The 115343-nt window shown below is 42.2% G+C and carries 79 protein-coding genes and 2 tRNA genes (1 of these 81 running past the window's edge); 49 read left to right on the top strand and 32 right to left on the bottom strand.

Annotation, left to right across the window (positions count from 1 at the left end; genetic code table 11):
• On the bottom strand, positions 1-2638 hold the 5' portion of the coding sequence (locus FNH22_RS04090; RefSeq protein ID WP_143397065.1) for a translocation protein TolB. The gene continues 779 nt to the left of window position 1, outside the view; the window shows 2638 of its 3417 coding nt (coding positions 1-2638); the start codon lies at positions 2636-2638; the stop codon falls past the left edge of the window.
• 3 nt (positions 2639-2641) lie between these two features.
• Entirely contained in the window at positions 2642-3709 is a 1068-nt protein-coding gene (locus FNH22_RS04085; protein ID WP_143397064.1) for an FAD-binding oxidoreductase, read from the bottom strand.
• Positions 3710-3781: 72 nt separating this feature from the next.
• Here FNH22_RS04085 and FNH22_RS04080 point away from each other — a divergent pair, with 72 nt between their 5' ends.
• The 5 genes from FNH22_RS04080 (at position 3782) to FNH22_RS04060 (ending at position 11065) form a co-directional block, all read left to right on the top strand.
• A complete protein-coding gene (locus tag FNH22_RS04080) occupies positions 3782-4426 on the top strand; it encodes an MBL fold metallo-hydrolase (RefSeq protein WP_143397063.1) in 645 nt (214 codons plus the stop codon).
• A 79-nt stretch (positions 4427-4505) separates the two neighbouring features.
• Positions 4506-5141 carry a CDP-diacylglycerol--serine O-phosphatidyltransferase gene (gene pssA, locus FNH22_RS04075; protein ID WP_370513164.1) on the top strand — a complete coding sequence of 212 codons (636 nt, stop codon included), beginning with the start codon at positions 4506-4508 and terminating at the stop codon, positions 5139-5141.
• A gap of 66 nt (positions 5142-5207) precedes the next feature.
• Positions 5208-8630, top strand: coding sequence for a type IX secretion system sortase PorU (gene porU, locus FNH22_RS04070; protein WP_143397061.1), 3423 nt, complete (start codon positions 5208-5210; stop codon positions 8628-8630).
• A gap of 27 nt (positions 8631-8657) precedes the next feature.
• Positions 8658-9815 carry a type IX secretion system outer membrane channel protein PorV gene (gene porV, locus FNH22_RS04065; RefSeq protein ID WP_143397060.1) on the top strand — a complete coding sequence of 386 codons (1158 nt, stop codon included), beginning with the start codon at positions 8658-8660 and terminating at the stop codon, positions 9813-9815.
• Positions 9815-11065 (top strand): pitrilysin family protein, encoded by a 1251-nt coding sequence (locus FNH22_RS04060; protein WP_143397059.1) that lies wholly within the window; start codon positions 9815-9817, stop codon positions 11063-11065. Before porV ends, FNH22_RS04060 begins: the two co-directional genes overlap by 1 nt.
• Positions 11066-11093: 28 nt before the next feature.
• On the opposite strand, the gene FNH22_RS04055 is transcribed toward FNH22_RS04060, so the two are convergent.
• On the bottom strand, positions 11094-12686 hold the full coding sequence (locus FNH22_RS04055) for a Na/Pi symporter (protein WP_255517982.1): 1593 nt from the start codon (positions 12684-12686) through the stop codon (positions 11094-11096).
• Between the two features lie 235 nt (positions 12687-12921).
• Between FNH22_RS04055 and FNH22_RS04050 the strand changes: the two genes are divergently transcribed.
• On the top strand, positions 12922-14637 hold the full coding sequence (locus FNH22_RS04050; RefSeq protein WP_143397058.1) for a Na/Pi cotransporter family protein: 1716 nt from the start codon (positions 12922-12924) through the stop codon (positions 14635-14637).
• Positions 14638-14651: 14 nt separating this feature from the next.
• Here the strand turns inward: FNH22_RS04050 and FNH22_RS04045 are convergent, their stop codons facing one another.
• From FNH22_RS04045 to FNH22_RS04015, 7 genes are all read right to left on the bottom strand, one after another.
• A complete protein-coding gene (locus FNH22_RS04045) occupies positions 14652-15839 on the bottom strand; it encodes a M20 family metallopeptidase (protein ID WP_370513166.1) in 1188 nt (395 codons plus the stop codon).
• A gap of 2 nt (positions 15840-15841) precedes the next feature.
• Positions 15842-16351 carry a hypothetical protein gene (locus FNH22_RS04040; protein ID WP_143397056.1) on the bottom strand — a complete coding sequence of 170 codons (510 nt, stop codon included), beginning with the start codon at positions 16349-16351 and terminating at the stop codon, positions 15842-15844.
• A 4-nt stretch (positions 16352-16355) separates the two neighbouring features.
• The gene (secA, locus tag FNH22_RS04035; protein WP_143397055.1) at positions 16356-19697 is read right to left on the bottom strand and encodes a preprotein translocase subunit SecA; all 3342 of its coding nucleotides are present in this window, start codon (positions 19695-19697) and stop codon (positions 16356-16358) included.
• Between the two features lie 71 nt (positions 19698-19768).
• Positions 19769-20554, bottom strand: a complete 786-nt coding sequence (gene dapF / locus FNH22_RS04030) for a diaminopimelate epimerase (RefSeq protein WP_143397054.1) — start codon at positions 20552-20554, stop codon at positions 19769-19771.
• A 61-nt stretch (positions 20555-20615) separates the two neighbouring features.
• Entirely contained in the window at positions 20616-20855 is a 240-nt protein-coding gene (locus FNH22_RS04025; RefSeq protein WP_143397053.1) for a DUF4834 domain-containing protein, read from the bottom strand.
• Positions 20856-20867: 12 nt separating this feature from the next.
• Positions 20868-23681 (bottom strand): carbamoyl-phosphate synthase large subunit, encoded by a 2814-nt coding sequence (gene carB, locus FNH22_RS04020; RefSeq protein ID WP_143397052.1) that lies wholly within the window; start codon positions 23679-23681, stop codon positions 20868-20870.
• Between the two features lie 377 nt (positions 23682-24058).
• The gene (locus FNH22_RS04015) at positions 24059-24304 is read right to left on the bottom strand and encodes a hypothetical protein (protein ID WP_143397051.1); all 246 of its coding nucleotides are present in this window, start codon (positions 24302-24304) and stop codon (positions 24059-24061) included.
• A gap of 241 nt (positions 24305-24545) precedes the next feature.
• Here FNH22_RS04015 and FNH22_RS04010 point away from each other — a divergent pair, with 241 nt between their 5' ends.
• Positions 24546-25247 (top strand): hypothetical protein, encoded by a 702-nt coding sequence (locus FNH22_RS04010; protein WP_143397050.1) that lies wholly within the window; start codon positions 24546-24548, stop codon positions 25245-25247.
• 18 nt (positions 25248-25265) lie between these two features.
• Here FNH22_RS04010 and FNH22_RS04005 read toward each other — a convergent pair whose 3' ends face one another.
• From FNH22_RS04005 to FNH22_RS03975, 7 genes are all read right to left on the bottom strand, one after another.
• The gene (locus tag FNH22_RS04005; RefSeq protein ID WP_370513163.1) at positions 25266-26600 is read right to left on the bottom strand and encodes a DUF58 domain-containing protein; all 1335 of its coding nucleotides are present in this window, start codon (positions 26598-26600) and stop codon (positions 25266-25268) included.
• On the bottom strand, positions 26597-27577 hold the full coding sequence (locus FNH22_RS04000) for a MoxR family ATPase (RefSeq protein ID WP_143397049.1): 981 nt from the start codon (positions 27575-27577) through the stop codon (positions 26597-26599). Before FNH22_RS04000 ends, FNH22_RS04005 begins: the two co-directional genes overlap by 4 nt.
• A 2-nt stretch (positions 27578-27579) precedes the next feature.
• Positions 27580-28761 carry a DUF4350 domain-containing protein gene (locus FNH22_RS03995; protein ID WP_143397048.1) on the bottom strand — a complete coding sequence of 394 codons (1182 nt, stop codon included), beginning with the start codon at positions 28759-28761 and terminating at the stop codon, positions 27580-27582.
• The gene (locus tag FNH22_RS03990) at positions 28758-29471 is read right to left on the bottom strand and encodes a DUF4129 domain-containing protein (protein WP_143397047.1); all 714 of its coding nucleotides are present in this window, start codon (positions 29469-29471) and stop codon (positions 28758-28760) included. The genes FNH22_RS03995 and FNH22_RS03990 overlap by 4 nt, the downstream gene beginning before the upstream one ends.
• Positions 29449-30423, bottom strand: coding sequence for a hypothetical protein (locus FNH22_RS03985; protein ID WP_143397046.1), 975 nt, complete (start codon positions 30421-30423; stop codon positions 29449-29451). The genes FNH22_RS03990 and FNH22_RS03985 overlap by 23 nt, the downstream gene beginning before the upstream one ends.
• Complete coding sequence (locus FNH22_RS03980; RefSeq protein WP_143397045.1) at positions 30407-31369, bottom strand: stage II sporulation protein M; 963 nt, start codon at positions 31367-31369, stop codon at positions 30407-30409. The genes FNH22_RS03985 and FNH22_RS03980 overlap by 17 nt, the downstream gene beginning before the upstream one ends.
• Before the next feature lie 80 nt (positions 31370-31449).
• Positions 31450-32709: a dipeptidase gene (locus FNH22_RS03975; RefSeq protein WP_143397044.1), complete on the bottom strand. Its 1260-nt coding sequence runs from the start codon at positions 32707-32709 to the stop codon at positions 31450-31452.
• 57 nt (positions 32710-32766) lie between these two features.
• Between FNH22_RS03975 and FNH22_RS03970 the strand changes: the two genes are divergently transcribed.
• The 5 genes from FNH22_RS03970 to FNH22_RS03950 all read left to right on the top strand — a co-directional run bounded on the left by FNH22_RS03970 (position 32767) and on the right by FNH22_RS03950 (position 36084).
• Entirely contained in the window at positions 32767-33477 is a 711-nt protein-coding gene (locus FNH22_RS03970; RefSeq protein ID WP_185154073.1) for an RDD family protein, read from the top strand.
• Between the two features lie 13 nt (positions 33478-33490).
• The gene (locus FNH22_RS03965) at positions 33491-33721 is read left to right on the top strand and encodes a cytochrome b5 domain-containing protein (protein ID WP_143397042.1); all 231 of its coding nucleotides are present in this window, start codon (positions 33491-33493) and stop codon (positions 33719-33721) included.
• 120 nt (positions 33722-33841) lie between these two features.
• The gene (locus FNH22_RS03960) at positions 33842-34681 is read left to right on the top strand and encodes an N-acetylglucosamine kinase (RefSeq protein ID WP_143397041.1); all 840 of its coding nucleotides are present in this window, start codon (positions 33842-33844) and stop codon (positions 34679-34681) included.
• A 10-nt stretch (positions 34682-34691) separates the two neighbouring features.
• Positions 34692-35507 (top strand): N-acetylmuramic acid 6-phosphate etherase, encoded by an 816-nt coding sequence (gene murQ / locus FNH22_RS03955; protein ID WP_143397040.1) that lies wholly within the window; start codon positions 34692-34694, stop codon positions 35505-35507.
• Positions 35494-36084, top strand: coding sequence for a hypothetical protein (locus FNH22_RS03950; protein ID WP_143397039.1), 591 nt, complete (start codon positions 35494-35496; stop codon positions 36082-36084). Before murQ ends, FNH22_RS03950 begins: the two co-directional genes overlap by 14 nt.
• Here the strand turns inward: FNH22_RS03950 and FNH22_RS03945 are convergent.
• The 4 genes from FNH22_RS03945 to era form a co-directional block, all read right to left on the bottom strand.
• Positions 36059-36682 (bottom strand): SprT-like domain-containing protein, encoded by a 624-nt coding sequence (locus tag FNH22_RS03945; protein ID WP_143397038.1) that lies wholly within the window; start codon positions 36680-36682, stop codon positions 36059-36061. The genes FNH22_RS03950 and FNH22_RS03945 overlap by 26 nt on opposite strands.
• A gap of 86 nt (positions 36683-36768) precedes the next feature.
• A complete protein-coding gene (locus FNH22_RS03940; protein ID WP_143397037.1) occupies positions 36769-36996 on the bottom strand; it encodes a hypothetical protein in 228 nt (75 codons plus the stop codon).
• Between the two features lie 64 nt (positions 36997-37060).
• Positions 37061-38365, bottom strand: a complete 1305-nt coding sequence (der, locus tag FNH22_RS03935; RefSeq protein WP_143397036.1) for a ribosome biogenesis GTPase Der — start codon at positions 38363-38365, stop codon at positions 37061-37063.
• Positions 38366-38422: 57 nt separating this feature from the next.
• Positions 38423-39307 carry a GTPase Era gene (era, locus tag FNH22_RS03930; RefSeq protein ID WP_185154080.1) on the bottom strand — a complete coding sequence of 295 codons (885 nt, stop codon included), beginning with the start codon at positions 39305-39307 and terminating at the stop codon, positions 38423-38425.
• Positions 39308-39397: 90 nt separating this feature from the next.
• On the opposite strand from era, the gene FNH22_RS03925 reads away from it, so the two are divergent.
• The 3 genes from FNH22_RS03925 (at position 39398) to greB (ending at position 40955) form a co-directional block, all read left to right on the top strand.
• A complete protein-coding gene (locus FNH22_RS03925) occupies positions 39398-40192 on the top strand; it encodes a hypothetical protein (RefSeq protein WP_143397035.1) in 795 nt (264 codons plus the stop codon).
• Between the two features lie 65 nt (positions 40193-40257).
• Positions 40258-40330, top strand: a tRNA-Met gene (locus tag FNH22_RS03920).
• 148 nt (positions 40331-40478) lie between these two features.
• A complete protein-coding gene (gene greB / locus FNH22_RS03915; RefSeq protein WP_143397034.1) occupies positions 40479-40955 on the top strand; it encodes a transcription elongation factor GreB in 477 nt (158 codons plus the stop codon).
• A 164-nt stretch (positions 40956-41119) separates the two neighbouring features.
• Here greB and FNH22_RS03910 read toward each other — a convergent pair whose 3' ends face one another.
• Positions 41120-45358 (bottom strand): response regulator, encoded by a 4239-nt coding sequence (locus FNH22_RS03910; RefSeq protein ID WP_143397033.1) that lies wholly within the window; start codon positions 45356-45358, stop codon positions 41120-41122.
• A gap of 193 nt (positions 45359-45551) precedes the next feature.
• Here FNH22_RS03910 and FNH22_RS03905 point away from each other — a divergent pair, with 193 nt between their 5' ends.
• From FNH22_RS03905 to FNH22_RS03840, 14 genes are all read left to right on the top strand, one after another.
• Positions 45552-48419, top strand: coding sequence for a TonB-dependent receptor (locus FNH22_RS03905; protein ID WP_143397032.1), 2868 nt, complete (start codon positions 45552-45554; stop codon positions 48417-48419).
• A 22-nt stretch (positions 48420-48441) separates the two neighbouring features.
• Entirely contained in the window at positions 48442-50211 is a 1770-nt protein-coding gene (locus tag FNH22_RS03900; protein ID WP_143397031.1) for a T9SS type A sorting domain-containing protein, read from the top strand.
• Positions 50212-50230: 19 nt separating this feature from the next.
• Positions 50231-50671, top strand: coding sequence for a hypothetical protein (locus tag FNH22_RS03895; protein WP_143397030.1), 441 nt, complete (start codon positions 50231-50233; stop codon positions 50669-50671).
• Positions 50672-50736: 65 nt separating this feature from the next.
• Entirely contained in the window at positions 50737-53526 is a 2790-nt protein-coding gene (locus FNH22_RS03890; protein ID WP_143397029.1) for an alginate lyase family protein, read from the top strand.
• Positions 53527-55362: a glycoside hydrolase family 2 protein gene (locus FNH22_RS03885; RefSeq protein ID WP_143397028.1), complete on the top strand. Its 1836-nt coding sequence runs from the start codon at positions 53527-53529 to the stop codon at positions 55360-55362.
• Positions 55363-55365: 3 nt separating this feature from the next.
• The gene (locus tag FNH22_RS03880) at positions 55366-56550 is read left to right on the top strand and encodes a glycoside hydrolase family 88 protein (protein ID WP_143397027.1); all 1185 of its coding nucleotides are present in this window, start codon (positions 55366-55368) and stop codon (positions 56548-56550) included.
• 642 nt (positions 56551-57192) lie between these two features.
• Positions 57193-58674 carry a xylulokinase gene (locus tag FNH22_RS03875; protein ID WP_143397026.1) on the top strand — a complete coding sequence of 494 codons (1482 nt, stop codon included), beginning with the start codon at positions 57193-57195 and terminating at the stop codon, positions 58672-58674.
• A gap of 8 nt (positions 58675-58682) precedes the next feature.
• Positions 58683-60011, top strand: coding sequence for a xylose isomerase (gene xylA, locus FNH22_RS03870; RefSeq protein ID WP_143397025.1), 1329 nt, complete (start codon positions 58683-58685; stop codon positions 60009-60011).
• Between the two features lie 61 nt (positions 60012-60072).
• Positions 60073-61494, top strand: a complete 1422-nt coding sequence (locus tag FNH22_RS03865) for a sugar porter family MFS transporter (protein WP_221420213.1) — start codon at positions 60073-60075, stop codon at positions 61492-61494.
• Positions 61495-62669: 1175 nt separating this feature from the next.
• Positions 62670-64391 (top strand): hypothetical protein, encoded by a 1722-nt coding sequence (locus tag FNH22_RS03860; RefSeq protein WP_143397023.1) that lies wholly within the window; start codon positions 62670-62672, stop codon positions 64389-64391.
• A gap of 4 nt (positions 64392-64395) precedes the next feature.
• Positions 64396-65826, top strand: coding sequence for a fibronectin type III domain-containing protein (locus FNH22_RS03855; RefSeq protein WP_143397022.1), 1431 nt, complete (start codon positions 64396-64398; stop codon positions 65824-65826).
• Positions 65827-65837: 11 nt separating this feature from the next.
• Entirely contained in the window at positions 65838-70466 is a 4629-nt protein-coding gene (locus tag FNH22_RS03850) for a hypothetical protein (RefSeq protein WP_143397021.1), read from the top strand.
• Positions 70467-70486: 20 nt separating this feature from the next.
• Positions 70487-72589: a fibronectin type III domain-containing protein gene (locus tag FNH22_RS03845; protein ID WP_143397020.1), complete on the top strand. Its 2103-nt coding sequence runs from the start codon at positions 70487-70489 to the stop codon at positions 72587-72589.
• Between the two features lie 11 nt (positions 72590-72600).
• The gene (locus tag FNH22_RS03840) at positions 72601-75837 is read left to right on the top strand and encodes a hypothetical protein (protein WP_143397019.1); all 3237 of its coding nucleotides are present in this window, start codon (positions 72601-72603) and stop codon (positions 75835-75837) included.
• A gap of 572 nt (positions 75838-76409) precedes the next feature.
• On the opposite strand, the gene FNH22_RS03835 is transcribed toward FNH22_RS03840, so the two are convergent.
• On the bottom strand, positions 76410-76937 hold the full coding sequence (locus FNH22_RS03835; protein WP_143397018.1) for an AraC family transcriptional regulator: 528 nt from the start codon (positions 76935-76937) through the stop codon (positions 76410-76412).
• Positions 76938-76944: 7 nt separating this feature from the next.
• Between FNH22_RS03835 and FNH22_RS03830 the strand changes: the two genes are divergently transcribed.
• The 5 genes from FNH22_RS03830 to FNH22_RS03810 all read left to right on the top strand — a co-directional run bounded on the left by FNH22_RS03830 (position 76945) and on the right by FNH22_RS03810 (position 81994).
• The gene (locus FNH22_RS03830) at positions 76945-77142 is read left to right on the top strand and encodes a hypothetical protein (RefSeq protein ID WP_143397017.1); all 198 of its coding nucleotides are present in this window, start codon (positions 76945-76947) and stop codon (positions 77140-77142) included.
• Positions 77143-77868: 726 nt separating this feature from the next.
• On the top strand, positions 77869-78096 hold the full coding sequence (locus FNH22_RS03825) for an HTH domain-containing protein (RefSeq protein ID WP_143397016.1): 228 nt from the start codon (positions 77869-77871) through the stop codon (positions 78094-78096).
• 940 nt (positions 78097-79036) lie between these two features.
• Positions 79037-79681 (top strand): RNA polymerase sigma factor, encoded by a 645-nt coding sequence (locus FNH22_RS03820; protein ID WP_143397015.1) that lies wholly within the window; start codon positions 79037-79039, stop codon positions 79679-79681.
• A gap of 344 nt (positions 79682-80025) precedes the next feature.
• Positions 80026-80424 (top strand): hypothetical protein, encoded by a 399-nt coding sequence (locus FNH22_RS03815; protein ID WP_143397014.1) that lies wholly within the window; start codon positions 80026-80028, stop codon positions 80422-80424.
• A 601-nt stretch (positions 80425-81025) separates the two neighbouring features.
• On the top strand, positions 81026-81994 hold the full coding sequence (locus tag FNH22_RS03810; protein WP_143397013.1) for a sugar-binding domain-containing protein: 969 nt from the start codon (positions 81026-81028) through the stop codon (positions 81992-81994).
• A 419-nt stretch (positions 81995-82413) separates the two neighbouring features.
• Here FNH22_RS03810 and FNH22_RS03805 read toward each other — a convergent pair whose 3' ends face one another.
• Positions 82414-82713, bottom strand: a complete 300-nt coding sequence (locus FNH22_RS03805) for a GIY-YIG nuclease family protein (protein WP_143397012.1) — start codon at positions 82711-82713, stop codon at positions 82414-82416.
• 544 nt (positions 82714-83257) lie between these two features.
• Between FNH22_RS03805 and FNH22_RS03800 the strand changes: the two genes are divergently transcribed.
• The 7 genes from FNH22_RS03800 to FNH22_RS03770 all read left to right on the top strand — a co-directional run bounded on the left by FNH22_RS03800 (position 83258) and on the right by FNH22_RS03770 (position 93941).
• The gene (locus FNH22_RS03800; RefSeq protein ID WP_143397011.1) at positions 83258-83701 is read left to right on the top strand and encodes a hypothetical protein; all 444 of its coding nucleotides are present in this window, start codon (positions 83258-83260) and stop codon (positions 83699-83701) included.
• 98 nt (positions 83702-83799) lie between these two features.
• On the top strand, positions 83800-84852 hold the full coding sequence (locus FNH22_RS03795) for a FecR family protein (protein ID WP_143397010.1): 1053 nt from the start codon (positions 83800-83802) through the stop codon (positions 84850-84852).
• Between the two features lie 319 nt (positions 84853-85171).
• Positions 85172-88492, top strand: coding sequence for a TonB-dependent receptor (locus tag FNH22_RS03790; RefSeq protein ID WP_143397009.1), 3321 nt, complete (start codon positions 85172-85174; stop codon positions 88490-88492).
• A gap of 11 nt (positions 88493-88503) precedes the next feature.
• The gene (locus tag FNH22_RS03785) at positions 88504-89952 is read left to right on the top strand and encodes a RagB/SusD family nutrient uptake outer membrane protein (RefSeq protein ID WP_143397008.1); all 1449 of its coding nucleotides are present in this window, start codon (positions 88504-88506) and stop codon (positions 89950-89952) included.
• A 147-nt stretch (positions 89953-90099) separates the two neighbouring features.
• Positions 90100-91605, top strand: coding sequence for a TlpA disulfide reductase family protein (locus FNH22_RS03780; RefSeq protein WP_143397007.1), 1506 nt, complete (start codon positions 90100-90102; stop codon positions 91603-91605).
• A gap of 17 nt (positions 91606-91622) precedes the next feature.
• Entirely contained in the window at positions 91623-93179 is a 1557-nt protein-coding gene (locus tag FNH22_RS03775; protein WP_185154072.1) for a S8 family serine peptidase, read from the top strand.
• Positions 93180-93245: 66 nt separating this feature from the next.
• On the top strand, positions 93246-93941 hold the full coding sequence (locus tag FNH22_RS03770; RefSeq protein WP_185154071.1) for a DUF4397 domain-containing protein: 696 nt from the start codon (positions 93246-93248) through the stop codon (positions 93939-93941).
• Positions 93942-94384: 443 nt separating this feature from the next.
• On the opposite strand, the gene FNH22_RS03765 is transcribed toward FNH22_RS03770, so the two are convergent.
• The 4 genes from FNH22_RS03765 to FNH22_RS03750 all read right to left on the bottom strand — a co-directional run bounded on the left by FNH22_RS03765 (position 94385) and on the right by FNH22_RS03750 (position 96796).
• Positions 94385-94654, bottom strand: a complete 270-nt coding sequence (locus tag FNH22_RS03765; RefSeq protein WP_143397004.1) for a hypothetical protein — start codon at positions 94652-94654, stop codon at positions 94385-94387.
• A 42-nt stretch (positions 94655-94696) separates the two neighbouring features.
• Positions 94697-95797 carry a hypothetical protein gene (locus tag FNH22_RS03760; protein ID WP_143397003.1) on the bottom strand — a complete coding sequence of 367 codons (1101 nt, stop codon included), beginning with the start codon at positions 95795-95797 and terminating at the stop codon, positions 94697-94699.
• Between the two features lie 68 nt (positions 95798-95865).
• On the bottom strand, positions 95866-96117 hold the full coding sequence (locus FNH22_RS03755) for a DUF6520 family protein (protein ID WP_143397002.1): 252 nt from the start codon (positions 96115-96117) through the stop codon (positions 95866-95868).
• 232 nt (positions 96118-96349) lie between these two features.
• On the bottom strand, positions 96350-96796 hold the full coding sequence (locus tag FNH22_RS03750) for a MauE/DoxX family redox-associated membrane protein (RefSeq protein ID WP_143397001.1): 447 nt from the start codon (positions 96794-96796) through the stop codon (positions 96350-96352).
• A 903-nt stretch (positions 96797-97699) separates the two neighbouring features.
• Here FNH22_RS03750 and FNH22_RS03745 point away from each other — a divergent pair.
• Positions 97700-98839, top strand: coding sequence for a Gfo/Idh/MocA family protein (locus tag FNH22_RS03745; RefSeq protein WP_143397000.1), 1140 nt, complete (start codon positions 97700-97702; stop codon positions 98837-98839).
• A gap of 10 nt (positions 98840-98849) precedes the next feature.
• The gene (locus FNH22_RS03740; protein ID WP_143396999.1) at positions 98850-99917 is read left to right on the top strand and encodes a sugar phosphate isomerase/epimerase; all 1068 of its coding nucleotides are present in this window, start codon (positions 98850-98852) and stop codon (positions 99915-99917) included.
• Positions 99918-100634: 717 nt separating this feature from the next.
• On the opposite strand, the gene FNH22_RS03735 is transcribed toward FNH22_RS03740, so the two are convergent.
• The 3 genes from FNH22_RS03735 to FNH22_RS03725 are packed head-to-tail and all read right to left on the bottom strand — an operon-like array spanning position 100635 to position 105783.
• Positions 100635-101792 (bottom strand): type IX secretion system membrane protein PorP/SprF, encoded by a 1158-nt coding sequence (locus tag FNH22_RS03735; protein WP_143396998.1) that lies wholly within the window; start codon positions 101790-101792, stop codon positions 100635-100637.
• 5 nt (positions 101793-101797) lie between these two features.
• The gene (locus FNH22_RS03730) at positions 101798-102862 is read right to left on the bottom strand and encodes a gliding motility-associated C-terminal domain-containing protein (protein WP_143396997.1); all 1065 of its coding nucleotides are present in this window, start codon (positions 102860-102862) and stop codon (positions 101798-101800) included.
• Positions 102859-105783: a tail fiber domain-containing protein gene (locus tag FNH22_RS03725; RefSeq protein WP_143396996.1), complete on the bottom strand. Its 2925-nt coding sequence runs from the start codon at positions 105781-105783 to the stop codon at positions 102859-102861. Before FNH22_RS03725 ends, FNH22_RS03730 begins: the two co-directional genes overlap by 4 nt.
• 496 nt (positions 105784-106279) lie before the next feature.
• On the opposite strand from FNH22_RS03725, the gene FNH22_RS03720 reads away from it, so the two are divergent.
• Entirely contained in the window at positions 106280-108100 is a 1821-nt protein-coding gene (locus FNH22_RS03720) for an ATP-binding protein (protein WP_143396995.1), read from the top strand.
• Here FNH22_RS03720 and FNH22_RS03715 read toward each other — a convergent pair whose 3' ends face one another.
• Complete coding sequence (locus tag FNH22_RS03715) at positions 108101-109399, bottom strand: DEAD/DEAH box helicase (protein ID WP_143396994.1); 1299 nt, start codon at positions 109397-109399, stop codon at positions 108101-108103.
• A gap of 65 nt (positions 109400-109464) precedes the next feature.
• Here FNH22_RS03715 and FNH22_RS03710 point away from each other — a divergent pair, with 65 nt between their 5' ends.
• The 5 genes from FNH22_RS03710 to FNH22_RS03690 all read left to right on the top strand — a co-directional run bounded on the left by FNH22_RS03710 (position 109465) and on the right by FNH22_RS03690 (position 115260).
• Positions 109465-110802: a dihydroorotase gene (locus tag FNH22_RS03710; protein ID WP_143396993.1), complete on the top strand. Its 1338-nt coding sequence runs from the start codon at positions 109465-109467 to the stop codon at positions 110800-110802.
• A gap of 67 nt (positions 110803-110869) precedes the next feature.
• Positions 110870-110946: transfer RNA gene (locus FNH22_RS03705), tRNA-His, on the top strand.
• 754 nt (positions 110947-111700) lie between these two features.
• Positions 111701-112915, top strand: coding sequence for a hypothetical protein (locus FNH22_RS03700; RefSeq protein ID WP_143396992.1), 1215 nt, complete (start codon positions 111701-111703; stop codon positions 112913-112915).
• Positions 112916-112918: 3 nt separating this feature from the next.
• Positions 112919-114862 carry a hypothetical protein gene (locus FNH22_RS03695; RefSeq protein ID WP_143396991.1) on the top strand — a complete coding sequence of 648 codons (1944 nt, stop codon included), beginning with the start codon at positions 112919-112921 and terminating at the stop codon, positions 114860-114862.
• On the top strand, positions 114859-115260 hold the full coding sequence (locus FNH22_RS03690; RefSeq protein ID WP_143396990.1) for a hypothetical protein: 402 nt from the start codon (positions 114859-114861) through the stop codon (positions 115258-115260). Before FNH22_RS03695 ends, FNH22_RS03690 begins: the two co-directional genes overlap by 4 nt.
• Positions 115261-115343: the final 83 nt, after the last annotated feature.

Here is a 115343-nt window from a genome sequence, read left to right as displayed (position 1 = left end):
ATTGTGGATTAGCGCCGCTAACGATAGGCTGGCTTTCAAATGTAGTGTAAGTGTAAAATGGATTGATGCTCAAACGTGTTTTAGTATTTACAGGTAGTGCGGCACCTAATGTGATGGTATTTTTACTGTATTGCTGCACTTCTGCATTGGTATTCTCCCACTCCAATACACTTCTATCCAGTCTTATGGTGTAATCTAATCTGGTTTTAAGATATTGATATTGAGCAAATACATCCCCACTTCTTAAATCAGTAATAGCCATAACTCCACCGGAAAATTTGTGATTTTCCAGCATATCTGTCATTTGTGCTTCCAGGTTTATACCGAAACCTCTTAAAGGATCTATCACAAATGATGTAACGATATTATCTGCACTGAACCTGCTTTCATAGGGAAACGGCCCGGTGATCTTGTTTTTCTGACTCAACTGTCGATATTGTGTGAGAAAAGACTCCTTCTTATCCTTGGTAGCGTCATTATCAAAGGTGTAATCTTCCGTATTGATCACATCTTCTTTCTCTTCATTGGCCGTTACGGGAGGTGGTGAAGTCTCTACGTCAAATTGATAGTTATCTGTATCAATAATATCAGGATCAGTTTGTAAAGGCTCTACCGTTGTTGTCTGCAAGGAATCAACCGTATTTACCGTATCTTGTTCCTGGATGATGTCCGCAATGGTTCTTAATGGTGCAGAAGGATTCTCGACAACCATTGCTGTAGAGTCTTTAGGAGTAGTACTTACGGTGGTATCGGCTACCACTTCTGCATCCTTTTTTCTTTTTTCGGCCAGGCGTTGTTCTACTATTTCCTGGATCGTGAGACCTGAAGGCGCTTTTTTCCGCCTTTCACGGTAAGCTTTTACCTGGAGTATTTGTTGTCTGGGTGTAGCAGGGGTGAAAATTTGCTGTCCGCCATTAAAGCTAGGGTCATAATATACCTTATCTCGCCCTCTCTTGCTGGAAATATAGGCTATAGCTCCACTGGTAAAATCCATATCAAAGCTTCTGATACTTTGAGAGTAATTAGTCACCTGGGTATAAATGCCACTGGAAATAGTGTACTTGAAAATATTTTGAACCCCTTTTTGATCACTCAGGTAGAATATATTGTCAACATTTTGTGCCACCGGACGAATATCCGCGCTAATAGTATTTGTGACACGTTTAAGTACTTTACGTGTTGTGTCCAGGTTAAAAAAGAACAGGTTCATGTTCTTTCCTATATCCGGGAATTTGTTGGTCTTGATATCCAGGCTGTCAGAGATACGGTTAGAACTAAATACAAAGGTATTCGTGCCGGGAACGAAGGTAGGATGCAGGTCATCGTAAAGATCGTTGGTCAGTCGTTTGGTCCTGTTCCTTCTTGAGCTTAACAAATAGAGGTCATTTCTGCCATTTACTACGCCACTCACTATAATCAGACGACCATTATCAGAGAAATCCATTGACTTGATCTGGCTAAAACGTTCAAGTTTTCTGGGTAATTTACTGTTAGTGGAAACATCATAAAGCGTCAGGGTAAGTATACCGCTTTTTGCATGGATAATTCCCAGCGTATATTCATCCGACCAATCGATCAAAGGCATATTATAGTCTACCTCTTGATTGATGACCTTATAGCCACCTTTCATGACAACACTCTCTTTTCCCGTATTCAGATCTAAAACGTTAACGGAATACCGACCATTATCATTAGTTGTGTAAGCCAGTTTCGATCCATCCTTATTGATTTTAATATTACGATAAACTACTCTTTTCTTATTCTTACCGGGAATCAGAGACAGTTCTTCATCGGAAGTCGTATAGTTTTCTTTGACTTGCCGGTCAATATCCGTGTAGTAATTTTGCCACTCATAAATGAACTGTTCAAAAGAGGTACCAATGGTAATGGTCACACTTTTTTCTTCATTCCGGATGATACGCGTGTAGTTTAGGATATTGCCTATGTTACTTTTACCGTACTTCTGGGCAATGAAATTCCATACGGATTGACCTGCAAGCGCCGCTTCCCGCCCTGTCAACTTATTGAGTTTTTTTGGTTTTTTAGTATTGATGTAGTCCCTGATATAGTCGTCCATTTCCATGCTCCAGCCTTTGGCTACATATAATGAGGCTCCATTAATGAACCAGGCCGGTAAGTTGAGTAATATGGCGCTTTGAAACATGTCTTTTAAGTTTCCTCCAAAAAGCATTTCATTTACCATGAGTGAGGCTACTTTATAGATCAATTCTTCCTTCAAACCATCTATACTACCAGGGTTAGCTATTTCTATGTACGGCTTGACAAACTGTGTTTCGCCACTGGGTACATTTGTGCCATCATTGATACCTACATTACTTTGTTGCAGATCTGATACAGAATTATATAAGAATACTTTGGTTTTGGAATAAGGAGGGTAGTCAATGATATCGGTGATCCTGTCAAATTCACTTTCCAGGTATTGGATCACTTCATTGGCTATTTTGTCGCCACCACGATAAAAGTAAACATCGAAATTGTCGGAACTAAGGTACCTCCATTGAAACTCTTTGTACTGTATTCGGTTACGGCCAAATTTTTCCAGCGTCATTTGTTGTCCAAAACCGGCAGTTTGGACCAAAAAAGCTAAAGCAATGAATAAGCGTATTATTTTACCCATCTATTATTGTTCAGAATTGAAATATAACGAAAAATGACGATTTATGTTTACCTCATCATCCAGTTCTATTTCACTTTCAAGGTGCTGTGCGAAATGATCCCCAAAAAAAGGTGCCAGTGACACGCCCTTAGTGCCTAACCCATTAAATAAGCCAATAGTTTCCTTTTCTGGATGTAATCCCAAATAAGGTCGTCGATCTTTGGTGGATGGCCTTATACCTGCTTTTTGACCTGCAGGGTCAAATGACATCTTAATAAGTGCATTCAGGCGGCCTTCTATGTCCAAACGTGCTTCTGTGGTGGGTTCCCACGATGTATCTTTATGATCGTATGTAGAACCTACCCTGTAAGTAGTATCATTTATCGGAACGCAAAATACGCCTCTGTTTACAATGCGATCCAATCGTGTTTGAGAGGTTATATCTAAAACCTCACCCTTTACAGGACGCATGGGTAGCCAGTGAAAATAAGGATTGTTTACCATGCCGGTGCCCTCACAAAAAATGATCTTTTTGGCCTTAGTACCTTTATATTCGATGTAATCTGTTGCCGTTGTGATCAATTGGTCAAATTCAAACATTTCATTGAGTAATGCCTTTTTGTCAAGCAAAAACTTCTCCATAGCTTCTAAAAATGAAGCTACATTGAGATATCCTGATTGTGCCAGTTCTATTCCCCCATAAGGATCACGAATAGCATCATGCTGACTTTGAAAGTGTACTTTATGAATAAAGGGCAGAAACTCTTTCATAGCACTCTTACTCATCCATTCATTTTGTTCCTCTAACGAAATAAAAGGGCGGTAGATCCTGGTTTCATCGAAAAAATACTGGCCTGTGGATTCTTCAAGACGTTTGTAAAACCGGGTCAGGTAAGGAAAAAGCTGATCGGCCCTCCAGGTTTTAACCATTTTCCTGCCGGTGATAGGGTTATAAAGGCCTGCGGCCACTTTTGAAGAAGTTTTTTCAACTTTAGGATCAATCACCAAAATTTTCTTTGACCGATCCATTAATGCCACGGCAAGAGAAGTACCTGCTAAACCTTGCCCTACTATAATATAGTCTACCTCCATAGAAGTCAGGAAATCGCTTTAAAAGTGTAATTTTGATTTCTTACAAAATTGACCAAACCGTATTAAAATAGTATGATGAAAGTGAAGTCTTTTGTGTTTAATCCTTTTATGGAGAATACATACGTGCTCTACGATGATACAAAGGAAGCCATTATAATAGACCCCGGTTGTTATGAGGGGTATGAAAAGGAACAGCTCAATGATTTTATTAAGACAGAAGGGCTTTCTGTAGTGAAGTTACTTAATACACATTGCCACATTGATCATGTATTAGGAAACGACTTTGTAAAAAAGACCTATGGAGTAAAGCTGGGTATCCATGCGACTGAAGAAGCTACGTTAAAGTCAGTCCGGGTATACGCTCCCAGCTACGGTTTTCAACACTATGAAGAAGCGGAGGCGGATGAATTTATTAAAGAAGGAGAAGATATCACTTTCGGTAACACAAGGTTAGGAGTGCTTTTTGTGCCAGGTCACGCGCCAGGTCATGTGGCCTTTTACAACGGTGATGACAAAATAATGATCGGGGGTGATGTACTTTTTGATGGTAGTATAGGTCGGACAGACTTACCCGGTGGTGATTTTAATACACTGATCAAAAGCATCCATGAAAAGATATTCCCACTGCCTGAGGAAGTTATTATTTATTGTGGACATGGTGATTCCACAACAATAGGTAAAGAAAAAAAGACAAATCCTTTTTGTGCTCTGGTGTAAAGGAGACATTTTCTATGGCATTGATATTTTGAAAATGCATATCAAACAACATATACCCAATTTCTTAACCTGTTGCAATTTGCTATGTGGATGTGTCGGACTGGTATGGCTCTATGAAGGAGACGTTGAAGTTGCAGTTTATTTAATATGGCTGGCATTGGTTTTTGATTTTTTAGATGGGTTTGTGGCCAGACTGCTCAGGGTCCATTCGCCTATGGGCAAAGAGTTAGACTCTTTAGCCGACCTGATTACTTTTGGAGTATTACCTTCGTTTATCTTATACAAAATGTTGCAGCAACAGGAGGTAGACGCTTGGGTGCCGTACCTTGCTTTCCTTGTAGCAGTTTTCTCCGCTATACGGTTAGCCAAATTCAATATTGATGAAAACCAGCAAACGGTTTTTATAGGGCTGCCTACTCCTGCGAATGCCATCTTTATTTCGTCACTTATTTTCGTAGATGGCTCGTACCCCTCCTTGTTGAGTTACCCCGTGCTGTTAATCATCACTATTTTGTTTTCATACCTTTTGGTATCACCTATGGAATTATTTGCCTTGAAGTTTAAAGACTTCGGATGGAAGGGGAACGAAGTGCGGTTCTCCTTTATCCTTTTTAGTGCTTTATCTTTGCTGTTTTTCTTACATCTGGCGCTACCAATGATTGTGATGATGTATATATTGCTGTCTTTTTTTGTGAAAATTATTTCAACAACATAAATTATAACAGGAAATTTTTAAACGATTCTGGCGTTTCGCTTGTTCAACGTTACATTCGATCACAATATGAGGAACCTTTCTCTAACGATATTAGGTCTTTTGGGTTGCATTACATTACCGTTTGCCCAGAATTCCGTACTCAGCAGTGGGCAATGGTTTAAAGTGGCCATAGAGAAGCACGGAGCTTACCGTATTAGCTATGATATGCTTAAAAATGCAGGGATGGCTGTGGATAATATCGATCCGAGAAATTTGAAAATATTCGGTAATTCTGGAGGTATGCTCCCTCAATCATCTGCCATAGAGCGGCCAACAGGATTGGTGCAAAACACTATCCGGGTAGTCGGCGAAGAAGATGGTAGTTTTGATCCCGGTGATTACATTCTTTTTTACGGTTTTGGGCCCCATGAACACGGATATAACGAGGACGGAAGCTTAAATTTTGAATATAACATATATGCGAATGAAAATTATTACTTCATTTCGGGCGATGGACCTGCCGGTCTTAGAATACAGGAAAGACAAAATATGGCCGGTGGTCTACCTGTAATTACCACGTTTAATGATTTTATTCATCATGAGATAGAAGAAACTAATTTATTAATATCCGGCAGGGAATGGTATGGTGAAAAATTTGATCTTACTACTTCCAGAGAATTTCCCTTTTCTTTTGAGGGGGTAAGCGCTGGTTCAGAGGTTAAAGTGACTTCTGACGTCATGGCTCAGTCTTTTGGAGAATCAACTTTTGAGATTGCAGTTAATGGTGTGTCCGTAGGTACTCAACGTGTAGCGGCCGTACCGGATTTTCTGAACCCTATCAGTAACAATCCATTCCGTTATAGCATTAAGGGCAGAACAAGTAGAGATGTTTTTTCCATAAATGAAGATCAACTTTCAGGTGTAGATAACCTGAATGTAAGCCTATCTTATAATAAAAGTAGCTCAGGCCGGTCCGTCGGTTATCTTAATTACTTGAATGTCGAGGTAGAACGAAGGCTTCAGCGCTATGGAGCACAGACCAGCTTTCGTTCTCTGGAAAGTAAAACCAGTGTGTCTCCCGGTTATGAAGTAGGAAATGTTTCTACGGGGAATGTAATTTGGGATATCAGCGATCGGGAGACTGTGATCAACCAACAGTACATACAATCCGGTACATCTGCCTCGTTTGGTGTGGTGGCTGACGGGTTGCAGGAATTTGTGGTTTTTGATCCTTTGCAAATTGCAGAGCCTACACAGATCATGCCTCAACCTAACCAGGACTTATTGGGTATATCTACACCCGAGTTGCTTATTGTCACCCATCCCGTTTTTCTAAGCGAAGCTCAGCGACTGGCCGATTTCAGGAGTAATCATGACAACATGGTGGTGGCAGTAGTAACTACCGGGCAAGTATATAATGAGTTTTCCAGTGGGAAGCAGGACGTCTCTGCCATAAGAGACTTTACAAAGTACTTATATGAAAAAAGTGATGGATTGAAATATCTTTTGCTATTTGGAAAAGGATCCTATGACTATAAAGATATCCTGGAAGAAAATAAAAATTTTGTACCTATCTATGAATCATATAATTCATTACATCCTCTTGACACCTATGCTTCTGATGACTACTATGGGTTTTTGGAAGATGATGAAGGAGCATGGAATGAAGTGCGTGGCGGTAATCATTCACTGGAGATCGGATTGGGCAGACTGCCGGTAAGCACACTTGCAGAAGCCAAAGTAGTCGTGGATAAGATCATAAGGTATTCCAGTGACATGAGTTCACTGGGGAGCTGGCGCAATGAGGTGATTTTTGTGGCAGATGATGGCGATATTAACCTTCATCAGCGACAAGCAGACCAGCTCAGTGTATTCGTTGATACTACATATACCGCTTTCAATACAAAAAAGCTTTTCTTAGATGCATTCCCTCAAATATCAAAACCCAGTGGACAAACATCACCGGATGCCCGGCGAGCCCTTAGCAATTTAGTAGAAGATGGTGCTCTGATCGTTAATTTTACCGGCCATGGGGGTGAATCAGGATGGATGCAGGAGCAAGTGCTGGATTTATTCCTTATCGAGGAATGGAGTAATCGTAATAAGTTACCCCTTTTTATGACAGCGACATGTGAGTTTGGCAGGCATGATGACCCTAAAAGAGTGAGTGGGGGTGAGTTGGTAGTAACAAAGGAAAGAGGTGGCGGAATAGCCATTGTCAGTACTTGCAGGCCAGTAAGCAGCAGCTCAAATTTTCAATTGAATAAAGCTTTTTACAATACCATTTTTTCTATAGAGGATGGCCAGTTTTTAAGATTGGGTGATATATTCAGGCTTACTAAAAATGCTAGTGTAGATCTGGCTTCTGATTTCAAAAAAGTTGGTAACCGGAACTTTGCGCTACTTGGAGATCCATCCATGCGGCTGGCTTATCCTGAAAATAATATCGTAATTACAAAAATTACAGAGAGCGGAAATGAAAGCGACACGCTAAAGGCGCTGGCCAAGGTAGAAGTGACAGGCGAGGTACATGGAGGCGCGGGACTTAAGATAGAAACTTTTAACGGAGTAGTGGATGTCACTGTGTTTGATCGTGAAATTGCACGGACTACACTAGGTGCAGATAACCCGCCCTATACCCATAAAGAGAAAATAAATAAGGTATTTAAAGGCAGTGCAACCGTACAAGATGGTGAATTCAAAGTCCAATTTATAGTTCCGAAAAATATTTCACAGCAATTTGCACCAGGGAAAATAAGCCTCTATGCAAGTGATTCTTTTGCGTTTTCGGATGGAAATGGAGCAGACAAATCAGTACTATTTGGAGGTACCGTAGCTCAGACATCTGTAGATAATCGAGGTCCCGATATTAGTCTTTTTGTAGGAGATACCTTAAAAAGTCGTACCACTGATATTAGCCATAATACTTTTTTATATGCATTTCTTAGCGATGAAAATGGTATTAATATTTCTGGTTTTGGTGTGGCCAATAGCCTCACAGCTACACTGGATGACGACCAGGTTTTTATACTGAACGATTTCTATAATGCTAAAAAAGATACTTATCAGGAAGGTGTGGCGGTATTTCCATTGAACGGGCTTGAAAAAGGAAGACACGTGATCCGTTTAAAAGCGTGGGATACATTTAATAATTCCAGTGAAAAAGAGATAGAGTTCTTTGTGGCTGACCCTAACAGTTTGCTTGTATCAGAACTTAAGAATACCCCGAATCCTGTTAGATCTGCTACCACATTTTCATTTGATCATAATAGAAGTGGGGATGATCTGGAAGTAAATCTACAAATCATATCCAGCATGGGAGAGCTGGTGCGGGACTTGGATTTTCGGGTGGATGATAGTCTTCCGCGGGTGGACCTTTTCGAATGGGATGGATCAAGTACAACTGGTGAAAAATTAACACAGGGGATATACTTATATCGCGTTACAGTTCGTTCGGTACTTGACGGTGCAAAAGGTCAAAATTATCAAAAGCTTATTATTATTAATTAACTAACTTTGTCGGCTATAAATCTTCTCATGAGACATCTAATTTTATTTTCAATAGTTCTGTGTTTTTTTGGCACCGCTATAGGACAGAACAACCCTATAACAGGGCAGGATTCCACTCAAAGGGCTATTACAACGGCAGTACCTTTTCTTATGATTACGCCTGATGCCCGCGCCGGAGGTATGGGAGATGCAGGTGTGGCCACCACTCCTGATGCTAATTCGGTTCATTGGAACCCTGCAAAGCTGGCCTTCATTGAAGATAGTGATATCGGATTTTCTGTGAACTATACTCCCTGGTTAGGTAAGATCATCAATGACATGTCAATCGTATATGTTTCCGGTTATTACAAATTTACCAAGGAACAGGCAGTGGCTGTTAGTATGAGATATTTTGACCTGGGTGAGATCTTGTTCACACTGGACCAGAATGATCAGGGTACATTATTTAACCCCCGGGAATTTGCTTTTGACGCTACCTATTCAAGAATGCTAAGTCAAAATTTGGGTATTGGAGGAACGCTTCGCTTTATACATTCCAACCTGACCGGAAGCTTTAGTTCAGGAGGTGTAGAAGCCAGGCCCGGAAGTAGTGCCGCTGTGGATGTAGCTGTTTATTATAATAAGGACCTTTCCATTGGAGGAGGTAATTCTAACCTGGCTTTAGGGGCAAATATTTCTAACATAGGAGGAAAGCTTACCTATTCTGATGAAAACAACAGAGATTTTATTCCGACTAATCTTCGGTTTGGAGGGGCATTGACTACTGATCTCGATCCGTATAATAAAATTACTTTTGCTTTAGATTTTAATAAGTTATTAGTTCCGAGTCCACAATTTGATGGTAGTGAAGATGACAAAACATTGTTAAGCGGGATTTTTGGCTCTTTCGGTGATGCCGAAGATGGCTTCAGTGAAGAGCTGCAAGAAATTACACTCTCTGCTGGTGTAGAGTACTGGTATAATAACCAGTTTGCTGCAAGGGTAGGGTACTTTTTGGAGTCAGAAGATAAAGGTAACAGAAAATACCTAACAGTGGGGCTGGGTTTCAGATACCAGGTGTTTGGGTTGGATTTTGCCTACTTAGTTCCTCAGGAACAGGAACATCCACTTGCTGAAACCTTACGTTTCAGCCTGCTTTTCGCTTTTAACAAGACCACCAAAGATGAAGAGTCTATTATAGATTAATGTTTGACAGAACGGTAGCACCTCAGCATCAGGTTATATCAGATGTAAACTTTCAGCACGTCACTTCTCAGGTCTTATCTGCCCATACCCCTTTTCACTATTTAATTAGCGGGCGGCAGCCCGTAGTAAAGATAGAAATACTGTTTCCCAGAGCAGGGACCTGGTATGAACATAAGAGCGGTGTAGCTCTGTTAAGTTTAAAAACACTTAGAGAGGGTACTGGCTCCTTTTCATCAGAGCAAATTTCCGAATACCTTTCTGGTCATGGAGCATTCTTTGATATTCATCCTGGTTTTGATTATGCCAGTCTCAGCCTACATTGTCTTGATAAGCATGTGAAAGACCTGTTGCCCTTATTCATGGAGATTATTAATGAACCTGAATTTGTACCATCAGAGGTGGAGTTTCAAAAGAAATTACAAAAATCACAGGTACAACTTCAGAATAAAAGAAATAATATCCGGGCCAGCAGAAAGCTACGTCGTGAACTTTTTGGAGAGTTACATCCTTATGGGCGGGTGATGAATGAGAAGGACGTGGAGCAGGTTTCTGCTGAAGATTTACGTTATTTTCATTCTCAGCAGATGCAGGATGTTGAAGTGTTTGTTTCAGGGGCTCCGTCAGAAAGTTCTTTTGAACTAATAAAATCACATTTTGACCACCGTGCATTTTCGCACTATGACCAAGCAGTGACCTGTTCGAAAGGACATGAAGCAATACTTCAGCCTAACAAGGCAGAACAGAGTTCTATTCGTCTGGGTAAAGAAGTCATTAAAAAAGGTCATAAGGATTATATTCCTTTATTGATCACCAATCATCTCCTGGGAGGCTTTTTTGGTTCCAGGTTAATGAAAAATATTCGTGAAGATAAAGGGCTGACCTATGGTATTAATTCCAGCCTGGCGAATTTGACCCATTCGAGTTATTGGGTGTTGGGGGCAGAAGTTAACGAACGTCTCACCGATCAGGCGTTGTCAGAAATACGTAAAGAGATTGATTTGTTGAGAGAGTTTGATCGTGAAGATGAACTGGATGTGGTAAAAACACATATGATAGGAAGCTTCCAATCTGATGTGAATTCTCCGCATCAACTCATGGGGAAATTCAAAAATGTTCACTTACATGGGCTTGATTATGATTATTATCGGCGATACTTTTCATGTATCAATGACTTTACTTGTGCCGATGTCCGGGAGATGGCTTCAAAGTACCTGGCTATACATGACATTAAGGAGGTGGTCGTAAAATGACGAACAGGTAAGGGCTCTTCTTTTGCTGTTATTTTGTTTTTATATCACTTACTTCTTCAGAAAGTATCAATTCGCCTGCTTTGGTAAACTGCTCTTTTTTAATTAAAACCTTGTCTTCAATGCTTATATGGTAAAGGTAATGCGTAGTGTCTTTATCGGGAGTGTAGAAAGACTGTTTGAACACGTATACAGAGTCAAATGATAAGCCATTTCTTTTCCATTCCGGTAGTATGTTCTCAATACACATACTGTATTTACCTTGTGCTTCCTGATCGTCCCAACAGAAGCCCTCTTGTTTTATCAGGTAGAACCGATCATTGATAAATAGGACATCATTACTGCGATAGATATTCAAAACATCATCTTTGGCGTTGTAGGTCAATGGGTGTGGAGAAACGCCCAACACCGATCCGTATCTCTTGTTTTTTGCTGTGACGCTGATTACCTTTTTTTCCGAAATTTCTCCCTCAAAAGCTACCTGATATGTTATTTCCTTGATCTCTGCAGCATTTCGGTTAAAGTAGATGAGTGTGAAAGGAATAATAAAAAAAGTGAAAATGATATAAGCTACACCGGCCAGACGATAGTTGATGGTTAATGCACCAAAACCATGGGCCAGACGGATAGGTATATTTCTTAAATACTGGGAAGGTAAAAAGACTGCTACACCTACTAAGTTGAATAACAGATGGGTTACGGCAATGCTCATTGCAGTGCTCGATTCAAATAAAACAGCGATGAATGCTGTAATAGTAGTACCTATATTAGCGCCCATGATAAATGGAGTGGCGTTTTTTAAAGAAACTTTTCCGGTAGCTACAAATGGTACTACTAGAGAGGTGGTGACAGAACTGGATTGAACTCCAGCAGTAATTACAGCCCCCCACGAAAATGATTTTAATGATTTGTCGAATATGAATTTGCTGAGTTTACCCTGAGATTCACCAATCATTAATTTGTAAATCAATCGCGAGAGTAACTTAATACTTCCAAAAAGCATTGCGAAGGAAAACACAATACTTAGCAAACTATTGTCGATAAATGCGATAATGTACTTGGTGATCGGGATGACATCAAATAATTTGAAACCAAAATTACTTGAGCTGTCCGATTTCCCCTGGTCAAGAAAGAAGCCTGTTATTTGTTGTGATATAGAGGAGACGAGTCCATAATAGTATTCCAATGGAAACAGGATAAGTACGGTTAGGATATTGAAAAAATCATGTACTGTACTCGCTGCCAATGCCTTTCTAAATTCATTTTTTCTGGTTATAAATCCCAGAGATACAATAGTGCTTGTGAGTGTTGTTCCTATGTTAGCACCCATGATCATAGGTACCGCATCGCTCATGGTAATCGATCCTGAAGCCACCATGGCTACTATCATAGAAGTGCTGGTAGAGCTGCTTTGAATGATGGCAGTAACCAGGAGACCAATGAATAACCCAATGAAAGGGTTGGTGGTGGCATAAATTAGCGATTGAGCTGCGTTTTCTCCCAATAATTCGAAGGCATCCCCCATCAGGTCGATGGAAAAGAGAAAAATAAATATGATCAGTAATGCCTTTAGGGCTGTAATCACGATTTTACTTTGCTCAAAACTGTCTTTATTTGAAGCCATCTCCGGGGTTAAGCTGCGAAGATAGTAGTATTAAGCATGAATTTTTTATTACTAATGTAAAGCTATTGTTAACAAAGTGGCGGTTCAAATGTTGTAGACGAAATAAAAAATCATGTTTCGCAATTCCGGACCGAGATGTATTTTAGTTAACATAAAGTTAACATGATGTTGAGATTGATTAACTGATAGTTAAATTACTTTTACATTCGCACAAAAGACAATCTCCGGCAGATAAATGAAATTTGGCATATTTGATGCGCTGACCCTGTTAGGCTCACTAGGTTTTTTCATCTATGGTATGAAGATCATGAGCGAGGGCATACAAAAAGTAGCTGGGGCAAGGATGCGCCAGATACTTAAGGTGATGACTTCCAATCGATTTTCCGGTGCCCTGACCGGATTTTTACTTACCGGTCTGGTACAGTCATCTTCCGCTACCACGGTAATGGTAGTAAGTTTTGTGAATGCAGGTTTACTTTCCCTGATAGAGTCCATAGGTGTGATTATGGGTGCAAATATTGGCACTACCATCACTGCATGGATTATTTCTATATTGGGACTTAAGGTAAAAATTGCCGCAGCGGCTCTTCCTATCATTGCGTTTGGTTTCCCCTTGCTATTTTCCTCAAAGAATAAGATAAAATCATGGGGAGAAGTGGTCATTGGCTTTGCCTTATTATTTATGGGGCTGGAGGCATTAAAATCATCAGTACCTGATCTCAAGTCTAATCCTGAAATATTAAGTTTCCTTTCTAATTATACTGATCTTGGGATTATTTCCACACTCATTTTTGTGGTTATAGGTACTATACTTACAGTGATAGTACAATCTTCCAGCGCCACCATGGCTATTACTATCCTTATGGCTAACCAGGGCTGGATATCTTTCGATATAGCTGCTGCTATGGTTTTAGGGGAGAATATAGGGACTACCATTACCGCTAATTTAGCTGCGTTGGTAGCTAATGTTCATGCGAAAAGAGCTGCCAGGGCACACTTTATTTTTAATATTTTTGGAGTCATATGGGTCCTTTTGGTCTTTTCTCTTTTCTTGAAAGGGATCGACAGCTATATGGAAAGCAGCTATGGTACTTCTCCATACAATGATCAGGAAGCTATACCCATTGGGCTGTCTATATTCCATACCACATTTAACATCATTAATACTTTACTTCTCATAGGTTTTGTCAAGTTTATTGCTTCAGTAGTGATTAAAATGGTAAAAATGAAAGAAGATGATGGTGAATTCAGATTGGAATATATAAGTAGTAATATCCTGGAGACACCGGAAGCCTCATTGGTTGAAGCCTCTAAAGAGATAATGAAATTTGGGGAGATAACTTCAAGAATGTCCGGTTTTGTTCAATCACTCATTATCAATCAAAAAGTAAAAAACAGAAGCAAACTTCTGAAAAAGATCAAAAAATACGAAGAAATTACAGACCGGCTTGAGTTGGAGATTGTCACGTATTTATCAAAGATCCCTCACTCAAAATTAGGTGTTGAAAGCTCTATACGTTTAAGAGGAATGCTTTCGATAGTAAATGATCTGGAGCGTATAGGTGACCTTTTCTTTCAAATGTCGCTGGCCATTGACCATAAAAGCGAAGACAAAGGATGGTTTAGTCAAAAACAGATAGATAACCTTAAGGGGATGTTTGCATTGCTGGATCGTGCAATGGAACAAATGAATAATAACTTGAGTATGGATTATGAGAAAGTAGAACTCACCCAGTCAGTGGCGTTAGAAAAGGAAATCAATCTTTACAGGGATAAATTAAGAAAAAAGCACCTCAAAAGCTTGGAGAAGGGTGAGTATGATTTTCATACCAGTTTGATTTATCCTGAATTATATGGACTGGCGGAACGTGTAGGGGATCACATTATAAACGTTTCAGAAGGAATAACCGGGGCACTGGCCAAGGACGAGGAAGATATGGAATTAATCTGATAAAATTTTTACTGCTAATGTTGTAGCTCTTCCAGTGCTAGCCATGCCATCATCCCGGTGCCTACTTCCAAGGCGTCCTCATCAATGTCAAAAGTAGGCGTATGTACATAAGAAGTGATGCCTTTTTTTTCATTGCGGGTTCCCAGGCGGTAGAAGCAGGCAGGCATCTCATGTGTATAATAGGCAAAATCTTCCGCCCCTAAAGTCAGGTCCAGATCAACTACATTTTCCTTGCCCAGATAAGCTTCAGCAGCTGCTCTGGATCGTGCAGTTAATGATGGATCGTTTTCTAAGTAAGGATAACCCTTATCAATTTCAATATCGCAGTCACCACCCATAGAGGCAGTAAGATTTTTAACCATATTGATGATAATGTCGTGTGCTTTGGCACGCCATTCCTCGTTCATTGCTCTGAATGTTCCGGCAAGGGTTACTTCCTGGGGGATGATATTTGTAGCGCCATTTGCGGCTACTTTGCCAAAAGTAAGTACGGTAGGGGTTTTGGGGCTTGCATTCCTGCTAATTACTTGTTGAAGTGCTACAATAACATGAGAAGCTATTAGCACAGGATCAATAGTTAGCTCCGGCGCTGCTCCGTGCCCTCCTTTTCCTTTTATGGTGATGTAGATCTCATCTGCGCTGGCCATATACATGCCAGGCCTGAAACCTACTTTCCCCACAGGTATCAGGGGCATTACATGCTGGCCGAGTATGGCCGTGGGCGTAGGATTTTCCAGGGCGCCAGCTTTGATCATGAGAGAAGCACCTCCTGGGTTTTGCTCTTCACCTGGCTGAAAAAGTAATTTTACCGTGCCTTCAAACTCTTCTGTCAGGGCACTTAAAATTCTTGCGGTACCAAGTAAAGAGGATGTGTGTACATCATGGCCGCAGGCATGCATTATACCTTCATTTTTAGATTTATACGGTACATCATTCACCTCAGTGATAGGTAGTGCATCAAGATCTGCGCGTAGCGCCACCACTTTGCTCGTGGGGTTTTTGCCTTCAATGGTTGCGGTTAAACCTGTTTCGGCCACACCTTCTTTCGGAGTGATACCCATCGCTTTTAACTGCTCGGCTACATATGCCGCTGTTTTATGCTCCTGATAAGAGAGCTCCGGATGTGCGTGAAGGTGTCGGCGAACAGCAATTATTTCTCCTGCATTTTCCCTGGCGAGTTGATGGATCTTGTCTTTCAAAATGATTAATCTATATATATTCTTTGAGGAATGATAAGTGCTGAAGAAAACCTGGCCTTTATCAGAGAGTAGTCCTTCTGGGCTTCCAGGCGTGAATAGTATTTACCCACTTTTACCTTAAAATTAGGTTCTTCAAATTTTAGAGAAGGCGCGGACCCAGGCAGTACACTATATACTTTACCACGAGCTATTGTGGCTTCTTCACTGTCGTGCCCGGCATAAACCTGGATGGTATATCCATCGATGTAGTGCACGTCACTTCTCAGTACATCAATGCTATCTAAAATGGTGTTGAGCTCATCAGTTACATCGTATTCAGGCTCAATTGTGCTGTAGTCAGAGGTGTTTGCAGTTTCCTCTGATGATACCGTTTCAGCAGTATCAGTGTAAATGGGTCTTAGATAGGACAAATCTTCTTTATAACGCTCATCATCATAGGAAGTTGGTAAAACCCCCGGAGAACATGCCGCTAAAATACCTAAAACAACGAAAAGTACGAGATGGAATTGCTTCATATGTTTAATCCTCTACCATGACACATTTGTTGCTCTTTATGTCCTCCTCTACTATTTTGAACTTTACGTCTTTTTTGAGAGTGCCATCCATATATTGTACGGTTACACGGTCGTTACGCCCAAAGATCTTATCAGATTTTACAGGCATGGTTTTTTCTGCGGGTGGCCTGTTGGTTTGAGGGCTTCCACCACTTAACAGTGAACGGGATTCGTCTTTTTTCTCCTGTAATTTTTGCCTTCTCCTGGACCTTGCTTCCTGGACTTCCTGTGACTCCTGCACCGGTAGAAAGGATTTCATCAAAAATGAGATTGTTTCCTCGTTTACTTTGGCAATGAATCTTTTAAAAAGTTCAAAACCCTCAAATTTGTAGATTAATAAAGGGTCTTTTTGCTCATATACAGCATTTTGAACACTTTGCTTCAGATCATCCATTTCCCTGAGGTGGTCTTTCCAGAGCTTATCTATGAATCCCAGCGTTACCATTTTTTCCATGGCCACAATCAATTCATCGTTTTCAGAAGCTACACATTTTTTGAGGTTAGCAGAAACACCCATCTGTCTTTTACCATCTGTAAAAGGCACTAATATATTTTCTATGGTTGCGCCACGGGTTTCTTCTATGTCCTTAATGATGGGAAACGACTTTTGGGCAATGTCTTTGTTTTTCCTCCCATAATGGGCCAGTGCTTCCTCGTATAGTTTTACACTAAGTTCTTGCTCACTAATAGCTTCAAAACCACTCTTATCGATCTCATAATCCATCCCTAATACCCCTAATGTGGTGAGTTTGAAACTTTCGAAGTTATCGAGGCCTTTGGTGTTGGCCACAATATCTTCACAGGTATCAAACAGCATATTCATGATATCAAGCTGAAGCCTTTCACCATAGAGTGCATTCCTTCTTCGTTTGTAGATCACCTCACGTTGGGAGTTCATCACATCATCATACTCCAGCAGACGTTTTCGAGTGCCAAAGTTGTTCTCCTCTACCTTTTTCTGCGCCCGTTCTATGGATTTTGTTACCATAGAGTGTGAGATTACCTCCCCCTCCTGGAGCCCCAGGCGGTCCATGATCTTAGAGATACGTTCCGGCATGAACATACGCATCAGGTTATCTTCCAGAGACACAAAGAACTGAGAAGAGCCAGGATCACCCTGACGCCCTGAACGACCTCTTAGCTGTCGGTCTACTCTACGTGATTCATGACGTTCCGTACCTATGATGGCTAGTCCGCCGGCATCTTTAGATTCTTTTGTAAGCTTAATATCCGTACCACGTCCAGCCATGTTGGTGGCTATGGTAACCGTGCCTGGCTTACCAGCCTCAGAGACCACCTCTGCCTCTCTCTGGTGCTGTTTTGCATTCAATACCTGGTGTTTGATTTTACGAATATTGAGCATCCTGCTGAGCAACTCCGATATTTCAACAGAAGTAGTACCTACCAGCACAGGTTGTCCTGCTCCGGTGAGCTTTACTATTTCTTCCACTACAGCATTAAATTTCTCACGCATGGTTTTGTAGACCATGTCCTGGTCGTCATTCCTGGCAATAGGCCGGTTGGTGGGGATGGTAATCACATCAAGTTTGTAGATCTCCCAAAACTCTCCGGCTTCTGTTTCAGCTGTTCCGGTCATCCCGGCCAGTTTATGATACATACGGAAGTAATTCTGTAATGTGATGGTAGCGTAGGTTTGGGTAGCGTCTTCTACCTTAACATTTTCCTTGGCCTCAATAGCCTGGTGAAGGCCGTCTGAATACCTTCTGCCTTCCATCACACGACCGGTCTGCTCATCAACAATTTTGACTTTACTATCTACCAGGATATATTCGGTATCTTTTTCGAATAAGGTATATGCCTTGAGTAACTGGTTTACCGAATGTATGCGTTGAGATTTTACAGAATAATCGCGTGTAAGTTCATCTTTTTTCTTCAATTTTTCCTCATCACTTAGCCCTTCGTCTTTTTCAAGGCTCGCTATTTCCATACCAATGTCAGGCATAATAAAGAAATTAGGATCTTCACCTTCACCGGTGATAAGATCTATGCCTTTTTCTGTGAGCTCTATGCTGTTCTGTTTTTCGTCTATAGTGAAGAAAAGAGGTTCATCAGCTTCAGGCATCATTTTCTGATTGTCCTGCAGGTAGAAATTTTCTGTTTTTTGAAGTGATTGGCGAATGCCTGTCTCACTCAAAAATTTAATCAGAGGCTTATGCTTGGGTAATCCGCGATACGCTCTGAAAAGAGGTAGGCCTCCTTCTTTTTCGTCGCCTTCACCAAAAAGTTTTTTTGCTTCTACCAGGTATTGCTGTACGATCTTCTTCTGGGCTTCTACCAATTTGGCAATTCTGGGCTTAAGATCATAAAACTCATGATCACCGCCTTTAGGGATAGGCCCGGATATGATCAGGGGTGTCCTTGCTTCATCAATTAATACGGAATCCACTTCATCCACCATAGCATAATGATGCTTTCGTTGTACCAGCTCTTCCGGATCACGTGCCATATTGTCACGTAAGTAATCAAAACCAAATTCGTTGTTAGTGCCATAAGTGACGTCCGCCATATAAGCCTTTCTCCTTTCATCTGAGTTAGGTTCATATTTGTCGATACAGTCCACTTTAAGGCCATGAAACTCAAATATAGGTGCCATCCATTCGCTATCACGAGTGGCCAGGTAGTTATTTACAGTGACAATGTGTACTCCACGTTTCGCCAGTGCATTAAGAAAGGCAGGTAATGTGGCTACCAGGGTCTTTCCTTCCCCTGTGGCCATCTCAGCTATAATACCATTATGAAGTACCATACCACCGATAAGCTGCACATCGTAATGCAGCATTTCCCAGGTAATTTCGTTGCCGGCAGCTTCCCATTTATTATGCCATATGGCCTGTTCGCCATCTAATTCGACATGGGATTTTTCCGCTGCAAATATCTTATCCTGCATAGTGGCAGTGACCACTACTTTCTCATTTTCCTTAAATCGCCGGGCAGTTTCTTTGACAATGGCAAAAGTGACCGGGAGCACTTTTTTCAGCACTTTTTCCAGCTCTTCATTCCTGTCTTCTTCCAGCTTATCGATTTGGGAAAACGCAAGTTCTTTCTCGTTGATGTCCAGGTCCGGATTATCTGCTACTTTCTGATGCAGCGCTTCTATTTGCTCGTCAATAGACCGCAATGCTTCGTTAATAGTATCTATAACCGATTGCGTTTTGCCGCGAACTTCATCATTGCTTAAGCTGCTCATTTGAGCATACTCTGCATTGATTTGCTCCACGACGGGCATCATTTTTTTGATGTCCTTGTCTGATTTTGTACCTAAGACCTTGGTAATGAATTTTAACATCTTTCTGAGCTTATTTCTAATGGTTCAGCAGGCTTAAAGTTAAGCCGTTTTTTACTAATAATGCGATCTAACTACACGTGGATTTCTATCTTACCGTTGAACACCGGTATAGCCGGTCCGGTAAGGAAAATGTCCGTGTAATGGTTATGATCGTGCTTTTCATACGCTACGTTTAACCGGCCTCCTCGCGTATTAACTCTGACAGGGCTTTGCAATCCTTTATGACTTGCTGAAATAGCGGCGGCCGTTACACCAGTGCCACATGAAAGGGTTTCATTCTCAACACCTCTTTCATACGTTCTTACCTCTATGGTGTTATTGTCTGCTATTTCTACAAAGTTTACGTTTACTCCTGCATCTTGTTGTGGCCCTTTGTTGCGAAGTACCTTCCCTTCTTCAAATACCGGGTAGTTACTTATGCGGGATACATATTTCATTAGATGCGGAGAGCCAGTATCAACAAACATACCATCCGGTAAAACCATGACATTTTGTACATCTGACATCTTGAGTCTTACTGAACCATTAGTAAGAATTTCGGCTTCATGAGGCCCGTCAAAGGCCATGAATGTAGTGAAGGTATTTGGGATCATGCCAAGCATTTTGGCAAAATTTACAGCGCACCTGCTACCGTTGCCGCACAGACTTTGGCTACCGTCAGGGTTGTAGAATACCATTTCAAAGTCGTAATCCGGGTGCGGCTGTATCAATACCAGTCCATCAGAGCCTATACCAAACTTTCTATCACAAAGATGACTGATCTGGTCCTTGGTGAACTGATAGTTTCCATCACGGTTGTCTACCATAATGAAGTCGTTGCCAGTGGCTTGATACTTGTGGAAATGGAGTGTGGTCATGGTTAAAATAATAAGCCCCTACCGGTGGGGAAGGGGCTCACTTTGATTTATCTATGGATGATTAATTTACCTCTTCGTAATCTACATATTCACCACCTTTAAATTTTTTACCCTGTTTATCGGTTTTATTCGGAACATAGTCAACGTTCAAATTCCCATCTCTTGGTTTTTGGGGTTCGCCATATCCGTTGTAACTGCCCTTATGGCTGGCCGGGCCTCCTGTCAATACGCGGAAAAAGATTCCCAAACCTTTGAAAAGCAGGTAGCCAAACAGCCCGATAAACAATAAAAACTTCAGCATAACTAATATAACTTACTTACTGAGGTATAGGTTTCGTTCAGAATAGATTTTCATAAAATAATCATCCATTAAGTCTTTGATAAAATAGATTGCTTCACCTGTAGATTTCATTTCAGGGCCTAATTCTTTGTTTACATTAGGGAATTTATTAAAAGAAAACACAGGTTCCTTGATAGCATAGCCGCTTTTCTTTGGATTAAAGTCGAAATCTGTCACTTTCTTTTCACCCAGCATTACCTTCACAGCGTAGTTGACATAAGGCTCCTCGTAGGCTTTGCAAATAAAAGGTACTGTGCGCGAAGCCCGTGGATTTGCTTCTATGATATAGACTTTGTCGTCTTTAATAGCAAATTGAATATTGATCAGACCCACCGTCTTTAAGGCTAAAGCGATCTTTTCCGTATACGTTTCTATCTGTTTTATTACTAAATCACCAAGATTATAAGGTGGAAGCACCGCATAGGAGTCACCGCTATGAATACCTGCTGGCTCTATGTGCTGCATGATACCAATGATGTATACATTCTCTCCATCACAAATAGCATCTGCTTCTGCTTCAATGGCTCCTTCCAGGAAGTGGTCCAGTAATACTTTGTTTCCCGGTATTTTCTTGAGTATGTCTATTATATGTGATTCGAGTTCCTGTTCATTAATCACAATTTTCATACTTTGTCCGCCCAGCACATAAGAAGGTCGTACCAGCAGTGGGAAACCAATATCTTTAGACAGTTCCACCGCTGTCTCAGCATCTTCGGCTACTCCGAATTCAGGGTAAGGGATATCATTTTCTTTCAGCAGGGAAGAAAAGCTGCCACGATCTTCTGCAAGATCAAGTGCTTCGAAGGACGTGCCTATTATTTTTATTCCATTTTTTTCAAGCTTTTCAGCCAGCTTCAATGCTGTCTGCCCTCCCAGTTGTACAATTACCCCCTCAGGTTTCTCATGCTCAATAATGTCATAAATATGTTCCCAGAAAACAGGCTCGAAATAAAGTTTGTCGGCAATGTCAAAGTCTGTAGATACCGTTTCGGGATTACAATTGATCATGATGGTCTCATAACCACTTTCTTTAGCCGCCAATACACCGTGTACACAAGAATAATCAAATTCTATCCCCTGCCCGATCCTGTTAGGGCCAGAGCCCAACACTACAATTTTCTTTTTATCGGAAACAATGGATTCGTTTTCCCTGGCAAAGGTGGAATAGTAGTAGGGCGTTTGGGCTTCAAATTCTGCAGCACAAGTATCTACCTGCTTGTAAACCCTGCGGATGCCTAGCTCATTGCGCTTCTTATGGACAACGCTTTCCCAACATTTCAAAAGGTGGCCCAGTTGCCTGTCAGCGTATCCCTTTTCTTTAGCTGTTTTTAACAGCTCCACAGGTAAGGTGTCAATCGTATATTTTTCTATCTCTTTTTCCAGTAAAATGAGTTCCTCGATTTGATTAAGGAACCATTTGTCAATTCGGCTAAGCTTGTGAATGGTTTTAAATGGGATACCTAACTTAAAGGCATCATAAACATGAAAAAGCCTGTCCCAGCTAGGGTTTTGTAAGCTTTTAAGCAGGTCTTCCTGCTTGGTGAGTTCTTTGCCATCTGCCCCTAAGCCGTTTCTTTTGATCTCTAAGGATTGACAGGCTTTTTGAAGCGCTTCCTGGAAGTTGCGACCAATCCCCATTGCTTCCCCAACCGACTTCATAGATAAACCTAAACGTCGGTCCGACCCCTCGAACTTGTCGAAGTTCCAACGGGGTACTTTTACGATCACATAGTCAATAGCAGGTTCAAAAAAGGCTGAAGTAGTCCCTGTGATAGCATTCTTTAATTCATCCAGGTTATACCCAATCGCCAGCTTTGCCGCTATTTTGGCAATAGGATATCCAGTAGCCTTAGAGGCCAGTGCAGATGATCGTGATACCCTGGGGTTAATCTCTATACCAATAATTTCATCTGTTTCAGGGTTTACAGCGAACTGAACGTTACAGCCCCCGGCAAATTGGCCAATGGCATTCATCATTCGTATTGCCAGGTTCCGCATTTCCTGGTAAACAGTATCCGGAAGTGTCATTGCGGGCGCCACAGTAATAGAATCACCCGTATGAACGCCCATAGGGTCGAAATTTTCAATAGAGCATATGATAATAATATTACCTATATTATCACGTAGTAACTCTAACTCATACTCCTTCCAACCTAATATACTCTGCTCTACCAGTACCTCATGGATAGGCGAAGTATGCAGGCCATGTGTCAGCGCTTTTTCGAATTCATCCGGATGGTTGACAAAACCACCACCAGACCCACCTAGTGTAAATGAAGGTCTGATCACAAGCGGGAATCCAATTTCCTGTGCAATTTCTTTACCCTGGAGAAAAGACGTAGCAGTTTCACCCTTACAAACACCTACACCGATCTCGTGCATTTTCAGTCGAAACTTTTCACGGTCTTCAGTGGTTTCAATGGCATTGATATCAACACCAATCATCTTGACCCCGTAGTGGTTCCATATACCGGCTTTGTCACAGTCGATAGCCAGGTTAAGCGCTGTTTGGCCACCCATAGTAGGAAGTACAGCATCTATATGGTGTCTTTCGAGGATCTCCCGGATAGACTGTTTGGTCAACGGCCTTAAATAGACGTTATCGGCTGTCACCGGGTCCGTCATGATGGTGGCCGGATTAGAATTAATTAGAGTAACTTCAATACCCTCTTCTCTGAGTGAACGGGCAGCTTGTGATCCTGCATAATCGAATTCGCATGCTTGGCCGATTACTATAGGTCCGCTTCCAATGATCAGTATGGACCGGATACTTCTATCTCTTGGCATTTGGTAGTGATTGTGTTCTAAGTGGTGAAAATGGCTTAGGCATAAATTGGCGCAAAGTTATGGTATAAGCTTTGAGAATCAAAATTCAAAATGGCTGTATACCTACAGGTTAGTCATAGAAGTCTTGTTAGTGGCAAAATGTACCCTGTTATTGACCATTAAAAGATTATGGCTTTCGCTATGTCATCATTGTCTGTATTTTCAATCATCATTTGCGCTGAACATAACGGCCAATCGGATAACAAGACGGGCAGTTGGCAAAAATAGTCGACAATAGTGTGTCATAAAATTTTGTCTACCGCTTGTTGTTGACTGCTAACTGGTCGCTAAAGCATCGAATAAAATTGATACCTGCAAACACCAGGCATAAGCCAGGTTTAATCCTCTACTTTTTTGACTTTTTGATTATCTGTAGATGCATCTATCATTTTCAGCCAGCTGACTTCTTTTCCACTTTCAATGGACCTGTATAGAAATTGCTCATTCACCAGGATAAGTTCACATCTCCCCAGGTCATACCTCAATGCCTCCACTATATCACCTGCTTGTATAGGATTGCTATTCAGATCCATGAGCTGAGGTAATTTGTCTTTCTTATCTTTCTTTTTGAACCATCCTAACATATGTCCTGCAATTAATAGGATTCTACAGATAAATAAAAGGGATCATTATGTTAATGGTCTTGTCTTTTTCTTTAAGAAATGCGACGGTGCGTGGAAACCTTTTTGATCAGTCGATGTCTTTTGTAAAAGTTTAGTTACTAGAGTGCTGATAATTTTATGATTACAAAAGTACGGTGCTTTGTAACCAGGGGTAAATTGCTAAAACCAGGAATTTTAGCTGTTCTTTTTAACGGATAATTATATGAAATCATTCTTTACTATTTTATTTGCTTTGATCATCACACTACCACTTTTGGCACAAGATGAGGATGAGCGTGACGAGGAGGATGTAGTTTATGTACATCACAGAACATCGAAACGCTGGAATAATGGCGAAATTAAAACTATTTCGCGGAGTCATTACCATTCCGGTGGGTTTGGCGCCGTCTCTTTTCGAGGGTCTGAATTTATGAATGAAAGCCTCATACTAGCAGGATTTAGGGGTGGTTGGATCATTAATCGAAGTCTGGCGATAGGAGTGGAAGGACATGGTGTAGTACCCACTGCTGAATTTGATAATGTGAGACCTGACAGAAACGGGATATTGTTAGGAGGCTATGGAGGAATGTTTCTGGAGCCGATATTTTTCTCTAATGAATTGATCCATGTCACTTTTCCGATTTCCGGTGGCGCAGGCTGGCTGGGCTTTCACGATGACTGGGAGGAGGATGACTCAAATAATCAAAACCCGGGTCAACAAGATTCACCGGAAGAGATCATTGAAGATGATGTTTTTTGGTATGTGGAGCCGGGTATAGCAGCCGAATTAAATGTAGCGCGTCATTTCAGAATAGCCCTGGGAGTAAGCAAGCGCTTTACACAAGACCTGGACCTGGAGTTTTCCGATGCAGATGATTTCGAAAACCTGAATTATTTTATGACACTCAAGTTCGGTAGATTTTGAACATTGGAGTAAAGGGCATTATATAAACCCCCTTGCCTTCAACTCCAGGTATTTGTTAATGGTATTTATGGTAAGGTGCTGTGGGGCTGTTAAAATGCTCTGAATTCCGTGGTTGTTTAATTCCTTTACGATCTGGTGCTTCTCATAGGAAAGTTTTTCGGCAATAGCCTTCCGGTAAATTTTCTTTGTACTCTGAGCTTTCGATGACAGTAGCTCGTCGAGTTCGGTGTTTCTGAAGAATATAACCACCAGCAGGTGCGATTTTGCCATATTTTTCAGGTAGGGGAGTTGTCTGTACATGCCTGAAAGTGTCTCAAAGTTGGTAAAGAGCAGCAATAAACTTCGCTGTGTGATCTTTCTTTTCACCGCAGCGTATAATCTGAAAAAATCAGCTTCTTTAAATGCCGTTTTTTGATTGTAAAGTCCTTCCAAAATCAATTGCATCTGCTTGCTTCTCCTGCTGGCAGGTAAAATAGTACCTACTTTGTGCTGAAAGGTGATCAGGCCCGCTTTGTCCTCTTTTCTTACAGCAATATTTGAAATGACCAGACTGGCATTAATAGCATAATCGAGCAAACTAAGTCCTTCGAAAGGCATTTGCATTGTTCTGCTTTTGTCAATGAGTGTGTAGACTTGTTGCGATTTTTCATCCTGGTAGTTGTTTACCATCAATTCGCCTTTCCGTGCCGTAGCCTTCCAGTTGATCGTTCGATAATCGTCCCCGGTGATGTACTCTTTGATGGATTCTACCTCCAGGTTATTGCCTATTCGTCGGATCTTTTTTATTCCTGCTTCAGTCAGTCGGTTTGAAATGGCCATAAGTTCATACTTCCTCATTTGAATGTAAGAGGGGTATACAGGCACCATTTTATTTTCAGAAAAACGGAATCTGCGGGAAATAAGACCTAAACTGGTTTTTGCGTAGATATTTAATGCACCGAAAGAATACTCGCCTCTTTTAACAGGCCGGAGGCCATAGGCTAATGACTGTTCCTGACCAGCTGCCAGTAGGATGTTGTGATGGTGGTCCCTGATTTGAAATTGGTGTGGTATCTCATCAACAATATTAAGCTCGATGTTAAACGTGTAGTAGTTTTTGAGTTGTATGGCGATCTCATTTATGTCACCGTTGGAAAGTTTGTCAGGTGTACTTCTTTGTCCTGCTATGCCTTTCTTAACGCGAAAAAGCCTTAAGCCGTCAATGAATGTGAGTGCCACTAAGCTGAAGAAAAGCAGCTTGACGATAGGTAAAGTCCATGGAAAGAAGTAAGAAAAAATGAAAAGTAGTACGATCCCGATGATGACCTGGAAAAACCGCTCATTGAAATACAACTTTTTTAAGAAACGAATCATCGGGGGATTTCTATCTTTTCGATAGTTTGGTCAATAATATCATCAACAGACTGTCCTTCCATTTCTTTTTCAGGGGTGAGGATCACCCGGTGGCGTAACACTGGTTTTGCAACAAACTTTATATCTTCAGGGTTAATAAAATCTCTTCCCTGGACACCTGCAAAAGCCTTGGCGCTTTGGAGAATAGCAATAGAAGCCCGTGGTGAGGCGCCCAGATAGAGGTTAGGACTATTTCGTGTTTCATGCACAATTTTTGCGATGTACTGCATGAGGTTTTCGTCCACATGAAGTTCATGCACCTTAGCACGATAATCCTTGATCTGATCTCTGGTTAAAACGATATCAATACGGCTAAGCTCTTCTTTTTTCCTTCGTTCATGATGGCCTTTGAGGATCAGTATCTCTTCGTCCAGGTTAGGGTAATTTACTTCGATCTTGAATAAGAACCTGTCCAGTTGAGCTTCCGGCAGCCTGTAAGTACCTTCCTGTTCTATTGGGTTTTGCGTGGCTACTACCAGGTAGGGCTCATCCATAGTGTAGGTTTTGCCATCTACTGTTACCTGTCGTTCTTCCATTACTTCAAAAAGTGCAGATTGTGTTTTTGCGGGGGCACGGTTTATTTCATCTATTAATAAAATGTTTGAGAAAATGGGACCCCGTTTGAACGTAAACTCTGAACTTTTTAAATTGAATACTGATGTGCCGAGTACATCTGACGGCATAAGGTCAGGAGTGAACTGGATACGTGAAAAATCAGCATCAATCACTTTGCTGATAAGCTTGGCAGTTAAGGTTTTAGCTACTCCGGGCACTCCTTCCAGCAACACGTGCCCATCCGCTAAGATAGAAACGATCAGCAGATCGATCATTTTATCCTGACCGACAATTACTTTCCCTATTTCCTGCTTAATACTATCTACACTTTGCTTCAGGGCAGACAGGTCCACCCGGCTTTTGAATAACTCGTCGTTTTCCATATTTAGGCTAAATTAAGATCATCCATTTTATTATTCAGTTCTTTTAACGCTTGTTCAGTAATTTGGGGCTTACTTCTTATCTGCTGTATAAGATTGAAGAGGTCATTAATGTCTTCTACGGGCTTACCCGTTTTACCGGCTACGCTTTCCAACCAGCTTTCGCCGCCCTCACTATACGATAAGCGATAGGTTGATCTGAGTTGATCCATAAAAAAATTGATCCTTTTCTCGGCGATGCTTCGGTGGTCTTTTTTATAGAAGTACAGGTTGCTTATGGTACCTACAAATTCCAGGGTAGTATTCCCTAAAGGAGTAATAATAGGTATAATACGTTGCTTTCGCTTGGTTTCAAACAGAATGAACAGCAACAGAGATAAAATAGCGATGTAGTATCCCCATTTCAAAGGTTCTGATGTCAAGATAAAACGTAGTGGCGTTTGGGCTTCCATTCTGCCTAGCTGGTAATATTCGGTCCAGAACAGGTCTTTTTTCGGTAAATGCGAAAGAGTTTTACTTGTAAACTCATTGTTTTCCTCGAAAAGTAAGTAGTTATTGGTAAATGCCAGAGGGGTGGTACATAGGTAAAAGTTTCCTGCTCCCCATTTTGATTGTATAAATACCGCTTCATCCAGGTCATTAAGGGCCAAAACGCTGGTGCGAACTGTATCGAAGCTGGAAAAATAGTTGTGCGTATTATTTCTGCGATAGCTATATCCTGATGAGGTAATACCTGTATTCACAAAATGGAGTTTAGCCGTATCACTTTGGATGATGTTTTCCATTAAGTTTTCATTAAAAAAATAATCCTTGCTGGCCAGTTTCAGACTGTCTGAAAAGGTCCCTGAAAAATATTCGGCAGCAATAAACACATTAGCACCATCATGCACCATTTCCAGTAAGGAAGTCACATCTTCTTCAGTAGGACTAAAGGTAGAGGCCAGTATCAGTACATTCTCAGGAGTAGAATCTTGTAATTCGTACAGCGTGAGGTTAACGTTTTTGATGTCATTGGAAGGAAACAGGTCAGGCATTCGTTCATTAATAAGATAAGCGCCAAATGGGTTTTTATCCCGGTGAGAAAATGTTACTGTCCAGTCTACAGGTTTAGGAGACAGGACTTCTATGCCAATGTAGAGAAGGGCCCCTGCTGCCAGGAAAATAATATATTTTAAGTCTTTTTTCATTCAGGCAGTTCCTTTTTCCATGACTCAAACAAGACATGGATGTCACTAAAGAGATCTTTAGAGATTGTGAAGTCACCATACCACGCATATTCAAAATAGAAGCTAAGTGAGCTGAAGCCGTTTTTTATCTTTTCTTCTTTTAACTCTTCCAAATAATCATGATTTGTCTTGCCAGGTTGCCACTGGATCATATGTTGATCGGCCAGGTGTTTTAAAGCAAAGAGGTAAATAAGCCTGATGGCCTGTTTAAATTCATTTTTGTTTATAGCTTCCTTAATAAGGTGTTCGAAATCCATTTGGTGAATGTTTTCATGATGAATTTCATGGGCCAATACGCCAGAGTCTGAGGTGCTGAAAAAGGCCTTTCGGATGTCCACCTTAAATAGTTTGAGCAATGCGTAAATAATAATAGCTCCTATCAATACATAGATCAGGATTTTGCCTATAGGTGTGGTGGTTCCCATGTATATGGCTCTACCTATTATCGTATTCAACCAGGCTAAGAAGCGGTCCCACAGGCTTTGCGCAGGGACGGGCCGGTTACCATAATCAAAATCCGGGTCTGATTTGTATTCGTCTATTTTTTCAGCATCGTATGGTCTCCATTCCCTTTGCATGGAGTCATACGTAATAGAGGGTAACTGACCATAGCTGTTGACAATGAAAAAAGACAGGGTCAATACCAGGCTAATAATGTTCCTCTTCATCATGTTGTGTTGAAGAAGTACCAAATGATTCGATTTTTGCCATAAGCCCGCGGGACTCTTTTCGTTCAACCAGGTTAAAATATTGAAATGCAATGGCGATAAGTGGAATGCAATAAAGCAGGTAGCTGGTGACCAGATATAAAAGCAAAGAAGCCGCACCAATTATCTGGGCTATTATACCTGGCTCTCCAAATTCAGTGGCGCCTGTTTCATGAAGCATTTGAATGATAAAAATAACGTACCAGGGAATAAAAAATATGGAGGAGATAAGGCTTTGAACAAAACTGGTGACAAAAAACACTCCAAACGTACTCCACCATTTTCCTTTGATCAGTTCAAAGCACCGGAAAATGGCCTTTAAAAAAGAGACCCTTTCATACGCCCTTACTACGAAAAGTAGTGAAAAGGTAATGATCATGTAAATGGCCCCTCCATAGGCAATGAAAATACCCAACACCATGAGCGCCGGAGAAACCAAAGAGAATAAAATGGTTGGTATCAATATGACAGCATATACGAGGAGAAGTACTACAACATATAGCAGCATTGTGCTGAGCACGTTCCAAAAGGACTTTTTGGTCCGTTCCCAGACTTCCTGGACCGTGATATTTTTTCCTTGCTGTTCGTATAAAATCATATAATCATGCACAACAGCTACCAGTGCAGTACCTCCTATCAACAAAAATAACATGGCCCCAAGGGCTGGTGGTATCAGCTCCAGAAATTGACTGGGGTCTATTACATCTCCTCCCTGGCCGGTGATGGTCATGAAGGTCATGAAATGATCGAGTATTTGCGACATTAATACACTGCCGAGTATAACGGGAGGTCCTGCGATATATAGTAATGCTTTAAAAAGAGGCTTGAAATTCTCTTTGATAAACTCTATGGTGGCGTTGATCTTTTTACTGAAATCCCGTGTTTTATGGTATTCGATGCTAGGGTTTTCGCTCATCCTTATGAAGTTTAATAGGATAAAAAATAAAATAATAAATGATAAAAAAAGCAGATAATGCCACCACCGCCAGCTTAACGGACCAGTGCATAAAGGTATACCGCGTTATAAATGACTCGATAAACCCTGCGATAATAAAAACCGGCATGAGACCCATCACAATTTTTAGCCCCTTTTTAGCCCCTTTTTTGAATGATGCCAGCCTGCTGTAAGTTCCTGGAAAAAGAATGCTATTTCCCATAACGAAGCCCGCCGCCCCTGCAAGAATGATGGCTGAAAGCTCAAGCGTGCCATGTAACATTACAATTAATAGTGAGTCCGCCAAAAAACCTTTTTGTGCCAGGAAAGTAAAGAAAGTTCCTACCATTAAACCATTATAAAACAATAAAAAGCCGGTGCCAATAGATATAAGAAGGCCAGCGGCAAAGGCGGTAAAGGATACTTTAATGTTATTAAACGTGATACCAAAAAACATATCGGCTTCATTTGTTTTGCCATATACGCCGAGAGGATTACCCTTTTCGATGTTGTCTAACGTCATATTAACATAGCCATCACCCAGGATAAGACGTACAAAATTTTCATCATTTACTACCGATATCACTCCCATTGCGGCAGCAAGAGAAAAAATGATGAAAGCATAGGCTAATTGGCGGTGTGCGCTCTTAAAAAGAAAGGGTAATTCATGTTTCCAGAAGGTGATAAAACGATTTTTATCCTCTTTCTTATTCTTGTAAATCTCCAGGTGCACTCCTGAAGCCAGATTGTTAAGGTACCTGGTTGTGTCACTCTTAGGGTACTGTGTCCTTGAAAAAGAGAGATCATCCGTAATTTGGATAAATATCTCAGCGAGTTGGTCCGGTCCAAGTGTGTTTTCTTTTTCCAGGGATTTTTCGAATTCCTGCCAACGTTGAAGATTTTGTTTTACAAAGGCCGCTTCTTTCATTCGTCATTGGGTTGTATTGTCGGCGTTCATCACGTCGGGAATCACACTTTTCAATGTTGGTCCGGGAATCTCTACTAAAGTCAGGTGTTAGAATTTTGCTTCTCCCGGGCTACTTTTTCTACCGCGTTCCATACCCGGAATACATTTTTATAGCATATTTTTTCTATATCTTCTTCCGAATACCCTCTTTTCAACAGCTCATGGATCAGGTTAGGATAGTGTGAAACATCTTTCAGACCCTCCGGAAGAGAGTCGCCTACTCCATCAAAGTCAGATCCAAGTCCTACATGATCTATACCGGCCAGTTTCACTACCAGGTCTATATGGTCGGCAACACGCTGAACATTTGAATACTTGCTAGGGAATTCTGTTCTAAATGTTTCTATCACTTCCTGGGCGGCTGAATCATCAAAGGTGAGCCCTTCTTCTTTTAGCATTTTTGCCAGTTTACCCCTGGTTTCATTGGTGTAGGCGGCCACTGCCGAGTCGATAAAAGTAGATCCGAAATTAATTTGTATTACCCCTTCTTTTTCACCCAAAAGTGTGATCATATCATCACTCATGTTTCTTTCAAAGTCAGGTGTGAAATGTCTGCAGGATGAATGAGAGGCAATTACCGGAGCCTCTGCAATTTCCATTACCTGGTAAAACGTGCTGTCTGAAATATGAGATACATCTACCATTATACCTACACGATTCATTTCTTTTACTACTTCACGTCCAAAAGGGCTCAGTCCGTTCCAGGTACGGGTAGTGTCATAAGAAGAGTCACAGATCAGGTTATCTTTTGAATGAGTAAGCGTAACGTACCTGATCCCCCTTTTATGGAAATAATCTACGTTAGCCAGGTCATCACCTATTGGAGCGCCGTTTTCCATTCCCATAGGTAAGGATATGATACCCTTTTCGAAGTTTTCCTGCACTTGCTTTGGCGAAACAGCTACCTGAAACTTGTCGGGGAAAGCGTCGCTGATACTTTCTACCATATTGATCAATGTATCGGCCAATTCTTTTGCCCCGCCTGTTACCTGGTAGCGAGCAGGGATATAGATCGACATAAAGGGAGCGTCCAGCCCGCCCGCCTTGCAGCGTTCATAATCAAAATCACCTTTTTCTACGGAAAGTATATCGTCTTTGTCTGTATTGATATCAAAATCAGCGGCTTTAAGCCGGTAGGGTAAGTCGATATGTCCGTCGGTAATGATAAATTTTTTTGCCAACTCTAAAGCTTTGGTTTTTAGCTCCTCATCTGTAGGGGCTGAGGCCTCTTCCTTTGTTTCTGTAGAACAAGAGGTAAAGAAAAGGCAAGTAATGAATAAAGAGTATAAAACTTTCTGCATGTCCGTTGTTTATTTAGGCTTCTTATTATTTTTGAAATTTATAGAAAAATAGTCGGTGTGCAAAGTGTAAATATCAGAACGACCCAAAATGTAGCCATAGATTATGCTACAGCCGGTATTGGTGACAGGATTGGGGCCTTTTTGATAGATTCCGTCATTACTATTGCTTACCTGATTGCTGTTTTCTGGTCGCTGGCCAGGGCAGGTATTGGTACTGAATGGTTGTTTATTGGGGCATACCTCCCCGTTTTTTTCTATCATTTGATCTGTGAGGTGGCTTTTAACGGGCAGAGCCTGGGGAAAAAGCAGATGAACATTAAAGTGGTTCGTTTGGATGGCTCTCCGGCTACACTAGGAGGATACATTTTGCGCTGGATACTCCGGCCCATTGATATAGGCCTGTTTTCAGGAGCTATAGCAGTGATCATCATTGCAGTAAGTGATAAAGGCCAGCGTCTGGGAGATATGGCTGCAGGTACCACCGTCGTTAGAATTGGCGGCCATGTGAACGTTACGTCGCATCAACTGATCAAAAACATGGATAATGAATACCAACCGGTATTTTTGGAAGCTGAACATTTAGGTGATGAGGATATAAGTATCATTAGGGAAGCATTACGAGTAAATAAAGAGCAGGCCAATAGCAGGCCGGTAATAGCGGTGACAGAAAAGGTGAAAGCTCATTTGAACGTGCAAAGTGATATGCCACCGGTAAAGTTTTTGTATACTGTGCTAAAGGATTATAATCATTTGACTTCGTTGTCTTAGAGAATCTATTTTCATGCCAAACCTATATACCCAACAACAACTTGCCTTACGTAACGGGCAGGACCGTGAAGAAGTATGGGTTGCCTATGAGGGAGTTATATATGAGGTGACGGACTCGAGACTTTGGAGAGACGGCAAACATTATGAGCATTGGGCTGGTCAGGACCTTACGGCCGAATTGAAAGATGCTCCGCACACGGAGACCGTTTTTCAAAAGTTTGAAGTAGTTGGACGCCTGGTATAATCAAAAAGGGATGCATCATTTTTTGCCTATAAAAGCCCCGGGCTGGTTTTTTCGATACTACTGTATATTTTTACACTCTACAGCTTTGACCTACATGGATATATTTCGGAACCGAGTTATATGATCTTAATTGCCGATAGTGGTGCATCTAAAACGGATTGGCGTTGGATCACAAAAGAGAATACTATAGAACAGCATCAAACCCTGGGATTCAATCCAACCTATCAGGACCTGAGGCAACTGGATAAGGAAGTTGCTCAAATGCCTTCGTCCCTTTTGCGAGATGATGTGGAGCAGATATTTTATTATGGGGCCGGCTGCGGTTCAGAAAGCAATTGTGAGCAAGTCCATATTGTACTCGAAAAGCATTTCGCTCGTGCGGAAATTAATATCCATGACGACATGCTTGGGGTGGCACGGGCATTATGCGGTACGGCCCGTGGCATAGCTTGTATATTGGGGACCGGGGCTAATTCCTGTTTTTATGATGGTGACATTATTCTTGATAATGTGTCAGCACTGGGATATATCCTGGGAGACGAAGGCAGCGGGGCTTATTTTGGAAAAATATTGATGGCGGATTATTTGAGAAATGATGTGCCGGACGTAATAGCCCGTCGACTGGAAAAACGATTTCAACTGGATAGGGATGTTATTTTATATAAAGTGTATCAGGAGGCGTTGCCAGGTAGGTTTTTAGCTGGCTTTGCTCGTTTCATTTTTCAAAATTTGAAAGAACCGTACTGTTACCGTTTGGTGTATGATGGCTTTAACGCTTTTTTTGACAAGAATTTAATGGATTATCCGCAGATCAATGAAGTGCCGGTCCATTTTTCCGGGTCTGTCGCTTTTTACTTTAGTAACATACTCAGGCAGGTAGCCAATGACCGTGGTATAATAGTGAAAAATATTGTAGAAAGCCCTATAGCCGGGTTGACCTTATTTCACCAAAAGAAGTAATTTTGAAAAGATGACCATCACTGAATCCACTTCCCACTATCACAACCTCGAAGAGATGTCCGTTCGGGATATCCTGGTAAACATTAATCAGGAAGATAATACGGTCCCTAAAGCTGTGATGAGGGCTATGCCCCAGATTGAAGCATTGGTGCCCGTTTTAGTAAAACAGCTTGAAATGGGAGGTAGGATCTTTTATATTGGAGCAGGTACCAGTGGCCGGTTAGGTATCGTGGATGCTTCGGAAATACCTCCCACGTTCGGTATGCCTCAAGGCGTAGTGATCGGTATCATTGCAGGAGGGGATGGAGCTATTCGTAAGGCAGTGGAGTTTGCCGAAGATGATACCCGCCAGGCATGGAAAGATATGCAGGAATACCAGATCAATCACAAAGATGTGGTCATAGGTATTGCTGCTTCCGGCGCTACACCCTATGTGATAGGAGGAGTAACTGAAGCATATAACCGGGGGCTTATCACCGGATGTATTGTCTGTAACCGTGATTCAGAACTGGCACATACAGTTACCTTTCCTATTGAAGTGATCGTAGGTCCTGAGTTTGTTACCGGCAGTACGCGTATGAAAGCAGGCACAGCCCAAAAGCTGGTACTGAATATGATTTCCACTGCTGTTATGATCCAGTTGGGGAGAGTGAAAGGTAATAAAATGGTGGATATGCAGCTTAGCAATAACAAGCTGGTAGACCGTGGCGTTCGTATGCTAATGGAGGAACTATCTATAGATAAAATAGAGGCTCAGGAGCTGCTCGATAAACATGGTTCAGTGCGAAAGGTGATAGATTTTATACGTCGTAATGCACGAGATTGAGCCGTATTACAACTGGCTGGGGTATTATAATGTAGCAGAAGACCCCCGATCACCCTTTCATGGTAAGCAATACAACCATGACCTGTACTCTGAAACTATTTACGGGTATTATATTGACCCTGCATGGGATTTCATGGGATCGGAGACCCTTTATGTGAAGATTCTTTTCACTGATTACACCATTGGATTTTCTATCATAGAATTTATTGGTGAATGGAATGATACTATCAACAATGATATCATGCATCTGAAAAGGAATATCATCGACCATCTTGTAAAAAACCATATCAATAAATTCATTTTAATAGGGGAGAATGTCTTTAACTTTCATGGCTCTGATGATTGCTATTACGAGGAATGGTTTGAGGATGTAGAAGATACGGATGTGTTTTCACATCCCGGTTGGATTGCAGGAATCAATTTTCCCGATTTTATCATTGAAGAACTTCAGAATTACAATATAGATGCCTACGTTAATATGGGGGGCACTCTTCAGATCCCTAAATGGCGCACGTTAACGCCGGCACAGTTTTTTGATCAGATCAACCAGATCATCCGTTACCGCCTGGGGGAGTAACGGTCAGCGGTTCTACAGGGGCCGATTTAGAGATCAGGTACCTGCGTCCGGATTTTACCTCTTTACAGATGTAGCGTGTTCTTCTTAAAGCCTCTTTTTGATAAGTCTTTTTCCCGTGCTTAAAGAGGCTTCCCGGTTCGATATCTTTTAGTATAGTACCGGGATATTTGTCATACCGGGCTAGTGCTGATGTAAGGGCGTGGTCATTGCACGAGGAGGCTTTTGGATTTTCCAGGTATCGCTGCAATTGATAGAGCAGGTCGCCAGGAAATACATTGGTATTTAATACGGGCTGCATCACTTCTCTAAAAGCATTTTTCCATTCTTTTCCATGCGGTAGTACAGACCGTCCATGGCTTTTGTAGGTGATGAGGTGTGCCACCTCATGTAGATAAGTGACCAGAAAAGCGTAGCTATTCAGATCGTTATTAACGGTGATGGTATGTTTTTTTGAAGAGGGGTGATACTTGTAATCGCCTAATTTGGTAGCGCGTTTTCGGGTAATTTTGAAGGTGAATGCGTAATGGTGCCACAATTCCAGGCAATAAGTGAGCACTGCTTCAGGAAAGAACCTTCTTAATGTTTCCCTTTCTCTCAATGATCCTTGACTTTAAAACCTCACAATGATAAAAAAAAGACCGTACTAAAAGTACGGCCTCTTCTAATTTGTAACTAAGTTGATGACTATTCTGAGTCTTCAACTGTAGAGTCTGCTTCTTCCATTACCTCTTCAACGGCTTCTTCCACCTCTTCGGTAGCTTCAGCGGCTTCTTCCACCACTTCTTCAGTGGCTTCAGTAGTTTCCTCAACTACTTCTTCCACAGCGGTTTCTTCCGTTTTTGCGGTGTTACCACATGCAGCAAAACATAATGCAAAGCCACAAGCCAATAACAAGGTTAACAGTTTTTTCATAATACACAGGTTTTGGTTTAAGCGATCAAAGTAGAAATAAAATACCTTAACAGTCAAATGGATGTCATTTTTTTCGAAAAAACAAACGGATTGGTACACCTTCTAAATCGAAGTGTTTTCGCATTTTATTCTCCAAAAAACGCTCGTAAGGCACTTTTATGTACTGTGGAAGGTTGCAAAAAAAGGCAAAGGTTGGTGCATAGGTAGGAAGCTGAGTGATGTACTTTATTTTGATATATTTACCTTTTATGGCAGGAGGAGGGTTCCGTTCAATTTCAGGTAATATAACATCATTCAGCCTGGAAGTAGGTATTTTTTGGGTTCTTGAATTAAATATATTGATAGCCTTTTCAATAGCTTGGAAAATACGCTGTTTTTTTAGCACAGAAGTAAAGATGATGGGAATATAGTCCAGTGTCCCTAGCTTTTCTTCTATACTCTTGCGGAAGATGTCCGCTGTTTTTGTGTCTTTTTCGATAAGGTCCCATTTGTTTACCATGATCATGAGGCCCTTGTTATATTTCCTGGCCAGGCCGATAATACTCATATCCTGTGCTTCCAGCCCACGTTCGGCGTCTATGATGAAGATACAAACGTCACTATCTTGTAACGCCTGAATGGCCCGAAGTACCGAATAGAACTCTATGTCTTCCTTTACCCTTGATTTTTTGCGAATGCCGGCGGTATCCGTCAGTATAAAGTCCTTATTATACAGCCTGTACCTCATATTGATAGAATCACGCGTAGTACCGGCTTCATCGGTGACAATGGTGCGTTCCTGTCCCAACAAGGCGTTAAGAAAAGAGGATTTTCCCACATTAGGTCTTCCTAGAATAGCCAGCCTGGGAATGCCATCTTCCGCATTTTTTTCTCCTTCGTCAAAGTGTGATACCACCTCATCCAATAGTTCACCTGTCCCGGAACCACTGGCCGATGACAATGGGAAGACTTCTCCCATGCCCAGCGCGTAAAATTCGCCGGTCATATGGATTTTCTCTGTGGTGTCTGCTTTATTGGCTGCAATTAATACTGGTTTTTTAGAGGTGCGTAAGACTTTAGCGAAGTCTTTGTCCAAATCCGTAAGTCCTGCATGGCTGTCTACCATAAAAAGGATGATGGAAGCCTCATCTATGGCCAGCTGCACCTGTTTTCGTATCTCGCTTTCAAATTTATCTTCGGATCCTGTTACGTATCCACCGGTGTCTATCACGGTGAAAAACTTACCTGTCCATTCCGCATAGCCGTAGTGGCGGTCACGGGTTACCCCGCTTTCGTCATCCATGATGGCTTTGCGTTGTTCAATCAAGCGGTTAAATAATGTAGATTTACCCACATTGGGCCGTCCAACTATTGCTACTATGTTTGCCATATTTATTTTACTACGGGTTACCTTCAGCGGTGGGCTACAGGTAAGACGGTGTATTATTTAGTATCCAAAATTTCGTAATGCTCTTTCCTTTTTTCTCCAGTCTGCTGCCACCTTCACGAAGGTTTCCAGGTGCACTTGCTTGGCAAAAAAGGTTTCCAGGTCAGCCCTGGCTTCCATTCCTACCTTCTTTAAAGCTTGTCCGCCCTTTCCAATAATAATGCCTTTCTGGCTCTTGCGCTCCACATAGATCTCAGCCCGTATTCGGATTATCAGATCGTCTTCTTTAAATTCAGTCACTACTACCTCACTGCTGTAAGGGACCTCCTTTTTGTAATTCAAAAAGATCTTTTCACGAACGATCTCTTCCACGAAGAATTTTTCCGGCTTGTCCGTTAATTCATCTTTTGGGAAGTAGGGTGGATGTTCAGGCAGTGCTTCCAGTAAGGTATTAAATACCTGGTCTATGTTGGTACCTTTCAAGGCCGAGATCGATAGATAAGCCTGTGCTTTTACATGTTGCTTCCAGTAGGTAAGCTTATCTTCTACCTGCGTGCCCTTGGATTGATCGGTTTTATTCAGTAGAAAAATAATTGGAGATTTGATCCGTTCCAGGCTTTGTGCTACCTGGTCGTCATACTTTTCATAAATATCGGTGACGAAAAGCACGACGTCCGCATCTTCCAGTGAAGACTTTACAAATTGCATCATAGATTGATGTAATTCGTACTCCGGTTTAAGTATGCCCGGGGTATCAGAATAGACCATCTGAAAGTCTTTACCACTGATAATCCCCATAATACGATGGCGGGTAGTCTGCGCTTTAGAAGTAATGATCGATAGCCGTTCCCCCACCATTTGGTTCATCAAGGTAGATTTCCCTACGTTAGGCTTCCCTATAATGCTTACGTAGCCTGCTTTATGCTTATTTTTGCTTTCCATCATCAAAACGCAAAGGTACTTCAATTTTTCGTTCAAGAGAGAATATGGTATGAATCTTGTGCAAAGTTAAACCAGCGCCAAACCACCTCACCCATGAAACACTTCTATCTCCTCAGCCTGATACTTTTCAGCGCTTCCTGTACACATCGCTTGGTACCTACCTGGTATAACGCAGAGAAAGATGGGCTTCCCATAACGCAGATCACCGATAACGAAGTAACTATCCGATTGGAAAACCTGGAACTACGTGAGAGGTACATGATCTTCGATATGGAAATAGAAAATGCCTCAGCGAAAGAGGTCACCCTTGACCTCCCATCCATGTACTGTTACTCCTCCTTTAAACGTTTTAAGCCCCTGGCTACGGACAGCACAGCAGAAAACTGGGAACAACAGCTTCCCGAGGGAGCGGTCAGAAGCGCTGCTATGACCCCTAAAATGGTAGATGATCTATACCGGGATAAGCTTGCGTCAAAGCAAGATGCCGGATTACTTCTCGCATTGTTAGGCGCCGGGCTGATCATTTATGACTTGGCACAGGATATTGATGACGCCAATGATGAAAACTGGACGGAAGAAGATGCAGAAAAGAGCTGGCAAAGGGACCTGGTTACCGCTACTTCGTTGGTAGCATTGAGTGCCATCAGTGATGTGAATGAGGTGGAAACGGCACGCACTGCTGAAGATCTGGAATATATACCCCGGGAATTACTTGTTGAAAAAGTAGTAGAAGCGGGAAGTAGTATAAGAGGAAAGGTTTTTATTGCTAATGTTTTTATTTATAAATATTATCGTTTTGTGATCCCTATGGACGGAGTATCTTTTGTTTTTGACTTCAGGCGGGCAAATTCTACAGAAAGGCAAAAGATCAGGTTATCGAGTTATTGAAAAATAATAAAAATAGTTGTTGCATATTTTATTACTTGCCCCTACATTTGCACTCCAATTTACATCGCGGGATGGAGCAGTTGGTAGCTCGTTGGGCTCATAACCCAAAGGTCGCAGGTTCGAGTCCTGCTCCCGCTACTACAAAGCCTAGACAGAAAAGTCTGGGCTTTTTGTTTTTAAGTAACTTTCCTTAAAAACAAAAGTGGCTGTAACAACTCTGTATAGATCTTGGATAATTAGATGATTTTCATTTCACTTGCATCGCCATATAAGAGCTTAACGGACTATGAAGAGATCAATGCAGATCACACCCGAAGGATTAGAAAAGCTAAAGGATGAGTTAGATCGTCTTTGGCGAGTAGAGCGACCAGAAACAACAAAAAAAGTTGCGTGGGCTGCTAGTTTGGGTGATCGATCTGAAAATGCGGATTATCATTATAATAAAAAGCGACTGCGTGAAATCGACAGACGTGTTTTATATCTACGCAAATGCATTACTGACTTTAAGGTAGTACACTACAACCCTTACCAGGAGGGCAAAGTAATGTTTGGAGCCTGGGTAGAAATTGAAAATGATAATGGCATGAAAAAACGCTTGCGTATAGTGGGCTATGAAGAACTCATAGGTGCCAAAGATTATATCTCAATGGACTCTCCCATGGCAAAGGCTTTGCTAAATAAAGAGGTGGGTGATGAGGCCATTGTACAAACAGCAACGACTCAGTTTTCATGGCGTATCACCAAAATTGAATATCAGAAATAAAATCAATTGAAGTAGTTCTGACTTAATCCGGCAGTTAGGATTAAATTTAAATGTCCGGTTTAAAGTCTAACCCTAAGTACTATTAAAAGCTTCCCTAAAAATAGCAACACTTTTTAGCAGGGTTTTGGCGTTCTGTTCGAAATGACAGCATGAACTGTTATTAATCACTTCTTAATGTACTCAGACGGAGATTTGTGAAAGTGCTTTTTAAAGTACGTAGCAAAGTTATTGGGTGCATTAAACCCGGTTTTATAAGCTACTTCAGCTACGGTAAACTTTCCGGATCTCAAAAGGGACTCAGCGTGTTTTAGCCTGATCGATTTTATTAGTTCATTTACTGTTTGGTCCGTAAGTGTTTTTACTTTTCTATATAATTGGACTCTGCTAACTCCCATCTCTTGTGAAAGTTTTTCAGCATCAAGACCGGAGTCTCCCAGAAAGTGTTCTATCGTTTTTAAGAGCTTGTTTATGAAAGCATCGTCTGAAGAAGTTTCCTGTGTTTGTAACGATTGTAAACCAAATTGTCCTTTAGACCTGGCCTGTAATTTACGTCTGTTATTAATTAGGGTAAATACTCTGCTCCTAAGTAATTGGAGGCTTAAGGGCTTATCCAGATAGCCATCAGCACCGGCCTCGTATCCGTCTATTCTATCGGACTGTGTTGTTTTTGCGCTCAATAAAAGTATAGGAATGTGGCTGGTATTGAGGTCTTCTTTTAACCTGGAGCAGAGTTCAACACCTGACATTCCGGGCAGCATAATGTCCGTAATGATAAGATCGGGTTTTTCCTCTTTTGCGAGTTTATAACCCTCTTTGCCGTCTGACGCTTCCATAATAACAAAATACTCACCAAGGGACTGACTCATCAAAAAGAGAGTGTCAGGATCATCCTCTATCATCAGTACTTTTATGTCATCATAAAGTTCAGTCGATACATTTTCAGGGTCGTTAGAAATCAGGGATATTTCAAGTTCCTCCAGCGCTTTATAGATGCCTGTTGAAATACTATTTGAAGTATGGTCACTTTGAGTTTCTAGGGGTATATAGGGCAGGTCTACAGTAAAAACCGTACACTCCCCCGGATCGCTCTTTACCCTGATATCCCCACCATGGGCATGTACGAGATCTTTAATGTAGGCCAGTCCGATCCCAACGCCCGAATGAAAATCTTCCTGCGATCCACTATCAATATGAAAAAAGCGTTCGAAAATACGTGTTTGGTGATCTTTGGGAATGCCTACACCATTATCTATTACCTCCAGCCGCACCGTACTTTGTGCGCCTTCAATATTGTCCATTTTAGCGATTGCCACGGTAATTTCTCCTGGTGGCGTTACATTTTTAATGGCATTTGACAGCAGATTAAAAATTATCTTTTCTATTTTATCGTGGTCAAAGTTTATGAATAAAGTGTCGTGGACGGTATGGATAGTTAGTTTTATTTCTTTTTGCATTAGAATCTGATCGAACAACTCCAATATATCGCGTACAAAGCTTATTATATCACCATTTGAAGGGCTGAAGTCTAACGTAGTGTGTTCAATTTTATACACTTCTAATATCTGATTTACCAGCCGAAATAATCGGTTAGCATTGCGCTGAATGATTAGATGGTATTTATCTATCAATGTTTTAGGTAGCGATTTACCTGGCTTAACGAGCTCTTCCAAGGGGCTTTGAATAAGGCCTAGCGGAGTGCGGAATTCATGGGATACATTCGTGAAAAACTGAAGCCTGGACTGTGATAGATGCTTGAGGTCTTCATAATTATTCTTAATTTCTTGCTTCTGCGCTTCAATTTGAACGTTTTGTTTTTGTAATGATTCCGATTTTTTCTGAAGTACCGAATTGAGGGTCCCTAATGTTTTATTCCTGCGAATGATGCGTACTTCGAGAATTACAATTATCAGTAAGGCTATAGCAATGATTAGAATAAATTGCCAGCTGAACCACCACGGGGGTATTACCTCAAATTCAATGGTCGCCGGTACTGTTTCTATATTAAAATCATGGTCACGTGCTCTCACCTGAAAATGGTAGTTTCCCGCAGCAAGCCCGATCAGTTGCTGGTAAGACTTTTTTCTGAATGGCGACCATTCACTTTCATTTAACCTCCACGAATATTCTAATCTTGTATCATTAGTGTTTTCCATGTAGTCCTTACCGCTCCAAAACACAACGTTTTCCCCATCACCTGCCTGTATTTCAGTGGAATAAGATTCTATGGTAGTCTGAGGTGCCTGTTTGCCCGGTGTATAGCGAATAGTCTTAAACTGGGAAGGTTTTACATCCGAAATACCTGGTGACAGACCCCTTCGTATCCATTCAGAAGGCACGTAAACCAGCCAATATTCATTTTCAAGTCCTTTTTTAATTTGCATCTCCGGCAGCATATCAAATGCCGAAGGGAATATTTCTGATGACCATGCAACTCCATCGAAATATCCAACGCCGTCGCGTGTCACAGCCCAAACTTCATCTTTACCTGAGGTGTGGATATGAAAAATATTGTTGCCCGGAAGACCTTCGTTCATGGTATATTGAGTCCATGAAAGGCTGTCTAACTTGAAAATACCATAGTGACGAGAGCCAAACCAAACAGTATAATTTGGATCAGTGCTTATAAAATCGGTATAATCTTCAAATTCAATTAAGCTGTCTATTTTAGCCCAATTATTTTCGTTTAACCTCCAAATGGCTCTTCCCCCAAACCACATGGTCCCATCACAGGATTCCCCTATACCGTAGCATGCGGTAGGTACCATAGGGTCAGTTTTTATGGAATAGTGAATGAGAGAATCCTTGTCTATCTGCGGAGCCAAAAACTGTACTACACCACCATTTTGTCCTAAATCATGCCTTATGTCAGCGCTACTACCTATCCACACTGACCCATCACTTGCTTCATACACCGCCCTGTAGTCAAAGCCCCAGGAGACTTCAGGAAATACTCTTTTCTCCCATGAATTACCATTGTAAAAAGCAACGGCGGCGAAACCTTTATGACTACCAATAGCCCAAATTTCACCGTACGAAGTGTTGAATAGCTTGACGGGTGTGTCTATCAGCCCTTGTTCTGTTCCGTGACTAAAAAAAGATCCATTTTTAAGAAGTACTGCTTTTCCCTCATAAGATAAAAACCAGCGTTCATTAACATTTTCCAGTTGAAAAATAAGTTCCGGATAGCTGCGCCAGACTTTATTCGTATTGTTATATAAATAGCCTTCGCCCAGTTTATCTACTACTAAAATCTTACCATCCGGGGCTTCTGAAAAGAATAAACGGGACGAAGAAGAAAAGGAAACATCAGGATATTTGTACTCTTTCCAACGTTCATTTTCATAAATAAAAAAACGTCCGTAGCCGCCAATCCATACGGCACCTTCATCGGTAATCATCAGACTATTTTGAGAGTCAATACCTCCAAACAGATCACTAAGCCGGACGGTGTGCCACACTTGTCCGTCAAAAAAATACGTACTTAAGTTGTGTGCATTGGATATGACCCAGATTTTTCCATCAGGTGCTTCTTCAACATGCGCTTCTCCACGAAATTCAGGCCCATTTACGCTATCATAGAGTTGATACTCATCTGTACCAAGTTTGCTGTAGTGATCATAAGTCACCAGTTTACCATATTCGTTTTTTTCACTTATTGCCAGATAAAGCTTGCCACTGGCACCCAGGCTCAAATCTTCAATGCTTGTTTCTTTAGAGCCTTTTAAAGCAAACTCCTTTGGAAATGGCTTCAGCTTTATTTCTGCGGATAACTTCTGGCTCAATTCATTGAACGCCCCGGTAGAAGTGTAAAGTGTCAGTTGCGAATCTCCTACAGCCAATAATCCTGAAAGTGAAGATTGAGAACCTTGTTTAGCAAGAGATGCTAATATAGTTCCATCCGGTAGTCTTATTATATCCTTTACAGAGGCCTTAAGCTGGCTGTTAACAGGAAATATTTTTGTCCAGCCCGATTCGTCCATTTTAAACAGGCCCTCATCTGTACCAAAGAACACATTTCCTTTTTTTTCGGGATAAACAGATAAAACAGGTGTACCGGAAATGCTATCCGGTTTGGCGTAGTGCTGCCATGTGTATCCGTCATAATGGATAAGTGCATTGTCTGTCCCAAACCATAAGGTGCTGTCAAATGCATGATTTACACATCTTACGTTTTTTCCTTGTAGCTCTGTTAAGGTTGACCATCTCCATGACTCAATGACCGGGTCTGTCGGCTTTAACTGATAGGGCTCTTGTGCAAATGCCTGTATTGGTATCCAAAGAAGTATAACCCAAAGGATGTCTGTTAAAATGGCAAACGTACGGCAGTATTTTTTTGCTTTAAGTAGTACTCCATGTGCCAGTTCTGAGATATACGCCCTGTCATAAACATTGCCAATTGTCATGTATGATTCACTCTGTTAAGCTCTTACGCTGCTGAAATTATACTACAAATGTTTTAAAAATACAGATTTATTGTCAATTGATACTCACCAAGATGAGTTTGAAACTATGCTAGAGATAGCTAGGGGAAAAATACATCACTTTAGGAGTTGTAAAAAATAACTAAAGATAAAATCCTACATAACCTGGTAAAAAATGCACAGAATTAAATTAGGCACTAGGCCTAAGATGGTACGCCTGATAAGCCCACACTTAGCACTGACCTTAATGGCGTTTATGGTTTTTGCCTTGTCATCTTACGGGCAGGGAAGTGTTTATGGAATTGTTCAGGACGCTTCAGTTGGTGAAGGACTGCCTGGGGCTACCGTCAACGTAAAAGGTTCAACCTACGGAACCATTACAGACATCAATGGAAAGTATTCCCTTGGCGGCCTTAAAAGCGGAGAACAAATACTCGTATACAAATTCCTGGGGTTTGTTACCACTGAAATTTCTGTCACAATTGAAGAGGGAGGACTAACTGAGCAAAACGTATTGTTAGAACCGGACATAACATCATTAGATGAGATAGTGGTTACTGGTCAGGCGCTTGGTCAGGCAGCAGCGATCAATCAGCAGATCAATGCAAATACCATTGTTAATGTGGTTTCTAAAGACAAGATACGTGAGCTGCCGGATCAAAATGCTGCGGAGACTGTGGGCAGGTTGCCAGGAATTTCCGTTCAGAGAGACGCAGGAGAGGGCCAAAAAATTGTGGTGAGGGGTCTGGCCCCGCGCTTTAGTTCCATTACTATAAATGGCCAGCGAATCCCTTCCACAGATCAGGAGGACCGTTCCGTGGACTTAAGTATGATGTCACCAGATGTGCTGGCAGGGATCGAAGTATTCAAATCACTTACACCGGATAAAGACGCTGATGCCGTGGGAGGGACTGTTAATTTCGTAACAAGAACAGCCTCTTCAACACCAGAGATTCAGGGATCATTTCAGTACGGATACAATGGCCTGACAGAAGAATGGGGTCAGATCCGGGCCAATACTTCCCTTAGCCGCAGATTTTTGAATGATAAATTTGGCTTGATCCTATCGGGTAACTTTCAAAAGGTGGACAGAAGTCAGGATCGAGTGGGGATTGTTTATGACAGACCAGGAGAGATTAATGGGGAAGTGAACCCAAAAGCTGAAAGTGCACAGCTAAGCCAGGATATTGAGGACAGGTTTCGCTACGGAGGTAATTTGGTAATGGATTATGAATTTTCACCAAAGCATAAAATCACTTTTAACCCAATCATTCAGTTCACCGAGAGGGATAGAGATGAATACAGGACCAGTTTTGATGCCAGTGGTGGCGCTGTCAACTATCGGTATGAATATACCCAGGATGTTACCCGACTGTTCTCCGCAGGACTCACGGGCGATCATACCATAGGCAGTAAATTATCTGTGGAGTGGAGTGCTTCATTCTCGGATACCTATCGATTCAGGCCAGAAAATTTCCGGATGGACTTTCAAGATCGTTTCGCCAGCGGATCACCAGAAGTGGGTAAACCAGCATCGGTGTTGGTAGATGAGATGCTCCTAACACATAGCTTGGACAGGACTGTTTTGAGACGCTTTGCCACCAATGATGATGACGTGAGAACGAGCAATACTTCTGCGCAAATTGACCTGAGCTATCCAGTCAGAGTATCAAAAAAGGTTACCGCCACTATTCGTGGAGGTGCAAAAGTCCGGATAGATGATCGGAGTAGAGATGTAAATAGTTTTGCTACGCTTCCTTTAGACGTAGGGGAGCTTTCTTTTTTACCTCCTGAAGAATATGTGAGAAATGGTGATGATAGGGTGTTGATGTCAAACTTCATTGCCCCTTTTGATGATAATGGATATGATATCTCAGGTTTTGATTTTGGTGTAGGACAGGCCGATACATTAGTTGGACAACATTTGAACAAAGCCGAAATCCTGGATTTTCAACGAAAATATGGTGCAACAGCTCCCAGAAATCCATTTGCTGATATCAGGGACTACAGTGCCACAGACAGAATCACCTCAGGTTATCTGATGGGTACTTTCAATATAGGGAAAATACTGACATTAGTGGCAGGCGCCAGGGCAGAGAATACTTTTCTGGATTATACGGGCCAGACGGGTTCTGCATTTGCTCCGGACGAAGGTCAGGAAATTGAGGACCTAAACAATGACACTACCAGAACCCGCTCTTATTTAGAGATATTTCCGCAGGTCAACCTTAAGATCCAACCCACTGGATGGTTTGATATCAGGCTGGCTGCCACTAAAACCATTAACCGTCCTAATTTCCAAAGTTTAGTCCCCTGGGTGAGGCAGGATAATTTTGAGGCAGTGATTGAACGGGGAAATTTTGATCTGCAGCATACCATAGCATGGAATTATGACTTGTTTCTATCGTTTTACAATAAAATAGGACTCTTTACCATTGGCGGCTTCTACAAAGAGTTGACAAACATCGATTTTAATGCGGAAAAGCGAACGCAGATTAATGAGAACGAAACATTTAGACTGTTAGAGCCAGAAAACGCTGTTGGCCTGGCTACAGTAGCAGGGATAGAGTTAGATGCTCAGGTCAATTTCAATTTTTTACAAGCACCATTCGACGGGCTGATACTGTCAGCAAACATGACATTTTTAGAATCTACTACACAATATCCATTCCTGGAAATTTTAAGATCACCACCCAGGGCTGTGCTGGTAGAGCGTGAAGCTGAGATGGTGGGCCAGCCCGATCTGGTATGGAACGTTAGCCTGGGATACGAAAAAGGTGGATTCACAGGTAGAGTATCCGCAGTATATCAAGGCACTGCACGAGGAAATAGACTAGGTCTCAGAGACGATTACGATCAATTTACGGTCGCTACTACCAGGTTGGATCTGACTTTCAAGCAAAAAATTACTGAAAACCTTAAGGCATATATCAATTTCAACAACATCACAAATCAGAAAGAGCGGTCAAATGAAGACGTTCGACTTAGAAGAGTTCAAAACTTTGGAGGTACTGCTGATTTTGGATTTCAGTTATCATTTTAAACATTATTAACTCTAGAAACAGATGAAGAAAAACTACAGGTTAAAAAGCTTAATGGCACTATTTTTTTTAATAATAGGTAGTCAGGTTGGAGCGCAAGATACGCTCACCGTAGATTCTAATAGTGGTGAAATAGGATTGTTAAATGATCTGATCAACAACGACACCACAGCCACCGGAGATCGTGCAACAGCTGTGTATCGGCTAAAAAGAGGACAAACGTACGTGCTAAGCGGTGGATTGGAAAACGTTGGTGGATATCACCTCAATATTGTGGCAGAAGAGGGAGATGGGGAAAGGCCCCGAATTGTACCGGGAGTGATCAGTGGTGGTGAATCAGACAGACCTTTCAGAGCAAGAGGTGATCTGACACTCAAAGGATTATATATCACAGGGCGTGATGAACTGGGTACACTGAACCCAAGAAGACGGATCATTCGGCTGTCTGCCCCGGACATTCGGGTAGAAGTAGACGACTGTCACCTGGACCAGGATGGTCAGGCCGCTTTCAGGACAGATGACAGCGGGATCAAATTGTACCTTACCAATTCTATCGTCTCCAACATCGGGCAGCCTAGAAATACGCTGAATGGAAGAGTGCTGGATGATAGAGGCTCAAACTTAGATACTGTGATATATGAAAATAATACCTTTTACAATATATCTCACAATCTATGTAACGACAGAGGAGGGTGGATCAAATATGCGAGGGTAAATCAAAATACTATTGTACATGTTGGTAATCGTCTTTTTGATTTTGACGAAACCCAAACAGGTATATTCACTAATAATTTGGTCATTAATGCAGGATACTTAGGGAATGATGCCGACACAATAGTAAATGATGCCTTCTTGCTCAAGTTTGACACACTTTCCGAGCAATCGATTTCAGAGTTGCCGGACGTAGAGCAAACATTTACCTATACTAACAACAACATTTATCTGGATTCGGCCATTATTAAATCGTACCCAACAATTGAAGAGATTAGAGCTGGTACGTATCCGGAAGCAGATTCTACCGTAAGACCAAACGATATTTTGAGTCCCTCTACGGCACTTTTCGCTGGTGAGGCGCAGATTGCGACAAATATTACAGAATTTGTCAACTTCTCAGATGGGCCACCACTTGATGATTTGGTGAAAATTATTGATCAGTTCTATAGAGATCCTAATCCGGCAGATGATAAACTTAATGTGGATAACTGGGATATATCCGATGAACCCTTTTCCTTCAGGTACTCTGACTTTACGCAGTCAGCATCTTCAAGCATAAATGGAGGCCAGTTAGGCGCTTTAAGTTGGGAACTTATCCTCTCGGGAAAATCAGGTCTAGAACAGTCGTTAAATGAGGCCAGGGCATTACTGGAGAATGCTGAAGCCGGAGGTAACCTTGGCCAGTACAGGAAAGACGCCATTGACGCACTTACCAGTGCTGTGACTACGGCTGAAGGTGTTCTTGAAAATCAATTGGCCCCGGATGACGAAGTAACGGAAGCAAAAACTGTTCTTGATCAGGCCATTGCCAATTTTAACGGGCAGCTCATAACCTCTACAGACGGTGATGTTGATCAGAACATTTTCATTTATCCTAACCCTGCCTCCGAATATATATTCTTTAAAAATAAGAATGATGTGTCCTTCGAAATGTGGAGCGTCTCCGGCATTTTCATTGGAAAAGGCAAGATAGAGCCAAATGCTAAATTATCATTGAGAGATCTGAAAACCGGAACCTATATTTTGCGGGTCAGAGACACGAATGACAAACTTCAAACATACAAGCTCATAAAGCAGTAACCACCTAAAATTTGCAAAAATGAAAATAGTCGATTTAAAAAATATAGCCTCTCTCTTACTCCTGGCACTTTTATCTACGTTTGTCTCCTGCGGAGATGACGACGATAATGGAGCTTCGCCAGGATTAGTCGCCACCTGGTCGGCAAGTAGTGTATTGTTAAACGATTTCGATGTAACCATGCCTACTTATGAAAACTTTACCATAACATTTAGAAGTGATGGTACCTATATTACCTCCGGTGGTACGCCGGTATTTACTGATCAGGGAGGGTTTTGGTCAATAACATCAGAGACAGGCAGTCAGATTAATATAACGCTTGATGATATTGCAGCGTCTGTCTCCTTTACGGATGATTTAAGCACTGCGGTACTAAACTTTACCGCCAACGGTAAGGCCATTGGGGCCAGGACCAGCGGCCTTGAGGGTAACTATGTTATCAATCTGCAAAAAAAACAATAGAAGTTCAATACGGTTTCACCCCGGAATATCAAATCCGGGGTGGAGTTACATCTAATACTATTTATATGAGAGGGGTAATAGTGGTGATACTTGTTTTTTTAGTTGCACTGAGCGCAAGAGCACAATATCCGGATGCACCGGAACCCTGGAGAGAGGAATACAATTTTTCACTGGCAGGTTTTGAGTTCAAACATCCAATGACCGTTTTGAACAGCGGGGAACTTGAGCTCATAAAAAAAAGGATCAGCCTCAGTGTAGAGCCTCAGGCTTCAGCCTATTTGGCGCTTATAGCTGAGGCAGACGGCTATCTGAATTTTGTTCCGAATGCGCCGGTTACATTGGATATTCCGGGAGGTTATCAGGACAGCAACGGCTTAAATGCTGCCAGGGAATTATTATGGAGTAATTGCCATCCTGCTTACACCACAGCTCTGGCTTATGCGCTTACCGGAAATATAGCTTATGCTGAAAAAGCCAGAGAGGTTTTGATGAACTGGACACAGACAGAAACCACGTTTACAGGTGATGACCGGGGCCTGCAGTTAGGTTCCTATTTCACTCCTATGTTATATGCCGCTGATTTGATATATGACTATTCTGGCTGGACGGGTACCGAAAGAGATCAGTTTCATCTCTGGTGGCGCACCGAATGCCTGGAAAAGGGAGAGGTCATTCATGTGATGCGGGGAAAAGACAATAACTGGAAGGACGCAGGGCTTTTAGGGGTTTTTGCCGCTGCTGTTGCTTTCGAGGATCATGACCTCTTAAATGAGGCCTTGATTCAGCTTAAGAGTTATTTCTATTCCCGTACGGATAAAAATGTGAGATTGCCAGGTGCGGGGTGGAAAATAGAAAGTGACGACAATGGCGTATATCTTCCTCGCGAAGTAGTTAGAAATGATGGGCGCAGCGGCCTTACTTACACCGCCTATGCATTAACCACAATGGTACAGTGCTTTGAAATAGCACGATATGCAGGGTTTGACTTATGGAATGATACCACTGAAAAAGGTGTGCAGATCATTGATGTCATCAATCAATACTTTATTTGGGAGCGTAACCCATCTTCTTTTCCCTGGGGAGTGCCTAATCTCACCACAAAACGTAGAAACCATTACGAAATTGCAAACAGTTTTCTGGAGGCAGACCACGGCATCACCAATTTATTACAGACTGAAAGGCCTATAAGAGGAAGGGAGGGGGACGCATTCAGTACGCTGAATAAAGGTGGCATGAAAGGGCGTGATACTGTACGTGTTGCAACACCTGTTTTAACCACGGTTGAAGCACTCACATCCAGCAAAATTAAATTGGAGTGGTTAGATCAATCGGACAATGAATACGGGTTCATACTGGAAAGAAAAACAGATACTGACTTTGAGCCCATAGGCCAGCTAAGCCAAAATAGCGTTGAATGGACGGATGAATCCGCCATAGCGAACACAGATTATCAATATCGTTTAGGAGCTTACAATGCCCACCAGGATACTGTCTACTCAGAGACGCTGGCCGTTACCACTCCGGCTGAACCTATTGAAGCTCCCGCAAGACCTTCGGGATTTACAGGTGTGGCAGTTTCATCAACGCGGGCTCAACTCACCTGGTCAAATACCACTCAGGAGGAGGGGTACGAACTGGAACGTCTGGAAGGCGACAGCTTTATCCGCATTGCTATTCTGGATGTGAATGATACCACTTTCACAGATACAGGTCTGAGTAAATCATCCACTTACACTTATCGCTTAAAGGCTTTTAACGGAGTGGGAGCATCTGCTTACACCGAAACAGTGAACATAACAACGTTTGCTATAGGTGCCGTGTACGAACCGGACGAGGGGGTACTCGTTATGGAGGCAGAAAATGGAGAAATGGGAAATAGGTGGGACATACTTTCACGCGCAGAAGCTTCTATGGGAAAAGTAATAGAGGTTAATCCTGATTTTAACAGTTCGGGAGATGAGCCCGGATGTGTTCAGGAGGTATGTATCGTACGATACAATTTCCAGTTAGAAACCAGCGGTAATTATAGTTTCTGGTTTAGGCTATACGCTTTATCAGGTGAGGAAGACTCTTTTTTCTGGCGTATAGATGATGGGGATTGGGTGAAGGAGAATGGTCGTTCCGGTGCAGGTGCATGGTTTAAAACGGATAATGCTCAGGTAAATGAAATAAGTGCCGGTTTTCATGTTTTAGAGGTGGCTTATCGTGAGAATGGCACACAACTCGACAAGTTTATCATTCAACTTGACACTAAACCCGACCCATTTGAGGAAGGGCCGACAGAATCCGGAAGTGCACAACTTTTACCGCCTTTAACCCCTGAGAACCTTACGCTGGTACTTAAAGATTCAACTACCATTATCGTATCATGGTCAGATGTCTCTGATAACGAAACCGGATATATTCTGGAAAGACAAACAGGTGAGGATTTCGTGGAAATTGCACAATTAGCCCCTAATACCGTCACCTATGAAGATACAGGATTAAGTCTTAATACTAATTATACCTATCGAATAAGTACTTTTAACCTTGCAGGGTCTTCGGGTTTTAGCGCTATAGATTCATTGAGCACGCCAAAGAAGAGAGAACCCGACGTCATTCAGTCATTAGAAAAGCTACATTCACAAGTACACATTTACCCTAACCCTTCGCAGGGTTTAATTAACCTTCATTGGACGGTTAACACTCAGCTAAATTTCCATATCAGGCTTTATGATATATATGGCAAAGATGTGTTTTACAACAAACCTTCAAAAGGTCAGATTGATTTTTCAGGAAACCCTGATGGAGTTTATTATCTGCACATATCGTCTGAATTTTATTCAATTATTCAAAAACTTATTCTCTTCAATTAAATGGACCGGAAAACCATCCTCATTTTTTGCTATACTTTATTCACTGCTGCATCGGTCTGCCCGGGCTTTGGCCAGGGACTTCTACAGAATTTAGGGGCCCGCGATAAACAATGCCTTGATGGTTTATGGCAGATCATTATAGACCCGCTGGAATACGGTATGTATACACACAGCTACAAGCTTAAAAAAAATGGCTACTTTCTCAATGAGAAGGCAGAAAACTCCTTCGACAGAATCGAATATGACTTTGACGGCGGCTACCAACTCTACGTACCTGGTGACTGGAATACCCAAATGGAAAAACTATACTATTATGAAGGTACGATTTGGTATAAAAGATCTTTCGATGCTTTGGGAGATACAAATGGAAGAAAACGACTCTATTTTGAAGGGGTCAACTATCAATGTCGTGTATACCTGAACGGTGAATTCCTTGGTGATCATGAAGGGGGCTTTTTGCCATTTTCATTTGATATCACAAATAAATTAAAAGCACAAGATAATTTTATTGTATTAAAAGTAGATAACACGCGCCAAAAGGATGGTATACCTACGATTAATTTCGACTGGTGGAATTATGGTGGCATTACACGCTCCGTTCATATTGTGAATTTGCCTGATACGTATATAAACGACTATTATTTAAGCCTGGTGAAAGGCACTAAGAAAAAAATAGAAGGTTGGGTAAAGCTGGAAGGTGATAATGTTGTAGCGCAAGATGTGATGATAAACGTCCCTGAGCTCAACATACATGAAAAAATAAAAACGGATAAAAATGGTCTGGCATCCTTCACCCTTTCTTCTGAGCCTGAACTTTGGTCTCCTGATCATCCTAAGCTTTACGAAATAGAAATTGCCAGCGCTGAAGAGAAGTTAACCGACCATATTGGATTCAAAACCATAGAGGTACGGGATAATGATATACTGCTCAATGGTCAAACCGTCTTTTTAAAAGGGATTAGTATTCATGAAGAAGCACCTTTTGGAGTAGGGAGGGTAATTACTGCTGAACAGGCTGCCACACTTCTGACATGGGCCAAAGAGCTGGGCTGTAATTTTATACGATTGGCACACTACCCTCATAATGAGTTTACGGTTAAATTGGCTGAAAAAATGGGCCTCATGGTGTGGTCGGAGATCCCCGTTTATTGGACCGTTAATTATACCAATGAGAGTACTTATAAAAGTGCCGAAAACCAGCTCATTCAGATGATTGATAGGGATAAAAACAGGGCAGGTGTCATTTTGTGGTCTGTTGCTAACGAAACACCCGTAATCCCTGAGCGATTGGAGTTTTTAAGAAAACTCATACAAAAAGCCAGGGCAAAAGACCAGACACGATTGATAACTGCTGCGCTTAACACCCAGCGGGGGGAAGATAACAATATCATTATCGATGACCCACTGGGCGAATACATTGACGTGATCGGTATCAATAGCTATTGCGGATGGTATGGAAAAAGACCGGCTGAATGTCGTGATCTGGTGTGGAAAAATACCTTTAACAAACCCATAATCATGAGTGAAATGGGCGGTGGTGCACTTGCCGGTATGCACGGTACAAAAGATGATCGCTGGACTGAGGAATACCAGGCAGAGGTGTATGAATGTAATTTGGATATGTTAAAGAAGATAGATTTTTTGGCAGGGACGTCCCCATGGATATTAATGGATTTTCGCTCACCAAGGCGTAATCTGCTTCGAATTCAAAACGACTACAATCGTAAAGGCCTTATTTCTGAAAATGGGGAGAAGAAAAAGGCCTTTTTTGTTCTAAAGGATTTTTATGATCATCACCAGTCAAAAAACAAGGCAAATCACTCACAAGAAAGATAAGGTATGGCCGTGTTCTTAAGGAGAATAATTACCTGCTTTTCACTATGCGTACTGGTAATCAGTTGCGAGTACGCAACTACGAATAAATCGGAGTTAGATGAAAGGCAGATTCTAAATACGATAAGTGACAGGCTCTATGCCGGGATAGTGGAGTTGGATACTTCGCGTTTGCCGCGTTCCGTAGAAGGAGGAAAAGTCAGGTTTACTTCTCCAGGAAGCTGGACCAGTGGGTTTTTCCCGGGCATATTATGGATGATGGCTTCTTATGAACCAACTAAAAAATGGAGTGATAAAGCTCGGAAGTACACCGAACTCCTGGAGAATGTCAAGTATGAAACAGGCCATCATGATTTAGGGTTTATGTTATACAATAGTTACGGACGCGGTTATTCGGCCACCAATAACCCTGCTTACAGGGAAGTGCTATTCACCGGGGCGGCTTCCTTGGCTTCAAGGTATGATACACTTATGGGTGCCATAAAGTCTTGGGACAGACCCGGAAAATGGCAGTATCCTGTGATTATCGACAACATGATAAACCTGGAATTCCTGCTTTGGGTAAGCAAGGAATCGGGTGATTCTACATACATGGATATAGCCATTTCCCATGCTGATGAAACGCTAAAAAACCATTTTAGGCCGGACTACAGTAGTTACCACGTGGTAGACTATGACACGGTAACCGGTGAGCCTGTATGGAGAGGTACCCATCAAGGGTTGAGCGATTCTTCTGATTGGGCTCGTGGACAAGCATGGGGCCTGTATGGTTACACCATGATGTATAGAGAAACCGGCCATGTCAGATATCTCAATCAAGCCAAATCAATAGCCCAGTATCTTTTGGACCATTCTAACATGCCGGAAGACCTTATTCCGTATTGGGACCTTAAAGACCCCGAAATACCGAATACCCACCGGGATGTATCTGCTGCCGCTATTATCGCTTCAGCATTACTGGAATTAAGTGATTATGTTAAAGATAACCAACAGCTCACCTATCTAACGGCAGGCAGAAAAATATTGACCAACCTTGATCGATTGTATACCTATGAGAATGACGATATCAGGCTGTTTTACCTGGATCAGAGTGTGGGAAGCAAACCGAAGAACGGGGAGGTGGGTGTCCCCGTAATTTATGCGGACTACTATTTTGTGGAAGCGCTGATGCGTTCTCTGGAAAGGCAGTGATGGAAATAAACAGTATTCATTTTAATTTTTGTAAAAAATGAATACTGTTTATCAATGATGTAAACCATTTTGAAGTCAAAAGAATACTTCTTATCTCCTTATACTATATCCCTGAGTTCAACATTAACTTTAGCCAGCGAAATTCAGGATATTCAAAGTAAAATCTAAACTTCATCGACCGTAGTTTAACGTAACAAGGGTTTTTCTGTCATTACTCATAATCTATGGTAACGACAGGCCCCTGTCAGATGCCATCCTATTGAACGGAGCCGGGGCTATCAGCCATGGGAAATTCTTTCTCATGAGGAAAAATACCTTCTATTATAGCCTTACAGAGCGCTTCTTCCTCCCTTAGTATTCTATGTATTGAATAGACCTCCATCCACTCTAAATGAAATAGGAGAAGAAATGCTTACCTGTTGCTCACAGGGCTAAAATTCATGAATTGAAAACAGGGAGGAAATTTTTAAGTTGCCCTATTACAATTCCAACAATGACATAGTTAACAGAGAGGTCATTCATTGCATCACTGTTGCCTCTCTTTAAACCCACTGGATATGAATCTAAAGCGAAAATACAGCATCTGATTTTTAGATATTGTAAATATTACAATAAGATATAATTTTTTACTATCTTTAGCGTATGTTTTATCTCGGTTATGATATAGGAAGTTCAAGTGTTAAAGCCGCATTAATAGATGCAGACAAGAATGAGATGTTGTCCATCGTTAATTATCCAAAACAGGAAATGCCCATAGATAGTCCTCAAAAAGGATGGGCGGAGCAAAATCCGGAAGTTTGGTGGGAGAATATTGTGGCGGCTACAAAATTGGTGCTGTCTGAAACGGGTGTTAGCAGCTCGGATATAAAAGGTATAGGTATAGCCTATCAAATGCATGGCCTGGTGCTGGTGGATAAAGATCAGCAGGTACTGCGGCCTTCAATAATCTGGTGTGATAGCAGAGCTGTAAACACCGGGCTGGATATGCTTAATGCCATGGGTTCCGATTTAGCGTATGACCACTTACTCAATGCTCCGGGCAATTTCACGGCATCCAAGCTTAAATGGGTGAAGGACAATGAACCTCATGTATTTGAAAAGATCCATAAAGTGCTTTTGCCGGGTGATTTTATTGCTCTAAGGATGACAGGTGAGTTTACAACGACCATTCCGGGTCTTTCGGAAGGTACATTTTGGGATTTTAAAGAAAAGTGTATCTCTCAGGATATTCTAAGAGCATTAGGCATAGACGAAGAACATTTTCCAACTGTTGTCCCTACCTTTTCCGAACAAGGGAAGTTAAGTGCTCAGGCTGCTCAACAGCTTTCCCTTTCTCCGGGTATTTCCATTGGCTATCGGGCCGGGGACCAGCCCAATAATGCATTAGCTCTTGGTGTGCTGGAGAATGGTGAGCTGGCAGCAACAGGCGGAACTTCGGGGGTTGTGTATGGAATATCAGACAGACCGGTGGGGGATAAAAATGAGCGGGTGAACAGCTTTGCGCATGTAAATCACACCAATGATGCTACCAATATAGGTGTGCTATTATGTATTAACGGGGCCGGCAGTCAATACAGATGGGTAAAGGAAATGATGGCATCCGATGGCATGGGGTATGAAGAGATGGAAGAATGGAGTGCAGCAGTGCCAATAGGTTCGGAAGGCCTGCGGATCATACCTTTCGGAAATGGAGCGGAACGCATGCTGAAGAATAAGAATTCGGGAGGTCAGATCAGCAATATCCAGTTTAACACGCACGGCAAGGGACATATATTCAGAGCTTCGCTGGAAGGGATTGCTTTTTCATTCTATTACGGTATAGAGATCCTACGTTATCTGGGACTGAACGTAGCTCATCTGAAAGTGGGTAACGATAACCTTTTTCAATCCAGGGTATTTAGCGAAACACTGGCCACACTGTCGGGCGCAACGATTGAAATGATCAATACCACAGGGGCTGTTGGAGCTGCCAGGGGAGCGGCTTTTGGCTTAGGTCATTTCAAAACGTTAAGAGAAGCCGTGAAGGAACAGGAAACCGTAGGGATATACCACCCCCAAGATAATAATGAACCATTCATTTCAGCCTATCAGGACTGGAGAAAATATTTAAAAGAGTTTAATTGATAAATAAGATGAGTATAATATTAGGAGATAAGGAATACTTCAAAGGCATACCTGAAATTGTATATGAAGGCAAGGAATCGGATAATCCTTTGGCTTTTAAATATTACGATGCCAACAAAGTTGTCGCAGGAAAATCATTAAAAGAACATTTCAGGTTCGCTATTGCCTACTGGCATACCTTCTGTGGTACAGGGGGAGATCCTTTTGGTCCTGGCACCAAGTTGTTTCCATGGGATGTTTCGAATGATCCCATGCAGCGTGCAAAAAATAAAATGGATGCTGCATTTGAATTCTTTACCAAGATAGGCGCACCTTACTATTGCTTCCATGATTTTGACCTGGTGGAGGAAGCTGATAAGTTTTCGGATTCTGAAGATCGCTTAGCGAAGATCACTGAATATGCAGTTGAAAAGCAGGCGGCATCAGGGGTAAAACTATTGTGGGGAACTGCCAATTTGTTTTCGCACCCAAGGTATATGAATGGCGCAGCTACTAACCCTGATTTCACCGTGGTGACCAGGGCTGCTGCCCAGATTAAAAATGCTATCGACGCCACCATAAGACTGGGTGGCGAGAATTATGTATTTTGGGGTGGTCGTGAAGGTTATATGACCCTTTTGAATACAGATATGAAAAGTGAATTGGATCATATGGCCAGGTTTTTACACCTGTGCAAAGATTATGCCCGCGGACAGGGCTTTAAAGGAAACTTCCTGATTGAACCGAAACCTATGGAACCTACAAAGCACCAATACGATTTTGATGCCGCGACCGTCATTGGCTTTTTAAGGCAGTATGACCTGTTGGATGACTTTAAACTTAACCTCGAAGTTAATCATGCTACACTTGCTCAACACACCATGCAGCATGAAATGCAGGTAGCGGCTAATGCAGGCGCTTTGGGAAGTATGGATGCGAATAGGGGAGATTATCAGAATGGTTGGGACACAGACCAGTTTCCCATGAATATAGGCGAGTTAACGGAAATGATGTTAGTGTTCTTAGAGGTGGGTGGATTACAAGGTGGAGGAGTAAACTTTGATGCTAAAACAAGAAGGAATTCCACTGACCTGGAAGATATTTTCCTGGCCCATATCGGTGGAATGGACGCTTTTGCGAGAGCGCTTCTTGTGGCGGATCAAATTCTGACCAACTCTGATTATCAAAAACTAAAACAAAAGCGTTATCAGTCGTTTTCTTCAGAGCAAGGTAAGGCCTTTGAGTCCGGTGAGATGGACCTGAAAGCCCTGGCGGAACTTGGCCGTAACACGGACGACCTTACTCCCTCCAGTGGTAAGCAGGAGCTTTTCGAAAATATTATCAATCAATATATTTGAGGAAACCGTGAGGCTGGCATTTAGCCATCAAAAATAACTGAAGAAGTAAATCGAAACTATTTTGAAGAACGAAGAAAGAGTAAATTATCTTTATGTCATAGGGATCACGTTGGTAGCTACCCTGGGTGGTTTTTTGTTTGGGTTTGACAGTGGAGTGATCAACGGTACCGTCAAGGGTCTTGAGTCCGCTTTTAATACGGAAGAGATCGGCAGTGGCTTTAATGTTGCTTCCATGTTACTAGGCTGTGCTGTAGGCGCTTTCTTCGCCGGACGTTTGGCAGACCTCTATGGACGAAGGTCCATGCTTATTGTGGCTGCTTTGTTTTTTATTGTTTCAGCATGGGGATCTGGTATAGCCACTTCTTCCCTGGAATTTATTGTTTACCGGATCCTGGGAGGCCTGGCTGTAGGCGCTGCTTCTGTAATGGCACCTGCTTACATTAGTGAGGTAGCACCAGCTAAGTATAGAGGCGCCCTGGCAACGGTTCAGCAGGTAGCCATCATTACGGGTTTGTTTCTGTCATTTCTGAGCAATTATCAACTGGCCAATATTTCCGGCTCAGCCGAAAATCCGCTGTGGTTGGATTTTGAGACGTGGAGATGGATGTTTTGGATGGAATTAATTCCGGCCTCTGTATTCTTAATTTCCCTGTTGTTCATTCCGGAAAGTCCACGCTACCTGGTGGCAAAACAGCATTTAGATAAGGCGCTAAAAGTATTAAGCCGGTTGTATGGCGCCGTTGCAGGTCAAAGCAAAGTGGATGAAATTGATGCTTCGTTAGCCAAAGACCATCATAAACCCAGGCTGTCCGACCTCTACGATAAGACGTTAGGAAGGGTAAAGCCCATTGTATGGATAGGCATAGGTTTGGCCAGTTTTCAGCAATTCGTAGGCATTAATGTAGTTTTTTATTACGGAGCGGTATTGTGGCAAGCGGTAGGTTTTGGGGAAAATGATGCCTTACTCATCAACGTGGTATCAGGAGCGCTAAGTATTGGCGCTGTAGTGGCAGCTTTGGTTTTAGTCGATAAGATCGGCCGGAAACCTCTTCTATTGATCGGTTCTGTGGGCATGAGTATAACACTTGCCATGGTGGTGATTGCATTTAGTTCCGGGGCTTTGGTCACGGATGCGGTCACGGGGGAAGAAACGTTACAATTGAGTGATAATATGGGCATGCTGGCCTTGATAGCGGCTAACCTTTATGTGGTGTTTTTTAATGCTTCATGGGGCCCTGTGATGTGGGTGATGCTGGGTGAGATGTTCCCCAATCAGATTAGAGGGCTGGGATTAGCCATAGCCGGTCTTGCCCAATGGGGTTCAAATTTCCTGGTTACGTTGACTTTCCCTATGCTTCTTGGTTCTTCAGGCCTCGCATTTACCTATAGTTTGTATACTATTGGCGGAATTATTTCCATATTTTTCGTCATAAAATATGTATATGAGACGAAAGGAAAGGAGCTTGAAGAGATGGAAGGGTAATGCTTCATGGGGATGATTTTGCTTTATTGATCTTACCTGAAGACTTAAGTTTGTAGTAATGCTGGCATAAGATGGTTACAGATGGTCTTCACAGCAGCTAAAAATGATGCCTTAAGCAGGGTTCCCTGGAAAAAAACCCTTTCAAAGAAGGGTATGGAAAGATGACTAGCCTTGAATAAACTAAAGATAAAATGGTCAGATAGCATCGGGTATGGACTCGGTGCTATTTTGTTTTATTTAAAAGATGGACAAGATACTTTCGTCCCTGATGGCTTGCATTAGAGCGGCTAAGGTTCCTGAAGCATCAAAACTTTTGGATACATTATATCTCATGACCTTTTGAGAACAAGCACCCGTAACCAATCATAAATGCGTAGATTTTCTCTGGTACCCATGTAGGTGATGTCCAAAACCCAGACTAATTCAGACTACCCTATACTCAAAGATCCCATAAAACCTTGGCGTTTTCTAAAACGATCATGAGCCGATAGTGATTTGATATTGTGCGTTAGGTATTACTTGAAAACGGTTGGACTTCATAATAACGAATAGACGATCTCTGCTAACTCTGGAAACCCATCTTAGCATAAATACATAGTACCTGTACGAGACATTTTCAGGCATGCCCTAACTATTGTCTGAATTATCTTCCGCTTAAGGCTTTGATCATGGCAGCTGTCCACAGGTTCTCTATGACCTGCAAGCCCAGGTTAAACCTTCTTTTCGTTCAACTTTGAATCGACCGTCGGCTCTGGTAAAGGCTTTTCCACCAGGTATTTTGACCTCTTATTTTTGAGGGAATAGCTGTTATTTCGGAGGATATCCAAGGGCGATTTTGATACTTTATATTGCCTCCGGCAGAAGAAAACAGGAATTTCCGTGAAAAACACCTGTTTGAAGCTTATGCATATTAATCTGAATATCAGTAAGTTATGCCAGAGGTCATTATTTTGTCTACCACTTTGTCTACCGCAAAAAACGTTGATTATTAGCTTCTTAAACTATCTTACGGCCTGAGTAACCAAATGCTGAAGCCTGTAACACTTTATTTTTTAATCGTAATACCCACGATTATTAAAATGGGCCTTTTAGGTTCTGAAAGTACAAGATCAAAAGATGAAGGCTATGGAAATCAAAATTGAGATGGCCAAAGAAAAATTACCAACATCAAATAAATGAAAGCCCTCCGGAAATACAGCCTGGGTTGCTTAATGGTCTGGGGCTGGACAATGTTCTTATTCGAAAGTTCAGCGCAAGACCTGGAGGCTATAGGCAAAAGCGAACCACTAAAAATAAATGGCGGTCTGTCCATTACGCAGATTGCCTATGGCGCCAGTGGCATAACGAATCGCAGAGACCCTTTCAGTTACTTTTTATCCGGTAACCTGAACGTTAATTTTTTTGGAATAAACGTTCCCCTTTCCTTCACTTATTCAGATCAGAATAGTTCATTTCAACAACCCTTTAATCAGTTTGGTATTGCGCCCCGGTACAAGTGGCTCACAGGATATTTAGGCTATAATAGCCTCACCTATTCGCAGTACACACTTAACGGGCACATCTTTTTAGGAATGGGCCTGGAAGCCAAACCTGCTGAAAAATGGTCGTTCGGAGGCATGTATGGCCGCTTATTAAAAGCCGTACCACTGGATACCCTTTCAGAAGGGCTGGGGGAGACCCCTACTTTCCAGCGTATGGGATATGGGTTCAACGCACGATACGGTGATAACAGTAATCATGTGCAGCTGATCCTATTTCACGCTGAAGATGACATTAACTCACTACCGTTTGTGCCGGAACAGGTCAATGTATTGCCGGAAGAGAACCTGGTGCTCAGTGTTCGCGCAGTAAAAACCATTGCTAAGCGCCTTTCATTACAAGGGGAGTTTGCCACCAGCGCCATCACCCGGGATACCCGGGCCGAAACATTTGAACCCGGTAACATCTTTAATTTTACAGACTTATTATTTACGTCAAGGACATCTTCTTCCTATTATAATGCCTTCAATTTCGGGGCTAACTACCGCCTGGACAAGTATGCGTTCGGGATGAAATACGAACGGGTAGATCCGGGGTACCGCACGCATGGGGCTTATTTTTTTAACAACGACTTGGAAAACATTACCGCCAATGTAGCAGCCCGCTTGTTCAAAGATGCTGTGAACGTAGCCATATCTGCCGGAACACAACAAAATAATCTCGAAAACAATGAGATCAACGATACACGGCGGTGGATTGGGTCTGTTAATTGTAATGCGAACCTTAGCAATAACCTAAGCATCAATGCCTCATATTCTACTTTCAGAACCTTTATGGTGGTGCGTTCAGATTTTGAACAGGTCAACCAGCTTACCCCATTTGACAATCTGGACACCTTGAATTTCACTCAGATATCTCAAAATGCGAACCTGAATACCAGCTATATTTTTGGAAAAGGGGATAAAAACCGTCAGCTCATAAACGTCAATCTGTCTTACCAGGGGTCCACTGATGATCAGGGAGAGGTGGACATGTCGAAGTCGAATTTTTATAACCTGAATACAGCGTACAATCTGAATCTTCTTACTTCAGGACTGTCGTTAACCGCTGCGTTAAATGCTAACCGGAATGAGACCGCCACAATCGATTCCTACACGCTCGGATCCACATTGGGAATCAACAAGTCCCTTTTTAATCGGAGGGTAAGGACAACGCTATCGGGTTCTTTCAACCAGTCTTATGTCGATGATACGCTGACCAATGAGATATTGACATTGAGAGGAGGAGTCAATTACGCCACGAAAAGTAAGCACAATTTTAACCTCAATATGATCTTACTGAACAACAAGACCGAAAATACGGAATCACCGGATTTTACAGAATATACGGCTACCCTAACGTATAACTACAACTTTTAGAAAGATGAGCAGAGCACTTTTTTATAAGGTTTTTTTCACTGTAGCGACAACGATGCTTTTGACCTTTGACAGTATCGGGCAGCGGTTCTTTGTACAGGCCAGCACAGAGTTGCGCCCCCCTTTTTCTGTCTACCTGGCGGATTATGCCGCTCCGGGTTCTGATCGCCTGGCAGTGAACCTGTTTCTTGCTGAACTGGACCGGTTGGATTACCGGGTGAAACTCAGGATGAAGATCGAGGGAGTAGGGATCACCATCACTACAAGAGAGGGGTTTATCCCACCACCTATCATCCTTCAGGGAGGTGTACCCCTCCGATTGAGCGGATCTGAACTTGCTGATTACTTCAACCCACAAAACCTGGTGTTCCAGGGGATAAGCCGCCAGGAGTTTGAACGAACAGGGACCTTGCCCGAAGGAGTATATAAATTCACCATTACTGCTCTGGATTACAACCGTAGCGTGAGGGTTTCCAATGAAAGTAATACGATGGCCTGGATGATCCTTAATGACCCTCCGCTTATCAACCTGCCCATGTTCAATACTAAAGTACGAGTGCTCGAACCTCAAAACGTGATCTTTCAGTGGACGCCCAGACACAGCACCTCACCCAATGCTGCTTTTAGTACGGAATACGTGTTTAAACTCGTGGAGGTATGGCCAAAAGGCAGAAACCCTTTCGATGCCATCAATACCAGCGCGGCCATTTTTGAGACCGTTACCTCAAATACCACACTGCTTTACGGACCCGCGGAACCTACGCTGGTTCCAGGCAGACAGTATGCCTTCCGCGTGCAGGTGAGGGATATTCTGGGCCGTGACCTTTTCAAAAACCAAGGGTTCAGTGAAGTCCATACATTCACTTATGGAGATGAATGTAAAATGCCTCTTAACCCCAGCGCAGACATCATGAACCCACGCAGCTTTCGTATGAACTGGACGGCGGTTCCCGGGCAGACCCAGTTTGAAGTACGTTACCGGAAAAATGATCCCGCTGCGAGCTGGTTTACCGAAGATACTTTTGGCAATAACATCAATGTGTTTTCCCTGGAGCCCGGCACAACCTACGAGGTACAGGTAAAAGGCCTTTGCGGCTCTTTCAGCGGACCTTTCACCGCTTCTACCGTGGTATCGATGCCCGCACTTATCGATGAGGGTACTTTTTCCTGCGGAGCGTTGCCGCCGGACCTTAACCTGGACAACACTACGCCCCTGCCAAACCTGGACATAGGAGATGTGATCAGCGCATCGGATTTTAAGGTTAAGGTGACGCAATCTTCCGGGGGTAACGGCACCTTTTCAGGAGAAGGTGAAATGGAATTGAAATTCCTGAATTACATCAGAGTACGTGTGACCTTTGACAACATTACCATCAACGACGAGTACCGCATGATTGACGGACAGGTCCGTGTAGCCGGCGCTTCTACCCCATTTTAAATGAACGAAAAATGAAAAATACTTTTTTTGTCCTTTTACTATTGTTTGCCAGTCCCACCGCTTTTGCAAAAATGGAGACAGAGCACCCTGAAAAGGATTCGTTGGCTTTTTATGCAAAAGATTATATCCCTCAAAAACTGGAGAAGTTGGGCATTGAGGTTGAATTACCAACCATTGAGTACAATGCAAGCCCGACCCTAATGAAGCCGATGCGCTTTACCAGGACATTCGATGAACTAGGCGCTTTTGAGGTAGAAGTCGAATCAGACCCCATTGTTATCCATACTACACCCAGTCAAAACCCCTATGTTCAACGGGCGCATGAACTCTTTGACAAGGTGACCCGCGAAAATCGACTCACGGACGTGTTAAGCAGTGGTGACCTCGTGGACCTGCCCATAGGGATCAACAAGGAGATCGATGATAAACAATACATCATTATTATTGATAGTGTGGCTATTACGCCGGAGGCAGCTTATCTCACCGCTTACATGTCACTTCCCATTCCAAATTCAGAGCAAAACCTGGCATTCAGAGGAAGTAATATCCGTTTTACCCAATCCGGAGGACTGACCGGGGACGTTAAGCTTGAGCTTTTGGAAGACCTTTCCTTTGAACTATCGGAAAATGCTATGATCTCCTTAAAGGGAGATGGAAGCACCTTCGTGGAATGGGATTGCTACGGGTTCAAAAGTCTGGGCATAGGTGCAGATATTGCCTTTTCCAGGGATTATCTACGACCGGATAATGCGGATGGCTCGGTGGGCGATGGCAGAGTGACCGCTGGCTTTCAGACCGTGGTGAACGATTGGAGCGACCTGATCGTGACCATGAGCCTGCCTGCTTTCCAGGTAAAGGGGCTGGATGGGTTTGGTTTCACCGCTGAAAATGTTGTTTTTGACTTTAGTGATCTTAATAACGCCGCCAATGTGGTATTTCCGGAAGGATATGAATCTACGCTCATGACCCCGGATAACCCTGAACTTTGGCAAGGCTTCTACATTCGGGAGCTCAGCATCAGGCTCCCCCCACAGTTCACCACCAAAGGTTCCGACGAGCGTAAAGTGTTGACCGCTCAGCATATGATCATCGATAATATGGGTTTCACCGGGATGCTCTCTGCCAGCGGGCTTATTAATAAAAAAGACGGCACTATGGGGGGCTGGAAGTTTTCGCTGGATTCTATCGCCGTAAATATCCAGGCCAACCAGGTATTGCAGGCAGGGTTTAACGGGGTCATTGAGGTGCCGGTATTCAAGGAAGGGAAAGACTTTACGTATGAAGCTTCCATCACCCCCGGACAAGGGGATGGTAACTCAGAATACTTTTTTGCCGTCACCACCCAGGACAAGCTGGAAATGTCGCTTTGGGCCGCGGAGGCGGAACTGCATGAATCGTCAAGGATCGAGATCCTGGTAGAGAACGGCAAGTTCAAACCTAAGGCTATATTGAATGGTAAAATGGATATCAACGCCAGCCTTTCCGACAACAGTGACGGTAACGGGCCCAAAACCCAGCTGGCAGGCATCGCTTTTGAACAATTGGAGGTGTCTACGGTCAGTCCTTATGTCAGAATATTGGAAGGGGGCTCATTTTCATTGGGTTCGGAAGCCTTACAGCAGAAAATGGCAGGCTTCCCGCTTAGCATAGAAAATGTAAAGCTTACCAATGGCGGGAGTAACGAACTCTCCCTGGATTTTGACGTGATCGTTTCACTTACCGGTAAAGATGGCGGAGCAATGGGAGCCGCTGGCAGTCTGAGCCTGGTTTCCGAAATACAACCGGACCGTTTTGACTTCAAACGAGTAGATGTTCACGAGTTAAATATCAACGTAGATCAGGGAGCATTTGCTTTGGAAGGGCAGTTGGTCCTGTTTAAAGAAGATCCTACGTACGGTACCGGGATCAAAGGTGTTGTAGAAGCTCGCTTTCAGCCCGGTATAAAAGTACAGGCCAGCGCCCTTTTTGGCGCAGTAGATGACTACCGGTACTGGTATGCTGATGCCCTGGCTGAATTCAATAGTGGGATTGTGATCGTGCCGGGGTTTGCGATCTATGGTTTTGGTGGCGGGGCCTATTATCATATGCGGCAGGTAGGGGCTAACGAAAATGCAGGCAGTGAGATCGGTGCTTCGCCTTCAGGTATTGTGTATGTGCCCGACGAAGAGACTTTTTTGGGAATAAAGGCGGTGGTCACCATGGGGGTACACCCTGGCAAGGAGTCTTTCAATGGTGAGGCTGCCTTTGAAATAGCTTTTAATAAGAATGGTGGGGTCAATATGATCTCATTTAGCGGAAACGCCTACTTTGTAACCCCACCCTCTACCGGGTTAGCGTCTTTGCAGAAAAAGGCAGGTATGTTGGCTTCAGCAACCGGCGCAGACTTTGGCGATCCAAAAGACAAGGGCCAAATGTCTGGCCGGATGCTGATCCAGTATGACATCCCCAACCAGACCTTGCATGGTAACCTGGACGTATTTATAAATGTAGCAGGAGGGGCCGTAAGAGGAAACAAAGGGGGCAACCTGGCCGGTTCCGCAGTGTTACACTTCTCTCCCGATGAATGGTATGTACGCATTGGTACCCCGGATAGTCGCATAGGACTTAAGGTCGCAGGGTTGTTCGAAATGGGCAGTTATTTTATGATGGGCACACAGGTACCGGATCTGCCCCCGGTAGACCCTAAAGTGACAGAGATCATCTCTTCTGTTAACCGTGATTTTGCCGTTACGCCAGGTATGCTTGGTAATGGAGGGGGAATGGCCTTTGGTTCATCATTTTCATTTGACACCGGAGATATGCGCTTCCTGATGTTCTATGGCCGTTTTGCTATTGGCGGTGGGTTTGATATGCTATTCAAAAACTATGGTTCAGCGACCAGTTGCGCGGGAAGGTCCGGGCCCGTTGGGATTAACGGCTGGTTCGCTCAGGGACAGGCCTACGGTTATTTTCAGGGAAAAGTTGGGATCAAGGTAGACTTGTTATTTTACCAGGGAGATGTAGAGATTCTGAGCATTGGGGCAGCCGCTGTATTACAGGCACAACTTCCTAACCCTGTTTGGTTGAAAGGGACTGTTGGAGGCTATTATAGCGTATTGAACGGTTTGGTAGAAGGTACATGCCGTTTTCAGGTAGAAGTAGGCCAGAAATGTGCTCTACAGGGGTCTTCTTCTCCGTTGGGAGGTATTCAATTAATTGCCCAGGTAACTCCTTCACAGGGAGAGTCCGAGGTAGATGTGTTTACTAACCCACAAGCTATTCTAACTTTTCCACTAGATAAATCTGTCAAGATCGTTGACAACAACGGGAGGACTAAAGAATACAAAATGGTGCTGGGAGAGTTTAAAGTGACTTCAAGTGGCCAGGAAATACCAGGAGAGGTGAAACTCAATGCTAAAAAAGATGTGATCACTTTTATCCCCCGGGACTTTCTTCCGGGAGACGAAGAAATAGAGCTTACCGTCACCATTGACATTAAGCAAAAGTCTGCTGCCAGCTGGTTAGATCTTATACAACAGGCACGTCCGTTAAAAGAAACCCAAACGATCAGGTTTACTACCGGGCCTGCACCGGATTTCATACCAATGCAAAATATTGCCTACATGTACCCATTACCTGACCAGCGAAATTTCTATAAGAACGAATCGCCGGAAGGGTATATCCAACTGATCGCCGGACAATCAAACATACTTGGTAAAACACCCCTATGGGACAAAAAGATAAGATTCAGTACAGCGAATGGACAACGATCCGAAGTGGATTATACTTACAATGAAGGTACTAAGACCATTACCTTTCCTATTCCAGAAGATCTTGCCAATGACCGGCTGTATAAAATAAATCTGGTCAGCATACCACTTGATCAGACTACAGCTTTAGACGCGAATGTGACTGAAAACCGGCAGGTATCACAGCTAGATGAAGATAATACACTGTCCGTCAATGTGCGCAAAGCAGACCGGAGCCTGGTGACACTACAGGAAAACAGCCTGTTAGAAACACATTTCAGGGTAAGTAAATACAATACGTTCCGTGAGAAAGTGAATGCATTAAATGAAGTATCCAATTACTATTTCAGTGTTTTGGTAGGAATCCAGCAATTGGGCATTTCAGTGGATGGAACAGAGTTTTTTGAGGGGTACGAGTTACAGCAAATAGGTGATCAAAAACCTTTGATGAAAGTGGAAGCACTACTTGAGAATCGTTGGTTCAATGAGTTGATACACCCTTTGGTCTATAAGAATTATCCGTATAAAGGTCTACGCATCATTGATAGAGATGAGTCTACGCTTGGAGTGCCTCCGGTAAGAGCGGTGAACATTAATCAATGGGATGAACATGAACTATTAACGGATACTGAAAAACAAAGTGGGCTGGCATTGAGTGCCAATAGGAGTGCCAGTATACTGTATGATATTCATTTGGCGTCCTACCGGGATTACATTGATCTGAGAAGGCAAGCTGCCAGAAGATATCAGGGTTCCTCGGATCCTTGGATAAATGACCTGCTTACAAAACCTTTCCCTTCGATCCGCCAAGATACCTACACATTAAAATTACAGTATCAACTACCTGGAACCGATCAGCCAGGTACAGAGGCCCGGATCACTTTCAGACCTCAGATTGGAGGAGGTGAATAATGGATCAAAAAGAGCATAGAATGGAATCAAAGATCAAAAAACACTATATAGAATATGTCATTACGACAGTTTTACTCCTCATATACTCAATGAATGTAGTCTATGCCCAGAATGAAACACAGCCTGGTGTGGAGGTGATAGGAAGGGCCGCAAAAGAGTTCATCCGACTGCGTTGGGCGCCAAATGATCCTGCACTTTGGAAACGGTCAAATATTTATGGATACCGGCTTTCGCGAACGACATTGGTGCGAGATGGGAACGTTCTCAGCAATCCGGAAATTATTATGTTGACTGATTCCGCCCTTAAGCCCCGGCCTCTGGCTGAATGGGAACCTCTGGTTAAGACTGAGCCATATGCGGCTGTGGCAGCTCAGGCATTGTACGGGGAGACATTCGAAGTGAACGGTCAACAGCAAGGCAGCGGTTTGCAATTTATTAATCAGGCCCAGGAATTGGAACAGCGATTTTCTTACGCACTCTTTGCTGCTGATATTTCTGTCACCGTGGCAGTAGCATCAGGACTAAAATGGGAAGACCGCTCCGTCAAGCCAAATGAGAAATACCTTTATAAAGTATGGAGCATGGTGCCTTCCACGGAAATAGTGGCGGATACCGGTTATGTCTACCTGGGATTGGAAGATTACCGGCCGTTGCCTGCTGTACATGATGTGCGAGCTTCCTTTTCAGATGGGCAGGCTCAGGTGAGTTGGGACCGCTCCTACTACAGAGATGTGTATACCGGGTTTCATGTAGACCGTTCTACAGATAATGGTAAAAGTTTTCAGCGTGCCACCCGGCTGCCAATTGCCAATATAGAAAACAAAAATGCACCCGATAATCGAATCTTAGTATTTCTTGATTCTCTCGATACGAACGAGCAAGAATATCAGTACAGGGTGATAGGTATCAGCCCGTTCGGTGAAGCTGGTCCGCCGTCTGAATCAGTTGGCGGTTTAGGGAAAAAAGCACTCTCAGCTCAGCCAGTGATAAAATCTGCTAATGTTTATAATCAAAGCAGCATACAACTGACCTGGGAGTATCCTTTGCCAGGTGAAGTGAGTGCTTTTTGGGTAGAACGTGCGAATAAGGCAGATGGTATATATGAACGATTGCATCAGAATGCATTGACCGGTAGCGCAGTTAATTTTACTGATCAAAAGCCTATTGCAGTAAATTATTACCGGGTAATCGCAGAGAATGATGATGGAAGTAAAGCACAGTCCGGTGCTTACCTTGTTCAACTGGAAGACACCATTCCGCCATCACCTCCTACAGGCTTAAAAGCCTTGATTGACAGTGCCGGAATTGTTAAGCTGTCCTGGGCTGAGAATGTGGAGCAAGACCTTTTTGGTTATCGTGTCTACCGGAAGAATTTCAGAACCGATGATTTTACTCAAATCACTCAGAATACATGGAGAAGTAACACTTTTTACGATACGATAAATATTAATACCCTTTCAAAAAATGTTTATTATACGGTAACAGCGGAAGATTTCCATTTCAATCCATCAGCTTATGCCCCAGCTGTGGGTCTTTCACGTCCGGATATTGTGCCTCCGGGTGCCCCGGTCCTGAAAAAGGCCGAAACGACCCGGGCCGGTGTTGAAATTAGCTGGAAGCCCAGCCCAAGTGATGATGTTGCCCAATACGATATCTACAGGCGAAATGCCGGAGATAATTCCTGGTCATTTATTGCTTCGGTAAGTGAGGCGACTACTTCTTATACCGATGGATCTATAGGATCAGGAGCGTATGCCTATGAATACACACTCGTTGCACGCGATGGTGGACGGTTGGAGTCCCGCCCCAGCAATCCCAAACAGGTCACCAAAAGACCATCAGGAGAAACATTAGTCATAGACTGGTTGAACGGCAGGGCAAATAGAGAAAAAAAGGAAATAACATTGGAATGGACTACATCCGCGACAGGTGTAGAAAAGTTTCAGGTATATCGATCAAAGGACGACGGTCCTTTTAGGTATCACGCGTCAGTTAAAGGTGGTCACCAGACTTTTATGGATCAGCATATTACTAAAGGAAATACCTATAGCTATCGAGTAAAGGCCGTTTTTGAAAAAGGGTATCATTCAAAATTCTCAGAAGAAATTATCATTAAATACTAGCTTGTTTGGATATGAAAAATGATATAAGAATACTTCGGTATGTTGGGGTCATTATATTTTGTGTTGTGTCAGATGTGTTGTATGCACAATCAGTGCCTCCTGCTCAAATGACATACGAAGGGTTGCGTATACAAACACGCCCCTGGACCCCAAGCGATTTAAATGCTCGTTTCTACATATTTACTTTTAGGAGTTTTTTTGATGCCAATGATAAACAGGCTTTGGAAAGCTATTGTAGGGATGGTAGTTCACATTTGATTCGCCGACCGGTAACACTTCCATTTCCAAATCAATTGTTTCCACTGAGTATGCCGTTGGATGAAGAGCTTTTTATTGTAGCCCGCCGAAGAGATAATTTATTGTCCTTTCCCTTTGATATAGAACAACCCTGTCCTGAAGAAATTTACACCGAAGAGCCAGGCACTCTTTCGATGCCTGTCTCAACAGAGTATATTCCTCGTGGTGTTACAACTTTCATAGGTATAGAATGGAGAAATACTGGTCCAGGTGATTATACAGGAGGTTATGAACTTACCCTAAATCCGTTCTATTCACCTAATGGACTCGACGTAATCGGAACCGTAGAATTAGATATAAGTCTACCTACTATTGGAGCTATAGTAAGTAGGTCAAATGGTGGTCCTGAAGAGGTTTCAGTGTGCCGGGAAGACATTGTCTATCTGAGATCTCCTCAAATGGAACAGGTAATAGAGGATGTTGCCATTGCTAAATTCAGGTACAGACTTCCGGGTGAGAATGAGTGGACAACTATTGGAGGGAATTCCATTGTAGTGCCTGATGTTGATTCTATTTTCTTTCAGGCACGTATTGAACATGATGACTTCAAAGATGAAAATGGATTCCCGTTAACGAGTGGCTGGGGTCCGGTAAACAAAATATTTATCTTTAAGACACCTCCTGCCTTAAACCTTCCATCAAAGGCAGTTTCCCCCGGTTTTATTCGACAAGCTACTGACTCAGTATTTGAAACAAATGATATAGCTATCAAGAATATCACCATTAAGGGCAATGAGACCGGACAGGTTATGATCAAAAATGTTCAGGTAGAAGGGATTGATAACTACGCCTTTACATTCACGCGACTGAATGAAAGTGGAAATATCGTTGAGCCCACTTTCAACTTTACGAGTGGTGTGATAAATTCAGGGAACCCCATTATTCTACCCGGTGATACCAGCGATCTCGAAGGGTTCAATCCCGGCCGATACTTACTTCAGATAAATAATGTAGAAGGCAATGGCGACCTTCGATGTTTCGCAAACTACTATTTTTACATCAAGGAACCGGAATTTACGCTTTCAGATAATATTGTGATGTCGGACTATAACGGATTCAATATTTCCTGTATTGAAGCGAGTGATGGACAGATCACGGTTCAGGCAACTGGTGGCATAGCTCCATACACTTTCAAACTCGTTGGCAAAATCCAAACCGTGATAGTCCGGGATTTTCCGACTGTAGATGAAAATACAACAGGATACGATAATGCACGCCACGAATATACGTTCACCGATTTGGATGGATTGCATAATGGGGATACCATTAATTATGAGTTGACCATTACGGATGCTGTGGGTATGAGTCAAACCAAGGAAACCGAATTTGACGGTGATAGGCTTAGATTGATAGTGCCTGAAGATCTTCGATTTGAAGGGGAGGTACAAAGAACGCTCAATGAAGACGGTTTCGATGTCGACTGTACCAATGATCCTGTTACGGTTAGGTTTCTGGCAGTAGGTGGAGTGAATGGGCATCTGTTACAAATATTCAATGCTCAGAATGAGGAAGTAGATAATCAGTCGATCTCGGGCACTGGTTTGAGAGAATTTCAAGTGGCAGGTTTAGTTGCTGGTGAGTATCGCGCACTACTCTCAGATGCTAACCGTTCCGAGACATCTTGTATTGAAGAACTAACCTTTACCGTTACAGCTCCGGAGGCTTTAGCATTAATACTTACCTCTCAAAAGCTATGCAGTGGTGATAACTCCGGCTCTTTACTGGCCCGGGCCAACGGAGGCATTCCGGAAGGAGGAGCATATACTTATGCACTGCGTAACATAGATACCAATGAAGAAGCCACCCTTACCGGACCGCAAGTAACCTTCACCGGCCTGGCCCGGGGGACGTATGAAGTCACGGTCACAGACAAATACCTATGCACTTTCTCAGACCAGGTTACCATCGTCGACCCTGAAGCTATCGAAGCCTTTTTCACGCTTACCGATATAGTTTGTTACGGAGACAGTACCGGAGTGATCAACGCTTCACTCTCCGGCGGAGCCCTTCCGCTCCAAGTCACCTGGTATAACAATGAAAATGCCGAATTATCCAGGGGGACCGTTAATGCCAATGGTGTTTCCGCCATCGCAGATGTGCCTGCCGGAGCGTACCGCTTACGGATTGAGGATGCTAATGGTTGCTCCACCGAAACGTTTGCTGAGCTTACCCAGCCTGACCCGGTGTCCGTGGAGCTTGGTGGAGGCACGATTATTTGCCCCGGAATGACCCACCCGATAGATGCCGGAACCGGAGGGGTAAAATATTCCTGGACATTGAATGATGAAGTGATTGCAACAGAACAGATCATAGAGGTGGGTGACGCAGGATTGTACACGGTCACGGTAACCGATGCCGACGGCTGTGAAGGAGTAGATGCTTTTGAGCTAACGGTATTGGAAGACCCGTTGAACACAGATTTTGGGATGCCAAGCGAGGCGTATGAAGGAGATACCGTGGCTGTCATCGACATTACCTGGCCATTGCCGGATTCGGTGAGCTGGAACTGGGACGAAAATGTGCAGTACTATCTGAGTGAAGAAAATTGTGAGAAGTTTATCTTTCCCGAAGCAGGAAGCTATAACCTGACGCTAAGAACCTTTTTGGGAGAATGCCAGGATGAGCTGGTTAAAACCATCACCATAGTAGAAGGCGAAGACAACGTTGATATCGGTGGCAGGCTGGGTTATGAAGCCCTGATAAAAGAATTTATGGTATACCCTAACCCTAATGAGGGTGACTTTAACGTAAAAATAGACCTGAGCACTGTAAAAGATATCCGCCTGACCATGATACGCCAGGGGGCTGCCACACAGGTTTTTAGCGAGCAGTGGTCAGGGCAAAGTACCTATGTCCTGCCCTTTCAATTGATGTCTCTGACACCGGGGGTTTATATACTTATGCTGGAAACAGTGGGTGAAAAAGAAACCATCAGAGTCATGATTAACTAAGCCGTTCCTTTTTGACCAGGATTGTGGCGTTCCTTTGGTGTTGAGAACCTTAATAAAAAGCTTAATCGCTCCTTCAAAGAGATGACAGTTATGCCGGGGATATCCAGGGCGGTGTTAGTATGACCACTCATGAAAAATAATTTCTGGATAAAAACGATCTATAGGCCACTTAATGATAGATTTCCTAAGGGTCGGAAGTAGTATGTTACCTCGAAATCTGGCGATTTAGCCACTTTTTGAGGTTTTCAGTTCGATTTTCATTTTACTTTTGCTCGCCCAAAAGAAAACGAAACAAAAGAAAAGGGCGCCACGGCTAAAGTCCGCTTTCCCCACAAAACACACAAAGCCAGCCCTTAGGCTTGCCTACACACCACCCTCAAACGAACCGCGCTACCCGTGGACAGCCAGCCGCACAATTAAATTGAATTATCATGAATGTCCTAATATGGCACGATACCGCCTTTGGAAGACAATAGGGATTTTAATAGAATACAACCAGGAAGATCATATGTCCGAATTTTAGATGTATTGATCTGAAATTCAGTAGTTAAAAAATGAAGTTTCTAACACCTTCAGGCACAACATTTAAAGCCACCCTGTTTAAATTCTTTTATTGTCATGCCATAGACCTGTTTGAAGGTCTTTGCCAGGTGGCTGCTGTCTGTAAAATTCAGTTGGTAGGCAATTTCTTTTAGGGACAAGTCCGTGTGAAGCACTTTTGTTTCTACTAATTTAAGCTTTGATTTTATGACATATTCTGCGAAACTTATTCCTGCATGCTTCTTGAAGTACTCTGAAAAGTAGGTTGGCGAAATGCCAAATGTTTCGGCAAGTGCTGAAATTCTCAAATGTTCAGGGGCACTGATATGGGTATGGATATACCTCAAAATCCGGCCAAATCTTTTATCTGCTTCGTTGCCCTGTTCCACATACTGTTTTTCAATACTTCTTGCCAGTATATTTAAAATCGAAGTCATGGCCCCGGTAATAATTGAATCGGAATAAGCGTCTCCCACTAAGTATTCATGGTGGATAGATTTAATGGTCTGGATAATAAATGCACGCTCTCTTTCGGTACGGATAATATCTCCGGTAATCACGAACGGGTTGAAGGTAAACCGGGGTCAGAAGTGGGGCTTCGTATCATTCTTGAATGACCTCGCAGTTTCGGAAGATTATAAAGGAGTGTCAGGTAAATATTTTGATAACGATAAAGGTACATTTGGAAAAGCACATCAGGATGCATATGATGAGATAAAGCTTAACCAGCTGGTCCTTTTAACAGATCAGATTTTATCCCGGTAATGAGCTTTGTACAATGGGTTTTATCGTGTGGGGCCTACAGTACGATCAGTAAAATATCGTGATCATGTACTTTAAGCTACCGCAAAGTACGCACTACAGGCCTATCTCAAATACATAGAACAGCCCCTCAGGAAATTTTACTCCAATGGTGTGTCAGCATGCCAAAAGTACCGGTTGGTGTGTTTTTGTAAGGAAGTTGGACTTTGCTATGGCGTCCTTTTCTTTCTCGTCTCCCAAAGTTTCGTACAACGCGAGTCGAAGTTAATATCTCGAAAAGTCGTTAAATAAACAGATCTGATCTCCGGGATTTAAGCGATATTATTTTCCCAATCTTTAAAGAACTCAGCAAGACCCATCTTATGAACATCCGGGACGTGGGAAAGCGCATTCATTGCGCAGTTATTACCCACTTACAGGCGGACTACTGCTTATGCTCCATACCAATAGCCAGGGCCAACTTCACATAACTCGTGTATCCGTCTCGATACGTTGATTTTAAATTTCTCCCATTATTTTGAGTCGTTTTGCTTTGAAATTTTCCATGATCCGCCTATAAGTTAAGGGCTGATTGACGTAAACATAATATATGATGCACGATAAGAGGGTGTGCCTTACATTAAGTCCTGTATAACTTAAATAAAACATAATTTAAAAGTCTGTGTTTAAGGGAGATAAGCTTATTTTTTAGATATGAATTACAATGCCCCCTGTTAAACTAAATTCATCATGGCATTAGATAGCATTATAAAAAGGGTATTCATTCTAGATGACCTTATACGGCAGGGAAGGACCGGGAGCGCGTCTGATCTCTCTAAAACGTTGGGAGTGTCTACAAGACAAGTGTATAACTATATCAGCAAATTCAACAAGATCGGGAAAACAGTTAAATATGATCTTGAAAAGAACACTTTTGTGTATGTGGAAAAGTATGAAAAAGAAGAGGCAGGAAAATAGACCAGAGGTTTACGGTAACAAATTTTTGAAATTAAGATGGCCGGACAGTAGTTAACCCGTATGTACAAAAAAAGGAACCACTTAAAGTTACTTTTTGGTCAGCAGAAGACCTCTTTTAAGCTGCCTTATTCGGCTCATGCCTGAAATAATGTTGATCTCTTGACTCAAAGAAACATTCTCTTAATCCATAGAACGATACTTTTACTTACGTCATTGCTGATGATACAGGAGGAAGAAGCAATCTCAAAATCGTCGTACGTGAATTAACCGCTATGCATCGCACGATAGTGAGACAGTCACCGTTGTACCCCAAAACCTTACATCTTCCATAAAATTCCATGCCAGAATGAAATCTTTTCCCCTTATCTGGCGTTATTTGCCCATAAACAATTTGCACAGGTCAGATTTGTACATCTTATTTTACAACAATAGATCTCTGGATTTGAACGCATCAGTTTTTTAGGTTTAGCTGTTACAAAACCTAATCGTTTTATCTCGCAATATGAAGTATGATTATCCTAAATGTTAAAATAATATTTAATAAATAATTAATTATTATTTTTTGACTAAATGAATTGTTAGTTCACTGAAAATGTGTTAAAATTATACATTAGCCAGACGTAAGAATCCAAACCTATAGAGTACAGCCGTTCATTCGGAAGATTTAAAGGTCTTTTCAACTTCTCGCTTTATTTTCACCATTAAACAGGCCGAAACGGTCGGGTGTAGATAGATTTGATTCAATCCGTCAAACTTTTAAACTGAACTGTGGTTACATTTATAGTGCTATAGTTCATTTCTTCAATCCCTTAGTTGCCCCATGTTATGCTAACCGGAAGGAGAAGTAATAGCGTATACCTTCATAAGTCCAAGGGCTGTTTCTTTCGTAATGTCCGGTTTAGGTTGGCCAGTATAACTGAACCTTCTACCCCCATTTTCTATGAAGAAGAAAGCAGAAAAAAGAAAGGTTAAAAAGTTGGCGCCAGAAAGTAAATCCCATATCAAGGAGGAAGAGAATTTCCTGCTTTGGTATTTTTTCAGTAAAGGTGATCACCGGGCTACGTCTTATATCTATAAGACCTACCGGGCAAAACTGCTGGAATATGGGCGTCAATTTGCCGAACCCGAACGAGTGAAAGATTGCATCCAGGAAGTATTCCTGGACCTGATGAAAAAACGTATTAAACCAGAACAGCCGGCATCTATCCAGGGATATTTGAATGCCTGCCTTAAACATAAGTTGCTTAGGAAAGTCAAAAGAGACGGTATGGAGTTTACAGAAAGCCGGCTGGATAATAGTAATGGGAATAACCATGCGCTGGCGATGTCTAAACACGCTCATGAAGTGGACTGGACACTTCCCGGGCAGGACTCACAGCTGTCGCGCGCTTTTAAGGAACTTCCTTTTCGATACAGAAAAGCGCTCTTGCTCCACTACATCAAAAACAAAAGCCATAAAGAGGTAGCGAAACTGATGCGACTCAATACCGAAGAAGCAGCCAGGTCAGTAGTATACCGGGGTAAGGAGCAGCTGAAAAAGTTGCTGCGTAAAATGGAAGCACAGATGGAAAAAGTAGTGCATTAGTGGTATGGTGTGAAAAGTTGGCAGTAGGCAAAAAGCAGTCCGCAAATGATGTAATGTAAAAATATTGGTAACGAGTCGTGAGTCATCAGTAGTGAGTCGCCAGTCTCTAGTGACCAGTAGCGAGCATCCAGCATCCAGAACCCAGCCCCTGACACCTCTCACTATACCCCACAAGCCCTTAACCCCATGCACCATGCTCCATGCGCTATGCTCTCTGCGCTATGCTCTCTGCGCTATGCGCAACGCGCTGTGACATTTTGTTACAAAGCTTTACTTCATGGTGACATCTCGTCGTTGATAACAGGCGTTATTTGAACTGTAATCAACCATTAAAGGTCAACATCATGAAACTAACAACAACAATTTTGGCGGCGCTTTTATGTGCCTTTAGCCTGGCGGCAGTAGCCCAGACCCAGGAAAAGCCTGTGGTAAAACTATTACCTTCTAACAAAGGGTATTTGAAAGTGCTTTATGTAGGTCAAAGGCCTGTTAAAGATGTGGAAGTGGTCTTTTACAGTGCGGATCGTATCATCAAGAAAGATAAGATCAGGGGAAAAAAGATTGATGGAGGGTTCTTAAAGCAATATGATTTGAGCAAGGTGCCTCCCGGTAATTATTGGGTGGAGATATCTACGGAAGATGTTATCACCAAATACAAATTCACCACATATGAAGAACAGCCCCTATGGGTAAGTTGGTGGGATCATTTTAAATCAGAACGTAAAGTAATTGCTTCTAAATAAGGTTGAGCAATTAGGGGATGTAGTTGCCAAAAGAGGTGGCGCATCCCTGTTTATTGGCGAGTTTGAGATGGCAGCATAAAATAACAGACGTCACTGCGAGGGAGGGCACGACCGCGGCAGTCTCCTGATCGTGCGGCGTAAAGCGACTTAGTTCACGTCCGGCGATTATGAGATTGCTTCTTCCTCCTTTGTCGTCATTGCAATGACGTGAATAAAAATAAAAAAAGTGTCGTCACTGCGAGGGAGGGCACGACCGCGGCAGTCTCCTGATCGTGCGGCGTAAAGCGACTTAGTTCACGTCCGGCGATTATGAGATTGCTTCTTCCTCCTTTGTCGTCATTGCAATGACGTGAATAAAAAGAAAAAAAGTGCCGTCACTGCGAAGGAGTTTACGACTGCGACAGTCTCCTTATCGTTGAACGCAAACCGAGCTGGTCCACGTTCACCGATCAGGAGATTACTTCACCTCTCCGTGCGTGGCCCTACGCTGAGGTTCGTAATGACGATGAATAATGGGTTTTGATAGCTGTTATTAATGAGCTTCAGTTGTTTAACCTATTTATAAGGAAAGCCTTAATTTTAACCCGGCAAAACAAAAAAATTGAAAAAGATAGCATACATAATACTCTTACTAAGCGCTTGCCTGGAGCAGGGCTACGGACAGCTCATAAGCCTGCGGGGCCGGTGGCAGTTCACGATCGGGGATAAGGCGGTATATGCAAAACCCGACTATGACGATGCGGACTGGGAAGGTATTTGGGCTCCGTCAGCGTGGGAAGAAGAAGGCTTTCATGGGTATGATGGATTTGCCTGGTATAGGAAGAAATTTGACGGCAAGCTGCTGCCTAAAGAGGAAAAAATATATGTAAACCTCGGGTATATTGACGATGCCGATGAGGTATATATTAATGGAGAGCTGATCGGCTTTTCAGGGGTTATGCCCCCCAGGTACCGGTCTGCGTACAATGCGCAGCGGAGTTATGTGATCCCTGGCAGTGTGATCAACTATGCAGGAGAAAATCTCATTGCCGTAAGAGTATTTGACTCACAGGGAGAAGGGGGGATGGTAGACGGAGAGTTGGGGATCTATCCTGTAGAAGATTTTTCACCGATGTTGGTAGATCTGCAAGGGTTGTGGTCTTTTGCCTTAAGTCGTGATGGTGGTGTGATCAGTGACAATGAAAACTGGGATAAGATCATGGTGCCCATGCACTGGGAGAAGCAGGGATACCGCCGATATGACGGTTACGCCTGGTATCGGAATACCTTTGAGCTTACGGAAGACTATGGCAATGAAGTATTGGTATTAATGCTGGGAAAGATCGATGACTTTGATGAAGTATACATCAATGGAGAGCTGATCGGGGCCACTAATGATCACCGCAAATACATGCAAAGTCAGTCATACGATAAGTTCAGGGCGTATGACATACCCAAACACGTATTGGCGCCTCCGGGTAAAACCAATAGTGTGGAGGTGCTGGTACATGATATCGGGAACCTGGGCGGAATCTACCAGGGCCCTGTAGGGATCACTACTAAAAGTAAATATTACCGGTACTACCGGTAAGTAAGGAACGTAAAAAAATCCCCGGCCGTCACTGCGAAGGAGTTTACGACTGCGGCAGTCTGCTGATCGTGAGGCGTGAGGCGATTTAGTCCACGTCCAGCGATGTTGAGATTGCTTCTTCCTCCTTCGTCGTCATCGCAATGACGTTGGGAAAGTAGGGCAATGACGTGGGGAAAGTAAAGTAAGGAAAGAAAAAAACACCCTGTCGTCACTGCGAAGGAGTTTACGACTGCGGCAGTCTGCTGATCGTGTGACGTAAGGCGACTTAGTCCACGTCCAATGATGGTTGAGATTGCTTCTTCCTCCTTCGTCGTCATCAATGACGTTGGGATAGTCGAGCAATGACGTTGGTAAAGTAAAGTAAGGAAAGTAAAAAAATACCCGGACGTCACTGCAACGAAATGTAGGAAGACGGTAACTTACCAATCTTCCATTTCATCATACAGATCCTTCCATTCAGGATTAATGGATTCAATGAGTTGTATTTTCTTTTTCCTTGAACCGGCTTTAATCTGTTTTTCACGGTCTATGGCCTCTTCTATAGCGTGAAAAAGCTCATAATATACCAGTTTATTACAGTTATACCTGTCCGTAAAGCTTCCGGGGAAATGTTTTTCCTTATGTTGAAGAGTTCTTGCAATTAAATCTTCACAGACACCGATGTAAAGGGTGGTATGATTTGTATTGGTTAAAATATAAACGGCTCCGCCTTTTTTCATGGGTTAAAAATAAAAAAATCCCTGCTCGTCACTGCGAAGGAGGGTACGACTGCGGCAGTCTCCTGATCGTATGACGTAAGTTGATTTAGTCCACGTCCAACGATGGTGAGATTGCTTCTTCCACCTCTCGTCGTCCTCACAATGACGTGGGTTAGTTAGGCAACGACGTTGGGATAGTAAGGCAATGACGTGTGGAAAGTAAAGTAAGGAAAGTAAAAAAATACCAGGTATTCACTGCAAAGGACTCCATATCCGGCGATCCTGCCACCCCTACGGTCCCTGACGAAAGGCCCTTTTTGGCCAATAGTGAAATACTGATTCAAAACTTACAAGGAAAGTACATCTTAGTTTTGCGAAAATATGTATTGATTTTATTCAATTTGCTTATCGATATCACAAAATATAATCTATGTTCAACCATTGAAAATTATAAATTAATTTATAACTACCTGAAATTAAATATGTTAAAACGCTTGACATTCCTCTTATTATTAAATTATATTGTTTTTGTTAAGAAATTAATATTTCGATAACATCAAGAAATTTGTCTAAAGTTTACACTCATAACAATACACACAAGTTGGTCTCTCAATTGAAAAGAGGGGACCAGGAGGTATACCGTAAACTTTGTACACAGCATTTCGATCAATTCTATCGTTACATTCTTAATTCTGTCAAATCCAAGCGTCTTGCAGAGCAGATCCTGGAAGAAGCTTATATTGAAATTTGGCAAAACCGGGCGTCATTAGATGTTTCCGTTTCTTTTAAAGATCAATTACTCAAGTTAGTTGAAGCGAGTGTCTTTGAAATACTTTTCAATGCCGGCGCCAATGAGTTTCTGGAAGATGAAATATGGCAATACATTGAAAAGGCACAAAATACAGAGGCGGCTACAGCTGATACAGATCAAGACCCTATACTCAAGGTCATCCAAAACAACATCTTGCAAAATCAATTGCTCAACGAACTCGCTACTACGCGCAGATAGTTGATCCGAAGCTTTCAGGGCTTCATTTTCCCATTTTCTATTTACTACCAGGTTAAAAGCAGAGCGTACGTATTACGTTCAGGCCAAGCCTTATTTTCATGAAGAACGCAGACTACTTTAAATACTTATATAAAAAATACACTGACAACACCATCTCCAGGGCGGAGTTGCGTGAGCTGTTGGAGCACTTGAAAACCTCCGGAAAAAAGGAAGAGGTGGAAGCGCTGAAAACGCAGTTACGCACCAAACTGGATACACGCCGTCCAAAAGTCAATAGCGCGTATAAGCAAAACTTTTTGGATAACGTGATGCGTCAAACAGTGGATGCTGAACCTGCGCCAGGCGTTAAGTCCATTTCCGAACGGGGTGACAGGAAGTCTTCAGGAAAAAAATATACTATGTATTGGGTAGCAGCAGTCATTACCATTATGGCGGCTACCGCGTTGGCTTTATATACTTATACGATTGCCCCCACTGAAACACAGTGGTTGACCTATACTACCAGTACCCGCCAAAAGGCGACGATCACGTTGTCTGACGGGACTACAGTACGCTTGAATAGCCAGAGTACCTTACGCTACCCTGAGCAATTCAATGGTAAGACGCGTGAAGTGATGTTAGAAGGAGAAGGGTTCTTTGATGTAGTTAAAGACCCTTCCAAGCCCTTTACCGTAGCTTCCGGCGAACTTACCACCACTGTATTAGGAACCTCTTTCAACATTCGGGCGTATCCCGATGTGCAACAGACCGAAATAGCCGTAGCCACCGGTAAAGTCTCCGTGGCTAAACAAACCAACCAGGATAAAGATCGAGCCGCCGTGGTACTCACCCCCGGTGAAGCGGCCAGCTATAGCCCCGACCAGGGCAATTTGATAAAATCTTCCGTAGACATTCGTGAATACACCGCCTGGAAAGATGGCATATTGCTATTCAACGATAAAACTTTTACGGAAGCAGCGGTACTATTAGAAAAATGGTACGGCGTCAAAATAATCATTGAAAGCAATAGATTGGACAATTGTGTTATCCAAGGCAAATTCAATTCCCCCAGCCTGCAAAAGGTACTCGACGCGTTGCAGTTTGCATACAAGATCGAATACACTTTCGTAAATGGAGATGTCCATATTAGTGGAGAAGGCTGCGAAGAGTAAGCAAATCCGTTAAAAACGAATCCGAACTACATTGACCAACAGCTCCTGGCGACTGTACGGGAATACTATACCCGTTGCAGTAGCAAGGTACCGGTAACCAACGGCAAGTGACGGATCATAAGAAACCAGTCACCAGCTACAAGTAACCAGTATCCGGAAAAAAATGTGAACTAAACAAAATGAGAGGATGATTAAACACACGAAAAATGGTACCTAGAAAACGGCACAAAAAAAGACCCGTGAGCATGAATGTTGGCGCACTCGCTTCACAGGTCCTGTAGTTCAAGTAAATGATTGTTACTAAACCGATTATAAAGTTATGAAAAAAAATTTACAAAGGACCCTATATATTATGTCAGGTCTCTTTACACTCACCTTTCTGTCCGCTGTTTTTGGAGGCATACTGTATGCCGCCGATGCGGGAGGGCAGAGCATCCGGGACGTCACCGTGTCCCTGGAGCTCCGGGAAGCCCCTTTAACACGGGTTTTCTCTGAAATAGAGGAGCATACGGAATTCGAGTTCCTGGTAGACAGCCGTCGCATCGCACAGCGTAACGACCGGATCACCCTGAACGTGGAAGAAAAATCCGTAGCCTATGTACTGCAAACCGTAGCTGAAGAAACAGGCCTCTCTTTCCGGCAGCTGGATGGTACCATAGTGACACACATCCCCTCTACCCCGGTGGAAATCATCACCGAACCTTTCAAGGCCACTGCGCCTGAAGACCAGATCATCAGCGGAACGGTAACCGATGAAAATGGTCAGCCTTTGCCAGGGGCTAATATTCTACTGGAAGGCACCGCCCAGGGTACGATTACCGATGCAGATGGAAACTACACGCTGGAAATGGCTGACGAGGTGACTACGTTGGTGGTTTCTTTTATAGGGTATAGTACGCAGAAAATAGAAATTGCCGGGCGTAAGGTGATTGATGTGGTGCTTAAGCTGGACGTTACTTCTTTGGAGGCCGTTGTGGTGAGTACCGGGTATTGGGAGACGCCAGAGAGGTTAAATCCGGGGAATATTGCGAAGGTGTCAGCTGAAATTATTGAGCAACAGCCTGTAGTAAATCCTTTACAGGCAATGCAGGGGAGAGTTGCCGGTGTACAAATTCAGGAAACGTCTGGTATTCCAGGGAGTGCAATTAACATTAACATACGCGGGTTAAATAGTTTAAATAATGGCCAAGATGGTCTCCCTAATGCTAATTTGCCGTTTTACGTAATCGACGGTGTTCCGTTTGTTGCTACTTCTTTAAACTCAGGTTTCTTGCCTCTGAGTGGCGGGAGCCCATTAGCCTCATTACGTCCTTCAGACATAGAAAGTATAGAAATATTAAAAGACGCTGATGCCACGGCAATTTATGGATCTCGTGGAGCTAATGGTGTGATCCTTATTACCACCAAGAAGGGTCGTGCAGGTAAAACAAAGGTGGATATTAATATTTCGAGAGGGGTTGGCGAAGTAGTGAATAAGGTTGATTTACTAAATACAGATCAGTACCTTTCTATGCGACGTGAGGCTTTAGTCAATGACGGAGTTTGGCCCATACTTACGCCTCAAGATTCTACTATACGACCAGATATTTTTGCATGGAATCCTACTCGCAATACCGACTGGCAAGAGGAACTATTAGGAGGAACTGCGGAACAAACCAATGCTGGGATCTCAATTTCAGGAGGCACAAAGCTTACTCAATTTGTCTTCAGAGCAAGTTTTTTTAAACAAACAAATGTTTATAACTATGACAATTCAGCATTCAAGAGTGGTTCTGGTCATTTTAATTTGAATCATAGTTCCGTTGATAACCGTTTTAATATTAATGTATCGACAACGTATACTTTTAATACTAACAATCAAAATGGTGGAGATTTGGTTGGAGTTGCGCTTCGATTAGCTCCTAACGCTCCATCTTTATTTGATGAAGATGGAAACTTGAATTGGGAAAATAATTTTGAAAACCCGCTAGGGTTTTTGAGGCAAGAATATGAAAACGACACCAGAAATTTAACGACTAATGCAGTATTGTCTTATGAATTGATCACGGGACTTAAAGCGAAAGCTACTTTAGGGTATACCAATATTACGGTAGATGAAATACAAATTAGGCCTCTCACTTCATTTAACCCAGAAGAAGATGAATTAGGCGATAATAGAATAGCCAATAGTAACAATGATACCTGGATTATAGAGCCTCAATTAGAATATACCAGAAAGTTAGGTGATGGTGATTTGAAAGTATTGGTAGGTACAACATTTCAGGAGTCAATACAAAATGGGCAGACAATCATTGGAGATGATTATACCGCAGATGCCTTAATTAGAGATATCAATGCGGCGGGCGATATTGGCATTTTAGGCACTAATTATTCAGAATATCGGTATAATGCTATCTATGCCAGAGTAAATTACAACTGGCGTAACAAATATATTTTGAACCTTACTGGGCGAAGAGACGGGTCTTCCAGATTTGGACCAGGAAAACAGTTTGGTAATTTTGGTGCTATTGGAGGGGCATGGCTATTTTCAAATGAGGGTTTTATCGAGAATAACTTACCTTTTTTAAGCTTTGGTAAACTTCGAGGCAGTTATGGTGTAACTGGTAATGACCAAATAGGAAATTATGGATTTCTAAATACTTTTGAATCAGTTCGTGCATATAACAATGTTTCTTCATTAGTATTGGCACGAGCGAGCAACGAAGATTTTTCATGGGAAACAAACAAGAAACTAGAATTTGGAATAGAGTTGGGTTTATGGCAGGACAAAGTCTCTTTATCCACTAGTTGGTATCGTAACAGGTCGTCAGATCAGCTAATAGGAAGGCCTCTCCCTGCAACGACGGGCTTTTCTCAAGTTCAATTTAACCTACCGGCTTTGGTCGAAAACCGAGGGTGGGAGTTTGAATTAAGTACTGTCAACCTTAAAACGGATAATTTTCAATGGACGTCATCAGCGAACCTGACTATTTTTAATAACGAACTTAAAGAGTTTGATGATATTGAGATGTTCCCAGCATTTGACAACCGTTTTGAGGTGGGGCGACCTCTCTTTGGACGGAAAGAGTTTAAATCTCTTGGAGTAGACCCAGAAACCGGTGATTTTGTTTTTGAGGATGTGAATGCTGATGGTAATATCGATGAATTAGATCGTCAGGATTTTGTGGAGATTGCTCAAGATTATTTTGGCGGTTTAAACAATAGTTTTCGATATAAATTTCTCCAGTTAGATGTTTTTTTTCAGTTTGTTAAACAAAACGCGCTATCATTTAATTCGAGTTTTAGTGCACCCGGAGTCCAATCTAATCAACCACTAAATGTTCTAAACAGATGGACTAATGTTGGCGACATATCCGAAATAAGAAGTTTTACTCAAGCGCCTGGAACAGAATATTTTAGAAATGCGCCATCGAATAATGCAATCCAAGATGCATCATTTATAAGATTGAAGAATGTTTCAATTTCCTGGTTATTGCCATCTGAGTGGATTAATAAAATTAATGTTCAAAGTGGGCGAATTTATGTACAAGGACAAAACTTGCTCACAATTACTTCTTATGACGGTTTGGATCCTGAATCGAGAAGTTTATCGTTGCCGCCTCTACGAATTATTAGTGCAGGTGTTCAAATTGGCATTTAAAGAGAATTATTATGACTAACAAGATATATAAAGAGAAGATAGAAATGAGAAGTATTCATTTTATAGTATTCATTTTAATTTGTTGCGTGTTTATTACGTCTTGTGAGGATTTTGTAGACATTGACCCTCCACGCAATCAAGTCATAAGTGAGGAAGTATTTGCAAATGATGAGACTGTTGTTGGTGCCATCAGCGGAGTGTACAGTGAAATGACTTCAAATCGGGATAACTTGTTTAATACCAGTTTAGAAGTATACACGGGAAAGGCTTCGGATGAATTCACTAATCATCACTCGGACATTACTCATGTTCAATTCTATACTAACGATTTGGAGCCGAGTAACGGGATTTTGTTTGGATCGTTTTGGCGAGTTCCATATAATCTGATAGGTAATGTAAATGTAATAATAGAACAATTAAGGATTAATGCTTCTGTCACTCCAAGCGTACGAGATCAGGTATTGGGAGAAGCACTGTTTATCCGTGCTTTTACGCATTTTAACTTGACCAACCTATTTGGCGAAATACCTTATGTTACTTCATCAAGTATTGAAATTACTTCTTCTATAACAAGAAACTCGCAGAGTGATGTATATGAAAGCATTGTACAAGATTTGTTAGAAGCACAATCACTTATGCAAAGTGATTTTTCATTTGTTGACGGTGATGAACGTATCCGTCCTAACCGGGCTGCTGCCACAGCACTATTAGCCAGGACTTATTTATACATGGAAGACTGGGAAAATGCTGAGATACAAGCAACGAACTTAATTGACCAAACCGATACTTATTTCTTGGAAGATGATTTGAATACTGTTTTTTTACCTGAGAGTAACGAAGCCATCTGGCAACTAAAGTCAGTAGCAAGTGCTACACTACAAAGAACACGACAAGGGGAACGTTTCATTATAGGCTTTTTTGCTCCTGGGAACTTTTTCAACGTTACATTAAGTGAGAGCTTGCTAGATGCTTTTGAGTTTGACGATAATCGTCTAACTTCTTGGGTTGGGGTATTTACTCAAGGGTCTAATACATGGAATTATCCTAATAAGTACAAGAATGGAGTATTCACCAATATCAACCCTGCTGAGTACTCGGTTATTTTAAGGCTTGGTGAACAATATTTGATACGTGCAGAAGCTCGTGCCCAACAGAACGATTTGAGTGGTTCATTAGAAGATGTTGATGTGATTCGAAATCGAGCAGGACTTTCCTTGCTTGAGGATACGAATCCTGGGATCTCACAGGCTAATTTGTTGTTGGCGATTGAGCAAGAGAGAAAGATTGAGCTTTTTGCCGAATTTGGTCATAGATGGTTTGATTTGAAAAGAACGGGAAGAGTTGATGTTGTATTGGGAGCGATAAAAGAAAATTGGCAAACAACAGACACATTATTTCCAATCCCTGAACAGGAGATTTTGAATAATCCTAATTTGTTACCTCAGAATCCTGGCTACTAGATAATCACCATATACTAACCTTATTTCAAAGTGTACTTCATAAGTATAGGTGATTGAGCGATTTAACATTGCCAACTGGATTGAAATTACCTATTCTTCATTGAATATCATGATACGTTTTGGATCGCTTAAATAAAACTAATTAAAATGAATCTTAAACAAATAACAATAATTTGCGCTCTGGTCTGTACGTTGTCTGTACATTTAAGCAATGCACAAGGTGATCGCCTAAATATAGGCGACCAGGCTCCACCCCTTCTGGCTTATGAATGGGTAAAAGGGGAGCCTATGGTGGAATTTAAGAAAGGAATGCCCTATGTGATAGAGCTTGGCGCAACATGGTGCAAACCTTGTGCAAAGGCTATTCCAGAATTAACAGCGCTGGCACAGAAGTATAAGGGTAAAGCAGAAGTAATAGGTGTTTTCGTTATGGAACCTAATACTGAACCGTTAAGCGTGAAAAAGCCTAAATATGTTGAGCGGGTAAAACAATATGTTGGTAAGCAAGGGAGTAAGATGGAGTATAATGTAGCTGTGGATGACCCCGAGAAAACTATTGAAAGAACATGGTTAAGGGCTGCAGGCAGTGTTGGTGTACCCAAGACGTTTGTTATTGATAAGGAAGGTTATATTGCATGGATTGGAGAGGGTTATAACCCTGAACTTACGGATCAGTTGTTACAATCCATGGATGATGGATCTTATAAATTGAATACTTTTGTCAAGTATGATAGAGACAAAAAAGCTTCTGAAACTTCTTATGATAGGGCACAGCCATTATTGGTAAATGGCAATGGAGGTGATGAGAATGATTTCGATTACCGCTCATTGATTACAAAATACAAAGGGGATTTTAAAGCACCTACTACGAGCCATATTTCCAGTTATGGTTGGGCTAAAACACCTAATTTGGCCGCTTTACAAGGTACTGTGCAGGTCGTAAGAACTCCAATTGAAAGGCTGTATTACTTGGCCTATGGTGATACATTGAGATATCATCTTTATACTAGGTCTATGGGAACGTTTAAATACCCTGATACTGTTGCCAACCCTCATCTGAAATCCTCCCATGGGAAATATTGGCATAAGTCTTTACTTGAGATTAAGGACAATAAACCATTTCAGTATGACATAAATTTAAAGAAAGCCGATAATTTATGGAATTATAGTTTAAAGGTCCCTAAAGAAAAGGCAACAGCTAAATTTTTGCAAGAAGCCATGCGTCGTGATCTAAAAACGTATTTTGGATACGATGTGACGGTAGAGAAACGTTTGATGCCTTGTTGGTTTTTAAAGGCATCACCTCAAGCAGTACAAAAGTTAAAAACAAAAACTCCCGGCGCCCAGCTTAGATACATTGAATACGAACAGGGAGGAGGTAAAACGCTAAATGGTGAGATTGCTGATTTTATAATACAATTCACGACGACATTTGGTGTGGGATATACCAGAAATCCTATAGAAGCTCCATTTATTGATATGACTGGTATAACTACTGAAATTGACTATGACAGGACTGGAGATGAAGTTCAATCTTTCAAAGAGTTGAATTTTGAGGCGGCCAGAAAATCTTTGGAAAGACATGGGCTTTACCTAGAGAAAGGAGAGAAATGGATGAAAGTAGTTATTATAAGGGATCCAAAGAATATATGAACTTAAACGAATGTACTTTGCTTAATAGTTTTATTCCTAACATGTATTCTAATTTCTATACCCAAGCCCTGTTATTGTCAATAGTATTAATCTGTTGCCAGTGTGCTGCACCCGGTTCGGTTGTATTAAAAGACCACGTCGGTACTAGGCAAAATTCTGATTTTACTTATAAGCGAACTGCACTTGATGAAGAGCAGATGAAATTCTGGTATCAAATGGATCCGTTGCAAGACTCTGTTCCTGGCATTAGTTTAGCAAGGATGCAACGGTTTTTAAGTAATAGGAAAGGCGAAGAATTAATTATCGGAATCATTGACTCTGGTATTGACACAGGAAATTTTATGCTGAAACGTTTTATCTGGACAAATGATCGTGAACGTAAGTCAAATGAAGTGGATGATGATAATAATGGCTATACGGATGACATTTATGGGTGGAACTTTCTTGGAAATGGTACAGTAAGCATAAAAGTAGCTCCTTATGCGTTAACTAGAATGATGGCCAGGCTTGAACAAAAAGCCGAAGGCAAGCTATTACCTAAAGATATGAAAAATGAGAACTATTGGAAACTAAAAACCATTTTTGAAAAGGAACAGGATAAAGCCAGTCAGGCTTATACATCAGCAAAGAATTGGTTCGACCCCGCCAAAGCAAATGATATACAACGATCGTATTTTGAACGAATAGAAAACCAAAATCGGTATCAGTATAATATACATTACGATGCTCATGATGTTATTGGAGATGATGTGAATGATCTATCTGATAGAAATTACGGTAATCCGGATATTTCCCCAGTCGATGACAGCGAAGCGCACGGGACTCAAGTGGCAAGTGCTTTATTGTCTGTAATAGCAAGCGACCAGAAGGGTTTTAATAAATCAGAAAAGATAAAGTTCATGACGCTGAGGGCCGTTCCCGACGGTGACGAGTATGATAAAGACATAGCGTTAGCCATACGCTATGCAGTGGATAATGGAGCGAAAGTGATCAATATGAGTTTTGGAAAGTCTTATTCTGAGCGTCCGGATTGGGTACATGAGGCCATTCGCTATGCGGCGGATAAAGATGTTTTATTGGTGCATGCTGCCGGGAATGATAATGAAAATTTAGATTTGGAGGATTACTTTCCGTCAGATGGCCAAAATGGAATTGAAATAGCAGGTAATATGATTAATGTAGGTGCCATTACGCGTTTTTTCAATGAGTCTTTGGCTTCTCCTTTTTCTAATTATGGCAAAAATGAAGTTGACATTTTTGCTCCTGGTTCAGACATCTTCGTCGCAGGTTTGAATAATAAATATGATTATACACATGGAACCTCGTTAGCAGCACCATTGGTGTCAGGCGTGGCAGGTTTAATCAGGTCTTATTACCCGGAATTGTCGGCCAATCAGGTGAAGCGAATTATTATAGAGTCGAGTCTGCAGGTAAATCATGGAGTGCTGGTACCAGGAGGTAAGGGAGATGAAATAAAGCCCTTCAGCGAGTTATGTGGTTCAGGAGGTATTTTAAACGCCTACAATGCTATGTTACTCGCGGAATCTTATGCAAATAATTTGATTAAAAATTAATCATCGTTCTCATAAACGAGTTGAATGGTTAACAAAGTATGAGTTAAAACTTTAAAAATGGAATCAATGAAAAATCAATATAAAATTATTTTTTTTTGTTTAATATCTGGCTTAATTATAGCCTGTGAAGATGAAAACAATATTCAGTTTCCAGCCTCACTAAAGGTGGTGCATGCGGCGGAAAATGCTCCGGCATTACACGTTAATTATTTTGGACGTGAAATTATATTTAGTGACAACCCAATGTTAAGTTTTGGTGGAAGCATGCGTACTAGTCTTCCATCAGATATTGAACGCACTATTTTTTTTGTTTCTGCAGAAGATACGCTGAATCAGGTGCATCAACAAAGCGTCACATTCCAACCTGGCGATATTCACACACTTTTCTTAACAGGTGACGAGGAAAATATAGAAGGAACATTAGTTAGGGATGAACCACTTGTGTTAATGGATAGCCTGGTAGGCATTCGCTTTGTAAACCTTTCTCCTGATAGCGGCCCTGTTTCAGTGGGTTTAACAGGTCAGACCGAACTGATCAGTTCAGATTTGGCATTCAAGGCGTCTTCTGACTTTAATCAGCTTACAGCTGATAATGCAACAGGTGTATATACCTTTGAATTTAAAGATGCAGACGGTGAAGTCTTGATCAATACTACTATAGACCCTGTGTCAAACGGATTTGTATTTAAGAATACGACTTTTGTTTTGATGGGAAATAGAGCGGATGCGACACTAATAATTCGTAGAATCGATAGTTTTTAGTAGTATAAAGTTTAATATACGTTACTGCAATAGTGAGATGAGCTTTGGAATTTCCTATAGTATTTTTAGATATAAGGTTTCACAATTGCAAAGACATCTCTTCTTTCCATTTTGTTTATTGAATCAAATGACAGGCTGGTTAAATTATTTGTAGTGTACATATAACCACTATCTTGATTTGCTGTAAATAGTATCGAATCTCAGTGAATAATAGAAGAAAATAAAGAAGGCAAGAGCACAATTAGGTTTAGGTTAATGACCCTCAGTCAACACTTTTATGGATTACCTCTCAAACGTGTAGAGGAAGTTTGGTTAGGTCGAGCTCTTTTCCGCCTTACTTTCGTGTGAGGCGGATGCCTTCTTTGTTATAGAAGATATGAATTATAGTACATATCAAATTTATTATTATTATGTAAGTGTCTGGAGACTTTTTAAACATTAGACTAGAAGTCTCTTTTTAAAGGAATTTGGAGCTGCTCGTCCGCGAATGCTTGATATTGCTGACCTTGAAAAGTTACAATACACATCTGAGCTGATGTTGTATTACAAAGAGTTAGGTCTTCAGGAACATCATCATCATTAAGAGGTGTGGCATATCCAAGAAGGAATATAAAAATAATCCAAGGCCAAGGTATTATTGCTTTATAAGCAAACGCAGTGCTAGCAGCAAGAACGAAAGCTGATCCTGCTAAAATATTTTTTAAAGATTTCATGACTGTAATTGTTTGATTAGATAATTGGTTGCCTACTCTATTTTAGGTTTTCGGCTTACTCCTGATCTTATCGCGCAATAGATATTTTTTAGCATGAAGTAAATCGGGTGTTATACTATAGGTAACCAGGTACCGGTCATATATGACCGCAATAAGGTTTCCTGTGACATTAAATTGTTTGACTTTAAATCCATTGTAATCAGGCAGATAGAAGCTAAATGTATATTCACCTTTTTGAGTCAGATCATAAACATCGATTACCGAATTGTTTTGGAAGGTTTCTTCGTCTTCATTTTTTGCCAGTAGTCCGGATTGTACAAAGAGCCACTGACCTGAGGTATAACTTCTTGGGTTAGTGGTTAGAGGTCGTGACAGAGTAGTAAATTGGTTTTCTGATTTTACTTCAGCGGGTCGCAAATTTACACGATTCACCGTATCCAGCGTATTACCACGAAAGATCAAACTCATAGTGGTGTCCATACAGATAAATTCATTTCGGTAGAAGTAGACATAAACGAGTCGGTCTAAATCTCTGTTATAGATCAACTTGCCATCGGTACAGAATATGCCATCAACTTGTTTTTGCAGTAATGTCGATGCTCGCTCTATGTTTAATGGTACTGAGGTAAGTTTAGCAAGTTCTAGTTCTTGAATGCTATCCTTCTTCCATGTTCTAACGGCTAAAGATTGCTTATTGATGGGCACGGCGTCCACCAACATCATTCTTTTTTGTACTGAAGGCTTGATAATGTTATCACTGAAGCTTCCGTAATAATGCTTACTTGAAGAGAAGTCAGAGATATAAAAGTTGGGAGAATCTATGGTCAGGAAGGACACGTTAAATTCAAATTGTTCTTTATTTGCTAGTTGAAGATGATTAATACCACTCAGTGCAAAATTGGAGTAAGTAATTTTGGTAGGATCAGCGTGGTTGGCTAAGTATATGTGATCGTTCGTTGATCCTGATAGGTAAAACTTATTATTTTCAAGAGTAAGGGAGTTAATTTCCTTAACAAACGAAGGGAGTAATGTACGTTCAAACGGATGATGGGTTAGTTTTATTTCATCAAAACTAACGTACAGCAGTGCTACGATGCTTACACTGAAACAAGTTAAAAGAAGTAGGAGGCTATGTTTTTTCATTATCCTGCTAATTGTGAAAATGGGTAGCGCATTTATGCGCTGCCCATTTTAAACTTTCAAACATTAGACTAGAAGTCTCTTTTTAAAGGTTGTGGGAACTGTTCGTTGGTGTATGCCTGAAGTTGCTGACCCGCAAAAGTTACAATACACATCTGGGTCTTTTCTGTATCACAAATAGTTAGGTCTTCAGGAACATCAAGATTTTCTATAACTACGGGTGTACCCCCAACGAATACAATAGCACTTGATACAAAAGCGAAAGCAGTACTGGCAGCAAAAACGAAAGCCAATCCAGCTAAAACATTTTTCAAAGATTTCATAATTTTAATTTGTTTGATTAGATAATTGTTGCCTACTCTATTTCAGGTTTTCAGCTTACCCCTGATCTTATCGCGCAATAAAATGTCTTAATGGGTGATGAAAGAACATTTTGGAGTACTAAAGTAGAGACTGTAGTGTTCCATGAAAGGTTCATTTCCCCTTTTATTGTAGATTCACTTCATGTGGTATTCGTTAGTATTTAATTATAAGAATTATTAAGTAATGGTATACTTATACCATAGAAGGTTTCTTTTCTTTCTTTTGAGAACTTTCTTCATTAGAATAAAGCAAAATACCTATTAAGCCAAGTACAACATATATACTGTTAAAGATCAAATGTTCTATCCAACCCATACTATCCAGTATGCCTCCACACGAACAAGGGATATTTTTACCGAGTTGTAAAATGGCAACTATGTAAGCCGTAAACAGCACCATTAAGGTAAAAGCTGCATAAAGTGCAATTTGCCGGAACCGTGTGATTACCAACGCCACTGCAATGATCAACTCAATGGCAGGCACCGCCCACGCCAGGAAACCAGCGTAATTAGTTAACAACGGCGACTGACCTATTTGAACAACGAATTTTTGGTATTCTAGCAACTTGGCAACAGCTGCATAAGTAAAAAGAAGTATAAAAAGAAAACAGACGATCTCAACAACAATTTGTTTCTTCATAATTTTTGTACGAGCCGGTAGTGCACCAACCCTGGGGGTTTATGTATACTTAAATTCAGAAGACAAGAACAACAGGGCGTTTAGAACGAGACCATATACAGCAGGTGGTTAATCCTACCCGGTCTATCAGAAGTAAGGGAACTTTAATTACGACCCCTTAGGGTTTTGATGTAAGCCCAGGCCATAGGATGCCTGGGGTTTCACATCAATATTGGTTTAGGTTAAATTGGTTTTCGATAGTATAGTACTACGAACGTTATAGTAACAATATTTTTTTCTTTCACCCTACGACACTTTAGCGAAGTAGGATCGTTATGCGGCCCGCCTCATTTGGCGGGCCTAAATCATAACTTTTTAGTTGCCCTGTGTATAGAAGAGACCCAAAAGTGGTAAAACGTTTCGCAGAAATTCCATTAATTTTTGAACAATTTGGTAACTTCTTAATTGTCAGCGAGAAAAATTTTAATTGGCACTTATCGGCTATTTTTGTGTGATTTTAGGGTGAAAAAACGCTTTAACTTTAAAAATGACGTTTTGTCTTTGTGTCGGGTCGCTGGTCGCCGGATGCTGGGTGCTTGTTCCTGGCGACTGGCTTTTTGAAGTTGTAAGCTTAACGGGAATTAACGGGAATTAATACTTGCTTACTTTAATCGATATCCACACTAACCTCAACCGTATCCTATGACTAGCACCCAGCACCCAGCACCAAGAATCCAGCACCAAGAATCCAGCACCAAGAATCCAGCACCCAGAATCTAGCACCCAGAATCTAGCATCCAGAATCTAGCATCCAGAATCTAGCATCCAGAATCCAGCACCCAGAATCCAGCACCCAGAATCTAGCATCCAGAATCTAGCATCCAGAATCCAGTTTCTCCTCAATAATTTTTAAATTCCCATATTATGAAAAAGCATAAAAGAATAAAGCTCGGAATGGTCGGGGGTGGCCATGGGTCGTTCATCGGGATTGCCCATCGGATAGCTGCCTATATGACAGAAGATTATGAACTGACAGGAGGTGCTTTCAGCTCTGATTTTTCCGGGGCGAAAGATTTTGCCCGGGGATTACAGCTGGATGATAAGCGGGTATACGAGGATGTGCCGGCTTTGATACAAGGTGAATCAGCACTGCCTCTGGAAGAGCGTATGGAAGCGGTGGTGATCGTCACGCCTAACTACCTGCACTATGATGCGGCCAAAGCGTTGATAGAGTCCGGTTTTCACGTCATTAGCGATAAACCTATTACCATCAGCCATGCGGAAGCGCTGTACTTGCAGTCGATGGTGAAAAAGCATTCGGTGGTATTCTGTGTTACTCATACCTATACGGGCTACCCTATGGTGCGCCAGATGAAAGCGATGATCGCTTCGGGGGTGATCGGTGAGATCCAAAAGGTAGATGCGCAATACTACCAGGGGTGGATCAACCCGGTGGTCCATTCGGCGGAAACGAGAAAAGGCATCTGGCGCCTGGACCCGGAAAAGGCAGGCATCAGCAGTTGTATGGGAGACATTGGAGTGCATGCGTTCAACATGATCGAGTACACCACCGGCCTGGAAGTGAAGAAGGTGCTGGCGGATCTGCATACGTTATACCCGGATAATCCGCTGGACATAGACGGTACGGTATTGCTTCGCCTGGATAATGATGTGCGGGGCATTGTCCGTGCCAGCCAGGTAGCTACCGGTGAAGAGAATAATCTTACTATTGCGGTGTATGGCCGTAAAGGGGGCTTCCGGTGGGAGCAGGAAAACCCCAATTATCTGTACCACCTCAAAGAAGGGGAGCCTATGCAGGTGTTAAAACCGGCCAACCCTTACAATTCCGGGTTTTCCCAGGAGGCTACAAAAATAGCTCCGGGCCATCCTGAAGGGATCTTTGATGCCATGGGCAATATTTACAAAGGCGCCGCCCGGGCCATCCGGGGGGAGCAGGTAGCCGAAGGTGCCTACCCTGACATACGCGATGGCGTTCGAGGGATGAACTTTATAGAAAAGGCGGTAGAGTCATCGAAAGCCGGGAACCAATGGTTAGAATTTTAACAATAAACCGATGAGCAAAAAACTAACAACGATAAAAGGGCCGGCCATCTTCCTGGCGCAATTCATGGATGACAAAGCCCCTTTTAATGACTTTAAAAGCATTTGTGAATGGGCTGCTGCCCTGGGGTACAAAGGGATCCAGATCCCTACCTGGGACTCCCGGGCCATTGACCTGGAAAAAGCGGCCACCAGCAAGACCTACGCAGATGAGATAAAAGGAATAGCACAAAACGCCGGGTTGGAGATCACGGAGCTGAGTACCCACCTGCAAGGCCAGCTGGTGGCCGTACATCCTGCCTATGATACCATGTTTGATGCTTTTGCTCCGGCTGAGCTCCATAATAATCCCAAAGGCCGCACGGCATGGGCGGTGGAGCAGGTAAAAATGGCGGCCAAAGCCAGTCAGCATATGGGGATCGATGTGCATGCTACTTTTTCAGGTGCCCTGGCCTGGCCATTCTTGTATCCCTGGCCGCAACGCCCTGCGGGACTGGTGGAAGATGCTTTTGCAGAGCTGGCCAAACGATGGTTACCCCTCTTAAATGCCTTTGACGAATGTGGTGTGGACGCCTGCTATGAGATCCACCCCGGGGAAGACCTGCATGACGGCATTACCTTCGAACGTTTCTTTGAAGCTACGGGTAAGCACAGCCGCGTAAAGATGCTGTACGATCCCAGTCATTTTGTACTGCAACAGCTGGACTACCTGGCGTATATAGATCATTACCATGAGTTTATCCGGATGTTTCATGTGAAAGATGCGGAGTTTAATGCTACCGGTAAAAGCGGGGTGTATGGGGGGTACTCCGGCTGGGTAGATCGTCCCGGAAGGTTCCGCTCTCTGGGAGACGGGCAGGTAGATTTTGGCGCTATTTTCAGCAAGCTGTCACAGTACGGGTATGACGGCTGGGCAGTAATGGAGTGGGAATGCTGCATCAAAAGCCCGGAACAAGGCGCCCGGGAAGGCGCTCCTTTTATCCAGCGTCATATCATAGAGGTGACTGAAAAAGCCTTTGATGACTTTGCCGGCAGTGGTTCGGATGCGGAGTTGAATAAGAAAATTTTGGGGATCAAATGACGGCGCATAGGGCCATAGCCGTCAGGTTAAGGTTGCTACTCTCCTGATCTATTCAGACCATCCCTGATTTTGGTTATGACACAAAGTCCACAGAGCTCCACTGAGTTACACAAAGATACTCTATTCACCCTTTGTGCTCCTCTGAGCTTCTTTGAGGGCTTTGTGTAACAGCCAGACTACATCGGTAGTGAACAGAGAAAAACAAGGGGACTGCCTTGCGGAAAAAGAAAAAATAGTCACTGTATCGCCAGCAAATGCCCGATATCATCAAGAGCCGCTTACTTGAAGAACCCATTAATGTAGGCCGCTCATGAAAAATAATTTATGTGTAAAAGTGATCCTTATTGCCTTTGATTAGCATTTTTTCAAAACCAGGAGATGATCTTTTACCTCGAAATCCGGTGATTTAGCGACTTTTTGGAGTTCTAAGTTCGGTTTTCATTTTTTTTGCACGCCCAAAAGAAAACGAAACAAAAGAAAAGGGCGCCACGGCTAAAGTCCGTTTTCCCCGCAAAACGTACAAAACCAGCTCCTTAGGCCTGCCTAAACACCACCCTCAAACGGACCGCACTACCCGTGGACCACCAGCCGCACAGTTTTATATGAATTATCATGAGTGGCCTAATGTATCCTTAACCTGACGGCTATGGGGCATAGGGCTTGGAGCATGGTCATGGTGTGAAGAGCTTTGATGCAAAACCGTTCACGGGGTGGGGGTTATCTCCTTCGTTTGTAAGGGGAGGGTTTCCTGCCTTTCCTTGACCTTTTGTAATTCTTTCGCCTTCTTTTTTGAACGTTGAACTTTTTGCTTCTCACCTTAGAGAGCTTCTTGGTATTGTTATAGCGCTGGTTGGGTGATTTAAGGTTTTTGAGCTTCTTCCTGCGTTTAGCGAGCGCTTTTGGACTTTTAGCGCCTACGCTTCTACCACGTTTAGCGGCAGATGACAATGTTTTTCTTCTGAATGCCAGGCCACTTTTATAGTCTTGTTTGAAACGGTCCTGGTACGTTTTGTCACTGAAATCAAGACGTAACGTTATTTCATTGGTGGCGCCCAGGTCAAAATCACCGTTAGGGATCTCATGGCTGTAACCGATCAGTATCCTTTTGGCGATCTTAATGCCTGCCGTCAGGCTTAAAATGTCTCCTTCTCTCCAGGCGGCGCCACCTAACAGCATGTTACTGTACGTATAATATACTCCTACATCCCAGATCTCACTGGCGTTGCTCAGTTTCCTGAAGTTAAAGGTGGGTTCTAAAATATCCTGCCCCCCGCGGAAAGGGATAAGTCCTGAAACGGTGGCTGAATAAAAGTCAGAGAGTACGGTGCTGCCTTCTTCTTTGATGAAACTTGTAGCCAGCCGGTTAGCGGCTAAGCCTACTTTGAAATATTGGTGTTGGTAGTGCAGGCCAAAACTGAAGTCAATATCATTTTCAGCGCTGAAATTGGTAAAAAACGGGTCCTGGTCTCCACCTTCAAAGTTGATTTCGCCGGGGTCGAATTGTATCCGGTTAAGTTCTGCGGATACACCCAGGGAGAGAGCACTGTTTCTCCCAAAATTCAGATGATAGGCAAACGCCCCTGATGCGTAGATATTTTCAATAAAATTGATCCGTTCCGTAAAGAGATTGACGCCTACGCCATATTTATGATCGCCAAAAGGCGTATGAAAACTGAAATAGTTGTTTCTGGCAAAGTCATTAAAGGTCTTTCGATGGCCCAGCGTCAGCGAACCATGCGTATGACCTGCTACAGCGGGGTTATAGATAAACGAGTTGGTAAGTTTCTGACTGAATAACGGTATATCCTGTGCTTGTGATGGCAAACATGCCAGGCAAAGAAAGAGCAATAAAGCAGCTATGGACCTTTTAAGCATATTATTTACTCTTTTAGAATGGTTACAGGCTGTTTGATCTTTCTGCCGTCTTCCAGCTGTAATACGCAGATGTAATTACCGGATTCAAAGCGTTCGAAAAACGCGGTCAGCCCCGGGTCATCATTTACAAAATCCATGATATTGTTGCCCGTGTTAGCCCCCCAGCGATCCAGGAAGTATACTTTTTTAGTGCCCTCTATCAGCTCCAGATTTTCTATGAAGAGATAATCGTTTTCATTATCTCCGTTAGGGGTAATGAGATTGCGAATAACTACCTGTACAATATTTCTGGCTCCCAGGGTTACGATGGGGCCGGTGGTGATATCCCGGCTTACCACTTGGGTGCCGTCTGAACCGGAGCCTCTTCCCAGGCTGTTTGCCTGCGATAGGTCGTCACTTACTTCTACCACTACACCTTCTACATTTCCTGAAGAAAGCAATTCACTATCTTCAGGCAAAACCGGTAAGGCGATCCGGGCACCGTTGAATGTATTTTCCGCCAGAATTTCCCAATACCAATCGGAAGATACATTATTAATGGATACCGGTAAAACGGCAGTGTTAATGCCAATATCCTGGTTTACCGCCCTTATGCCTACAAGTGCTTCAGTAGCATTTTGAACTTCTGTAAGACTGACAGGAGTATAGGTATCTGCAGTGCCTATGGGAAAAAATTTATCACCGGCACCTTGATGGTATAATGTGCCGGCCACGTAACCCTCCTGTCTCGTAATAACGGCATTTGGGCCAACAATGAATTGTGCATCGGCATCCGGCAAAAAAGTGCCGGACTGTAAAGTCAGGTTATCCGTCACAGTTATCTGCCCGGAAGTAGCATAACTGCCCGTTTGAAGGGTAAGCCCCGGAATACGGATGGCGCTGTTTGTGGTAAATGTACCTCCACCATTTAATACTAACTCACCTTGCAGAGATAGAGTACCTGTATTAACTACTGAAGTGTTGGTGACTACAGTGGTGCCGCTACTACTCACTAATGTGTTACTGTTAGTGAACTGGGACAGACCTGTCACAGAGTAAATGGAAAGTAAAAGGCTTAAGAGGCTTTTCATCGGTTACTGGCGTTTCTGGCCTCAGCCTGAATGATATTGGCCAACTTACTGACCTGGGCCTTCAGGGTTTCAAGCTCGGTTTCCACTTTTGTACTACTTGCTTCTGATTTTGCCAGCGCTGCTTTTAACTGGTTGATCTCATCTTGCTGCCGGGCGATGATTTCCTGTTGCTCCTGGATGGCCTTAATACTTACTACTGACATGTTTGCATAACTCATGGTGTAGTAATCCACTTCTCCATTGCTTTTAACGCCCCCCGTCCCACTTACCAGGGCCGGAAATAACTCCAATACTTCTTGAGCAATAAGGCCAATCTCCTCATTCCCGTCCCCTTTCTTAAATCTGTAATGGACAGGACGTAATTTCATAACCGTTTCAAGAACGTTGTTTAGATCCCTGATGTCTTTTTTAAGTCTTTTATCTGATATGGCAGAGTAATCTCCATTTTGTGCGATTGTAGCTACTAAACTTCCGTTATAGCTAAACTGAAGGTCTTCGAAAGATGCTATGGCGCTATACTCGTGAGATATCTCCCAGGTAGAGGTGCGAGTGGCATTGGATAAGGAAAGGCCCTCGCCTAAAGAGGACTGACCAACACCGCCCAGATGTCTTACATGTAATTTAGATCCGGGAGTAACCGTACCAATACCCACATCACCATCTCCTTGAATAGCGAGCCGGGTTGCACCGTTAGTTCCAAGGTAAAGGGGTTGATTTTCACGGTTTAGTATGGATGCCTGCTGCAAGGAATTCATTACTATGGATAAACCATCCGTTGCCGCAGTCTGTCCATTGGCCGTCAGCTGGATGGCAGATCCTGTAGAAGCATTATTAACATGCAGCGCTACATTGGGCGCTGTCGTACCTATTCCTATATTTCCTCCGTTTGGATTTAACAGAATCTCTTGATGAATAGATTGATCCGTTGAATGATGTGCCTGTAACCAGGCTCCTGAGTAACTATCATCGGCAATCCCTACGTCAAGAACAATCGGAGAGCCTTGTACCGCATGACGTATAACACCGGATGCTGTAGTTCCGGAATTGGCGGGTTCACCATCGGTCACCGCTTCAACTTCTAATATGAGGCCGGGACTGGAAGTTCCTATACCCATTCTAAAGTTGGTATTATCCGTGACAAGCAATGGATTTCCTACGGAGCTATTAATGGTAAATCCGGGGTCTGCATTAGAGAGTTGTATTGTCCCTCCGCCATCATAGGCGTCTTGTAAGTCAGCAGCAAGTCCCAGACTACCAGGGTCTGTCCAAGCCGGTGGGCCGCTCCCGCCATCAGAGGTTAAGATGTCACCAGACGTACCCTCATCACCCCCATAGTAAACGACATCTTCAAAGTTAGACTCACCACCCACATTAAGGGTATAGAGCACATTAAAAGTGCCGCCTATCCCTACTGCCGACCCATTGCTGAATATACTTGAAGAGGTCAGGCCGGTACCATCACCCCTGGGTACTTCATTCGCCGTAGAGAACCCTGCGGAGGAAGCATCAATGGCTTCTCTTACCGCTGCCTCTGATACGAGGTTGGCGTCGGAAGCGGTGGCGGAAGGACGTATACCGCTATTATCCGGGGCCAGACTTGCACTGGTACTAAGTACTACAGGCCTGCCCACCAGGTTATTGGACAGGTCTGTTCCGAAAACCCGGTTGGCGCTTGCCTCGGTGAGCCAGGTTACGGTGGTTCCATTAGTGGTAAGAATGCCTTTGGCAGCCGGTGGGCCAAGCTTAGATACGGCAATATCCGCATTGGCATTAATATCAGCATCTACAATGGTATTGTCTGTGATATCTCCTGCTGTACCGCCACTCACCGCACTTTGTATCGCCAGCCCTTGTAATCCCAGGTTTGTTCTGGCGGTGGATGCATTGGCCAGGTCGCTCAGGTTATTGGCGCTTAGAAGGTCTCCGGTACCACTTAGTGTGGCGGGCTGCCATTGCCCTGCAGAAAATTGTAATACCTGACCGTTAGTGGGAGTAGTTGCCACTACGGCAGTTCCTTGTAACGCCTGGGTGCTTTCCGAATTATCTACTATGCTGTTGCTATTTCCGTCGTAGGTAGCTATGAGCATATCGTCTGTAGCATTGACGTCCCCTGTATTGGAAACGACACCCGTTGTAATGGAAATACCTGTTCCGGCGGTCAGGCTTCCGCTACCTGCAAGGCTGCTCAGGTCGGCCGTTTGGTCGGGCTGTCCGGGTTCTGTTAAGCTAAGCGTGTTGGTGGTACCGTCAAAAGAGATCGTCTGTATTTCATTGGCCGGGTCAGCATCAGCATCATTGACACTGGTCACACTGAGCGGGCTGCCTGAGGTACCGTCACCACTTAATGTAGCGTCTGATACTATTCCTGTGAAAGTGCCGGTAGGTATGGTACGGTATTCCCAGGACGTACCATTATAGGCAAGTACCTGATCGGTAGCAGGGGTGCCTGAAGGCAGGCTTTGTCCGTTTATGCTCACCAGTGTAGCAGATTGTATATTACCGGAAAGATCACCTCCTAGTGTGAAGTCAGTCAGCGCTACCTGGTCCTGCACGCCTCCGTTGATCAATAATTCCAGGTTGTTGCTTACTAACCGCAGGGAATAGGTATCCCCTCCTCCGGAGGCGCCGCCCCCTACTTCTATCCATTGGCTTCCATTCCAATAGTGGACTTTGTTATCGGCATTGTTAAAAACTACCATGCCGGCATCTGCGGGATTAAAGCTGTTGATATTACCAATAGCCGGTAAAAGCAGGCCTTGATTGCCATTAGGAATAAGGTAGAGAACCGCTTCTGATTTTAGTTCTGTCCCTCCAATGGTTACGGTCTGCTGAGCATGGAGAAAACAAGGGATAAGGAAAGTGAGCAATAGTATAATTCTTGCCACCTTTCTTACATAGGCTATATAATTGACTAAGTTCATATCAGAGCTAGTTAGCTGATTAATTGCAATTAAGTCTCAAAAAAAACATAAAATATAACGAATCTACCAAATGTAGGGGTTAAAAACGAATTATTATGCTTCAAATCGCTTCTTAATATTACTTGGAGTGTATCCAATATATAACAAGATAGTAACTAATTCAAATGATCGTTTTACTCAATTTATAATATTGAGTATCAGACTCATATCATAGAATGGCGGTTCCGGTAATTTTTCACAGACCATTTGTTGGTTTATGGAGTGTTTTCAACGATCTGCGTATAGCTCCTGTATTGAAAATGGCCGGATGAACTGGTCGGTGAAATGTATTCGTGTGATCTTTTGAATATCCATGATTTTTGGCGACCTATTATCCGGGCCAAACAATCTGACGCCCTGACCTACCGGTATGTTAACAAAAGGTTAACCTAACTTTAACAAGAGAATAAAATACAGCGCGTTATTATTCTTGTTATTTGGGTTTATATACTGCCCGATGCGATTTAAAATTAATTCCATAAAAAACAGGATATTAACAGCTTTTCTGTCTGTTCTTTTAGGGGTATTTATTTTCGGCCTGGTAAGCCTTTACTATCTCGATCGTATTAATCAGATCAGGAAACTGGACAATATGTTGTCCAAAATTGAATCTCAGTCCCTTCAACTCATCAAGGCAGATAATGACTTTTATGATATTGAGGCGATCAATGAATCCTATTTTCAAAGTAAGGAAAGTAAGCTCTTAAAAAAACGAAACTCCCTTTGGCACCGGATCAATACGAATATCCGGGTGGTTAAATCACATCAGGCCATGAGCACGATGGTGAATGAATTGACCAAGGTAGAAGTGACGCTGGCACTCTATAACGAAAGGTTTCTTGCACTGACGGAAAAGCTTTATCTGCGAGGTTTCAAAGATTATGGGCTGGAAGGGCAAATGCGAAGTTATGCACATAAGCTGGAAAATTTTACGGATGAAATAGAACTGAGTGATATCCTTTCCCTGCGAAGACATGAAAAAGACTTTTTCCTACGGAATGATACGGCTTACATTACTCAGCTGAACGAACGGGCACATGCTATTTATATTGGCCTCCTGGAAAGAGGTGGTAGTGACTCGTCCAAATTATTGATACGTAGATATATGGAGACATTCAATGAGTTGGCATCCATTGAAAAGGAAATAGGCCTAAATAGTAACGAAGGCCTTCGGCATGAGCTAAATACCCTCACCAAGCTGTTAGACAATCACTTTGACGTGCTGTCGGCAAAGTCTGAAGAGTGGTCGGGAAATTTAACACAACGCATCCTGGTACTGTTTTCGCTGGTATTATTAACCACCATCATAGTGATTGGTATATGGGGCAATTTTGTAGCAAAGCGACTTTCAAAACCTGTAAAAAAGCTGGATGCCATCATGCGTACCGCAGCCCAGCATGACCTGAAGGGATTGATTGAGGTACCGCTTCAAAACCCCAGTAGTGAGATGGAAAACCTGTCGCGTTCTTTCATAGCGCTGATGAAGAAGACGAAGCTTCAGATGAAAGAGATCAAGGATAAATCGAAAACACTACGCAAACAGAATGCCGAGTTAAAGAAACTTAATAGTGAACTGGATAGCTTTATCTACAGTACAGCCCATGACCTGAGGTCACCGCTGGCGTCACTGTTAGGGCTGGTACAGCTGGCCGAGCGGGAGGACATGCCCTATGAAAAGGATGAGTACATCGCTTTGATGAAAAATAGTATTCAGAAAATGGATACCTTCATCCGGGATGTGGTGGCCTATTCAAAAAACAAAAAGCTGGATGTGGTTAATGCTCAGTTTAACATAAGGGAATTGATAGAGGGTATATTTGAAGAACACAGGTTCATGCCTAACTCCGAATCTATTGATAAAAAACTGGTGATCCGTGGCGATGAGGTGATCGGAAATGATGAAGGACGTTTAAAGATCATTTTCAATAACTTGATCTCCAATGCCATACGATACGCCGATTTAGCCAAGTCTGCTCCCAATATCACCGTTCAGGTGGAGGTGACCTCTACTATGCTCAATATTGTTTTTTCTGACAATGGTATAGGTATAGAGCAAGGTTATACCGATCAGATCTTTAAAATGTTCTTCAGGGCCACGGAGAATTCACCGGGATCAGGCCTGGGGCTTTTTATTTTAAAGGAAACGGTCAAACGCCTGGGAGGTACCGTAGATGTATCTTCGGAAATTAGAGTGGGTACTTCTTTTTATGTTTCAGTGCCCAATGGGTTGATAGAGCCTTCTAAGACCGGTACGTATCAAACGAAAGTGTTTTCCTGATCAACGACGTTTTCCTTTGTTTTTCTTCATGCTCTTGTTACGTGAATTCACCTTCTTTTTTTCATGAAAAGCCCCTTTAAACTCAGGGTTTTCCTTTCGCTTGAAATGGTCTATCTCTCGTTCAATTTCTATCCGTTCACTTTTTTCAGTGGTGGTCACTTCTACTGATCCGGGTAATGGGATCAATGGAATGGACTCCCGTATGACCTCTTCGATCTTCCGGATATGAAGCATTTCCGCAGGGTTAGCCATAGTAATAGCTACTCCTTCGTTCCGGGCGCGGCCCGTTCTGCCGATACGGTGAACATAGTCTTCATAGATGATGGGCACGTCAAAGTTCACGACATGTGACACCATACTTACGTCAATACCGCGGGCAGAAACATCTGTGCTAACCAATACCCTGAGCTCCCCGTTTTTAAAGGCGTTGATGGCATTTATTCTGCTGTTTTGCCCTTTATTAGAATGGATCACACGTGCAGGCCCCAGGTTTTTTCGCTCAATGAATTTGAAGACATTATCGGCGGTAGTTTTGGTTTTGGTAAAAATGATCACCCGGTTCAGCTCCTGCTTATGCAATAAGTGCTCAACGAAATTGATTTTGGTTTTTAAATTGGGCACCTCATAAAGCTCCTGTGCTATGCTTTCTCCCGTAGTAGCCTGGGGCGCTACCTCTACCACGGTGGGGAACTCCAGGAACTCTTCGGAGAGGCGGACCACTTTTTCAGGCATAGTAGCCGAAAATAATAGATTCTGACGTTTTACCGGGATGATTTCCAACAGTTTTCTTATCTGTGGCATAAATCCCATGTCCATCATTTTATCGGCTTCATCCAGCACCAGTGTATTCAATGATTTTGTGATCAATTCACCTTTCAGATAGAGGTCCATAAACCTGCCCGGAGTGGCTATGATAATGTCTGCTCCCCGGTTTACCTTTTCAATTTGGGTTTTAGGACCTACCCCTCCATACAAGGCTACTATTCTCAGATCGATATATTTGCTAAGGAGGTTAAAATGCTCCTCTATTTGTAATACAAGCTCTCGCGTAGGGGCCATTACCAGTGCCCGGGGAGTATCGCCCTGCTGATATTTTAGTTTCATTAACAGCGGCAGGGTGTAAGCTGCTGTCTTTCCTGTACCTGTTTGCGCTACACCCATGATGTCATGACCGTTTAAAATAAGCGGTATAGCTTTTATCTGAATGGGAGTAGGGGCATCAAATGGAAGATCTTCGATCGCATTAAGTAACTGACGGTTCAGTTTAAAATCTTCAAAACTTGTGATATTGGCTGACATTACGTGCGTATAAGTTTTTTGTGCAGGGTCTATGCCTTTAATTTGTATAACAACCCTGAAACAATATGCAATCCATATTAATTACAAATGGCCGGATTATCAATGAAGGCAAAATTTTTTCCGGCGATATCCTGATCAAAGGTAGCAGAATAGAAAAGATTGACGGCCAAATAGCAGCCGAAGGAGTGGAAAAAGTCATTGATGCCGCTGGAAAAGTGATATTTCCCGGTGTAATTGATGATCAGGTCCATTTCCGCGAACCCGGACTAACGCATAAAGCTACTATTTATACAGAGTCGCGTGCGGCAGTGGCCGGGGGGGTAACTACATTTATGGAAATGCCCAACACCGTTCCCAATGCGCTTACGCAGGAATTACTGGAAGACAAGTACCAGATAGCGGCGAAGGATTCTTTAGCCAACTACTCCTTTTTTATGGGGGCTTCCAATGATAACCTGGAACACGTATTGAAGACCAACCCCAAAAACGTCTGTGGAGTAAAGGTCTTTATGGGTTCATCTACCGGCAATATGCTGGTAGATGCTGAAGCTACGTTAGAAGGACTATTTTCGCGTGTACCGACCATCATCGCAACACACTGTGAAGATGAGGCTACCATCAGAAAAAATACGGAACGCTACAAACAGGAGTTTGGAGAGGAAGTCCCCATTGGCTATCATCCGGTCATCCGAAGTGAAGAGGCATGTTACCGATCCTCTTCCATGGCTGCCCAACTGGCGCAAAAGCATGGCGCCCGCCTGCATATCCTTCACATATCTACTGCAAAAGAACTGGAGCTGTTTCGCAATGACCTGCCGCTCAAAGAAAAGAAAATCACTTCCGAAGCTTGTATCCATCACCTTTGGTTTGATGACAGTGATTATGAAGAAAAAGGCACTTTGATAAAATGGAACCCTGCCGTTAAGAAGGCCACGGATAAGGCGGCCATCTTCCAGGCGGTGCTGGATGGAACCATAGACGTAATAGCCACAGACCACGCTCCTCATACCCTGGAGGAAAAATCCAACACTTATTTTAAGGCCCCTTCGGGCGGACCGTTGGTACAACACAGCCTGGTAGCGATGCTGGACTTTTATCACAACGGGAAAATAAGCCTGGAGCAGATAGCCGAGAAAATGAGCCATAACCCGGCCATCTTATTTGAAATAGAAGACAGAGGATATATTAAAGAAGGGTATTTCGCCGATCTGGCCATTGTAGACCTGGATGCTCCCTGGACGGTGGACAAGGAAAACATTCAGGCCAAATGCGGATGGTCACCTTTTGAAGGGCACAATTTTAAATCCTCCGTTTGTCAAACCATCGTTTCAGGGCATCTGGCTTATGATCAGGGTGCATTTGACGAAGCGCAACCCGGGCAGCGACTTCTTTTTAACAGATAATTATGTAAGGCAAAGTATTTGTTATTTGCAGACTTGTATCTAAATTTGCACACCCTTAGGGGAAATGGTGATTGTAGTTCAGTTGGTTAGAACGCCTGATTGTGGTTCAGGAGGTCGTGGGTTCGAGTCCCATCTTTCACCCCAGGCGGGGCTAATTTGAAAATTTCAGATTAGCCCTTCTTTTTTTCCTCGAAAAAGTCCTTCTAAATGTTTTAAAGCTTGTTTTCGCTTTTATTACAAAAGTTCGAGTCGTGTTTTTCCTTCAATTATCAATGGTGCTGATTTTCAACGACTTACAGTTGCTCTGTTTTTGGTTTTTTTGACCCCTTGACGGGACTCGAACTGGTGTTTATCTTGTCTATAGTAGGTTAAAGGGACTCTTTTTGTTCAAAAATCTTTTTTAGATCCTCTCGAAACTCATTGGTTGAAATGAATCTATGTAATTCATCCATTATCTTTTGCTTCTCTGCATTGAGGACTATTAATCGATTTGAAGCCATGTTGGTGGAGAAGGGTAATACGAATGGTTAGCTGAAAAGATGTACAAGAGTATCTCCCCAATTTCCACTTGGTACACAAATTAAGAGGCAACCTTCTTGCGAAAATCTTAGTGTGGAGAAAATCTTGAAATATTTTGACAGTAACTACAACATCCTAGTGGCATTCCTCTCCAGGTAATTGTCTAACATGGTATTGATTGATGCACATAGCTTTTCTCAAAAGCTCTGAAATGGAAAGTCTAAGCAGGGGTAGGGTAAAAAGCAGGAGAGGCGGATACTGAAATTGATTGAGTTTGTATGTATTAAGTGTATAAAAGTAATAGTAGAGTTGTTAGATGTAACTTGGAAAAAGAGATGACAAACAGGTATATTTAATTAATAAATGATCAATTCTGTTTATGAACACCACTAGACATCTACTTTTCATTTTATATTTTTTTCTTTTAATATCATTTCAGGCACTAAGCCAATCTGAAGGAACAATTTTAGTGATCGCTAATGTCAAGTCGAGGGTTTTAATAGATGGTGATGAAGTAGGGGCTGTGACGCCCAATCAACCAAAGAAATTCTCAATTTCATCTGGCCAACATTACTTACAAGTAATCTCTGTTGATGACAAAAAAGAAAAAAACGAAGTTTTGGAGATTGAATCAGGAAAGCAGCAGGTACTGAAGTATGAGTTTGAAAAAGTAACCAAAAGTTCAAACTCAGCAAGTAGAGTTTTAATAGCTGATTTGGATTTCAACATTCCTGGAATTATAACAGCTACAGCTCAAGAGGATTTTGAATACCCCACCTATTTGTACGCCTTCGAAAAGGGAGACGAGATTGTTCTGAACATTGATATGACCAATGCAAAAGGCACTAATGTGATAGAAATATTTACATTCCCTGATGGAAATGCTGTTTACTCTAATGACTCTTTCAGAGACCTAAATGACGTGAAAGTTAAGGTAAAGGAGAGGTCTATTTATGGGTTCTCTTTTGCTTCCAATCATACTTTTGATAGAGATGCGAGGTTCTTAATCGAGCGGATTCCTGAGTCTAATGAAACAAAGGATTTTAATACTACAGTAAGTTGGCAAGAAACCTATAGAGTTGAAGTAATTCAAAAACCTCAAAAGTTTTACATCAATAGTGGAAGTCATGCCACCTTTAAAGGTGGTAAGTCAAGAGTTGTAATTCCTTTAAGATTTCCTGAGAATACTGTGAAATGGTATTATGAGTTCTCCGCTTCAAGGGACGAAGATCAGATTGATAATGTTACCAATGCGCTTAGTTTGGCATCAGAACTTTCTACTCTCGTAGATCAATCGGGTCTTTTGGGTTTCGGGATTGATCAGCTCACTCAACCTCCAGGCTCAGATTACTGCGATGTATACCTTTTGGATCATGAGAACTCAAGTCCATTCACATCCAAAGTTGAGTATTCCTATTACACCGAGGGAACGAGAGAAAACCTTACTTCCGGTGTTGTTGAAATTGAGTGCTGTATTAACCTTCCTACTTACTTAGGCCTTAAAAATCCAGATAATCTTCATGGCAGACATGTAGTAGTTGAAGTTGCTGCGATTGTGAAAGAGGAAGGTTGGGTGATGCATCATAACGACTGACTCATGAATTATCATTTAATTCAGAAACTAAAAAAAATTCTTTTAGAGGATAAGGTAACATCTGAATTTTTATCACAACTCGCAGGAGAACTTCATGCAGCTAAAAAGCAATCACTTAAGATTGATAGTGCTGAAAGTCTTGCCTTGAAGACTTCATTGAAAGAGAAAGCAACACAGTTAGTTGGAGATGAGCTAAGTTTTATAGATGATCTTACCTACAAATTTTTCCTTTCTGATAATTTCCTTAGCGACTATTTGTCAAAAAATAAATTATCAAATGACGAAGACAGAAAAAAGTTCGAGAAAGCTTACTATGAATGGTATCAGATACTAACACCCTTTCAGAGCCTTGTCTTCTTCATACTAAAGGAAAAACACAAGCAGGATATCTTTCTTTGGATCAACGGTGAAGGAGAAAGAGATTTCTGGTTTATCTACCACCCTTTGGTAGAAATATTACCCATTTTAGAAATCACTATTGAGGAGTTAAAAGGCATCTTACCTGATATCCTTGAGAAGTCAAAAAATGACATGACAAATGGAATGATATTTAATTCTATAGAAGGGTTAGCCCACTACCAACCAGCCATAGGGTTAGAGTTCTTGAACGAAATCATTGAAAAATCGAGTTCACTAAAAATGTTTATAGCTAAAACTTTGAGTGGACTTTCAAAGTCAAAAAGTATACCAGAAGCCTTTGATAAATCTATCGATCTCATTAAGTCTGATGATTTCGAATTACGTAAAAGTGCAATTTTAGGGGCTTCAATAATTCAATATGACATAAAGGTTAATCAAGATCAAATTCAACATTTGACACAGACTTACAATACAATTTATGAAGTAGAAAAAGATGAATTTCAGTCAGTATTGGCTGAGTCTTACGGAAACCTTCTGAACGTGCTCTCTGACTCAAAAGATAAAATTCTCAATTTATCACAGTCAGATGATCCTCAAACTCAATATACCATTGCTGATGTACTTTGGCGAAAGGTTAAGTATTCAGAAGACCCTATCTGGTACACGAAGGTTTTAATGAATTTGAGGAATGTAAAATCAGAACATAATCGAATTATAAAAGATTTGGAATATGCTTTGATCGATGTATTGAAAGAATCTCCACAAACTGTATTAGACTTCTTAGAAAACTGGATTGCTGTTGAGGGTAGAAAATCAGAGGATATTCTGACTTTCACCTACCTCTATCAAGAAATACATAGAACTAACTATGATTATTTTACCTTATCAATTACCGATTGGCTCAATAAAGACGACTATAGGTTTCACACAGCGACGGAGAAAATTCTTTCAGAGTTTCACAGTGGACAAATCACATTGAACCTTGAGTACTTACATAAGCAATCAATTCAAGATCTTAGATTCATTGTTTGCAAAATTTTAGGCTTTGTTCATTCAGTCGATCATTTGAAACCTATGCTCTATTCATTTATAGAGTTAAAAACTAGGGATAAAAATTTCAAAAAATTCTTAGTAAGTGCTTTTAACTATATAGGATTGGATTACCCTTCAATGAAGGATTATCTAATTAGTAAAAAACAGACTGCTCAGAAAAATCAAATTCAATTCATCAACGAAGTAATAAGGAACATTGATAAATACTTCGAAGATTTTACATCTACCATAGGCTTACTTGAGCTGAGACCATCTGAAAAAAGACTAAACCAATATTTTAAAGCTCAAAACAAAGTACAAGCTAAATTTTTTCAAGAATCTCAGGAAAAAGAAAATACATTTTTAAGTATGGTAAAGAATGTTAATCTGAAGTCTGGAGGTGTGTGGTTTTCAAAAGTAAACGGGGAATATTCGAATAAAAGTAAAATGGGCAAATTTCAAGCAAGTGGAGAGTTGCCAAGAAAAGAGTCCATTGATCCAATTGGTCAAGTAAAAATGAGAATCTATTATCGAACATTGAAGAAGAGTCTATGAAATTAGTATTAAAAGACTACATAGAATCACTGAGAGAAGAAGGGGAATTAGATTCTTTATTAACAGATCTTCTTTGGGGCATGGGATTTACTATTCTGACAAAACCCAAAAAGGGACGTCAATATGGAGTTGATATAGCTGCTTTTGGAAAAGACTTCCAAGACAATCACAAAAAGAAAGTATTTTTAATTACTGTAAAGCAAGGAGATTTTGATCGGAATAATTGGGATTCAGGGAAGAATGCTATACGTCCCTCACTCAATGAGATTATAGATGTTTATATCCCAACACAACTTAACAAGAGATATGCTAAGTATAAGATTAAAATTATTGTTGCATGCAATGGAGACTTAGATCAAAAAGAGGGTGTCTCAAAAGTCACCTTCTTTTTATGGTAAAGAAAGTAAAGGCCGATAGCGAGAAGCTGTCGGCCTTTTTGATGACTAAGGGTTAACTTAGTGTTGTGTGTACTACTTCAAAT

Source organism: Fulvivirga sp. M361 (assembly GCF_007097395.1).
Taxonomy (GTDB): Bacteria; Bacteroidota; Bacteroidia; order Cytophagales; family Cyclobacteriaceae; genus Fulvivirga.
This window is presented reverse-complemented; position numbering and strand designations above follow the sequence as displayed.

Coding starts and splice junctions, on each gene's coding strand:
- FNH22_RS04085 (WP_143397064.1), bottom strand. CDS start 3,709: ATGGAGGTAGACTATATTATAGTAGGGCAAGGTTTAGCAGGTACTTCT.
- FNH22_RS04080 (WP_143397063.1), top strand. CDS start 3,782: ATGATGAAAGTGAAGTCTTTTGTGTTTAATCCTTTTATGGAGAATACA.
- porU (WP_143397061.1), top strand. CDS start 5,208: ATGAGGAACCTTTCTCTAACGATATTAGGTCTTTTGGGTTGCATTACA.
- porV (WP_143397060.1), top strand. CDS start 8,658: ATGAGACATCTAATTTTATTTTCAATAGTTCTGTGTTTTTTTGGCACC.
- FNH22_RS04060 (WP_143397059.1), top strand. CDS start 9,815: ATGTTTGACAGAACGGTAGCACCTCAGCATCAGGTTATATCAGATGTA.
- FNH22_RS04055 (WP_255517982.1), bottom strand. CDS start 12,686: ATGGCTTCAAATAAAGACAGTTTTGAGCAAAGTAAAATCGTGATTACA.
- FNH22_RS04050 (WP_143397058.1), top strand. CDS start 12,922: ATGAAATTTGGCATATTTGATGCGCTGACCCTGTTAGGCTCACTAGGT.
- FNH22_RS04040 (WP_143397056.1), bottom strand. CDS start 16,351: ATGAAGCAATTCCATCTCGTACTTTTCGTTGTTTTAGGTATTTTAGCG.
- secA (WP_143397055.1), bottom strand. CDS start 19,697: ATGTTAAAATTCATTACCAAGGTCTTAGGTACAAAATCAGACAAGGAC.
- dapF (WP_143397054.1), bottom strand. CDS start 20,554: ATGACCACACTCCATTTCCACAAGTATCAAGCCACTGGCAACGACTTC.
- FNH22_RS04025 (WP_143397053.1), bottom strand. CDS start 20,855: ATGCTGAAGTTTTTATTGTTTATCGGGCTGTTTGGCTACCTGCTTTTC.
- carB (WP_143397052.1), bottom strand. CDS start 23,681: ATGCCAAGAGATAGAAGTATCCGGTCCATACTGATCATTGGAAGCGGA.
- FNH22_RS04015 (WP_143397051.1), bottom strand. CDS start 24,304: ATGTTAGGATGGTTCAAAAAGAAAGATAAGAAAGACAAATTACCTCAG.
- FNH22_RS04010 (WP_143397050.1), top strand. CDS start 24,546: ATGAAATCATTCTTTACTATTTTATTTGCTTTGATCATCACACTACCA.
- FNH22_RS04005 (WP_370513163.1), bottom strand. CDS start 26,600: ATGATTCGTTTCTTAAAAAAGTTGTATTTCAATGAGCGGTTTTTCCAG.
- FNH22_RS04000 (WP_143397049.1), bottom strand. CDS start 27,577: ATGGAAAACGACGAGTTATTCAAAAGCCGGGTGGACCTGTCTGCCCTG.
- FNH22_RS03995 (WP_143397048.1), bottom strand. CDS start 28,761: ATGAAAAAAGACTTAAAATATATTATTTTCCTGGCAGCAGGGGCCCTT.
- FNH22_RS03990 (WP_143397047.1), bottom strand. CDS start 29,471: ATGATGAAGAGGAACATTATTAGCCTGGTATTGACCCTGTCTTTTTTC.
- FNH22_RS03985 (WP_143397046.1), bottom strand. CDS start 30,423: ATGAGCGAAAACCCTAGCATCGAATACCATAAAACACGGGATTTCAGT.
- FNH22_RS03980 (WP_143397045.1), bottom strand. CDS start 31,369: ATGAAAGAAGCGGCCTTTGTAAAACAAAATCTTCAACGTTGGCAGGAA.
- FNH22_RS03975 (WP_143397044.1), bottom strand. CDS start 32,709: ATGCAGAAAGTTTTATACTCTTTATTCATTACTTGCCTTTTCTTTACC.
- FNH22_RS03965 (WP_143397042.1), top strand. CDS start 33,491: ATGCCAAACCTATATACCCAACAACAACTTGCCTTACGTAACGGGCAG.
- FNH22_RS03960 (WP_143397041.1), top strand. CDS start 33,842: ATGATCTTAATTGCCGATAGTGGTGCATCTAAAACGGATTGGCGTTGG.
- murQ (WP_143397040.1), top strand. CDS start 34,692: ATGACCATCACTGAATCCACTTCCCACTATCACAACCTCGAAGAGATG.
- FNH22_RS03950 (WP_143397039.1), top strand. CDS start 35,494: ATGCACGAGATTGAGCCGTATTACAACTGGCTGGGGTATTATAATGTA.
- FNH22_RS03940 (WP_143397037.1), bottom strand. CDS start 36,996: ATGAAAAAACTGTTAACCTTGTTATTGGCTTGTGGCTTTGCATTATGT.
- der (WP_143397036.1), bottom strand. CDS start 38,365: ATGGCAAACATAGTAGCAATAGTTGGACGGCCCAATGTGGGTAAATCT.
- era (WP_185154080.1), bottom strand. CDS start 39,307: ATGATGGAAAGCAAAAATAAGCATAAAGCAGGCTACGTAAGCATTATA.
- FNH22_RS03925 (WP_143397035.1), top strand. CDS start 39,398: ATGAAACACTTCTATCTCCTCAGCCTGATACTTTTCAGCGCTTCCTGT.
- greB (WP_143397034.1), top strand. CDS start 40,479: ATGAAGAGATCAATGCAGATCACACCCGAAGGATTAGAAAAGCTAAAG.
- FNH22_RS03910 (WP_143397033.1), bottom strand. CDS start 45,358: ATGACAATTGGCAATGTTTATGACAGGGCGTATATCTCAGAACTGGCA.
- FNH22_RS03905 (WP_143397032.1), top strand. CDS start 45,552: ATGCACAGAATTAAATTAGGCACTAGGCCTAAGATGGTACGCCTGATA.
- FNH22_RS03900 (WP_143397031.1), top strand. CDS start 48,442: ATGAAGAAAAACTACAGGTTAAAAAGCTTAATGGCACTATTTTTTTTA.
- FNH22_RS03895 (WP_143397030.1), top strand. CDS start 50,231: ATGAAAATAGTCGATTTAAAAAATATAGCCTCTCTCTTACTCCTGGCA.
- FNH22_RS03890 (WP_143397029.1), top strand. CDS start 50,737: ATGAGAGGGGTAATAGTGGTGATACTTGTTTTTTTAGTTGCACTGAGC.
- FNH22_RS03885 (WP_143397028.1), top strand. CDS start 53,527: ATGGACCGGAAAACCATCCTCATTTTTTGCTATACTTTATTCACTGCT.
- FNH22_RS03880 (WP_143397027.1), top strand. CDS start 55,366: ATGGCCGTGTTCTTAAGGAGAATAATTACCTGCTTTTCACTATGCGTA.
- FNH22_RS03875 (WP_143397026.1), top strand. CDS start 57,193: ATGTTTTATCTCGGTTATGATATAGGAAGTTCAAGTGTTAAAGCCGCA.
- xylA (WP_143397025.1), top strand. CDS start 58,683: ATGAGTATAATATTAGGAGATAAGGAATACTTCAAAGGCATACCTGAA.
- FNH22_RS03860 (WP_143397023.1), top strand. CDS start 62,670: ATGAAAGCCCTCCGGAAATACAGCCTGGGTTGCTTAATGGTCTGGGGC.
- FNH22_RS03855 (WP_143397022.1), top strand. CDS start 64,396: ATGAGCAGAGCACTTTTTTATAAGGTTTTTTTCACTGTAGCGACAACG.
- FNH22_RS03850 (WP_143397021.1), top strand. CDS start 65,838: ATGAAAAATACTTTTTTTGTCCTTTTACTATTGTTTGCCAGTCCCACC.
- FNH22_RS03845 (WP_143397020.1), top strand. CDS start 70,487: ATGGAATCAAAGATCAAAAAACACTATATAGAATATGTCATTACGACA.
- FNH22_RS03840 (WP_143397019.1), top strand. CDS start 72,601: ATGAAAAATGATATAAGAATACTTCGGTATGTTGGGGTCATTATATTT.
- FNH22_RS03825 (WP_143397016.1), top strand. CDS start 77,869: ATGGCATTAGATAGCATTATAAAAAGGGTATTCATTCTAGATGACCTT.
- FNH22_RS03820 (WP_143397015.1), top strand. CDS start 79,037: ATGAAGAAGAAAGCAGAAAAAAGAAAGGTTAAAAAGTTGGCGCCAGAA.
- FNH22_RS03815 (WP_143397014.1), top strand. CDS start 80,026: ATGAAACTAACAACAACAATTTTGGCGGCGCTTTTATGTGCCTTTAGC.
- FNH22_RS03805 (WP_143397012.1), bottom strand. CDS start 82,713: ATGAAAAAAGGCGGAGCCGTTTATATTTTAACCAATACAAATCATACC.
- FNH22_RS03795 (WP_143397010.1), top strand. CDS start 83,800: ATGAAGAACGCAGACTACTTTAAATACTTATATAAAAAATACACTGAC.
- FNH22_RS03790 (WP_143397009.1), top strand. CDS start 85,172: ATGAAAAAAAATTTACAAAGGACCCTATATATTATGTCAGGTCTCTTT.
- FNH22_RS03785 (WP_143397008.1), top strand. CDS start 88,504: ATGACTAACAAGATATATAAAGAGAAGATAGAAATGAGAAGTATTCAT.
- FNH22_RS03780 (WP_143397007.1), top strand. CDS start 90,100: ATGAATCTTAAACAAATAACAATAATTTGCGCTCTGGTCTGTACGTTG.
- FNH22_RS03770 (WP_185154071.1), top strand. CDS start 93,246: ATGAAAAATCAATATAAAATTATTTTTTTTTGTTTAATATCTGGCTTA.
- FNH22_RS03765 (WP_143397004.1), bottom strand. CDS start 94,654: ATGAAATCTTTAAAAAATATTTTAGCAGGATCAGCTTTCGTTCTTGCT.
- FNH22_RS03760 (WP_143397003.1), bottom strand. CDS start 95,797: ATGAAAAAACATAGCCTCCTACTTCTTTTAACTTGTTTCAGTGTAAGC.
- FNH22_RS03755 (WP_143397002.1), bottom strand. CDS start 96,117: ATGAAATCTTTGAAAAATGTTTTAGCTGGATTGGCTTTCGTTTTTGCT.
- FNH22_RS03750 (WP_143397001.1), bottom strand. CDS start 96,796: ATGAAGAAACAAATTGTTGTTGAGATCGTCTGTTTTCTTTTTATACTT.
- FNH22_RS03745 (WP_143397000.1), top strand. CDS start 97,700: ATGAAAAAGCATAAAAGAATAAAGCTCGGAATGGTCGGGGGTGGCCAT.
- FNH22_RS03740 (WP_143396999.1), top strand. CDS start 98,850: ATGAGCAAAAAACTAACAACGATAAAAGGGCCGGCCATCTTCCTGGCG.
- FNH22_RS03735 (WP_143396998.1), bottom strand. CDS start 101,792: ATGCTTAAAAGGTCCATAGCTGCTTTATTGCTCTTTCTTTGCCTGGCA.
- FNH22_RS03730 (WP_143396997.1), bottom strand. CDS start 102,862: ATGAAAAGCCTCTTAAGCCTTTTACTTTCCATTTACTCTGTGACAGGT.
- FNH22_RS03725 (WP_143396996.1), bottom strand. CDS start 105,783: ATGAACTTAGTCAATTATATAGCCTATGTAAGAAAGGTGGCAAGAATT.
- FNH22_RS03720 (WP_143396995.1), top strand. CDS start 106,280: ATGCGATTTAAAATTAATTCCATAAAAAACAGGATATTAACAGCTTTT.
- FNH22_RS03715 (WP_143396994.1), bottom strand. CDS start 109,399: ATGTCAGCCAATATCACAAGTTTTGAAGATTTTAAACTGAACCGTCAG.
- FNH22_RS03710 (WP_143396993.1), top strand. CDS start 109,465: ATGCAATCCATATTAATTACAAATGGCCGGATTATCAATGAAGGCAAA.
- FNH22_RS03700 (WP_143396992.1), top strand. CDS start 111,701: ATGAACACCACTAGACATCTACTTTTCATTTTATATTTTTTTCTTTTA.
- FNH22_RS03695 (WP_143396991.1), top strand. CDS start 112,919: ATGAATTATCATTTAATTCAGAAACTAAAAAAAATTCTTTTAGAGGAT.
- FNH22_RS03690 (WP_143396990.1), top strand. CDS start 114,859: ATGAAATTAGTATTAAAAGACTACATAGAATCACTGAGAGAAGAAGGG.